Source organism: Streptomyces sp. NPDC001544 (assembly GCF_042894285.1).
Taxonomy (GTDB): Bacteria; Actinomycetota; Actinomycetes; order Streptomycetales; family Streptomycetaceae; genus Streptomyces.
This window is the reverse complement of sequence record NZ_JBIAVN010000008.1, coordinates 172,252-285,619: the sequence shown is the minus strand read 5'-3', so window position 1 is coordinate 285,619 and position 113,368 is coordinate 172,252. Positions and strand designations below refer to the sequence as shown.

The following is a 113,368-nucleotide window of genomic DNA, read 5'->3' as shown; positions in this document are numbered from 1 at the left end:
GCCCAGTGTCTACTTCTGCCGCTTGTAGAACGGCAGTGCCACGACTTCGTAGGGTTCGTGGCTGCCCCGGATGTCCACGCCGACGCCCGGTGTGCCCGGCGCCGAGTGCGCCGCGTCGACGTAGGCCATGGCGATGGGCTTGCCCAGGGTCGGGGAGGGCGCCCCGGAGGTGACCTCGCCGATCACCTCGCCGCCGGCGACGACCGGGTACCCGGCGCGCGGGACCCGGCGGCCCTCGGCGACCAGGCCGACCAGGACGCGCGGTGGGTTCTGCTCGGCGCGTGAGGCGGCCTCGGCCAGCGCCTCGCGGCCCACGAAGTCGCCCTCCTTCTCGAACTTCACCACCCGGCCGAGCCCGGCGTCGAAGGGCGTGAGCGCGGTGCTGAGCTCGTGCCCGTACAGGGGCATGCCCGCCTCCAGGCGCAGCGTGTCCCGGCAGGACAGGCCGCAGGGCACCAGTCCGGCGCCCTCGCCCGCCTTGCTCAGCGCCTGCCACAGCTCGACCGCGTGCTCGGGCTTCACGAAGAGCTCGAAGCCGTCCTCGCCGGTGTAGCCGGTGCGCGCGATGAGCGCCGGGACGCCGGCGACGGTCCCGGGCAGGCCGGCGTAGTACTTCAGGCCGTCGAGGTCGGCGTCGGTGAGGGAGCCCAGGATGCCGGGGGACTCGGGGCCCTGGACGGCGATCAGCGCGTAGGCGTCCCGGTCGTCACGGACCTCGGCGTCGAAGCCGGCGGACCGCTCGGTCAGGGCGTCGAGCACCACCTGGGCGTTGGAGGCGTTGGCCACCACCATGAACTCGGTCTCGGCCAGCCGGTAGACGATCAGGTCGTCCAGGATGCCGCCGTCGGCCCGGCAGATCATGGTGTAGCGGGCGCGGCCGACACCGACCGAGGCGATGTTCCCGACGAGGGCGTGATTCAGCAGGGCGGCGGCCTGCGGGCCGGTCACGGTGATCTCGCCCATGTGGGAGAGGTCGAAGAGCCCGGCCCTGGTCCGCACGGCGAGGTGCTCGTCGCGCTCGGAGCCGTAGCGCAGCGGCATGTCCCAGCCGGCGAAGTCGGTCATCGTCGCGCCGAGCGAGCGATGCAGCGCGTCGAGCGCGGTACGGCGGGGTGGGGTACTGCTCATCGGTCGTCTCCCAGGGTATGGGGGCACCTCCCGCGCAGCTCGTTCGAGCGTGGGGAAGGCGAGGGCGTTCCTCCCCATCTGTCATCGGAACCTGAGAGGTTCGCCATGATCACCCCGAGGGGAGGCACGGCTTGCACCTTGGGTGGGGCCACCGTCACAGCGGCCCGCTTTTCAGATGTGCCTCACCCGCGCGGTGACGGGGCCTGAGAGATTCAAGGGAGGGACTTGCTCCTTCGGCGCCCCGGCGAAGCTGCTGCCCGGGGACTCTCCCGCGCGGATTCAAACGGCCGGTATGCAGTTGGCGGGCACACTATAGCGCGTCACTTGTGACCGGGCTGTGGCACTACGAGCACCGAATCGGGAGACACCGTGCATTACCTTCTCTTTACATGGGGTGGGGAGAACCTTTCCTGACCACAGGGAGGACGATCACGGTGAACAGGACCTCGGCCTACGCGGCGACCACGGGCGTCGCGGTGCCCCGGCAGCCCGCCGCCCCGGCCCGCGAGCGCCGCGCCCCGCGCCCGGCACCCGTCGTCCGCGACCTGCGCGACCGCGCCGGACACAGCCCGCACGGCCTGCTCTTCGGCCCCCGTGACCTGGTGGTGGTCACCGGCCTGCCCGGCAGCGGCAAGTCGACCCTGATGCACCGTGCCGTCGACGGCGTCCGCATCGACTCCCAGGACGCCCGCGACCACTGGGAGCGCCGCATGCCCCGCTTCCTCCCCTACGCGGTGTACCGCCCCCTGGTCCGCCTCGCCCACTACGCGAGACTGCGCCGCGCCCTGCGCACCGGCGAGGGGGTCGTCGTACACGACTGCGGCACACAGCCCTGGGTGCGCGGCTGGCTGTCCCGCGCGGCCCGGCGCCGGGGCGGCACGCTGCACCTGCTGCTGCTCGACGTCCCGCCCGCCACGGCCCGGCACGGCCAGCGCGAGCGCGGCCGGGGCGTCTCCCGGTACGCCTTCCTGCGCCACCGCAGGGCGGCCGCCCGGCTGCTGCGCGCGGTGGAGCGGGGCGAACTGCCCGAGGGCTGCGGCTCGGCGGTACTGCTCGACCGGGACGCGGCCGACGTGCTGCGCGGGATCGGCTTCGCGCAGCGATGAGGCCCCCGAGTCCGACACAGGTACCCGCTAGCCTTTCAGCCACAACAGTTGGTCCCAGCAGGCGGTAGGCAGATGGACTTCCCGGCGGACATTCCCGCGGACTTCCCGGCACAGACGCACCCACATCCGCACGGCGGATGGCCCGGCAACGAGCTGGAGGAGGTGCTGTCGGCGTCGTTCGGCATCCCCACGGCCGGCGGCCGGATCATCGAGGTCCTCGGCCGCAGCTTCCTCTGGATCCCCCTGCCGAACGGCCGCGGCGCGCAGGGCGGCCCGCTCGACCTGCCCACGATGGAGATCGACGGCCAGGCGTACGTACCGGTGTTCAGCTCCGAGGAGCAGTTCCGCCAGGTCGTCGGCGCCCCCATGGCGTACGCCGTCGCCCCCGCCGTGGAGTTCGCCCGCGGCCTGCCGCCGCAGGCCGGCATCGTCGTCAACCCGGACGGCGTGGTGGGCCTCCCGCTTCCGCCGCCCGCGGTGGCCGAGTTGTGCCGCGCCGGACGCACCCCGCTGGACGGCCCGGCGAGCGGCGGCCGGGTCCGCCTCTACGAACCCGACTGGCAGGACGACCCGGTCGACTTCCTCGCCGCCGCCTCCGCCGAGTTCGCGGCGATCGGGGTCGTCCTCACCGCCCGCCGCTGCCTCGCCGTCATCGAGACGGCCGACCCGGTCATGTTCATAGGCGTGGAGCTCTCCCAGTGGGAGGGCGACCTGAGGGCCCTGCCCCTCGAAGCACTGGGCAGGGCCCTGGGAAGCGTCCCGGTCCGGTGGCCGGTCAACCTGGTCCTGCTGGACGTGACCGACGACCCGGTGGGCGACTGGCTGAAGACGAGCGTGCGGCCCTTCTACCAGTACGGTCACTGAGCCGCCCGGCGCGGCGGCCCACGGCCCATCCACACCGCCGACGGACCGGCAGTCCGGAGTTCGTGGGCGCTTAAGCTGATGCCCAACGCGGGGCAACTTCTCGAAGGGGCGGTAAGACAGGTGAGCGCGAGCCGCAGCGGCAGCGTCGAGCACATGCTGCGCCAGGTGACGCCCGGGCGTTACGACGCCTACGAGGCACTGCTCAGGGCGCTCGCGACCCCGGCTTCCGGCCAGGTGTGGATGCTCCTGTGGCACGGCCAGGCCGGCTCCCCCGACGCCCAGTACGGGAACATGGAGGTGGACGGCTTCGGCTACGCCCCTTGCGTCACCTCCGCCCAGGAGCTGTCGGCCAGCGGCTGGAACCGGTCCTACGAGGTGGTCGACGCGGTCGACGTGGCCCGCACCCTCTATCCGGACCACTACGGCCTCTGGCTCAACCCACACGCCCCGGGCGGCGGCGTCGGCGTCCCCTGGCTCGATCTGCGCCGCATCGCCACCGGCCTGGACCGCCAGCCCGCCGGTCCGCTGAGCCTGTCGGAACCGGGTGTCGAGGTCCCGCAGTTCTACGCCCTGCTCGCGCAGAACGCGCACCGCACCCCGGCGGTCCGTTCGCTGCGCCGCGCCTGGGTGCAGCCCGCGCTCGGGGCGCCGTACCTCGCCATCGGCCTCGAGGTGTACGACACTTCGCCGCCGGCCGTGGACTCGGTGCGCGCGATGATGCAGCAGTCCATCGGGGCGGTCCCGGACGGGCTGCCGGTGTCGACCGTCGCGATGTCCGACGAGTACGACCCCGTCGCCCTGTGGATGCGGGCCAAGGCCCGTCCGTTCTACGACCGCGAGGCACACGCCCCGGCCCAGCCCCCGGCCCCGGCCGCCGGGTACGGTTACCCGTCGGCACCGGGCGGCTACTGAGCACCGGCGAGCGCACGGGGTGTTCGCGTTCCACTCATCGGCCGCACGGGGTTGACGCGTTTCTTCGCGCGTAGATCGCCGCTGATGGTCCTGAAAATGGCCGGAATAACACCTCATGTCCGAACTGGCTCGCGTCCGGGGGGCGTTACCCACTGTTCGGATAACGGAATCCCCCGAACAGCATCACGGTTACGCATACTTTCCCCGCCAGCTCTGGCGGGTGATCGCGACGACGCTGAAGACTCGCGACTCAGGCACGAGGTCACTGACCTCGTGATCGAGTGTGCAAGTCGACAAAGCCGCAATCCGCGGCAGGCGCAGGCCGGTCACCACCGGCGAGAGGGGTCGGGTCACTGTGACCGCACCGATCGAGACCACCGGGGCGGCAGCCGAGGCACAGCCGGAGGCTGTGCTCGAGGGTGCCGGTAAGGGGCAGATCGAGGGCCGTTCCCTTGGGCAGATCGCCTGGACGCGGTTCAAGAGGGACAGGGTCGCGGTGGCCGGCGGCGTCATCGTGATCCTGCTGATCCTGGTCGCGATCCTCTCGCGCCCGATCCAGGCGATGTTCGGCCTCGACCCCAACGCCTTCCACCAGGACCTGATCGTGCCCGACACCTCGCTGCCCAAGGGCGGCATGGGCGGCATGAGCCTCGATCACCCGCTGGGCGTCGACCCGAAGTTCGGGCGGGACATCGCCACCCGCATCCTGGAGGGCTCCTGGGTGTCGCTGGTGGTCGCCTTCGGCGCCACGATCCTGTCCAACGTGATCGGCGCCGTCATGGGCGTCGTCGCCGGCTACTACGGCGGACGGGTCGACTCGGTCATCAGCCGGCTGATGGACACCTTCCTCGCCTTCCCCCTCCTGCTGTTCGCCATCGCCATCTCCGCCACCCTCCAGGGCGGCGCGTTCGGCCTCAACGGACTGCCGCTGCACCTGAGCGTGCTCATCTTCGTCATCGGCTTCTTCAACTGGCCCTACCTGGGCCGGATCGTGCGAGGCCAGACCCTTGCCCTGCGCGAGCGGGAGTTCGTGGACGCCGCCCGCGGGATGGGCGCCAAGGGCCCGTACATCCTCTTCCGCGAGCTGATGCCGAACCTGGTCGGCCCGATCATCGTCTACTCGACGCTGCTCATCCCGACCAACATCCTCTTCGAGGCGTCGCTGAGCTTCCTCGGCGTCGGCATCCAGCCCCCGCAGGCGTCCTGGGGCGGCATGCTCCGGGAGGCCGTCACGTACTACCAGGTCGATCCCCAGTACATGATCGTGCCCGGACTCGCCATCTTCATCACCGTCCTGGCGTTCAATCTGCTCGGTGACGGTCTCCGCGACGCTCTCGACCCCCGCAGCCGCTAGGCAGCCCCCGAGAGTCCATCAAGTTTCCGATCAATGGAGGGGAAGCAGACCATCATGCGAAGGTCAGCACTGGCCGCGGTTGCGGCCATCGGCTCCGCCAGCCTGCTCGTCGCAGGTTGCAGCAAGGCCGATGACAACAAGGACGGCGGCGCGCCGAAGGCGGCCGGTGCCAACAAGGCGACCACCGGTGTCGTCAACGCGTCCGACAAAAAGGGTGGCACGGTCACCTATGAGATGTCGGACGTGCCGGACTCGTTCGACCCGGGCAACACGTACTACGCGTACATGTACAACTTCAGCCGGCTCTACGCGCGCCCGCTGATGACGTTCCAGCCCGGCCCCGGCGAGAAGGGCAACACCCTGGTCCCGGACCTCGCGGCGAGCAAGGGCGTCTCGAGCGACGGCGGCAAGACCTGGACGTACAAGCTGCGTCCGGGCCTGAAGTACCAGGACGGCACGCCGATCACCTCGAAGGACGTCAAGTACGCCGTCGAGCGGTCCAACTTCGCGCGTGACGTGCTCTCGCTCGGCCCGAACTACTTCCAGCAGTTCATGAAGGACGGCGACAAGTACAAGGGTCCGTACAAGGACAAGAGCGCCAAGGGCCTGTCCTCGATCGAGACGCCGGACGCCACCACGATCGTCTTCCACCTGAACCGTTCCTTCCAGGAGTTCGACTACCTGGTGGCGGCCCCCCAGACGGCTCCGGTGCCGCAGGCCAAGGACGACGGCGTCGACTACGTCAAGCACATCGTCTCCTCCGGCTCCTACCAGTTCCAGAGCTACCAGGAGGGCAAGCAGGTCGTCCTGGTCCGCAACAAGAACTGGGACCCGAAGACCGACCCGCTGCGCAAGCAGCTGCCCGACAAGATCGTCGTCAACCTGAAGGTCAACGGCGAGACGATCGACAAGGACCTGCAGTCCGGCGACGCCACCGTCGACCTCGCCGGCACCGGCGTCCAGGCCTCCACCCAGGCCAGCATCCTCAACTCGGCGGACGGCAAGGCCAGCACCGACAACGCCTACGGCGGCCGCCTCGTCTACGCGGCGATCAACACCAAGGTCAAGCCGTTCGACAACATCGAGTGCCGCAAGGCCGTCGAGTACGCCATCGACAAGGTCTCCGTGCAGACCGCCGAGGGCGGCCCGATCCGCGGTGACATCGCCAGCACCGTGCTCCCGCCGGACATCCCCGGCTACGAGAAGGCCGACGTCTACGCGACGCCGGGCAACAAGGGCGACGTCGCCAAGGCCAAGGAGCACCTGAAGGCCTGTGGCAAGACGTCGATCACGACCAACATCACGGCCCGCTCCGACCGTCAGCAGGAGGTCGACGCGGCCACGGCGATCATCAGCTCGCTGAAGAAGGTCGGCATCAACGCCAGCCTGAAGCAGTACCCGCAGGGCAAGTACTTCACCGACTACGCGGGTGTGCCGAAGTTCACCGAGAAGAACAACGTCGGCATCATGATGATGCAGTGGGGCGCCGACTGGCCGTCCGGCTACGGCTTCCTGCAGCAGATCCTGAACAGCAAGGCCATCAGCCAGTCCGGCAACACGAACCTGTCGCAGTTCGAGAACAAGGACGTCGACGCCAAGCTGGCCCAGGCGATCGCCACCCCGGACCTGGCCGCCCGCAACAAGCTGTACGGCGAGATCGACAAGGCCACCATGGACCAGGCGGTCATCGTCCCGCTGACCTACTTCAAGGTCCTGCTGTACCGCTCGCCCTGGGCGACCAACGTGACCTCCACGTCGGCCTTCAGCGGTCAGTACGACTACCTCAACCTCGGCACCACGAAGAAGTAGCAGCCCCGGAAGGCAGGTGAAGGCATTGGTGCCCGCGGGCTTCGCGGCCCGCGGGCACCAGCGCCGGTCCCCGTGATCTCGTACATCCTCCGTCGGACGGTGGCGGCAGTGATCCTGCTGCTGGTCGTCTCCGCGGTCACCTTCGCCATCTTCTTCCTGCTGCCGAGACTGGCCGGTCAGACAGCGGACCAGCTGGCACAGCAGTACATCGGCAAGAGCCCGTCGAAGGCGGACATCGCCGCGGTCAAGCACAACCTCGGTCTGGACCAGCCCGTCTACGTCCAGTACTGGCACTTCATCAAGGGGATCCTGGCCGGCGCCGACTACAGCGTCGGTCCCAGCACGGTGCACTGCAACGCACCCTGCTTCGGCTACTCCTTCAAGACCCACGAGGCGGTCTGGCCGAAGCTCGTCGACCGCCTTCCGGTGACCCTGTCGCTGGCCGCGGGTGCCGCCGTGCTGTGGCTGGTCTCCGGTGTCGTGATCGGCGTCATCTCCGCGCTGAAGCCGCGCTCGGTCTTCGACCGCACCTTCATGGGCGTCGCGCTCGCCGGTGTCTCGCTGCCCATGTTCTTCACGGGCAACCTGGCGATCCTGCTCTTCACCTACCAGTGGCCGATCTTCGGCCGCACCTACGTCCCGCTCACCGAGAATCCCGCACAGTGGGCCAACACCCTCTTCCCTGCGTGGTGTTCGCTCGCCCTGCTGTACTCCGCCATCTACGCGCGGCTGACCCGCTCGGGCATGCTGGAGACGATGAACGAGGACTTCATCCGCACGGCCCGCGCCAAGGGCCTGCGCGAGCGCAACGTCGTCGTCCGGCACGGACTGCGCGCCGCGCTCACCCCGATCATCACCGTCTTCGGCATGGACCTCGGTCTGCTGCTCGGCGGCGCGGTGATCACCGAGACCGTGTTCTCGCTGCACGGCATCGGTGAGTACGCGGTGGAGGGCATCACCGACAACGACCTGCCCCCCATCCTCGGCGTGACCCTGCTCGCCGCCTTCTTCGTCGTGATCGCAAATCTCCTGGTGGACCTGCTCTACGCGGCCGCCGACCCGCGGGTGAGGCTCTCGTGACCGAACTCTCCAAAACCGGCGCCGCAGTGGGGGAACCCACCTCCGGCAAGGCACCCGAGGCCTTCCTCGAGGTCCGCGACCTCAAGGTGCACTTCCCTACCGACGACGGCCTGGTCAAGTCGGTCGACGGCCTCAGCTTCTCGCTGGAGAAGGGCCGGACCCTCGCCGTCGTCGGCGAGTCCGGCTCCGGCAAGTCGGTCACCTCGCAGGCCATCATGGGCCTGCACCGGCTCGGCGCGCGCGGCAAGAACGTGCGGATGTCCGGCGAGATCTGGCTGGACGGCAAGGAACTGGTGTCCGCCGCCCCGGACGAGGTGCGCAAGCTGCGCGGCCGTGAGATGGCGATGATCTTCCAGGACCCGCTGTCCGCGATGCACCCGTACTACAAGGTCGGCGACCAGATCGTCGAGGCGTACCGGGTCCACAACGACGTCAGCAAGAAGGTCGCCCGGGGGCGCGCCATCGAGATGCTCGACCGGGTCGGCATCCCCGAGCCCGCCAAGCGCGTCGACGGCTACCCGCACGAGTTCTCCGGCGGTATGCGCCAGCGCGCCATGATCGCCATGGCGCTGGTCAACAACCCCGAACTGCTCATCGCGGACGAGCCGACCACCGCTCTCGACGTGACCGTCCAGGCCCAGATCCTCGACCTGATCCGGGACCTGCAGAAGGAGTTCGGCTCCGCCGTCATCATGATCACCCACGATCTCGGCGTGGTCGCCGAGATCGCCGACGACGTCCTGGTGATGTACGGCGGCCGGTGTGTGGAGCGCGGGCCGGCCGGCGAGGTCTTCGAGCAGCCGCAGCACCCCTACACCTGGGGCCTGCTGGGCTCGATGCCCCGCATCGACCGCGAGACCTCCGAACGGCTCATCCCCGTCAAGGGTCAGCCGCCGAGCCTCATCAACGTCCCCTCGGGCTGCGCCTTCCACCCGCGCTGCCCGTACGCGGACATTCCCAAGGGGAACGTCACCCGCACGGTGCGCCCCGAGCTGGAGCAGGTGAGCAGCGGGCACTGGAGCGCCTGCCACCTCTCGGCGGAGGACCGTACGCGGATCTGGACCGAAGAGATTGCGCCGAAGCTGTGAGTGAGACGACGAAGACCGGGGCGACGAGCGGGTCCGCCGATGGCGAGGTGCTGCTCAAGGTCGAGGGACTGACCAAGCACTTCCCGATCAAGAAGGGCATTCTCCAGCGCCAGGTCGGCGCGGTGAAGGCCGTCGACGGCATCGACTTCGAGGTGCGCAAGGGCGAGACCCTGGGCGTGGTCGGCGAGTCGGGCTGCGGCAAGTCGACCATGGGCCGGGTCATCACCCGCCTCCAGGACCCGACCGGCGGCACGATCACCTTCGACGGGCAGGACATCACCCGGCTCAGCACCGGGGACATGCGCCCGCTGCGTCGCGACATCCAGATGATCTTCCAGGACCCGTACGGCTCCCTGAACCCCCGTCACACCATCGGCTCGATCGTCTCGGCGCCCTTCCGGCTCCAGGGCGTGGAGCCCGAGGGCGGGGTGAAGAAGGAGGTCCAGCGGCTGCTGTCGCTGGTGGGCCTCAGCCCCGAGCACTACAACCGCTACCCGCACGAGTTCTCCGGCGGTCAGCGCCAGCGCATCGGCATCGCCCGCGCGCTGGCCCTGAAGCCGAAGCTGGTGGTGGCGGACGAGCCGGTGTCCGCGCTGGACGTGTCGATCCAGGCGCAGGTCGTGAACCTGATGGACGACCTCCAGGAGGAGCTCGGCCTCACCTACGTGATCATCGCGCACGACCTCTCCGTGGTCCGGCACGTCTCGGACCGGATCGCGGTGATGTACCTCGGCAAGATCGTCGAGCTGGCCGACCGCACCTCGCTCTACGAGGCGCCGATGCACCCGTACACCAAGGCGCTGATGTCGGCGGTGCCGGTGCCGGACACCAAGCGCCGGGGCGCCAAGAGCGAGCGCATCCTGCTCAAGGGCGACGTGCCCTCCCCGATCGCGCCGCCGAGTGGCTGCCGCTTCCACACCCGGTGCTGGAAGGCGACGGAGATCTGCAGGACGACCGGGCCGCAGCTCGTGGAGCTGCGGCCCGGCCAGCGCGTGGCCTGCCACCACCCGGAGAACTTCGCCGACCAGGCCCCGCAGGACACGGTGCTGTTGTCCGCCGCGAAGGAGGCCTCGGAGCTGGTCGGAGACGCGGTGCTGGAGGAGTCCGCGGAGACGTCCGCCGCCGTCGCGGCGACCTCCGCGGCCGCCGGCGCCCCCGCCGAGGCGAAGGTCCCGGGCCCCCGGTCCGCCGAGGCCGGCACCGAAGCGGAAGCCGAGGCGGAAGCCGAAGCCGCAACCGACGTGGAAGCCGACGCCACGGCCGGGGAGACCGCGGCGCCCTCCGATGTGAAGACCGGCCCCGGCGCCAAGGTCACGCCCAAGCCCTCCGTGCCCGACGCCGAGGCCCCCGCGGAGGAGCCGACCGCCGCCACCGGTGCCGCGGCCGACGCGCCCGCCGGGGAGCCGGAGGCCGTCGCCGAGCAGACCGGCCGGGACGCCGAGGCCGCCCGGGACGCCGAGGCGGGGTCCGCCGAGCCGGCGGGAGACGAGTCCCAGGAGTCACACGACAAGTAGCACATGACAACTCGGCAAAGTCATGTACATGCATGAACGGGAGAGCGCAGAGTCGTCCGTGTCCGTCTGATGATCGACACGATCGAAAGGGACGACCATGGCACTCTCCCGTTCGGCACGCTTAGCGGCCCTCGCCACCGCGGCGGCCTCGTTCCTCGCCATCGGCGCCGCCTCCGCCCCCACCCCCGGCGGGTCCGGCATCGGTGACAGCTACTTCCCGCAACTCGGCAACGGCGGCTTCGACGCCCGCCACTACGACCTGACCGTGGCCTACGACCCGGACACCGCCCGCCTCGACGGCCGGACCACGCTCACCGCGCGCGCCACGCAGGCCCTCTCGTCCTTCGACCTCGACCTGCAGAAACTCGAGGTCACGAAGGTCGAGGTGAACGGCAGACGCGCCAAGTTCACCCGCGACGGCGACGAGCTGCGGATCACCCCGGGCAGCCCCCTGCGCAAGGGCCGGACCTTCACCGCCACCGTCACCTACGGCGGCGTGCCCGAGCCCCTCGGCGGTCCCATCGTCTTCGGCTCGAACTACGGCTGGATGAAGACCGCCGACGGCGTCTTCGTGGCCTGCGAACCCAACGCCGCCTCCACCTGGTTCCCGTCCAGCGACCACCCCTCCGACAAGGCCACCTACGACATCCGTATCAAGGCCCCCAAGGGCCTGACCGGTGTCTCCAACGGCCGGCTGGTCCGGACGTACGACAAGGGCGGCTCGACGTACACCCACTGGCGCGAGAGCAGGCCCATGGCGACCTACCTCGCGACCGCCACCATCGGGAAGTTCGACGTGCGGACGGGGAGGACACCCTCCGGCATCCCGATCTACGTCGCCATCGACCCGGTGCTCAAGAACAGCAACAGCGTCGACGTGTACGGCGTCACCGCCGCCGCCACGGACTACTGGTCCCAGATCTTCGGCCCGTACCCGTTCGAGGAGACCGGCGCGATCGTCGACGACATGCCCGAGGCGGGGTTCTCGCTGGAGGTGCAGAGCAAGCCCGCCTACTCCGCCGTGCGCAACGAGTCCACGATCGTGCACGAGCTCGCCCACCAGTGGTTCGGCGACTCGGTCAGCGTGGCGCAGTGGAAGGACATCTGGCTGAACGAGGGCTTCGCCACCTACGCCCAGTGGCTGTGGGCGGAACACCAGGGCACCCGCTCGGCGCACGACTCCTTCAGGGCCGGCTACGACTCCCGCCCCGCCGACTCCGCCTTCTGGCAGATCAAGGTCGCCGACCCGCAGCGGGACACCATGTTCTCCTCCGCCGTCTACCAGCGCGGCGCGATGACACTGCAGGCCCTGCGGGAGCGGATCGGGGACACCGCATTCTTCAAGCTGCTGCCCGCCTGGACGAAACTCCACCGGTACGGCAACGCCGACACCGCCGACTTCATCCGCCTCGCCGAGAAGATCAGCGGACAGCGGCTCGACGACCTGTTCCGGACCTGGCTGTTCACCACGGGGAAACCGGCCCTGTGACCTGCGCTTCGACGAGCCACGCCTCGACGAACTGCGCTTCGTGAGGTCCGCTCACCCTGACGAGTGAGAATGTCAGGGTGCTCCAGCAACTCTTCAGTCCCTCCGTCCAGCACACCCTCGACGTCGTCGGAATCTTCGTCTTCGCGATCTCCGGTGCGCTGCTGGCCGTCCGCAAGAACTTCGACGTCTTCGGCATAGCCGTCCTCGCCGAGGTCACCGCGCTGGGCGGGGGGCTGATCCGGGACATCGTGATCGGCGCCGTACCACCGGCGGCCTTCACGGACCTGGGCTACTTCCTCACCCCGCTGCTCGCCGCGCTCGTCGTCTTCTTCCTGCACCCGCACGTGGAGCGCATCCAGGCGGCGGTGCTCGTCTTCGACGCGGCCGGCCTCGGTCTGTTCTGCGTGGCCGGCACGACCAAGGCGTACGACTACGGTCTCAACCTCACCGCCTCGGCCACCCTGGGCCTGGCCACCGCCGTCGGCGGCGGGGTGCTCAGGGACGTACTCGCCAACGAGGTGCCCTCGCTGCTGCGCTGGGACCGCGACCTGTACGCGGTCCCGGCGATCGTCGGGGCCACCATGGTCGCGCTGTGCATCCACTACGACGTGCTGACCCCGTACACCACCGCCCTCGCCGTCGTCACGGCCTTCGTGCTGCGCCTGCTCGCGATGCGGTTCCACTGGCGAGCGCCGCGTGCGTGGAACCGACGGTCGACGGTGACCGAGGAGTAGAGCCGTCCGTGGCCGCCGAGCGCGGCCGGTTCTGGCCCATCTGCAGGGTCAGCCACCGGAAGGACGGCACCACCTGGGGCCGCCACAGTGCCATGGTGTGACCGCCGGCGCTGCGCGGCAGGAACACCACCTGCACGGTCGTGGGCGCCTTCGCGATCGATTGCAGGGCCACGCCCGCCTGGTAGCCGTCCCCGGACTCGCCGGAGACGTACAGGGCGATCCTGGGCGGCGCCGCCGCCCTCTTGAGCAGCAGGTACGGGTTGTTCGCGGCGCGCAGGGCCGGGCTCTGCGCGGCGAGCGAGTTGCGTTCGCCGATCGGGTCGTTGTACCCGGACAGGCTCACCGCGGCCCGGTAGCGGTCGGGGTGGGCGACGGCCAGCTTGACCGCGCAGTGGGCGCCCGCCGAGTACCCGGCGACCGCCCAGCCGGACGGCGCCGGTTCGGCGCGGAAGTTGTCCATGACCATCTTGGGCACGTCGATGCTCAGCCAGCTGTCGGCGTTCACCGTGCCCGGGATGTTGGCGCAGCCGGTGTCGACCCCGGCCAGCAGGTTGGTGCGCGGCGCCACCAGGATGAAGGGGGCCACCTGCCCGGTCTTCATCAGCGGCAGCAGCTGCTCGTGGGCCTTCAGCGAGCCGAACCAGGCCTTCGCCGAGCCGGGGTAGCCCGGCAGCAGCTCCACGACCGGGAACTTACGGTGCCGGTAGGCGGGCTCGCCGTACTGCGGCGGCAGCCAGACGTAGACCTCGGCGTTCACTCCCGACACCCGGCCCTTGAGCTGGGTGACGCGAACCCCGCCGGCCGCGTGCATGCCGGGGCCGTCGGCGGTCTGGAAGGCCTGCTTGACCTTGGGCAGCCGTTTGAACGCTATGCCACCGGTGCCGTCCCGGCCGAGGTCGGCGGCCTGCTGGACGTGGTTGCCGGTGCCGAGGAGGTCGGCCCAGTTGTCGTAGAGGTTGTCGGAGTTGTTGACGAGGAGGAACACCAATGTGACCGCCGTGCCCTGGGCGAACAGCAGCATCAGCATCCGGGCCGCTACGCGCAGTGCCCTGGGCCCCCGCATCCTCGACCACAGGACCAGCGGCAGCAGGAGGGCGACGACGAACAGCACGATGGTCGTGTAGAGAAAAGCAGTCCCGGTGAGGCTCATGTCCTCATAGAGGGGGACGGGGGTCTCCGGGTTACGGTCCTGTCCCGACACTTACCTAGATATTGCCGGGATCTCACCCGACAGGGCGGATCTTCGCCATGCGTATCACGCCAGTCGGACAAAGCTACCGCTTAGTAATTTCCTGTTGTACGGTTCACCCATGCCAGACGCAGCTTCCGTTCCCGCGGCCCTGATCGGTGACAGCGAGTTCGACCGCGACACCGCGGTCATCCGGCGCGAGCCCGGGGTCTACGACATCGACCTCTCCGCCGGCTGGACCATCATCAACGCCGTCAACGGCGGCTATCTGCTGGCGGTCCTGGGCCGGGCCCTCGCGGACACCCTCCCGCATCCCGACCCCTTCACCATCTCGGCGCACTACCTCACCGCCTCCCAGCCGGGCCCCGCGGTCGTGCGCACCGAGACCGTCCGCACCGGCCGCACCCTCTCCACCGGCCAGGCGTCCCTCTTCCAGTACGACGACGCGGGAGCCGAGGTGGAGCGGATCCGTGTCCTCGCCTCCTACGGCGACCTCGACTCCCTCCCGGACGACGTCCGTACGACGGCCACGCCGCCGGCGATCCCGCCCATGGACCAGTGCTTCGGCCCGGAAGACGGTCCCGCCCCGGTCGAGGGCAGCTCCGCCATCACCGACCGCCTGATGCTCAAGCTGGACCCGGCCACCCTGGGCTGGGCGCTCGGCGCCCCCTCCGGCAAGGGCGAGATGCGCTCCTGGTTCGGCCTCGCCGACGGTCGCGACGCCGACCCCCTCTCCCTGCTCCTCGCGGTGGACGCCCTCCCGCCCACCGCCTTCGAACTCGGCATCGCCGGCTGGGTCCCGACGGTCGAACTGACCGTCCACGTACGCCACCGCCCCGCGCCCGGCCCGCTGCGGGTGGCGATCACCACCCGCAACCTGGCCGGCGGCTTCCTCGAGGAGGACGCCGAGGTCTGGGACAGCGCGGATCGCCTGGTCGCCCAGTCCCGCCAGCTGGCCCGGGTCAGGCTCGCCTGAGCGGTTCACGCCCCAGCCAGGCGGCCAGGCGGTGGTAGGTGTCGGCGTCCTCGGGTGCCGGGCGTACGTCGGCGAAGGGGGTGTCCGCGTCGCGCCGGGGGTCGGGCAGGACGCGGCGGGCCGTGGCGAGTGCGAACTCGGCGAGCTCCGGGTCGAGTTCGTGGGGGTGGCCGAGGGACTGGGACAGGTCCCAGGTGTGGGTCACCAGCTCCATCACGCTGTGTCCGATCTGCGGCTGCCGCCGCGTGGCGGACAGGGCGGCGGGGTCAGTCCCGGTTGAGTGGGGTGCGGCCGAGCCAGGCGGCCAGGCGGTGGTGGGTGTCGGCGTCCTCGGGTGCCGGGCGTACGTCGGCGAAGGGGGTGTCCGCGTCGCGCCGGGGGTCGGGCAGGACGCGGCGGGCCGTGGCGAGTGCGAACTCGGCGAGCTCCGGGTCGAGTTCGTGGGGGTGTCCGAGGGACTGGGACAGGTCCCAGGTGTGGGTCACCAGCTCCATCACGCTGTGTCCGATCTGCGGCTGCCGCCGCGTGGCGGACAGGGCGGCGGGGTCAGTCCCGGTTGAGTGGGGTGCGGCCGAGCCAGGCGGCCAGGCGGTGGTGGGTGTCGGCGTCCTCGGGTGCCGGGCGTACGTCGGCGAAGGGGGTGTCCGCGTCGCGCCGGGGGTCGGGCAGGACGCGGCGGGCCGTGGCGAGTGCGAACTCGGCGAGCTCCGGGTCGAGTTCGTGGGGGTGGCCGAGGGACTCGGACAGGTCCCAGGTGTGGGTCACCAGCTCCATCACGTAGCCGGACAAGGCGGCGTGGCCGGGTACCTCGCCCCACGGCACGCGGACGGGTGCCGTCAGCCGCTCGCCGCTCTCCCAGGCCTTGAGGACCCGGGTGCGCACCTCGTCGTAGGCCGCCGCCCAGTCGGCGTCGCCCACCCCGTCGGCGAAGGGGTGGACCGCGAGCCCGTCGCCGCCCTCGCCGACGACCGCGATCCGCCGGGTGCCGCCGACGACATGGCTGAGCAGGGTGCGGACGTCGAACTCCGTACAGGGCGTGGGCCCGGCCAGCTGTTCGGGCCGCACCGTCTTGACGAGGGCCGCGAACTGCTCGGTGGCGCGGGTGTAGAGGGGGCGGGGGTCGATGGCGTTCATGGTGGTGCCTCTCCTTGAGTTCCCTGGAGTCGTTGAACCGAGCATCGCGGGATAACCTGACATCCGCCGTCAGGATTTGCCGCGGGGTCCCGGACGGCGCGATCCTGCCCAGGTGAAGTCCGACCGCCTGCTGTCCATCCTGCTGCTCCTGCAGACCCGGGGCCGGGTCCCGGCACCCGAACTCGCCCAGCGGCTCGAGGTGTCGGTGCGCACCATCTACCGCGACGTCGAAGCCCTGTCGGCCTCCGGCGTCCCCGTCTACGCCGAGCGCGGCCGGCACGGCGGCATCGAACTCCTCGCCGGATTCCGCACGGACGTCACCGGTCTGACCGCCGACGAGTCCCGGGCCCTGTTCATCCTGGCCGCCCAGGGAGCGCACGCCGCCCTCGGACTCGACGCGGCCCTCGGCTCGGCGCTGCGCAAGGTGATGGCGGCCCTGCCGGCCCCGCACCGGCCCGCCGCCGAGGTGACCAGCCGGCGGATCCTGGTCGACGCCACCCGCTGGAAGAGCGGACCGCAACAGGCCGTCGACCTGGAGACGCTGCAGGACGCCGTGTTCGCCGACCGGCGCCTGAGGCTGCGCTACCGGCACAGCGGGGAACGGGACCCGCAGACGTACACCGTCGACCCCTACGGCCTGGTCGCCAAGGCGGGCGTCTGGTACCTGGTCGCCGACCGGCGGGGCGGCCCGCGGCTGTTCCGCGCCGACCGGGTGCACTCCGCCCGGGTGCTGGACGACCCCGTGCGCCGCCGTCCCGGCGTCGAACTCGCCGACGTCTGGGAGGTGCTGCGCCGCCAGGTCGAGGAGCCGCCGGGAGGGCTGGAGGTGAGCGTACGGGTGCGCCGGGAGTTCCTCGACATGTTCGTCCGCATGACGGCCTCCTCGCTGGCCGAAGTCCCCGAGGACACCGGGGAGGAGGAGTGGGTGACGGCCCGGCTCACGTACCCGTTCGTCCGCGCCACCCGCCAACTGCTCGCGTTCTCCGACGCGGTGGAGGTGCTCGCACCGCCCGAAGCGCGCGCCGAACTGCTGGCCGCAGCGCGCTCCGTCACGGACCTGTATCGGTGAGCAGACCGGGACGGTGGCCAAAGCCCAGGTGGGAGCGGGTGCTTGAGGTGCGCTTTACCTCTTGGACAGGGCGGCCACAGGAGGTACTCAAGAACGCCCTAAGCGCCGTTGGTTGAGTGCCCGTCTCACGACTCGCTCATCGTTCCTGGAGTTGGCTCTCATGAAGCGTGCACGTCTCCTCCCCGCCGTCGCCCTGCTCGCGATGTCCCCGCTGCTGCTGACCGCGTGCGGCTCCGGCGACTCCTCGTCCTCCACCGGGGGCTCCGCCCAGCAGAGCTGTCAGCGGCCCTCCGGCATGCCGACCGGGGGAGCGTCCGGGCGCCCGAGCGGCGCGCCCAGCGGCGCACCCTCCGGAGCGCCGTCCGGGGCGGCCTCGGGCAAGCCGGCCGGACGCCCCTCGGGCGCCCCCTCAGGCATGCCGAGCGGTGGGCCCGGCGGTGGCCAGGGCGGTCCCGGCGGCGGGCAGGGTGGCTGCGGCGGTCCCGGCGGCGGGCAGCAGGGGCAGGTCCAGCAGGGCTGACGGGGACTTCGTCACCGCGGAGGCGGCGGGTTCCGGTGACGGGCTCGCCGCTTGCGCGCGTCTCCTCCCGGTTCAGTCCAGCCAGTGCCGGCGGCCGACGCTGATCAGCCGGAGCTGCCGGGTCGCCAACTGGGTGACGCGCTCCAGCTCGGCCTCGGAGGAGTCCGGTGCCTCCAGGGCCTCCAGGAAGAGGGAGGCCGTGATGAGCATCTGGTCGACGTAGAGGTGCGCGAGCATCAGCAGGTCGTCGTCGTCCCACCCCCTCGCCTCCGGGTCCGTGGCCAGTTCGGTCCTCACCTCCTGGGCGAACCGGGCGAGCTGGGCGCGGATGGCCTCGCGCACCGGCTGGACCCCGCCGTGCCGCTCGCGGGCGATGAACCGGACGTGCGCGGTATGGGCCTCCACGTGGTGGGCGATCAGCCGGATGACCCGGGCGATGCGGTCCTCGCTGTCGTCCGCCGAGGACACCGTCGAGCGAACCATCGGGTGCAGGCTGCCCAGCGCCTCGTCGACCAGGGCCACACCGAGGTCCGCGGTGGAGCGGAAGTGCCGGTAGAACGCGGTCGGGGCGACCCCGACGGCGCGGGTGACCTCACGCAGGCCCAGGCTGCTCAGGCTCTGCTCCTCCAGCAGTCCCAGCGCCGCGTCCAGGAGCGCCTGCCGGGTCTTCTGCTTCTGGGCCTGCCGGACCCCGAGAGTGTGACTCATGTCATCCAGTTAACAACTGTTCTCCGTAAATGGAAAGCCGTGGGCGCGATAGACTCAAGAGTCAGTGAACAACTGTAACTACAACCGTTCACCGAAACTTCACGCCAGCACCCCGGAGGGGGGATCCACCCCATGCTGTTCATCGTCGCCGCTCTGCTGCTGCTCGGCGTCGTCATGGGCACGGTGGCCCACGCGCCGCTGACCGTCAGCGCCGTCGCCGCCGTCGTCATCGCCACCTGGCTCGCCGTCTTCGCGCTCCGCGAGCGGCACGGCCGCCGGCGCGGCACGTCCGCCAACTGACCCGCCCCCACCCGTCCATCCGTTCCGTCGGGAGCTGACCACCATGCACCTCACCGCACCGGCAACCAGCCGTACCGGTGTCCGCGACACCGACGGCATGGCCGTCGCGTCCTTCGTCCTGGGCCTCCTCGGTCTCCTCGTCCTCAACCTGTTCCTCGGCCCCGTCGCCATCGTCCTGGCGGGCGTCGCCCTGTGGCGTGGCACCACCCGGCGCGGCCGTGCCCTGCTCGGCATGACCCTGGGCGTCGCCGACCTGCTGGTCCTGGTGGCGTTCATGCAGGCGGACAACACCGTGTCCTGGGGCTTCTAGCGAGCTTCCAGGGAGCTTCCGGCGAGCCGCCAGGGAGCCTCCGTGAAGCTCGGCGAGTGGCGCGAACGCGTGGGTGGCGGCCGGGGACGAGCCGCGACCACCGCCGGGTCGCCCCGTAGAATCGGGCTCACCATGGCTTATCTCGACCACGCGGCGACCACCCCGATGCTCCCGGAAGCGGCGCAGGCACTGACCGCCCGGCTGAGCATCACCGGCAACGCGTCCTCCCTGCACGCCTCCGGCCGCACGGCCCGCCGGACGGTCGAGGAATCCCGCGAGACCCTCGCGGACGCGCTGGGCGCGCGACCCAGCGAGGTGGTCTTCACCTCGGGCGGCACCGAGGCCGACAACCTCGCCGTCAAGGGCCTGTACTGGGCCCGCCGCGACGCCGAACCGGCCCGTACCCGCGTCCTGGCCAGCCCCGTCGAACACCACGCCGTCCTGGACGCCGTCCACTGGCTCGGCGAACACGAGGGCGCCACCGTCGAATATCTCCCCGTCGACTCCTACGGCCGCGTCCACCCCGAGGCCCTGCGCGAGGCCATCGCCCGCAACCCCGACGATGTCGCCCTGGCCACCGTCATGTGGGCCAACAACGAGATCGGCACGGTCCTGCCGGTGCGTGAACTGGCCGACGTCGCGGGTGAGTTCGGCATCCCCCTGCACGCCGACGCCGTCCAGGCCTTCGGCCAGGTCCCCGTCGACTTCGCCGCCTCCGGGCTCGCCGCCATGACCGTCTCCGGCCACAAGATCGGCGGACCGTACGGCATCGGCGCCCTGGTCCTCGGCCGTGAGTACACCCCCGTACCCGTTCTGCACGGCGGCGGCCAGGAGCGCCACGTCCGCTCCGGCACCCTCGACGTCCCGGCCATCGCCTCCTTCGCGGTGGCCGGCCGCCTCGCCGCCGAGCAGCGCGAGTGGTTCGCCCGCGAGATCGGCGCCCTGCGCGACGCCCTGATCGACGCGGTCCGCACGGCCGTCCCCGACGCGATCCTGGGCGGCGACCCGGTCGACCGGCTCCCGGCCAACGCCCACTTCAGCTTCCCCGGCTGCGACGGCGACTCGCTGCTGCTCCTGCTCGACGCGCAGGGCATCGAGTGCTCCACCGGTTCCGCCTGCACCGCCGGCGTCGCCCAGCCCAGCCACGTCCTGCTCGCCACCGGCACCGATCCCGACCTGGCCCGCGGCACCCTCCGCTTCTCCCTCGGCCACACCTCCACCGAGGCGGACGTCGAGGCGGTCGCGAAGGCGATCGGCCCCGCGGTGGAGCGTGCGCGCGCCGCGGGGCTCACCTGACCGGGGGTCAGCTCTCCGTCACCATCAACGAGGCCATCATGCCCTCGTCCTCGTGCTGGAGGAGGTGGCAGTGGAGCATGTACATGTACGTGTCGTCGGCGAAGTCGGTGAACTCCATCGCGATCTCGATGGATCCGCCGCCCACCACCTCGTAGGTGTCGTACCAGCCGAGCTCGACCCCGCTGGGATCCTCGCCGTTGACGGAGACGAGCTGGTACGGCACGTCGTGCAGGTGGAAGGAGTGCTCCAACTGCGTGCTGTTCTTGATCGTCCAGATCTCCTTCGATCCGAGCGTCGTACTGATCATGGCCATGGCGGACATGCTGGTCCCGGCCGAGCCGTTGATCGTCATGGTCGTGCCGCTCTGGCCCAGCGTGATCGTCCGGGCGGTGAAGTCGCTGGTGTCGTACCGCTCGATGGTGTTCAGCGTGCTGGGCAGGTCGTCCGGGGTGTCGGTGCCGGAGGCGGTGACGGCCAGTACGTCGTAGGTGCCGCTGCCGCCGCGGACCCAGCCGGTGGTGACCACGGCCTGCAGGGTGACGTCGTCCGACAGGTCCATCACGAACTCGGCGCGGGCGCCCGCCACGAGCCGGATGGAGTCCACGGCGGTCGCCTCGGTCAGATAGCCCTGGTCGGTGGCGATCTGGGTCAGGGTGCCGCTGTCGCTGCGCTGGATGGTGATGATGTCCGACGGCGAGGCGTTCAGTACCCGGAACCGGGTGCGGGTCTTGGTGGCGGTGAAGGAGAGCGTGGTGTCGTCCACGTTCGTCCCGTTGAGCAGCAGCGGGAAGGTCAGGTTGTTCGACAGGTAGCCGGTCAGGTTGTACTTGATGTCCCCGCCCCTGTCCGTGGCCAGGCTCTGGAAGATGAGCGGGATGTCGTCGGTGCCGTAGTCGCTGGGCAGCGCCGCGGAGGCGTCCGAGTCGTCCTCGACGATGATCATGCCGGCCAGGCCGTGCACGGCCTGCTCGGCCGTGGTGCCCAGGGCGTGCGGGTGGTACCAGAGGGTCTTGGCCTCGTCCTTCACCTCGAACGTGGGGGCCCAGGTCTCCCCGTCCGCGAAGGCCACCTGGGGACCGCCGTCCATCTTGGCGGGGACGTGGGCGCCGTGGAAGTGGACCGTGGTGTCCGCGCCCAGGCTGTTGGTGATGTTCAGCAGCACGGTGTCGCCCTTGGTCCACTTCATGGTGGGGCCGAGGAAGGACTGGTTGTAGCCCATCGTGTCGCTGGTGACACCGGACAGCACCTCGGCGGTGCCCGTCTTCGCCTCCAGCGTGAACGTGGTCGTGCTGTCCGAGGTGGTGCCCTCCAGCAGGTCCGGGATCGTGAGCGTGCCGGACGCCGCGGAGGCCTTGTCGCCTCCCTTGTCCAGCAGGGTGAAGGTCGTGCCGGCCACTCCGACCGCCCCGAGGCCGAGACCGGCCATCCCGCCGAGGAACTTCCGCCGGTGCACACCCTTGCCCCGCTTGGTCCTGCTGGTCTTGGAGTGCTCGCGCTCGGCCCGCTCGCGCTTGCCGTGGGAGCCGTTGCCGCTTCTGCCCGCAGTGGTGCCGGGCTCGGTGATGTCAGACATGGCGGGGATGTTTGACGTAGGGACTGTGTGAAGGCTGGGTCGAAGCTGGGCGGAGGCCGCGCGCACTGTGACACCGCCGTGAGCTGCGGTCGCCGCCAACTCACGCGCCCCAGAGCCAAGTTGACGTGCAGCAGGTCACATCGACGGCGGGGGACGCATCGGACACATGAAGCTCGGAGCCATCACACACAGCAGACACAGTGTGCGACGTACGTCACATCTGTCGGCGTATGAGCCCCAGGTACCGATCCCAGTCCCAGTACCGGCCGGGATCCGTGTGGTCCGTCCCCGGCACCTCCACATGGCCGATGAGGTGCTCCCGGTCCACGGCCATGCCGTACCGCCGGCAGATCGCGGCCGTCAGCCGCGCCGAGGCCGCGTACATCGCGTCCGTGAAGGAGGACGCGTGCTCCACGAACCCCTCGTGCTCGATGCCGACGCTGCGCTCGTTGTACTCCCGGTTGCCCGCGTGAAAGGCCACGTCGAGCTCGCGGATCAGCTGGGTCACGCGGCCGTCCTTGCGCACGATGTAGTGCGCCGCCGCCTGGTGCGCCGGGTCCTGGAAGGCCTTCACCGCGCTCGCGTAGTCGCCCTGCGTGACATGGACGACCACCCTGTCGATCGCGTAGTCGTCCGGCCGGTCCGCCCGCCGGTAGTTCGCCGGGGAGGCCGCCACCCAGCGCGCGCCCCGGAAGTCCACCGCCCCGGCCACCCGCGGCCTGTCCACTCCCGGCAGCCGCCACCACAGGTGCGACAGCTCCTCCCGGGCCAGCAGGGCCGTCCCCGCGGCGGCCACGGCCCCGCCGACCAGCAGGGCGCGCCGCCCCAGCCGCCGGTCGGAGTCGCCTCTCGCCGCACTCACCGTGTCACCCCCACCGAATCGTCACCGTGATCGTCAACGGATGTGCGCGGAACCCGGTTCCCACCGCCCCGTACCCTGGAAGGGCTATGACTGACACCCCGCAGCCCACCCGCCCCCTCCGCGTCCTCGCCGCCATGTCGGGCGGCGTGGACTCCGCCGTCGCCGCCGCCCGCGCGGCCGAGGCGGGCCACGACGTGACCGGCGTCCACCTCGCGCTCTCCGCGAACCCCCAGTCGTTCCGCACCGGCGCGCGGGGCTGCTGCACCATCGAGGACTCCCGCGACGCCCGCCGGGCCGCCGACGTCATCGGCATCCCGTTCTACGTCTGGGACCTCGCCGACCGCTTCCGCGAGGACGTGGTGGAGGACTTCGTCGCCGAGTACGAGGCCGGCCGCACACCGAACCCGTGCCTGCGCTGCAACGAGAAGATCAAGTTCGCCGCCCTCCTCGACAAGGCGCTGGCCCTCGGCTTCGACGCGGTCTGCACCGGCCACTACGCCAAGGTCGTCGTGACCGAGGACGGCACGCGCGAGCTGCACCGGGCCTCCGACATGGCCAAGGACCAGTCGTACGTGCTCGGCGTCCTGGACGACCGGCAGCTCGCCCACGCCATGTTCCCGCTCGGCGACACGGTGACGACGAAGGACGAGATCCGCGCGGAGGCCGAGCGCCGGGGCCTGGCGGTCGCGAAGAAGCCCGACTCCCACGACATCTGCTTCATCGCCGACGGAGACACCCAGGGCTTCCTCGCCCGACGTCTGGGCAAGGCCGAGGGCGACATCGTCGACGAGTCGGGCACGGTCGTCGGCACCCACGAGGGCGCGTACGGCTTCACCATCGGCCAGCGCAAGGGCCTGCGCATCGGCACCCCTGCCCCCGACGGCAAGCCGCGCTACGTCCTGGACATCTCCCCGGTGAACAACACCGTGACGGTCGGCCCGGCCGCCGCCCTGGACGTCACCGCCCTGACCGCGATCAAGCCCCGCTGGTGCGGCGCAGCCCCCACCGGCCCCGGCACCTACACCGCCCAGCTCCGCGCCCACGGCGGCGAGACCGAGGTCACCGCCGAACTCGTCGACGGCTCGCTGGCGGTCCGGTTCACGGAGCCCGTACGGGGCGTGGCCCCCGGCCAGGCGATCGTGCTGTACGACGGTTCGCGGGTGGTGGGGTCGGCGACGATCTCGGAGACGGTGCGCGCTACGGCCGGGGTGGGATGACCGGGCCGGCCCTGCCTTCACGGCGCGTATGAGCCCGAGCAACCGCCCCGGCTGGTCGTCAGGCCCTGGCCGGGGTGCCGCTCTCTCGAAGGGCGACGTTGCCGGTGGCCGTGGCGACTCGGGTCATCGTTCCCCGGCGCTCGCATGAGCGCCCTCTCGGCGCACGTCCTTGACGTGCTCTGTGATGTTCACGAGCGTTCAGGTCTGCGCCGTGAAGAAGTTCATCAGCACCGGCGCCAGCGCATCCGGATCCACCATGTGCGTCTGGTCCGCCAGCTCGCGGTACGTCCCCCGGGGCACCGCCTCCGCGACCGCGCGGGTCGCCTCGCGGAGCCAGTCCGGGCTCGCGCCGCCGGCCACCGCCAGCGCCGGGACGGTGATCGCGGCCAGCCGGTCCCGGGGCAGCGGGCCGCCGCCCATCACCGCGTCGTCGTAGGCCAGGGTCGGCGCGATCGCCTCCATGTCGGCCCACATGGGGGAGTGACGGGCCCGCTCGATCATGCCCTCGGCCAGGCCGGTGAGCCGGAGGAACAGCGCGACGGCGTCACCGGGCCTGCCCTGCCCGAGCGCCTGGTCGAGGTTCCGCGTGTACTCGGCACGTCCCTTCGCGTCGTCCTCGCCGAGGGCGTACGGCGTCTCGTAAACGGCCACCTGACGGACCGGCAGCCCGCTCGCCGCCGCCTCCAGCGCCAGTGCGCCGCCCGAGGAGATGCCGTAGAGCGCCGACTCACCGCCCACCGCGTCGATCAGCGCCGCCAGGTCCTCCACCTCTCGCTCCACCGCGTACGGCGCCGTGTCACCGCTCTCCCCCCGGCCCCGGCGGTCGTACACGACGGCCTGGAAGTGGTCCGCGAGCCGCTGCGCCAGGGGCGCCATGGTGTGCCCCGTGGACATCGCGCCGCTCACGAGGATCACCGAGGGACCCCGGCCGGTGGTCTCGTAGGCGATTCGGGTGCCGTCGGCGGAAAGCGTCTCCTTGTCCATACCTGTGCAGACTGCCCCACGGCACGGACCTCATCGGTCAGGACACGTCGACTTCGCCGACTTCGACCTCGTAGAAGCAGAGGTGGTCCTTGATCGGTGCGACGTCCGGCTTGGGATCGGGATACGCCCACACCAGGTCGGGCGCGTCCGGGAGCGACCAGTAGGAGGCCGTCCCCTTGAAGGGGCAGTGCGTGTGGGTGTCGGAGGGGGTGAGGAGGTCCAGCCGGACGTCCTCGGGCGGGATGTAGTAGCGCACCGGACAGCCGGTCTCCCGGAGCACCAGGGGGCGGTCGGTCTCCGCCAGCACATGCTCGCCGTGCACCACGCGCACGTGCCGCTCCACCTGCTCGATCGTGATCGTGTGTCCATCAGCCATGAAAGGAGAGCGTTCCAGGCCCTCGGGTTGTTCCCTCGTACGCTGGCCGCATGCGAATCTGCGTCTTCCTCTCCGCCGCCGAGCTCGACGACCGCTACACGCGCCCCGCGCGCGAGTTCGCCGAACTGATCGGCAAGGCCGGTCACACCCTGGTGTGGGGCGGTTCGAACGTCGGCCTGATGAAGGTGGTGGCGGACGGGGTGCAGGAGGCGGGCGGCCGGCTCGTCGGCGTCTCCGTCGGCTTCCTGGCGAACCGGGCGCGGCCCGGTGCCGACGAGATGGTGATCGCCCACGACCTCGCCGAGCGCAAGAAGCTGCTGCTGGAGAAGGCCGACGCGGTGGTGATCATGGTGGGCGGTACCGGGACGCTCGACGAGGCCACCGAGATCCTGGAGCTGAAGAAGCACGGCCGTACCGACAAGCCCGTGGTGCTGCTGAACACGGCGGGCTTCTACGACGGGCTGAAGGAGCAGTTCCGCCGCATGGAGGAGGAGGGCTTCCTGCCCCGGCCGCTGGCCGAGCTGATCGGCTTCGCCGAGGAACCGGCGGCGGCGCTGGCGTACCTGGAGGAGCACCTGGGCGGCGCGTGACGGACGGGCGGTGCGAGCATGGCGCCATGGCTACTCATGTGATCACCGGGGCGGGCTCGGGCATCGGCGCGGCGGTGGCCCGCCGTCTGCACGCGCGCGGGGACGAACTCGTGCTGCACGCGCGCGACGCCGGCCGAGCGAAGGAACTGACGGCCGAGTTCCCCGGCGCGCGGACCCTCGTGGGCGATCTCGCCGACCCCGACCGGCTGTCCTGGGCTTTCTCCCACCAGACGCTGCCCGACCGGGTGGACTCGCTGCTGCACATCGCCGGAGTGGTCGACCTCGGCGAGGTGGGAGACCTGACCCCCAAGTCCTGGCGCCACCAGCTCAACGTCAACCTGATCGCCCCCGCCGAGCTGACCCGCCACTTCCTGCCCCAGCTGCGTGCCGCCCGCGGCCACGTGGTCTTCGTCAACTCCGGCGCCGGCCTGAACGCCCACGCCGGCTGGTCCGCGTACGCCGCCTCCAAGCACGGCCTCAAGGCCCTCGCCGACTCCCTGCGCCAAGAGGAACACGGCAACGGCGTCCGCGTCACCTCCGTCTACCCCGGCCGCACGGCCAGCCCCATGCAGGCCAAGGTCCACCAGCAGGAGGGCAAGGAGTACGACGCCGCCCGCTGGATCGACCCCGAGTCGGTCGCCACGACGATCCTGACCGCCCTCGACCTTCCCCGCGACGCGGAGATCAACGACGTGACGGTCCGCCCGGGCCGCTGACCGCTGGGGCGCCGGCCCGCACTACTCAGCCCGTCCGGCGTTTGAGGACGAGGCCGTTCAGGCCGATGGGGTGCAGGGGCGGAGCCCCGGCGGGGTGCAGGGGCGGAGCCCCGCGGGGGTCCAGGGGGCGCAGCCCCCGGCGGGGTCGAAGGGGCGGAGCCCCTGGGACGGGAAGGGTAAGGGCGGCGGGGGCGAGAACAGCCGAGCCCGCACCGGCTCGCGGCCCAGCACCCGCACCCCGCACCAAGCGCCCGCACCCCTCACCCCGCCCCAACACCTACGTAGGCTTCACCCGTGAACGACAACACCCCCTTCGGCCCCGCCACCGGCATCGGCTCCCTCCCCGGCACCGACGCCAGGGAAGCCGCCAAGACGGCCACCGGCAGCTTCGAGGACTTCCCCTTCCTCCCCGAGCTGCCCGCCAGAGGCCCCGGCGCGGACATGATCGGCCGCACCGCCGGCATGCTCGTCGAGCTGTACGCGCGCGTGGAGCCCAGCGGATGGCGGATCGGCGACCGGCCGGGCCGGGACACCAAGCGGGCCCGGTCCTGGCTCGGCGAGGACCTCGACGCGCTGGAGGAGTTCACGCAAGGCTACGAAGGGCCTCTGAAGGTGCAGGCCGTCGGCCCGTGGACCCTCGCCGCCGCCCTGGAACTGAAGAACGGCGAGGCCGCCCTCTCCGACCCCGGCGCCTGCCGCGACCTCGCCGCCTCCCTCGCCGAGGGCCTGCGCCAGCACCTGGACGAGGTGCGAAGGCGCGTCCCCGGCGCCCGCCTCGTGCTGCAGCTCGACGAGCCCTCCCTCACCGCCGTCCTGCGCGGCCAGGTGAAGACCGCCAGCGGCTACCGCACCCACCGCGCCGTGGACCGTCAGGTCGTCGAGGCCACCCTCCGGGACCTGGTGGGCGTGCACACGCCCGGCCCCGTCGTCGTCCACACCTGCGCCCCCGACGTGCCCTTCGCCCTGCTGCGCCGGGCGGGCGCGGCCGGGATCTCCTTCGACTTCTCGCTGCTCACCGAGCGTGACGACGAGGCGATCGGGGAGACGGTGGAGGGCGGCACCCGCCTGTTCGCCGGAATCGTGCCGGGCACCGACGGCCCGTTGTCAGACCCTGCCGGTAGCGTCATGGGTGTCAGGACGTTGTGGCGCAGGCTGGGGCTGCGGCCCGGGCTTCTCGCCCAGGCGGTGACCGTCACTCCGGCATGCGGGCTCGCGGGCGCGTCCCCGGATTACGCCCGCCGGGCGCTGGCCCACTGCGTCCGGGCGGCGAGGTCCCTCGCGGACAACCCAGAGTAACGGGAGGACAACACGGTGGCCGGCGACAAGCAGCAGGCGGAGACGGCAGTGCCCGCCGAGGCACGGGACAAGCACGCGCAGCTCGCTGAGCAGATCGAGGAGCACCGCTTCCGGTACTACGTGAAGGACGCTCCCGTCATCAGCGACGCCGAGTTCGACGGGCTGCTGAAGACCCTGGAGGCGCTGGAGGAGGAGTATCCGGAGCTGCGCACGCCGGACTCGCCGACCCAGAAGGTCGCCGGGTCGTACCGGACGGAGTTCACGTCGGTCGAGCACCGCGAGCGGATGCTCTCCCTGGACAACACCTTCAACGACGAGGACCTCGCCACCTGGGCCGACCGCATCGCCCGCGAACTCGGCGAGCAGGAGTACCACTTCCTGTGCGAGCTGAAGGTCGACGGCCTCGCCGTCAACCTCACCTACGAACACGGCCGCCTCACCCGCGCCGCCACCCGCGGGGACGGCCGCACCGGCGAGGACATCACGCCCAACGTCCGCACGATCGCGGAGATCCCGGAGCGCCTCAAGGGCGACCGCGTCCCCGACCTGGTGGAGATCCGCGGCGAGGTCTACTTCCCGATGGAGAAGTTCGCGGACCTCAACGAGCGGCTCGTCGCGGCCGGGGACAAACCCTTCGCCAACCCCCGCAACGCCGCCGCCGGTTCACTGCGCCAGAAGGACCCGCGCGTCACCGCCACCCGCCCCCTGCACATGGTCGTCCACGGCATCGGTGCCCTGGAGGGCTACGAGGGCATGACCCGTCTCTCCCAGGCCTACGACCTCCTGGGCGGCTGGGGTCTGCCCACCTCCCGGCACAACAGGGTGGTCGACGACCTCGACGGCGTACGCGAGTTCATCGCCTACTACGGCGAGAACCGGCACTCCGTGGAGCACGAGATCGACGGCGTGGTGGTCAAGCTCGACGAGCTGCGTCTCCAGGGCCGCCTCGGCTCCACCGCCCGCGCCCCGCGCTGGGCGATCGCGTACAAGTACGCGCCGGAAGAGGTCAACACCAAGCTGATCGACATCAAGGTGGGTGTCGGCCGCACCGGCCGCGTCACGCCGTACGCCCAGGTCGAGCCGGTCACCGTCGCGGGCAGCGAGGTGGAGTTCGCCACCCTGCACAACCAGGACGTCGTCAAGGCCAAGGGCGTCCTGATCGGCGACACCGTGGTGATCCGCAAGGCCGGTGACGTCATCCCGGAGATCCTCGGCCCGGTCGTCGACCTGCGCGACGGCAGCGAGCGCGAGTTCGTGATGCCGGCCGAGTGCCCTGAGTGCGGTACACCGCTGCGGGCCATGAAGGAGGGCGACATCGACCTCCGCTGCCCCAACGCGCGTACCTGCCCGGCCCAGTTGCGGGAGCGGGTCTCCTATCTCGCGGGCCGCGAGTGCCTGGACATCGAGCACTTCGGCGAGGTGGCGGCGGCGGCGCTGACCCGCCCGCTGGAGCCGGCCGACCCGCCGCTGGTCGACGAGGGCGACCTGTTCGACCTGACGGTGGAGAAGCTGCTGCCCATCAAGGCGTACGTGCTCGACCCGGACAGCGGCCTGCCCAAGCGGGACCCCAAGACGGGGGAGGAGAAGGTCGTCACGGTCTTCGCCAACCAGAAGGGCGAGCCGAAGAAGAACACCCTCGCGCTGCTGCAGAACATCGAGGCGGCCAAGAGCCGTCCGCTGGCCCGCTTCCTCAACGGGCTCTCGATCCGGCATGTCGGGCCGGTCGCGGCGCAGGCCCTCGCACGGGAGTTCCGCTCCATCGACCGCATCGAACAGGCGACCGAGGCGGAGCTGGCGGCCACCGACGGCGTCGGCCCCATCATCGCCGCGGCGTTGAAGGAGTGGTTCGCGGAGGACTGGCACCGGGAGATCGTGCGCAAGTGGAAGGCCGCCGGAGTCCCGCTGGAGGAGGCGAGTTCCGGTGAGGACGAGGGACCGCGTCCGCTGGAAGGGCTCACTGTCGTCGTCACCGGCACCCTTGAGAACTACACACGCGACGGGGCCAAGGATGCGCTGCAGAGCCGAGGGGCGAAGGTGACCGGTTCCGTGTCGAAGAAAACGTCCTTCGTGGTGGTGGGCGACAACCCGGGGTCGAAGTACGACAAGGCCATGCAGCTCAAGGTGCCGGTTCTGAACGAGGACGGATTCGGCGTCCTTCTGGAGCAGGGGCCCGAAGCGGCGGCCGAAGTCGCGCTTCCGACCGATGAGTAGCGGTTGAAGGCCACTCCAACGGTGCATATCAGATGCATACGGGTGGCCGGGGTGCATTCGGGCAACCGTCGGCGACCGCTGCCCGTGGAAGCGTTCAGCGGCCTACTGTTGAGGTGTGCGCCTGCCGTGCCCAGCTGCGGTCGGGGCATCCCTTTGCCCGTGCGGAGCAAGGGAAAGGGCTTTCCAACGCGGAGCCGCTGATGGTTGTCGGGCATCGGGCCGCGTGGCGTGGGCACCGCCGGCTGTGAGAGGGACGGGAATGGAACCGACCGAGAGCGCTCCGGACTCCCGGCTGCGCCTGCGCCACAGGGCGGGCGCATGGCTGGGGAGTCTGGGGCGGGCCGCGGAGCATCAGGGTGTGCAGGGGCGTGCCGCCGGTGCGCCCGTCGCGACGGACGAGCGCACTCTCCCGGCGTCCCTGGCCATCGAGCCCGCCCGCGCGATGCAGGGCACCCAGCCCGAACGGCACCTGTCCTGGCCCGCGTTGCCCGCGGCGGTGGTGGCCGCAGCCGCCCTGGCCCTGGGCGGCGGCTTCTACCGCGCGTTCACGGGCAACCACGCGCTCTTCCCCTCCGGCACGGTCGGCTGGTCCCTGGCCGTGCTGACCGGAGTCATCGTCGGCCACCTGGTGATGCTCGGTCGCTCCCGGTGGTGGGGCGGCACCGGCTCCGGCGCCGCCCTCACCATCGCCGTCCTGCTGCTGTACGGCTGGATGCCCGCCGGCCTGGTCAGCCTCACCGTCGTCGTCCTGGTCGGCATAGCGCGCCGCCACCGCTGGCGGCAGGGCCTGCTGCACGGAGCGGTGGACATCATCGGCATCGGCGCCGGCGGCCTGGTGCTGGGTGCCCTCGGCCGCGTACCCACCGTCGAGCAGCCCTGGAAACCCGAGAGCTGGAGCGTCACCACCGCCCCCGAGGTCGCCCTCGTCGCCGCCGTCTATCTCGCGGTCAGCCGCGTCCTGCTGTGGTACCTGCAGGTCCCGCGCCGCGGCCTGGCCACCGTGGCCCGCACCGCCCTGGTCAGGCAGGGCCTGGTCGCCGTGGCACTGCTCGGCATCGCGCCGCTGGTGTGCGTGGTCGCCGTCGCCCAGCCGTTGCTGCTGCCGCTGTTCGCCATCCCGCTCATCGCGCTCGACTCCACCCTGTGGATAGCCCGGGCCCGGGCGGAGGAGCAACTGCGTGATCCGCTGACCGGACTGCCCAACCGTCAGTGGCTCCTGGAGCGGATCTGGACGGCCCTCGACGACGCGGAGCGGATCGGCGCCCGCGCCGCACTCATGCTCATCGACCTGGACCGCTTCCGGTCGGTGAACGACACCCTCGGTCATCTCGCCGGTGACCGGCTGCTGCTGCAGATAGCGGACCGGCTGCGCCTCGCGCTGCCGCGCGGCGCGGAGGCCGCCCGGCTCGGCGGCGACGAGTTCGCCGTGTTACTGCCCGTCGCCGACTCCACCACGTCGGCGACTCGGGTGGCCCGCGGCCTGGTCACCGCCCTCAGTTCCCCGCTCGACCTCGACGGACTGACCCTCGTCCTGGAGGCCAGTGCGGGCGTCGCCGTGTTCCCCGACCACGCCCTGGACGCCGAAGGCCTGCTGCGCCGCGCGGACGTGGCCATGTACCAGGCGAAGCGGGACCGTACGGGCGTCGAGGTCTACGAGTCCAAGCGGGACTCCAACACCCCCGACCGGCTGGGCCTGCTGGGCGACCTGCGCCGGGCGCTGGACGCGCACGAGGTCCAGCTGCACTACCAGCCCAAGGTCCGCTTCGACGGGCAGGTCGCCGGGCTGGAGGCCCTGGTCCGCTGGGTGCACCCCGAGCGCGGGAAGGTGCCGCCGGACGAGTTCATAGCGATCGCCGAGTCCTCCGGGCTCATGCCCCATCTGACGGAGTACGTGCTGGAGACCGCCCTGGAGCAGGTCGCCCGGTGGCGCGCGCAGGGCCTGTTCGTGCCGGTGGCCGTCAACGTCTCCCCGCGTGACGTGCACACGCCGGGGTTCGCGGGCTCGGTGGCCGCGCGGCTGGCCCGGCACGGAGTGCCCGCGGGAGCGCTCCAACTGGAGATAACGGAACACGTGCTGCTGGAGGACCCGCAGCGGGCCGCCGACACCCTCGCCGGACTGACCGCGCACGGTGTGAAGATGTCCCTGGACGACTTCGGCACTGGCTACTCCTCGCTGGTGCACCTGCGCCGGCTGCCGGTCAGCGAGCTCAAGATCGACCGCTCGTTCGTGGCCCGGCTGGCCGTCGACACGGAGGACGCGGAGATCGTCCGCTGCACGGTCGACCTCGCCCATTCGCTGGGCCTGCTCGTCGTCGCCGAGGGCGTCGAGGACGACGAGACCTGGGAACGCCTGCGGGACCTGGGCTGCGATGCCGTGCAGGGCTGGCTGGTGGCCGCGGCGATGCCGCCGGAGGAGACGACGGCGTGGCTGCTGGCCCGCGGCTCGCGGGGCTGGCAGCGGCCGCGGGCGGCTCTGCCGGCCGCCGAGTGAGTGCCCCGCCCGGCCACCCGTTTCGGTTGCCCCGCCCGGCCACTCGTTCGCCGTGGGCCGGTGCCTTTCCCGGCGGCCCCGTTCGCCGTAGGACGGTGCCTTCCCCGGCGGCCCGCCCAGCTCGCCTCCGACACCCGTCCCGTCAGTCCGTCCGGGCCGTGAAGTGGTCGACCAGCAGCGCCAGCCGGGTCTCGTGGGCGTGCTCGGGCAGACGGCCGCTGCGCATCAGTGTGACCAGCCCGTGCAAGCCGGCCCAGAACGTCTCCGTGAGGAGGCTGGGGTCGTCGCCGTCCGCCGCGATCGGCTCCACGACCCGCGCCAGCTCGCTGAACGCCTCGTGCAGCGCCGTCGGCGCCCCGGGCGTGGCGAACGGCAGGTCCACGGTGTGTGTGAACATGGCGTCGTAGAGGGCCGGCCTGCGCCGGGCGAACGCCGTGTAGGCCTCGCCGATCGCCGCCAGCGCGGCCCGGGCGTCCCCGGTGGCCGGGCGCGCCGCCCGTAGCTCGGCGGTCAGCTCGGCGAAGCCCTGTACCGCGACCGCGGCCATGATCGCGTCCTTGCCCTTGAAGTGGCTGTACAGGACGGGCTGGCTGTACTCGATCTCGGCGGCCAGCCGCCGGGTCGTCACCGCGTCCCAGCCCTCGGCCTCCGCCAGTTCCCGCGCGGCCGTGACGATCAACCGCTCACGTTCCCCTCGCTCGCGCTCCCGGCGCGTCTGGATCGACATGCTCTGGATTCTAGCAGCGCTAGCCAATCTGTCGACGCTCTGCTAGCGTAGCTCTTGTTCCTAGCAGCGCTAGCGAGGAGAGACCGTGACCGTGACCGCGTACACCCTGGCCGTTCTGCTCAACCTGTTCTGCCTGTTCCTCGGCTTCCGCTTCCTCTTCCAGCCCGCCTCCGCCGCCGTCGGCTACGGCATCCCGGCGGACCCCGCCGGCGACGCCGGCACCTTCCTCTCCACCAAGGGCCTCAGGGACGGCGTGCCGGGCATCGTGGGTCTGGTGCTGCTGTTCTCCGTCGGAGCGCGTGCCGAGGCCTGGCTCATGCTCTGCATGGCGCTCGTGCCGCTCGGCGACACGCTGATAGTCCTGAGGCGCGGCGGCACGAAGGCCGTGGCGTTCGGGATCCACTTCGCCACCGCGGTCGTCGTGCTGATCAGCGCCGCCTTGCTCTTCCTCGTCTGACCACGTCGACCGACCGCCTGAACGACCACAGAACCGAGCACGCCAACCGCATCGACCGGGGGTCATCCAGATGTCGCTGTTCGTTCCGAAGTTCGACGAGTCCGTGATCGTCCGCGAGGCCGAGGCCGAAGTCATCGGCCGCACACCCACCACCGTCCGCCTGCTGGCCGACAGCAGCCGGACCGGCGGCGCCCTGTCCACCCAGCGGGTCACCCTGAGCGGCGGCGCCGACGGTGCCTCGCCGCATCTGCACAAGGGCTCGGCCGAGATGTTCTACGTGCTCGACGGGGAGGCCCGGCTGCTGTCCGGAGACGAGGTGCTCACCGCCGCGCGCGGCGACCTCGTCATCGTCCCGCCGGGCATGCCGCACGCCTTCGCCGCCGCCCCCGGAGCCGACGCCGACCTGCTCATCGTCATCACGCCGGGCGTCGAGCGCTTCGAGTACTTCCGCCACCTCCAGCGCGTCGCCCTCGGCGAGGTCACCCGGGAGAGTCTCCTCGAAGTACAGGAGCTGTACGACAACCACTTCCTGAAGAGCGCGGCCTGGGACGGAAGGCGCTGACGGCAAACCGTTTCACGGGCACGGCACCCCGCCCCATAGGATTGGCCCCAAACCACACACACTCACCCCAGAGGAACGCTGCATGCCTGGCATCACGCGCGAGGAGGTCGCCCACCTCGCCCGGCTGGCGCGTCTGGAGCTGAAGCCCGAAGAGCTCGAACACTTCGCGGGACAGCTGGACGACATCATCGGCGCGGTCGCCCGCGTCAGTGAGGTCGCCGACCAAGACGTACCGCCGACCTCGCACCCGCTCCCGCTGACGAACGTCATGCGCCCGGACGAGGTCCGTCCCTCGCTCACCCCCGAGCAGGCGCTCTCCGGCGCCCCTGCCCAGGAGCAGCAGCGTTTCAAGGTGCCGCAGATCCTGGGGGAGGAGTGACCGACATGACCGACAGCATCATCAGGCTCACGGCCGCCGAGACCGCCGCGAAGATCGCCTCCGGCGAGCTCACGGCCGTCGAGGTCACCGAGGCCCACCTCGCCCGTATCGAGGCCGTCGACGAGAAGGTGCACGCCTTCCTGCACGTCGACCGCGAGGGCGCCCTCGCCCAGGCCCGCGCCGTCGACGAGAAGCGGGCGCGCGGTGAGGAGCTCGGCCCGCTGGCCGGCGTCCCGCTCGCGCTCAAGGACATCTTCACCACCGAGGGCGTGCCCACGACCGTCGGCTCGAAGATGCTCGAAGGCTGGATCCCGCCGTACGACGCCACGCTGACCAAGCGGCTCAAGGCCGCCGACGTCGTCATCCTCGGCAAGACCAACATGGACGAGTTCGCCATGGGGTCGTCGACGGAGAACAGCGCGTTCGGCCCGACCGGCAACCCCTGGGACCTCACCAGGATCCCCGGCGGCTCCGGTGGCGGCTCCTCCGCCGCCCTCGCCTCCTTCCAGGCGCCGCTCGCCATCGGCACCGACACCGGCGGCTCCATCCGCCAGCCGGCCGCCGTGACCGGCACGGTCGGCGTGAAGCCGACCTACGGCGCGGTGTCCCGCTACGGCATGGTGGCGTTCTCCTCCTCCCTCGACCAGGGCGGCCCCTGCGCCCGTACGGTCCTGGACGCGGCCCTGCTGCACGAGGTGATCGCCGGGCACGACCCGCTCGACTCCACCTCCGTCGACGCCCCGGTCCCGCCGGTCGTCGAGGCCGCCCGCAACGGCAGCGTGGCCGGGATGCGCGTCGGCGTGGTCAAGCAGTTCCGCGGCGAGGGCTACCAGGCCGGCGTCATCCAGCGCTTCGACGAGTCGGTGGAGCTGCTGAAGGAGCTCGGCGCCGAGATCGTCGAGCTGGACTGCCCGTCCTTCGACCTCGCCCTGTCGGCGTACTACCTGATCGCGCCGTCCGAGTGCTCCTCCAACCTCGCCCGCTTCGACGGCCTGCGCTACGGCCTGCGCAGCGGCGACGACGGCGGCCACTCGGCCGAGGAGGTCACCTCCCTCACCCGCGCCGCGGGCTTCGGCCCCGAGGTCAAGCGCCGCATCATGCTGGGCACCTACGCCCTGTCGAGCGGGTACTACGACGCCTACTACGGCAGCGCCCAGAAGGTCCGCACGCTCATCACGCGCGACTTCGAGAAGGCGTTCGAGCAGGTCGACGTGATCGTCTCCCCGACGACCCCGACCACCGCCTTCGCGATCGGCGAGCGCGCCGACGACCCGATGGCCATGTACCTGGCCGACCTGTGCACCATCCCCACCAACCTGGCGGGCAACGCGGCCATGTCGCTGCCCTGCGGTCTCGCCCCGGAGGACAACCTCCCGGTCGGCCTGCAGATCATCGCCCCGGCGCTCAAGGACGACCGTCTCTACAAGGTCGGTGCCGCCGTGGAGGCCGCGTTCGTGGAAAAGTGGGGGCACCCGCTGCTGGAGGAGGCTCCGTCGCTGTGAGCAAGGCACTGTCGAAGGCCAAGGGCTTCAAGAAGTCCAAGTCCGGCCTGTACCTGTCCATGGCCACCACCGCGTTCGGCGCGGTCAGCGTCGCCAAGCAGGCCAAGCTGGCCCGCGCCGAGAGCGACACGCTCCGTCTGGTCGACGCCGCCGTGTCCGCCGCCGCCATCGTCACCGGCCTCGCCATCCTCTACCGCGAGCTGAAGCGGTTGGGCGACGACGACGTCCTGCTGGGCTGAGAGGGAAGTTTCACCGTGACCACCACGACCGACCTGGTGTCGTACGAGGACGCGCTGGCGTCGTACGACCCCGTCATGGGCCTCGAGGTCCATGTCGAACTCGGCACCAGGACCAAGATGTTCTGCGGCTGTTCGACCGCGCTCGGCGCCGACCCGAACACCCAGACCTGCCCCGTCTGCCTCGGCCTGCCGGGCGCGCTCCCGGTCGTCAACGCGACCGGCGTCGAGTCCGCGATCAAGATCGGACTCGCGCTGAACTGCGAGATCGCCGAGTGGTGCCGCTTCGCCCGGAAGAACTACTTCTATCCGGACATGCCGAAGAACTTCCAGACCTCCCAGTACGACGAGCCGATCGCCTTCAACGGCTACCTCGACGTGCAGCTGGAGGACGGCGAGACCTTCCGCGTGGAGATCGAGCGCGCCCACATGGAGGAGGACACCGGCAAGTCCACCCACGTGGGCGGCGCGACCGGCCGGATCCACGGCGCGTCGCACTCCCTGCTGGACTACAACCGCGCCGGCATCCCGCTGATCGAGATCGTCACCAAGCCGATCGTCGGCGCCGGCGACCGCGCCCCCGAGGTGGCGAAGGCGTACGTCCGTGAGCTGCGCGAGGTCATCCGTGCGCTCGGCGTGTCCGAGGCCCGTATGGAGATGGGCCAGATGCGCTGCGACGTGAACCTGTCGCTGATGCCCAAGGGCGCCGACAAGTTCGGCACGCGCTCCGAGACGAAGAACGTCAACTCGCTGCGGTCCGTGGAGCGCGCGGCCCGCTTCGAGATCCAGCGGCACGCGGCCGTGCTGTCCTCGGGCGGCACCATCGTGCAGGAGACCCGGCACTTCCACGAGGACACCGGGTCGACGACCTCGGGCCGCGTGAAGGAGGAGGCCGAGGACTACCGGTACTTCCCCGAGCCGGACCTCGTTCCGGTGGCCCCCTCCCGTGAGTGGGTCGAGGAGATCCGGGCGGCGCTGCCCGAGCTGCCGCTGGTCCGCCGTACCCGCCTGCTGGCGGAGTGGGGCATCTCCGCCACCGACATGCAGGCGATCCTCAACGCCGGCGCGCTGGACCCGATCGTCGCCACGATCGACGCCGGTGCCGACGCCGCCTCCGCCCGCAAGTGGTGGATGGGCGAACTGGCGCGCAGCGCCAACGAGTCCGGCAAGGCACTGGACGAGCTGGCGATCACCCCGGCGCAGGTGGCCCGGGTCACCGAGCTCGTCGCGAAGGGCGACCTGAACGACAAACTGGCCCGTCAGGTCATCGAGGGCGTCCTCGCGGGCGAGGGCACCCCGGACGAGGTCGTCGACCGGCGCGGTCTGAAGGTCGTCTCCGACGAGGGCGCGCTCACCACCGCCGTCGACGAGGCCATCGCCGGCAACCCGGCCATCGCGGACAAGATCCGCGGCGGCAAGGTGGCCGCGGCCGGCGCCCTGGTCGGCGCGGTCATGAAGGCGACCCGGGGCCAGGCCGACGCGGCCCGCGTCAAGGAGCTGATCCTGCAGAAGCTGGGCGTCAGCGAGGGCTGAGCCCCATGGTGTACGGCCCCGGAGGCAGGCCTCCGGGGCCGTTTCCGTTCGCCCGCCACGGCTGCGGTGATGGCCGGTCAGTGGTTCCTCGGGCGGCGTCGGTGAACGGGCTCCTCCGATCCTGCGTACCGAGAAGGTATGAGCAAGAGTTCGACAGCAGTCGCCCCCGCTTCCCGCATCTGGGGGATGCGGGCGCAGGTACTACGCTCGCCCGCCATGAGCGCACGCGCTGGTTCCGAGACGCGGCCCGGGACGGTCGCGGTGGACGACACCGAGGACCTGGTCGGGGACCTGGCCGACGACCAGGGCGAGGACTTCGCTGACGAGGAGGACCTCGTCGAGGACGCGCGCCGGGCCCGCTGGACTGCCGCCGGTACGGGAGCCCTGCTGACGCTGGCCGGTGTTACCGCTTCCCTGATGCGGCTGAGCGGTGTCCCGGCCTTCGTGCCGACCGCGTACGCCGCCGGTGCCGCCGTGTGCGCGTTCGCCGGGGTGCTGGGCGCCAAGGGCCGTACCAGACGGTCGTTGTGGCTCCTGATCGCCGGAACCATGGTCATGGCGCTCGGAGACCAGTTCGACTGAAGTGCGGTGGTGCGTGACAGAGTTGGCGTGACTGTCCTGTGATCTGTCTCCCAGTCGCCCGCACAAGCCGGTGAAACACGGCAAACGGCCATTTTCACCTGGGAGAGTTGTCCTCCCCTCGTTCACACGTTCTTTGCGGGCTGTTCCGTTCCCGGACGATCGTTCCCGGTCAAAGATCCACACAAAGTCACTGGGAGCACGTCCGTGGCAGCCCTTGCCCGTTGGTGTGTCCGGCGCCGCCTGGTCGCCGTCCTGCTCTGGCTCCTCGCCTTCGGCGGGGTGACCACGGCCGCGGCCGTGGCCGGCTCCGCCTACTCGAACGACTACGAGGTGCCCGGCACCGAATCGGCGCGCGCCGCCGAGCTGTTGCGGCAGGGCTTCCCGGACCTGGCAGGCGACAGCGACACCGTCGTCTGGCACACCACCGACGGCACGGTCCGCGCCGCCGACGTCGAGCAGACCATGACCCGTGCCCTCGACAGGATCGCCGCGCTGCCGGGCGTGGCCTCCGTGACGAGCCCCTACGACGGGCCGGGCACCGGCCGGATCAGCGGGGACGGGCACACCGCGTACGCCACCGTCACCTTCGACCGGCAGGCCGAGGACGTCAGCGGCTCCGAGGCCCGGGCCGTCGTACGCGCGGCCAAGTCCGCGCAGGCCGACGGGCTCCGGGTGGAGCTGGGCGGCAGCGCCATCGGACTCACCAAGTCCTCCGGCGGCCATGCCGCGGAAGCGATCGGCGTGGTCGTCGCCGCGGTCGTGCTGTTCCTCGCCTTCGGCTCGCTCGCCGCTTCCCTGCTGCCCATCGCCACCGCGCTGGTGAGCGTCGGCACCGCCTACGCGGCGATCGCGCTGCTCGGACACGCCATGACCGTCGCCGACTTCGCCCCCATGCTGGGCATGCTGATCGGGCTCGGAGTCGGCATCGACTACGCGCTGTTCATCGTGACCCGGCACCGGCGCGGACTGAAACGCGGTCTGGCCGTGGAGGAGGCCGCCGTGGAGGCCGTCGCGACCACCGGACGCGCCGTGGTCTTCGCGGGTGCCACGGTGTGCATCGCACTGCTGGGCATGTTCATCCTGCGGCTGGGCTTCCTCAACGGCGTGGCGGTCGCCGCCTCGCTGACCGTGGTGCTCACCGTCGCGGCGGCCGTGACCCTGCTGCCCGCCCTGCTGTCCTTCATCGGCCCGCGGGCCCTCAGCCGGCGCGAGCGGCGGCGGCTGGCGGAGCACGGGCCGCAGCCGGAGCTGCCCACCGGGCTCGCCGCCCGCTGGTCCGCCTTCGTCGAACGCCACCCCAAGCTGCTCGGCTCCGCGGCCGTGGCCGTCGTCGTCCTCCTCGCCCTGCCCACCCTCGCCCTCCGCCTCGGCAGCTCCGACCAGGGCAACGACCCCAGGTCGGCCACCACACGCCAGGCGTACGACCTGCTGGCCGAGGGCTTCGGGCCCGGCGTCAACGGTCCGCTGACGTTGGTGACGCGCGTAGAGGGTGCCGGTGACAAGCTCGCCCTCGACAGCCTCGATGCCACCCTGCGCACCACCGAGGGCGTCGCGTCCGTGACCCCGGTCCGCTACGACGGCGGCGGCGACACCGCCTACCTCACCGTCGTCCCCGACTCCGCGCCCCAGTCGCAGCGGACCAGCGACCTCGTCGACCGGCTGCGCACCGATGTCCTTCCGCACGCGGAGACCGGAACCTCGCTCGACGTGCGCGTCGGCGGGCTGACCGCCGGCTACGACGACTTCGCGGCCGTCATCGTCGGCAAGCTGCCCCTGTTCGTCGGGGTCGTCATCGGGCTCGGCTGCGCGCTGCTGCTGGTCGCGTTCCGCTCGCTCGGCATACCGCTCAAGGCCGCCGTGATGAACATCGCGGCCGTCGCCGCCGCCTTCGGCATCGTCGTCGCCGTCTTCCAGTGGGGCTGGGGCAGCGAACTGCTGGGCCTCGGCCGGGCGGGCCCCATCGAGCCGTTCCTGCCCGTGATCATGGTGTCGGTGCTCTTCGGCCTCTCCATGGACTACCAGGTCTTCCTGGTCAGCCGGATGTACGAGGAGTGGCTCGAGACCGGCGACAACCGGCGGGCCGTCCGGATCGGCCTCGCCGAGACCAGCCGGGTGATCAACTCCGCCGCGGTCATCATGATCTCGGTCTTCCTCGCCTTCGTGCTCAGCGGCGACCGCGTGATCGCCATGTTCGGCATCGCGCTGGCCTCCGCCGTCGCCCTGGACGCCTTCGTGCTGCGCACCCTGCTCGTCCCCGCGCTGATGCACCTGCTCGGCAGCGCAAACTGGTGGCTGCCGCACTGGCTGGAGAGCCGGCTGCCCCGCATCAGCATCGAGCCGCCCGAATGCCGCGTCGCGCATGAGAGGCTCGCCGAGGTCATGACGGAACTGCACATGGAGCGGCACCGCGATGTACGCGATATCCCTGGGTGACGACGGCGCCGAACTCGGCCCCCTGGAGGTCTGGCACGCCGAGGAGCTCATCGCCAACATCGACCGGGGCCGGGAGTTCATCGGCCGCCATGTGGGCCTGCCCGACGTGGTGACCGACCTGGAGTCGGCCCGTGCCTACCTGCGCTCCTACGCCGAGAAGCGCGCCGCGGACGCCGGCAGCCTGCACGGCGTGTGGCTGGACGGCAAACTGGTCGGCGGGCTGCTGTTCCGCGTCTGGGACACGGCCGCGGGAGTCTGCGAGGCCGGCTGCTGGCTGGAGCCCTCCGCCGCCGGGCGCGGGCTGGTCACGCGCGGTATGCGGGTACTGCTGGACTGGGCGTTTGACGAGCGCGGCATGCACCGTGTGGAGTGGCAAGTGTCGTCGGCCAACGAACCCAGCATCAACGTGGCACGACGGCTGGGGATGACCCGCGAGGGTGTGCTCCGGGAGAACTACCCCTACCGGGGCGTGCGCACCAGCACCGAGATCTGGTCCGTGCTCGCCCCCGAGTGGCGTGCGGTACGCGCGCGTGCCGCCCACGACGATCATTAAGAGACCTCTCAGAGAGCGTCCGTACGGTGCGAGGCATGGGAACGAAGACAGTGGACGGAACCGAGACCGGCGCCGAGGCGAAGAAGGAAGAGGTGACGGCCGACGTCGTCAAGGCCGACGACGGGCGGGCCGAGGAGCGCGCCACCGACGAGGTGACGGCCGAGAACACGGAGACCGACGGTGAGGAGCCGGCTCACGTGACCGAGGAGGCGGGCTCCTCCGGTGTCGGACAGGGCGCCGGTGCGGTGGTCTCCGCCGCCCTGGGCCTGGTCGGGCTCACCGGCGGCTGGGTCGGCACCGTGGCCGCCGCGCGCGCGACCCTGATCGGCCAGCTGCAGACCTCCTCGGGCGCGCCCGTCGCCAAGCAGATCAAGGCGGTCTACGGCGACGCCTGGCACGCCACCGCGCTGTGGGGCGGCCTGTTCGCGCTGCTCGCGCTGATCACCGGCGTCGTGGTCCTGGCCCGGCCCGCGTTCGGCGCCCCCGGTAAGCCGCAGGCCGCCTGGATCAAGTCGGTCGCCTGGGCGGGGGTCTCGCTCGGCGTCATCGGCCTGCTCCTGGCGGTCCTCAAGTACTCCGACGCGCTGCTCGCCCTGCCCACCGCCGGCTGAACGGGCACGCGAACGACACCCCCCTGAAGGGGCCTTAGTCCGTCCGTGAGGGACCTTGACGACGGACTGAGGCCCCTTACGTGTGTCCCGTCCCTGGTCGGGCCCGCCGAAGATGCGGAACTCTCCCGATGTGGCGCACACCCCTGGCAGACGAAGGTGGAGACATCGCCGGAAGCGATCCGGGAAAGCACCTTTCACCAGGGGAGACGTCATGTTCGCGGTCGAACTGCAGCAGGCCCGTACCACCGAGCTGCACCGTCGGGCCGAGGCCGAGCGGCTGGCCCGTGAGGCCCTACGCGGCCGTCGTGCCGCCCGCCGCGAGGAGGCGGCCCGACGCACCGCCGCGACGGAGTCGCATACCGGCGGACCACGCCGGAACCGACTCGCCCGCGCCGCGTGAGTACGGGAGTCGAAGCGGGCGGCCGGACGGAAGTCGGCCGCCCGCTTACATATGGTCATACGACGAACGTTCCGGCGCTGTGGAAAACCCGGCCCGCGCCGTCCGGGCCCCATGCGATGCTCGGGCCCGTGGAGACCAGATCCGTCAGTCCCGTGTTCGTCGGCCGCACCGGCGAACTGGGCGTCCTGAACGAGGCGCTCGCCCGTGCCGCCGCGGGGGAGCCGCAGGCCTTGGTGATCGGCGGCGAGGCAGGTGTCGGCAAGACACGGCTCGTCGAGGAGTTCGCCACCGCGGCCGGCCGCCAGGGCGCGGTCGTCGCGCTGGGCGGCTGCGTGGAGATCGGCGCCGACGGACTGCCCTTCGCCCCCTTCTCCACCGCCCTGCGCGCCCTGCGCCAGGCACTCCCCGACGAACTGGCCGCCGCGGCCGCCGGCCAGGAGGAGGAACTGGCCCGGCTGCTGCCCGAACTGGGCGAGGCCACCTCCAGCCGGCACGACGAACAGGGCATGGCCCGGCTCTTCGAACTCACCGTCCGGCTGCTGGAACGCGTCGCGGCCGAACGCACCGTCCTCCTCGCCCTCGAGGACCTGCACTGGGCCGACGCCTCCACCCGCCACCTCCTCGCCTACCTCTTCCGCACCCTGAGCGCCGGCCGCCTCGTCGTCCTCGCCACCTACCGGTCCGACGACATCCACCGCCGGCACCCCCTGCGGCCCCTGCTCGCCGAACTCGACCGGCTGCGCACCGTCCGCCGGCTCGAACTCGCCCGCTTCACCCGCGACGAGGTCGGCCGCCAGATCGCCGGCATCCTCGCCACCGAACCCGACCCGGCCCAGGTCGACGAGATCTTCGAACGCTCCGACGGCAACGCGTTCTTCGTCGAGGAACTCGCCGTCGCCTCCTGCGACGACTGCTGCACAGGCCTCACCGACACCCTGCGCGACCTGCTCCTGGTCCGCGTCGAGAGACTGCCCGAACCCGCCCAGCGGGTCTCCCGGATCGTCGCCGAAGGCGGCTCCACCGTCGAGTACCGGCTCCTCGCCGCCGTCGCCCGGCTCCCCGAGGACGACCTCATCGAGGCACTGCGGGCCGCCGTCAACGCCAGCATCCTCAGCGCCGCGCCCACCGGTGACGGTTACCGTTTCCGCCACTCCCTCGTCCGCGAGGCCGTCGCCGACGACCTGCTGCCCGGCGAACGCTCCCGCCTCAACCGCAGCTACGCCGAGGCACTGGAGGCCGACCCGACACTCGTCCCCGCCGACGAACGCGTGATGCGACTGGCCAGCTACTGGTACCACGCCCACGACGCCGCCAAGGCCCTGCCCGCGGTCCTGGACGCCTCGGTCGTCGCCCGCCGCCGGTACGCCTACAGCGAGCAGTTGCGTCTGCTGGAGAGGGCGATGGAGCTGTGGGAGACCACCCCCGAGGACGTGCGGAGCGCCCTGCGCGTACGCGACCACACCGACGCCTACGTGCCCTGCGGCTGCGACCCGGCCACCACCCCCCTGCGCTACCTCGACCTCATGGCGGAGGCCGCCGTCGCGGGCCGTTTCTGCGGGGAACGGGAACGCGCCATGAAGATCGCCAAGCGGGCACTGCGGCTGCTGGAGGGGGAGGACGACCCTCTGCGCGCCGCCTGGTTCTGGGTGCAGCGCTCCCGGCTGGTGCAGGCCCAGGCCCGCGGCGACGGCTGGCAGGAACTGGCCACCGCGCAGGAACTGGTCCGCGGGCTGCCGCCCTCGGAGGTGCACGCCGAGGTCCTCGCCTACGTCGCCAACTGGTCCATGCTGCACGCGCCCGGACCCGACGCCCTCGCCGCCGCCGAACGGGCCGTGCGGTACGCGCGGATGGTCGGCGCCCGGGAGACCGAGCTGCACGCCCGCCTCACCCTCGGCGGCCTCATGGTCGACGCGGGCGACACCGAAGCCGGGCTGGCGCAGATGCGCCAGGTACTGGAGCAGGCGCTCCAGGAGGGCGAGCACGTCGCGGCCCGCGCGTACGTGAATCTGCCCAGCGAACTGCACTCGGTCGGCCGCGCCGAGGAAGCCGTGCCGATCCTCCGGGACGGAATCGCCTTCACCCGCAGGTTCGGCCTGCTGGAGGACGAGGCGTGGGCATGGGGCAACCTCTCGGACTCGCTGTTCGTGCTCGGGCACTGGGGAGAAGCCTCCGACGCCGCGACGAAGGCACTCACCGTGGGACACAGTGCCAAGCCGGAGAGCGCGGGAGCCCTGCGCCTCGCCCACCTCGCGCTGGGCCGGGGAGACGTCGCCGAGGCCGGCCGTCAGCTGGCCACCGCCCGCGCCCGCCACGGCATCCACGCCCCCATGCCCCAGCAGTGGCTGCCCGCGGCCCGCATCGCCATCGACGTCGCCGCCGCGGAGGGCCGGCTGCTCGACGCCCGCGCCGAACTGCTGCACGCCCTGGAGTCCGGCTTCCCGCCCGGCACGCAACGCTATGCCTGGCCCCTGCTGCTGGCCGCCGCCACCGCCGAGGCCGACGCCCGCACTCTGCCTGCCGCGGCGGAGGGCCGTGCCGATCTCCTCGACCGCCTCTCAGAGGCCGTCCGGAAGCTCACCACCGGTGTGCCCGTCTGGCGGGCGTACGAGAAGTGGACCCGCGCCGAGCTGCTGCGCGCCACCGGCGAGGACACCGCGGACACCTGGTCGGAGGTGGTCACCGCCTTCGAGTGCCTTCAGCGCCCCTACGACCTCGCCCGTGTCCGGCTCCGGCTCGCCCAGGCCCTGCTGTCCGAGGGCGGCGACCACGAGCGCGACCGCGCCGCGGAACTGCTCCGCCTCGCCGGGGCCGTCGCCGACCACCTGGGTGCCCGACCGCTCACCGAGGCCGTCGCCCTGCTCGCCCAGCGCGCCCGTCTCAGCCCGGCCCGCACTCCACGGCAGGAACTCGCCGCCGCCGACCCGGCCGAGGCGCTCGGTCTCACCAACCGGGAGCGGGACGTCCTGCGCCTGGTGTCGGCGGGCCGCAGCAATCGCCAGATAGCCGAGGAGCTCTTCATATCCCCGAAGACGGCGAGCGTCCACGTCTCGAACATCCTGGGCAAGCTCGGTGTCTCGGGCAGGGGCGAGGCGGCGGCGCTGGCACACCGGCAGGGGTTGTTTCCGGCTGAAACGCCCACGTCCCGATCAGCGGGGTGAGGCATACGCTGGGGGGACGTCGGCCGAGGGAGGCAGCACGTGTTCAACGTCTTCGAGGAACTGTTCTCGCCCGGCCGCAAACACACCCGCGACGAGCAGAACCGGCTGGAGCTGACCCGGGAGGACGTCGGCGACGGCGACCCCGGACGCGGGCCGATAGATCTCGTCTCCGGAAAGGTCGTCGTACGGTTGCCGCGGCGACCCGAGGAGAGCCCCCCGGGGACCGGGCGCGCCGCGGGCTGAGCACCTCCGCCTCACTTCACCTTCAGCTCCAGGATCCGGTCGTCCCCGCTCCTCGGGTCGCCCCGTCCGTCCGTGTTGCTGGTGACCAGCCACAGCTTGCCGTCGCCCGCCGCCACCACCGTGCGGAGCCGGCCGTACCTGCCGGTGAGGAAGGCCTGCGGGTCCGCCGAGGCCTTCGTGCCGTTCAGCGGGATGCGCCACAGGCGCTGCCCCTTCAGGCCGGCCATCCAGATGACGCCGTCCACGTAGGCGATGCCGCTGGGGGAGGCGTCGTCGGTGTGCCACTGGGCGATCGGGTCGCGGAACCGGGAGTCGTCCGACCTGCCCTCGGCGTCCGGCCAGCCGTAGTTGCCGCCGGGGCTGATCGCGTTCAGCTCGTCCCAGGTGTCCTGGCCGAACTCCGAGGCGAACAGGCGTTGTTCGTCGTCCCAGGCCAGCCCCTGCACATTGCGGTGGCCGTAGCTGTACACCGGGGAGTCCGGGAAGGGGTTGCCGGGCGCCGGCTCGCCCTCCGGGGTCAGCCGCAGGATCTTGCCGCCCAGCGACTTCCTGTCCTGGGCCAGGCCCCGCCGTCCGCTCTCGCCCGTACCGGCGTAGAGCATGCCGTCGGGCCCGAAGGCGATCCGGCCGCCGTTGTGGATGTAGCCCTTGGGGATGCCCTTGAAGACCGTGTCGGGGGCGCCGAGCTGTTCGCCGGCGGGCTTGCGCCCGTCGTACAGCATGCGGACGATGCGGTTGTCCGAGGCCGAGGTGAAGTAGGCGTAGATCATGTGGTCCGAGGCGTAGCCGGGGGAGAGGGCGATGCCGAGGAGGCCGCCCTCCCCGGCCGGGGAGACCCCGGAGACCTTGCCCAGCTCGGTCTTCCGGCCCGTCCTCCCGTCGACACGGGTGATCGTCCCGTCGTCCCGGGAGGAGACGAGCAGGCCGCCGTCCGGCAGCGGGGCCAGGCCCCACGGGCTCTTCAGGCCCTCGGTGACCGTGCGCAGCACCTCCACCGTGCCCTTGGCGGGCGGTGTCCGCCCGTCCGCCGGCGCCGACGGGGACGCACCGGAGGGTGTGCCCACCGCGGTCGTCCTTCCGCCCCCGCCCGGCGGCGGCCCCCCGGCCGAGGAACAGCCCGCCGTCAGCAGGAGCGCGGCCGCGGCCAACACGGCCGTCACAGCTCGACGTTGCACGATCTTGGTCCCTTCAGCGGGGGTCCCGGCGGCACCTTCGCTCTCTCACACACCGCCACTCTCTCTCACCCGCACCGCCCGCGCCGCCCGGGTTCCCGATCCGCCGCGGAAACCGGCGGTCAGTCCCACGAGCCCTGGGCCGGGGGCAGACCGGCGATCTCCGCCAGGTCCTCCGGCGTCAGACGGAGCCCGGCCGCGGCGGCGTTCTCGGCCACCCAGCGTTCCCGCTTGGTACCCGGGACCGGGACGACGTGGCGGCCCTGGGCGAGGACCCACGCGAGGGCCACCTGGGCGGGGGTCACCTCCTCGCCGTGCCGGCGGGCGACACGGCGCAGGCCCACCACGACCGGCTGGTTGGCGGCCATCATCTCGGCCGTGAAACGGGGATGGCGGGCGCGGATGTCGTCCCGCTCGAAGCCCTCGCCCGGGGTCAGCGTGCCGGTCAGGTAACCGTTGCCCAGGGGCATCGCGGCCAGGAAACCGATCCCCCGGGCCCGGCACCAGGGCAGCAGCCCGTCCAGTGCCTCCGGCGACCACACCGACAGTTCGGCCTGCACCGCGCTCACCGGGAACACCTGCTGCACCCGCTCCAGCTGGCGCAGCGTGGCGTCGTGCAGCCGCCTGCCGGCTCGGCGGCCGGCGCGCGCACCCACCGCGCACAGGCCCAACGCCCGTACCTTTCCGGCCCGGACGAGCTCCGCCATCGCGCCCCACGTCTCCTCGACCGGCACCTCCGGGTCGGCACGGTGGAGCTGGTACAGGTCGATCACGTCCGTCTGCAGGCGGCGCAGCGACGCGTCGCAGGCCCGCTTCACGTACCCGGGGCGCCCGTTGGCCACGATGTGCTGCTCACCGACCAGCAGGCCGACCTTGGTCGACACGAAGGCGTCCGCACGGCGTTCCTTGAGCACCCGGCCCAGCAGCAGCTCGTTGGTGAAGGGCCCGTACATGTCTGCGGTGTCGAGCAGCGTCGAGCCCATGTCCAGAGCCCGGTGCACGGCCCTGACCGACTCCTCGCCCCGCTGCCGCGATCCGCCGTACCCCCAGCTCATCGGCATGCACCCGAGTCCGACGGCCCCCACCGCGAGCGCCCCCGCGCCGATCGTCCTGCGCTCCACCTGCCGTGATCCTCCCTCTGACCGGCCCCCAACCTAACCTCTGCGCTCCGGCAGGCCTGACATAGCCTCGGGACCATGACTGCTGACGTGTGGCTTCCCATCCCGCCGGACGAGATCGAGGGGCTCCCCGAGGGGCTGAACTACCTGTTCTGGGACGGCGGTGAGGAGGGAGACCAGGAGTTCCCCGGTGATCCCGCGGAATGCGCCGTGTACGTGGTGCCGTACATGAAGCGCTGGTCGGTCAAGGTGCGCCCGCTGGAACACCTGCGACACGTCCAGGTCATCCAGACGCTCACCGCGGGAGTGGACGACATCACCGCCCGGCTGTCGTCCATCGTGCCGGGCGTGCGGCTGTGCAACGCCCGCGGTGTGCACGAGGCCAGCACCGCCGAACTCGCGCTCACGCTGATCCTCGCCTCGCTGCGCGGGATCCCCGACTTCGTCCGGGCGCAGCAGCAGGGACTGTGGGCGAGCGGGTTCCGTCCGGCCCTCGCCGACAAGAACGTCCTCATCGTGGGTTACGGAGCCATCGGCGAGGCCATCGAGGACCGGCTCGCGCCGTTCGAGCTCGCGCGGGTGGCGCGCGTCGCGCGCTCGAGTCGCACCACGGCGCGCGGTCCGGTGCACCCGCTCACCGAACTGCCCTCCCTGCTCCCCGAAGCCGACGTCGTAGTCCTTTCCACGCCCTTGACAGAGGCCACCCGGGGCCTGGCCGACGCCGACTTCCTGGCCCGGATGAAGGACGGAGCCCTCCTGGTCAACGTGGCCCGCGGGCCCGTCGTCGACACCAAGGCGCTGCTCACGGAGCTGGACAGCGGACGGCTCACCGCCGCCCTGGACGTCACCGACCCGGAGCCGCTGCCCCCGGCGCATCCGCTGTGGCGTGCGCCGGGCGTGTTGATCAGCCCGCATGTGGGCGGCCCCACCTCGGCGTTCCTGCCGCGCGCCCAGCGGCTGCTGGTAGACCAGTTGCGCCGTTTCGTGAACCGGGAGCCGCTGCGCAACGTGATCCTGACGACGGGCTCCTCGGCAGGGGCGTAACCCTGTTCGCGTACCCTCCGCGACGCTGCGGGCGCGGTGCGTACGCGTGTTGCCGTAGATCGTCACGGAGCGTAGAGAAGCTATGTCCCTGAGTGACGAGACTGGTGTATCGTCCCCGACAGGGGCTGCGCCGCGGACCGTTCGGCGCTGGGGATGGACATTTCAGAATTTGTGAGGGGGGCGACGGGCGATGCACGGCCTATGGACGAACGATCCGACGCGGCGGAGCCGCCGACGGCGACCCTGGCGCACGGCCACGCGCAGGCGCGGCCACCACGCCGACCACCAGACCCATCACATCGGCCACCACCACATCAGCCACCACCCGCGGACCGGGAGGGCCCGGTGAGCCCCCCGCCGGTCACGACCCTCGACGGACCGCCGCGCACACAGCGCCCGTCGGGGACGCTGCTGCCCCGGCCGCCGGCCTCCGGCGACGGCCCGCGCGTGGTCCACCAGCTGGTGCTGGCCCTGGTGTGCGCGGGATACGCCGTCGGTTCCGCGTTCGACTGGGGCTCGAACACGGTCGCGCTGGTCATGGGCGACTTCGGGCTGACCGCGGCGGCGGGCGCCGCCGCCGTCTCCTGCTTCCTCTACGCCCGCAGCCCACGGGTCCGCTTCCGGCCCGCCTGGCTGCTGTTCGCCCTGTCATCGGCGATGGCGGCCCTGGGCAACGCGGTCTGGGGGTGGTACGAAGTCGTGCTGGACCAGCCCGTGCCCAGCCCCAGCTACGCCGACCTGTTCTTCCTCTGCTTCGCACCGCCCGCCATCGTGGGCCTGCTGGTCCTCGCCAAACGCCCGGCGAACAAGGCGGGCTGGATCTGTCTGGCGCTGGACGCCTGGCTGATCGGCGGCTCCCTGCTCACCCTGTCGTGGAGCCTCGCGCTCGCCCAGGCCGCCCGGTTCGACGGCCCGAGCGTGGCGCACGCCGCCCTGTCGCTGGCGTACCCGCTGCTCGACATCGCCCTCGTCAGCATGGTGCTCGCGACGCACTTCAGGCGCGCACCGGGCAACCGGACCGCGGTGAACACCGCGATCGGCGCTCTCGCCCTGACCGTGATGTGCGACGCCCTGTTCACCTCGCCGCTGCTGCACAGCAGCTACCACTCGGGCCAACTGCTCGACGCCGGCTGGTTCGCCGGCTCGCTGCTCCTGGCCTACGCCCCCTGGGCCGCTCCCCGGCGCCAGGGTCCGCAGAACGCCGAGAGAGAGCGGCGCGGCGCGGACGGGCACATGCGTGTGGTCCACGAACACGTGCCCGGTCAGCGCGGCGGCGACCACCCCGCGGCGCAGGCGTCCGCGCCCGAGCCCGCGCCGGGGGTCGATCTCAGCCGGTACCCGGCGGGCCCGCCCCTCACCGGGTCCCTGGCCGCACTCACGCCGTACCTGGCCGCGGCCGTCTGCACGCTGGGCATCCTGTACAACGTCCTCGACGGCCGCAGCCCCGACCACGTGGTGCTCATCACCGCCGGCTGCGTGGTGCTCGCACTCGTCGTGCGCCAGGGCATCATGCTGCTCGACAACATCACCCTCACCCACGAACTGGCCCACCAGGAGAACCACTTCCGCTCCCTGGTACAGGGCTCCAGCGACGTCATCATGATCGCCGCACCCAACGGCATCCTCCGGTACGTCTCCCCGGCCGCCGCCGGGGTCTACGGACGGCACGCCGAGGAACTGGTGGGTACGGAACTGGCCAATCTCATCCACCCGGAGGACCTGGGCTGCGTGGTGCACGAGGTGCGCCGGTTCCTCGCCGCCAGCCCGTTCGAGGAACCCACCACCCGCATCGAGTGCCGGTTCCGCTCCGGTGACGGCGGCTGGCTGAACGTCGAGTCCACCGTCAACCGCCACCACGGCGGCCTCATCTTCAACAGCCGGGACGTCACCGAAAGAGTGCGGCTGCAGGCGCAGTTGCAGCACAACGCCGAACACGACCCGCTCACCGACCTGCCCAACCGTTCCCTGTTCACCAAGCGCGTGCAGCAGGCCCTGTCCGGCCGCCGCGCCTCCGACCGGGGCGACCGGCTGCGCGGTACGGCGGTCCTCTTCATCGACCTGGACGGATTCAAGGCCGTCAACGACACCATCGGCCACCAGGCGGGGGACGAGCTGCTCGTCCAGGCCGCCCGCAGACTCCAGGACGCGGTCCGGCAGGGGGACACCGCCTCCCGGCTGGGCGGAGACGAGTTCGCGGCCCTGATCGTCGGGGACGGCACCCGCGACCGTGCCGCCCGCGAGCGGAACATCCTGGAGCTCGCCGACCGCCTCAGGATGACCCTCTCCCAGCCGTACCTGATCGACGGCAACGATGTCCGCGTCAACGCCTCCATCGGCGTCGCCTTCGCCGAACCAGGCATCGGAGCGGGCGAGTTGCTGCGCAACGCCGACCTCGCGATGTACCGGGCCAAGTCGGCCGGGAAGGGCCGCGTCGAGCTGTACAAACCCCAGATGCAGCAGGACGTCGTGCGCAAGGCGGAGCTGGCCACGCGGCTGCGTGCCGCCCTGCACGACGGCGAGTTCGCGCTGCTGCACCAGCCGGTGGTGTGCCTGGAGAACGGCCGGATCACCTCGGTCTCCGCGCAGGCACGGTGGCGCTCCTCCCAGGGAGTGCTCTTCACCCCGGCGGAGTTCCTGCGGGTGGCCGAGGACAGCGACAAGACCTCCGAACTCGAACGCTGGGTCCTGGAGGAGGCCGTGGGGCAGGCCGCCGAGCGGGCCGCGACCGGGCTCAACGTGCCCGTGTCCGTCCGGATGAGCGCCCAGCGGCTGCTGGACCGCTCCATGCCGCTCGGCTCCGTGGAAGCCCTCCTGACCCGCCACGGGCTGCCGTCCGGATCCCTGGTCCTGGAACTGTCCGACACCGACCCCCGGGTCGGCCTGGACGAGCTGGAGCGGCGGCTGACTGCGCTCAGCCGGCTCGGCGTCCGGATCGCCTTGGACGGCTTCGGCAGCGGCTACGCGGCGATCACGGCACTGCGCAGACTCCCCGTCGACGTGCTGAAGCTCGACCGCAGCCTGGTCGAGGGCGTCGTGGAGTCGGCACGGCTGCACAAGATCACAAGTGGCCTGCTGCGCATCGCCACCGACCTCGGCATGCAGTCCGTGGCCGAGGGCGTCGACCTGCCCGAGCAGGTGGGAGCGCTGCGCGCGATGGGCTGCACGCACGCCATGGGCACGGCCTTCTCCGGGCCACTGGACGAGTACCGGCTGCGCAGAGCGCTCGGATCCGGCCACTATCCGGTGCCGCACGCGGCGGCCGAACCCGCGCCGGTCTTCGCGGGCGGTTCCGCGGGGGTGTACACCAGTGGTGTCACCGGCGGAGTCTCCGCCGTCTTCGGAGGCAGCAATGCACTGCGCTCACATAATGAGACGCCCGTCCCACCCACTTGACACATGGTGCGCGTCAGAGGGAGGGTCTGTGCCATGCGCACCCGAATTCTCGTACTTGGACAGCGCGTCGGCTGAGCTGGGACCCACCGGAGGAGGATCCGGAAAGCCCAGCGACCCTCACCGGCGCGCTCCCCTCGCTTGCCTTCCGGCACGAGGGGTTTTTTGTTGCACCAGCACCTGTCGTACAGCAGCCGTACACCGCACGAACCTCGCAAAAACCCTCGCAAAAACCTCAGCATCGAGAAGAGAATGCCGATGACCGAGCAGGCCACCGGGGCCCACCATCCGCAGCCGCGGCCCCGTTCCGGAGGACAGTCCGCCCACGTCGAGCACGTCACGGGCGCGCAGTCCCTCATCCGCTCTCTCGAGGAGGTCGGGGCCGACACGGTATTCGGTATCCCCGGCGGCACGATCCTTCCGGCGTACGACCCGCTGATGGACTCCACCAGGGTGCGCCACGTCCTGGTCCGGCACGAGCAGGGCGCCGGCCACGCGGCCACCGGTTACGCACAGGCCACCGGCAAGGTGGGCGTCTGCATGGCGACCTCCGGTCCCGGCGCCACCAACCTGGTCACCCCGATCGCCGACGCCAACATGGACTCGGTGCCCCTGGTCGCGATCACCGGTCAGGTGGTGTCCGCCGCGATCGGCACGGACGCCTTCCAGGAGGCGGACATCGTCGGCATCACCATGCCGATCACCAAGCACAGCTTCCTGGTCACCAAGGGCGAGGACATCCCCCGGGTGATCGCGCAGGCGTTCCACATCGCCTCGACCGGCCGCCCCGGACCGGTCCTGGTCGACATCCCCAAGGACATCCTCCAGAAGAAGACCGTCTTCTCCTGGCCGCCGGTCATGGACCTGCCCGGCTACCGGCCCGTCACCAAGCCGCACGCCAAGCAGATCCGCGAGGCCGCCAAGCTGATCACCTCGGCCAAGCGGCCCGTCCTCTACGTCGGCGGCGGTGTCCTCAAGGCCCACGCCACCGCCGAGCTCAAGGTCCTCGCCGAGCTCACCGGAGCGCCCGTCACCACCACCCTGATGGCGCTCGGCGCATTCCCCGACAGCCACCCGCAGCACGTGGGAATGCCGGGCATGCACGGTTCGGTCACCGCCGTCACCGCGCTGCAGAAGGCCGACCTGCTCGTCGCCCTCGGAGCCCGCTTCGACGACCGCGTCACGGGCAAGCTGGACAGCTTCGCCCCGTACGCCAAGATCGTCCACGCCGACATCGATCCCGCCGAGATCGGCAAGAACCGCGCCGCCGACGTGCCGATCGTCGGGGACGCCCGCGAGGTCATCGCCGACCTGATCCAGGCGGTGCAGAAGGAACACAGCGAGGGCACGCACGGCGAGGCCGCGAAGTCCAGGTACGCGGCCTGGTGGAAGGACCTCAACCGCTGGCGCGAGACCTACCCGCTCGGCTACGACCAGCCCGACGACGGCTCCCTGTCCCCGCAGCAGGTCATCGAGCGCATCGGGCAGCTCGCGCCCGAGGGCACGATCTTCACGGCGGGCGTCGGCCAGCACCAGATGTGGGCCGCCCACTTCATCCAGTACGAGAAGCCCGCCACCTGGCTGAACTCCGGTGGCGCGGGCACAATGGGCTACGCGGTCCCGGCCGCCATGGGCGCCAAGGCCGGACAGCCCGAGCGGGCCGTGTGGGCCATCGACGGCGACGGCTGCTTCCAGATGACCAACCAGGAGCTCACCACCTGCGCCCTGAACAACATCCCGATCAAGGTCGCCATCATCAACAACGGCGCCCTCGGGATGGTCCGCCAGTGGCAGACCCTGTTCTACAACCAGCGGTACTCCAACACCGTGCTGCACTCCGGCCCGGGCGACGCCCCCAAGGGCCCGAGCGCGGGCACCCGCGTCCCCGACTTCGTGAAGCTGTCGGAGGCCATGGGCTGCCACGCGATCCGCTGCGAGTCCCCGGACGACCTCGACAAGGTCATCGAAGAGGCGAACTCCATCAACGACCGCCCGGTCGTCGTCGACTTCATCGTCCACGAGGACGCGATGGTGTGGCCGATGGTCGCCGCCGGCACCTCCAACGACGAGATCATGGCCGCCCGGGACGTCCGCCCCGACTTCGGCGACAACGAAGACGACTGAGCCAGGCAGAGCGAAGAGGAAGACCAGACATGTCCAAGCACACGCTCTCCGTCCTGGTGGAGAACACGCCCGGCATCCTCGCCCGGATCGCCGCGCTGTTCTCCCGCCGCGGCTTCAACATCGACTCGCTCGCCGTCGGTGTCACCGAGCACCCCGACATCTCCCGCATCACCATCGTGGTGCAGGTCGAGGACCTGCCGCTGGAGCAGGTGACCAAGCAGCTCAACAAGCTGGTCAACGTGCTGAAGATCGTCGAGCTGGAGCCCGGCCAGGCGGTCCAGCGCGAACTCGTCCTCGTGAAGGTGCGCGCCGACAACGAGACGCGCTCCCAGATCGTCGAGATCGTCCAGCTCTTCCGCGCCAAGACCGTCGACGTCTCCCCGGACGCCGTGACGATCGAGGCCACCGGCAGCAGCGACAAGCTGACCGCCATGCTCAAGATGCTGGAGCCGTACGGCATCAAGGAGCTGGTCCAGTCCGGCACCATCGCGATCGGCCGTGGCGCACGCTCGATCACGGACCGGTCGCTGCGCGCTCTGGACCGGTCGGCGTAAGGACGCGTTCGGGCGGCCGGGTGACACCGGCCGCCCGTATCGCGAGACCCCGAAACTCCCCTGCGACCCGCCGTCATACGGTGGGACACACACCCTGTACACCAAGGAGAGAACCCAAAGTGGCCGAGCTGTTCTACGACGCTGACGCCGACCTGTCCATCATCCAGGGCCGCAAGGTCGCGGTCATCGGATACGGCAGCCAGGGCCACGCCCACGCCCTGTCGCTGCGCGACTCGGGTGTCGACGTCCGCGTCGGTCTGCACGAGGGCTCCAAGTCCAAGGCGAAGGCCGAGGAGCAGGGTCTGCGGGTGGCGAGCCCGGCCGAGGCCGCCGCCGAGGCCGACGTCATCATGATCCTGATCCCGGACCCGATCCAGGCCCAGGTCTACGAGGAGTCCATCGCCCCGAACCTGAAGGACGGCGACGCGCTGTTCTTCGCCCACGGCTTCAACATCCGCTTCGGCTTCATCAAGCCCCCGGCCGGCGTGGACGTCGCCCTCGTCGCCCCGAAGGGCCCGGGCCACCTGGTGCGCCGGCAGTACGAGGAGGGTCGCGGCGTCCCGGCGATCGCCGCCGTCGAGCAGGACGCGACCGGCAACGCCTTCCCCCTGGCCCTGTCGTACGCCAAGGCCATCGGCGGCACCCGCGCCGGCGTCATCAAGACGACCTTCACCGAGGAGACCGAGACCGACCTGTTCGGCGAGCAGGCCGTGCTGTGCGGTGGCACCTCCGCCCTGGTCAAGGCCGGCTTCGAGACCCTGGTCGAGGCGGGCTACCAGCCGGAGATCGCCTACTTCGAGTGCCTGCACGAGCTGAAGCTGATCGTCGACCTCATGTACGAGGGCGGCCTGGAGAAGATGCGCTGGTCGGTCTCCGAGACCGCCGAGTGGGGCGACTACGTCACCGGCCCGCGCATCATCACCGACGCCACCAAGGCCGAGATGAAGCAGGTCCTCGCCGAGATCCAGGACGGCACCTTCGCCCAGACCTGGATGGACGAGTACCACGGCGGCCTGAAGAAGTACAACGAGTACAAGCAGCAGGACTCCGAGCACCTGCTGGAGACCACCGGCAAGCAGCTCCGCAAGCTGATGAGCTGGGTCAACGAGGAGGCGTAGGCTTCCAGCAAGGCCCCAGGGGCCGGAGCAGGGCAGCTCCGGCCCCCCTGGCCATTCCGTCCTGCCACGGACGGGTGATCCTTCCGCAGAGGCGTAAGACGCTCCGCGTCACGCCACTAGACTGCTGCTCAACACGCGTCAGGCCCACAGCGTCGTGCGTCTTCCGCGGCTAGCCACCCTCCACCGCCAGCGGCCGTCGGGACGGCCGTCCGCATTGGACTTGTGAGGACCTCACGTGAGCTCGAAACCCGTCGTACTCATCGCTGAAGAGCTTTCGCCCGCGACCGTCGACGCGCTCGGCCCGGACTTCGAGATCCGGCACTGCAACGGCGCCGACCGGGCCGAACTGCTGCCCGCCATCGCCGACGTGGACGCGATTCTGATCCGCTCCGCCACGAAGGTCGACGCCGAGGCGATCGCCGCCGCGAACAAGCTGAAGGTCGTCGCACGAGCCGGCGTCGGCCTGGACAACGTGGACGTCTCCGCCGCCACCAAGGCCGGCGTGATGGTCGTCAACGCCCCCACCTCGAACATCGTGACCGCCGCCGAGCTGGCCTGCGGTCTCCTCGTCGCCACCGCCCGTCACATCCCGCAGGCCAACGCCGCGCTGAAGAACGGCGAGTGGAAGCGCAGCAAGTACACGGGCGTGGAGCTCGCCGAGAAGACCCTCGGTGTCGTCGGCCTCGGCCGCATCGGTGCGCTCGTCGCGCAGCGCATGTCCGCCTTCGGGATGAAGGTCGTCGCCTACGACCCCTACATCCAGCCCGCCCGCGCCGCGCAGATGGGCGTCAAGGTGCTCTCGCTGGACGAGCTGCTCGAGGTCTCCGACTTCATCACCGTGCACCTGCCCAAGACGCCCGAGACGCTCGGCCTGATCGGCGAGGAGGCGCTGCGCAAGGTCAAGCCGTCCGTGCGGATCGTCAACGCCGCGCGCGGCGGCATCGTCGACGAGGAGGCGCTGTACTCCGCCCTCAAGGAGGGCCGCGTCGCGGGCGCCGGCCTGGACGTGTACGCCAAGGAGCCGTGCACCGACTCCCCGCTGTTCCAGTTCGACCAGGTCGTGTGCACCCCGCACCTCGGCGCGTCGACGGACGAGGCGCAGGAGAAGGCGGGTATCGCCGTCGCCAAGTCGGTGCGTCTCGCCCTCGCCGGTGAGCTGGTGCCGGACGCGGTGAACGTCCAGGGCGGTGTCATCGCCGAGGACGTCAAGCCCGGTCTGCCGCTCGCCGAGCGCCTCGGTCGGATCTTCACCGCGCTCGCGGGCGAGGTCGCGGTCCGTCTCGACGTCGAGGTGTACGGCGAGATCACCCAGCACGACGTGAAGGTGCTGGAGCTGTCCGCGCTCAAGGGCGTCTTCGAGGACGTCGTCGACGAGACCGTGTCGTACGTCAACGCCCCGCTGTTCGCGCAGGAGCGCGGTGTCGAGGTGCGCCTGACCACGAGCTCCGAGGCGGCGGACCACCGCAACGTCGTCACCGTGCGCGGCACCCTCGCGGACGGCGAGGAGGTGTCGGTCTCCGGCACGCTGGCCGGCCCGAAGCACCTGCAGAAGCTCGTCGCGGTCGGGGACTACGACGTCGACCTCGCGCTCGCCGACCACATGGTCGTCCTGCGGTACGAGGACCGGCCGGGCGTCGTCGGCACCGTCGGCCGCATCGTCGGCGAGGCGGGTATCAACATCGCCGGTATGCAGGTCGCCCGTGCGGCGGCCGGTGGTGAGGCGCTGGCCGTGCTGACCGTCGACGACACGGTGGACTCCGGTGTTCTGGCCGAGGTCGCGGAGGAGATCGGCGCCACGTCGGCCCGCTCCGTGAACCTCGTCTGACGCCGGTAGGACGACAGCGGTACGAAAGCGCCGGGTGGGCTGGTGATCCAGCCCGCCCGGCGCTTTCGTCTTCCGCCGCCTCGTCAGGCGGCCGCTTTCTCCAGTTCGGCGGCTTCCTCGGTCTGCGCAACCTCCCGCACCTGGATCCGCCGCAGCGTCATCGCCGCCACCACGGCCGCGCCCGCCAGCAGCACCGCTCCCGCGAGCGCCGCCGCGTGCATCCCGCTGGTGAACGCCTCCCGGGCGGCCGTGGTCAGGGCGCCCCCGGTCCGGCCGGGGAGCCGGCCGGCGACGGCGAGGGCGCCGCCCAGGGTCTCGTGGGCCGCGGCCGGAGCGGAGGCCGGGATCTCGTGGCGGTAGACGGCCGTGCCGATGGAGCCGAGGACCGCCATGCCGAGGGCGCCGCCGAACTCGGTGCCGGTCTCCATGACGGAGGAGGCCGCACCCGCCTGCTCGAGCGGGGCGGAGCTCAGGGCCAGGTCGGACAGCTGGGACATCACCATGACGACCCCGGAGGCGAGGACGCCGGCGGCGGCCAGGGTGAGCCAGAGGGAGTCGGTGCCGGTCAGGACGAGCATGCCGTACCCGGCCGCGGCGACGGCGAAGCCGGCGGCGACGACGTGTCCCCGGTCGACGCCCTTCTGGACGAGCTGGGTGGTGACCGGTCCGGCGACGCCGATGAGGACCGACGGGAGCAGGCTCCACAGCGCGGCCTCGAGAGGGCTCTTGCCGAGGACCGACTGCAGGTACTGGGTGGTGAAGAGGGCCGAGCCCATCATCCCGAAGGCGGACACCAGGGTGAGCACGATCGACGGGGTGAAGCCGCGGGCCCGGAACAGGGCCGGAGAGATCAGCGGTGAGGCGGCGGTGCGCTGCCGACGGACGAAGAGCGCGGCGAACAGCAGGCCGGCGGCGACCGACACGACGTACCGCACGTGCCAGCCCTCCGACGGGATCTCCTTCAGGCCGTAGATCACGGGGAGCACGGCGGCCATCGACAGCGGGACGCTCATCCAGTCGAAGCGGCCGGGGTTCGCGCTGCGGGACTCGGGGAGCAGGACCGGGCCGAGGACCAGCAGGAGCAGCATCGCGGGCAGATTGACCAGGAAGACCGAGCCCCACCAGAAGTGCTCGACGAGGACGCCGCTCATCACCGAGCCGAGCGCGATCCCGCCCGTCATCACGCCGGACCACAGGCCGATCGCCTTCGCCCGTTGCCCGGGGTCGGTGAACATCGTGCGCAGCAGGGCCATGGTCGACGGCATCAGGGTGGCCCCGCCGATGCCGAGCACCGCACGGGCGGCGATCAGGGTCTCGGCGCTGTTCGCGTAGGCCGCGAGCACCGAGGCGGTGCCGAAGGCGGCGGCGCCCATCAGGAGGAGCCGGCGGTGGCCGATGCGGTCGCCGAGGGAGCCCATCGTCATCAGCAGGCCGGCCAGGACGAAGCCGTACACGTCGAAGATCCACAGCTGCTGGGTGCCGGTCGGCCGCAGGTCCGCGTTGATCGCGGGGGTCGCGAAGTAGAGGACGGACACGTCCATCGAGACCAGCAGCAGCGGCAGCATCAGCACGCCGAGGGCGGTCCATTCACGACGCCCGGCGAGGGCGGTCGGGGTGGCGCTCGTCGAGTTCGTCATACCGATGAATGTACGCGCGTCTTAAACACTTGTCTAGAACGTTTGTATAAGTCATTCGTCTAGGACGGCCGTATGGATCGTGGAGTAGGGTGGTCCGCATGGGACACCGTGAGGATCTGCTCGAAGGCGCCAAGCGCTGCCTGCTGGAGAAGGGCTTCGCACGCACCACGGCGCGCGACATCGTCAAGGAGTCGGGGACCAACCTGGCCTCGATCGGCTACCACTACGGCTCGAAGGACGCGCTGCTCGCGCAGGCCTACATCGCGCTGGTGGAGGGCACGTCCGACGGCTTCGGCGCCGCGGTGGGCGGCGGCGTCGCCGGAGCCCCCGGCTCGCTGGAGCGGTTCCGGGCGGTGTGGCGGAGCATCGTCGACAGCATGCGGGAGCCCGGCTCCGTGTGGCGGCTCAGCATGGAGGTCATGACCGTCCAACTGCCCGAGGTCCGCGACCACTTGTCCCGCGCCCAGCGAGAGGGCGGCCGGGGTCTCGTCGCGCTGCTCATGGGCGTACCGGAGGAGGAGGTGTCCGACGAGACGGCGGACACCGTCGGCCGGTTCTACCTCACGCTGATGACCGGTCTCATCGCCCAGTGGACCTTCGACCCCAAGACCGCGCCCGACGGAGACGCCCTCACCGAGGGTCTGCGCCAGGTCATCGAGGCCGCCACCGCGACGGGTTCCTAGAGTCGCGCCCCCTTCAACGCCATGTGCAGCAGCAGCCGGTCCTCCCCGTCGTCGAGGTCCAGGCCCGTCAACTGCTCCACCCGGGACAGCCGGTAGTACAGGGTCTGGCGGTGGATGCCCAGCTCGGCGGCGGTGCGGCCGGCCTGGCCCGCGCAGTCGAGGTAGACCTCGGCGGTGCGGGCGAGCTCCTGGTGGGCGGGGGTGAGCAGCGGGGCCACCACCGGATCGTGGGCGGTCTCGGGCGGCAGGGAGGTCAGCAGACGGTACGGGCCGATCTGCGCCCACTCGGCGACCGGCCCGAACCGGGGTTCGGCCAGGGCCGCACGGGCCGCCGCGGACGCCTCCTGCCAGGCGGACCCCAGCTCGGCCAGCCCCACCCGGGCCGCGGCGATCCCGGCGGCGACCGCCCCGGCACCGGCCCTGTCATCGCGCCGTTCCAACAGCCGCCCCGCCGCCGACACGGCCGGGGTCATGGCATGTGTCGACCGCAACCGCACCAGCAGTGCAAGGGACTGCGCGGCCAGGCCCCACGGCACCGTGCACAGCGCCGTCGCGCCCGGCAGCGTACGCACCGAGGGCGCGTCACCCGGGTCGGCGGACGGCCAGGGCGCCACGCACACCACCGTGTGCGGGCCGTCCGCGCGAGCGCCGAGGGCCGTGCGCAGCTCCGCCACCGCCATGTCCCGCGGCCAGCCCCGCTCCGCGGTGAGCACCGCCCGCAACTCCCGGGTCAGGTCGGCGCCGTGCTGCGCCTCGTCCGCGAGCAGCGCCCCGATCCGGGCCGCGACCCCCATCGCCGAGGAAAGCTGCCGCTCGCTCGGACCCGGGTCGTCGTCCAGCAGCCACACGTACCCGAGGACGACACCCCGGTGGCGGACCGGGAGACAGATGCGCCCCCGGTACACGCCCGCCTCCGGGGTGGGCGGGATGCGCACCGGGCCGGTGGCCCGTGTGATGCCGAAGCCCTCGAACCACCTGCGGACCGCCGCCGTGGAGCGCCGGGTCAGGATCGAGCGGGTGCGCACCGGGTCCAGCGCGGAGGCGTCCAGCTCGCCCTCGCTGTCGTACGCGGCGAAGGCGATCAGCTCGAAGTCGCGGTTCTCCAGGGTCGCGGGGGCGCCGAGCAGCTCGGAGATCTCGTCCACCAGCTCCTGGTAGTCGCCCACGTTCTTGAACGGCGGAGTATCGGCGGTCATTCGGGCATTCTCCCGCATATCCGCGCCGCCTTCATACATCTGTCTGAGATCCCGCGCACGGATGCGTGACAGCTGTCGATGGCAGATGATCGGAGGGATCCTTAGGTTTCACGGTGGTTCTCCGTGCCGTACCCGGATGGTCGGGTATGGCCTTCCTCGGCCTTGTTGTGGAGGTGCCCCGTGCTGGGTCCCGTGATTCTCGCCGCGTCGCGCAGCGACCGGATGCGACGCCTGATCTCGGCGGCCCCGGTGACCAAGCAGGTCGTCGACCGCTTCATCGCCGGCGAGACGGTCGACGACGTCGTCCCGATCATCGAGGACCTCACCGTCAAGGGCCTGGAGCTGACCATGGACGTGGTCGGCGAGGACATCACCACCCCCGAACAGGCCACCGCCGCCCGGGACGCCTACCTGACGCTGATCGACCGCCTGGGGCGGCTGAAGCTGGGGGAGCGGGTCGAGATGTCCGTCAAGCTCTCCATGTTCGGCCAGGCCCTCCCCGGCGGCCACGAGCTGGCCCTCGCCAACGTCCGCCCCGTCGTCGAGGCCGCCGCCGCCATCGGCACGACCGTCACCCTGGACGCCGAGGACCACACCACCCTCGACTCGATGTTCGCCATCCACGAGGAACTGCGGAAGGACTTCCCGCAGACCGGCTGCGTCATCCAGGCCTACCTCTTCCGCACCGAGGCCGACGCCCGCCGCCTCGCCGCGAGCGGCAGCCGCGTCCGCCTGGTCAAGGGCGCCTACAAGGAGCCCGCCGAGGTCGCCTACCAGCAGAAGAACGAGATCGACAAGGCGTACGTCCGGGTCCTGAGGATCCTGATGGACGGCGAGGGCTACCCGATGGTCGGCTCCCACGACCCGCGCCTGATCAGCATCGCCCAGGAACTCGCCCACCGCGCCGGGCGCAAAATGGACGAGTACGAGTTCCAGATGCTCTACGGCATCCGCAGCGACGAACACCTGCGGCTGGCCGCCGAGGGCCACCGCATGCGCGTCTACACCGCCTACGGCACCGACTGGTACGGCTACTTCATGCGGCGCCTGGCGGAGAAGCCGGCCAACCTGCGCTTCTTCGTCCGCAGCATGATCACCAAGGGCTGAGCCTCACCCCCCGCTCGCAACACCGCTCAGTAAGGAGTTACGGAACCCATGGACGCTGTGACCCAGGTCCCCACCCCCGTCAACGAGCCGGTGCACGGCTACGCCCCCGGCACGCCCGAACGCGCCCGGCTGGAGGCCAGGCTCAAGGAGCTGGCCGACAACCCGATCGACCTGCCCTGCACCATCGGCGGCGAGAAGCGGATGGGCGGCGGCGAGACCTTCCAGGTCGTCCAGCCGCACAACCACAAGGCCGTCCTCGGTACGTACCGCAACGCCACCCAGCAGGACGCGCAGGACGCCATCGACGCGGCCCTGGCCGCCGCGCCCGCCTGGCGCGCGATGTCCTTCGACGACCGTGCGGCGATCATCCTGCGCGCCGCCGAGCTGCTGTCCGGCCCGTGGCGGGAGACGCTCGCCGCCTCCACCATGCTCGGCCAGTCCAAGACCGCCCAGCAGGCCGAGATCGACACCCCCTGCGAGCTGGTCGACTTCTGGCGCTTCAACGTCGCTTACGCCCGCCAGATCCTCGCCGAGCAGCCCCCGGCCAACTCCCCGGGCGTCTGGAACCGCCTCGACCACCGCCCGCTCGAGGGCTTCGTCTACGCGATCACGCCCTTCAACTTCACCGCGATCGCGGGCAACCTGCCCACCGCGCCCGCGCTGATGGGCAACGTCGTGGTGTGGAAGCCGTCCCCGACCCAGACCCACGCCGCCGTGCTGCTCATGCAGCTCCTGGAGGAGGCCGGTCTGCCCAAGGGCGTCATCAACCTCGTCACCGGCGACGGCATCGCGGTCTCCGAGGTCGCCCTGGAGCACCGGGACCTCGCCGGCATCCACTTCACCGGCTCGACCAAGACCTTCCAGTACCTGTGGAAGACGGTCGGCAACAACATCGAGAAGTACCGCTCCTACCCGCGTCTGGTCGGCGAGACCGGCGGCAAGGACTTCGTCGTCGCCCACCCGAGCGCCGACCGCGCCGTCCTCAAGACCGCCCTGACCCGCGGTGCCTTCGAGTACCAGGGCCAGAAGTGCTCGGCGACCTCCCGGGCGTACATCCCGGCGTCCATCTGGAACTCCGGTTTCAAGGAGGAGTTCGCCGCCGAGGTCGACGGCATCGCCATGGGTGACGTCACCGACTTCTCCAACTTCATCGGCGCGGTCATCGACGAGCGTTCCTTCGCCAAGAACAAGGCCGCCATCGACCGCGCCAAGGCCGACCCGGCCTGCACGATCGTCGCGGGCGGCAGCTACGACGACTCGGTCGGCTACTTCGTCCGCCCGACGGTCGTCGAGTGCACCGATCCCGAGAACGAGGTCTTCACCACCGAGTACTTCGGTCCGTTCCTCGCCGTGCACGTGTACGACGACAGCTCGCCCGAGAAGTACGACGAGATGCTGACCCAGATGGAGTCGGTGTCCGACTACGCCCTGACCGGCTCGGTCATCGCGAACGACCGCGCGGCGGCGGCGTACACGATGGAGAAGCTCCGCTACGCGGCCGGCAACTTCTACATCAACGACAAGTCGACCGGCGCGGTCGTCGGCCAGCAGCCCTTCGGCGGCGGCCGGTCCTCCGGCACCAACGACAAGGCCGGCGCCCCGCAGAACCTGATGCGCTGGACCCTGACCCGCGCCATCAAGGAGACGCTGGTCCCGCCGACCGACTACACCTACCCGCACATGGGCTGACCGCCTTAGGCCCTGTCGTTTGGATCATCCCGGCGTCGCGGGGTCTGGCACGCACATCTGCGGCGTTGTCGTCGGTTGCCAACTCCCCCACTCTCGACTTCGCTCGAGCGGGGGGACCCCCATCGCGTTGCCGCCCTCCTCCGCCTTGCAGCTGCACGCACCAGACCCCGCTCGGGCCGGTCAGAAGGCGCCGTTACCTCCAGCCGGCCTGGTCCAAACGACAGGACCAGCGCGCACGGGCCGGGAAGCCTGCCACAAGCGTGGCTTCCCGGCCCGTTTCCATCGCCCGAGCCACCTCTCGCAGCTCGAAATCGGCGCCGGGACACTGGGGCCATGACCACTGCCTCGCCCGCCCCCGGCCTGCGCACCGCGCACACCGCCGACCTCACCCCCGCCGAACTCCGCGCCGCCCGTGCTCTCTTGGACGTCGCCTTCGAGAACGACTTCAGGGACGGGGACTGGGAGCACGGGCTGGGCGGCATGCACGCGCTCGTGCACGACGAGGCGGGACTCGCCGCCCATGGATCCGTCGTGATGCGACGCGCCCGCCACCAGGGCCGCTGGCTGCGGGTCGGATACGTCGAGGCCGTCGCCGTACGGCCCGACGTGCGCCGCACAGGCCTGGGCGGCCGGGTGATGGGCGCACTGGAGCGGATCGTCGACCGGGCCTACGACCTCGGCGCCCTCTCCGCGAGCGACGACGGCGCCCGTCTCTACACCGCCCGAGGCTGGCAACCGTGGACCGGCCGCATCCACGCCCTCTCACCGGACGGGATCGTCCACCTCCCGGAGGAGGAGGGCACCACCTATGTGCGCCCCGCCCTCGCCGCCCCGCCCGACCCCGCCCACGAGCTGCTCTTCGACTGGCGGGACGGCGACGTGCTGTGACGGCCCGTCAGGCGGCGCGCACGAGGATCTTGCCCGTGTTGCCGCCCCTGAGCATCAGCAGGAACGCCTCCACGATCCGCTCGAACCCGTCCACCACCGTCTCGTCCGCCACCAGCGCCCCACTGCGCAGATGCGGCACGGCGAACTCGTACAACTCCTCCTGCACATCGGCGTAGTCGCTCACCAGGAATCCCTCCATGCGCAGGCGCTTCTCCACCATGTCGGCGTGGTTGTACAGCACGGGAGGGGCGTCCGGGGTGTTGTACTGGCCGATCGTGCCGACCCGCACCACCCGCCCCCGGTTCCGCAGCGCGCCGATCGCCGCGCCGAGGTGGTCGCCGCCGACGTTGTCGACGAAGACGTCGATGCCGTCGGGGGCGGCCCCGGCGAGGAGTTCGGCGACCGGGCCGGTGCGGTAGTCGATGGCCGCGTCGTAACCGACCTCCTCCGTCAGGTACTTGACCTTCTCCGCGGAGCCCGCGCTGCCCACCAGCCGGCCCGCGCCCAGCAGCCGGGCGAAGCGCCCGGTGGCCGTGCCGACCCCGCCCGCCGCTCCCGAGACGAACAGGTCGTCGCCCTCGCGGAGCCGGGCGATCCGGGTCAGACCGACGTACGCCGTCAGACCCGTGCCGCCCAGCACACTCAGGTACGCCGACAGCGGCACGCCCTCGTGACGGGGGAGGCGCCTGACCTGCTCGGGACGGACCAGCGCATGGGTGCGCCATCCGTGCCGGTGGAAGACCACCTCGCCCTCCGGGAGGTCCGGATGCCGGGAGGCGACGATCCTCCCCAGGGCGCGGCCCTCCAGCGGGGCGTTCAACTCGAAGTCGCCGTCCATCATTTCGCGGTGGTAGGGGTCCACCGACCAGTAGAGGTTCTCCACCAGGGCGGTCCCGGGGACGGGTTCGGGGACCGGGGACTCGGCGAAACGGAAGTCGTCGGTGGTGGGGAACCCGGTCGGGCGGGCGGTCTGCTGCACGGTCAGCGCGGTGTCGGTCATGGCAGCCGACCGTAGGCAGGAATGCCCCGGCCGGGCAGAGGGTTGCGTTCATGGAACCGGCCGATCCATGAACAGGCCTCATAGCAGCAGGTGGGAGCGCCCGAATGACCTCCGTCGACCTTGCCCCGCAGGAGCTGAGGACCCTGGTGGCCGTGGCGGAGGAGGGGAGCTTCTCGGCCGCCGCCGTGCGGCTCGACGCCACCCAGTCCGCCGTCTCCCACGCCGTGCGCGGCATCGAACGCAAACTCGGCGTCGTGCTGTTCGAGCGCGGCCGGTACGGCGCCCGGCCCACGGCGGCGGGCGAGCGCGCGGTGGCGCACGCCCGGAGGGTGCTGCGCCTGCTGGACGTCCTGGTCGCCGAGACGCGGGGTCCGGCGACGGGCACGATCGAGGGCGTGCTGCGCATCGCCGCGTTCCGCAGCGCCGCCCTGCACCTGCTGCCCCGGGCCCTGGAGTCCCTCGCCGCACGCCACCCCGGCATCGAGGCCACCGTGACCGTGATCCGGGAACTGGGCGCCGGTACGGCCGGTGAGGTCGCCGCGGGCCGCGCCGACCTGGGCATCGCCACCCTCGGCACCGGCTCGCCGGTCCCGGCGGGCCTCGTCGGCGACGTGCTGCTGGAGGAGCCGTACTCGCTGGTCCACCTGGCCGGGCACCCCGCGCCGCGCTCGCTGCCCCTGGTCGACTGGATGGAGAACTGCGGCTCCTCCACCCGCGCGTGGTGGGCCGCCCAGGACTGGATCCCGGCCGCGACCGTGCGCGCCGAGGACGACGGGGCGGTGCTGTCCATGGTGGGCAGCGGTCTGGGCATGGCGATCATGCCCGCGCTGTCCCTCACCGCCGTCCCGCCCGCCGTCGAGATCACCGACCTCGGCCCCGCGCGTCCCACCCGCACCGTCGGGTACGTCACCACCCCTGAACTCGCCGCGACGTCGGCCGTCCGGGCACTCGTCCGGGAGCTGCGCTCACTTCATCCCCGGGCCAGGAAACCCCAGGTCACCGCGGTGTGACCCGGTTCGCCGTCTCAGATAGTAGGAAGTCCGAGTAATTGTGCAGACAGGAGCGCGCCCCTCCCTTACTTTTGTAGAAGCCGAACGTCTCGCTCGATCCAGCGAATGGCGGTCGTGAGCCGGGCCCCGTGCAGGCAATCCCTGCGGCCACGCGCTCCCCGCCCCATCCGGCGTCTCGTAACCCCCTGTCTCTCCGCACCCCCATGTGCCGAAGGAGTGGATCCCCATGGCCGAGACGACCGTCCGCCGCCGAGTCCGCCACGTGTCCCGCACGAGTGAGTCCGAGCGCAAGAACGCCGCAGCCGCCCTCCAGCGCGCCCTCGACCGCCGGGACAACGGCGGCGAGACCGGCCACTGAGCAGGCCGCGGCGCCCCACCATCCGGGAGCCGCACCCGTGCGAGGTGCGACGCGGCCTCACCCGCCGCGTCGCACCTCGAAGTGGTCCACCCGCTTGCCGTCCTGAGCCAGCGCCGACACCTTCAGCCTCGGCGACGCGCCCGCCCGCGCCTCCACCGACAGCAGCGAGAAGCCGGTGTACCGCACCCGCGACCACTCCACCGTCTCCTTGTGGGAGACCTTCCCCTTGCCCCAGTAGAAGGTCTTCACGGCGTCGTGCCGGGTGACGTGCCCCTCGTAGCTGTCCTTCACGCCCGACGGGAACGAGTACAGGTCCCGGCCGCCGCCGCCGGCGGTCACGTACACGATCCCGTCCCGGGCCGGGTCCGTCGACCCGCCGACCGGCACCGCCCGCCCGACGCGCCCGTCCTTGATGGCGTCCGTCCGCTCGTACACGTGGTTGTGACCGTTGATCACCAGGTCCACCCGGTGCTTGGCGAACAAGGGCAGCCACTCCTTGCGGATGCCGCCGTCGGAGGCGTGCTGCGAGGTCGAGTAGGCGCAGTGGTGGAAGAACACCACCACGAAGTCGACGCCCTTCGCGGCCCGCAGTTCGCCCAGCGTGCGGGCCAGCCACCTGGTCTGCCTGCCGCCGGAGTAGCCGAGGTTGGCGGGGATCTCGTACGACACGTCGTTCGCGTCCAGCGCCACGAAGCCGACGTCGCCGTAGGTGAACGCGTACACGCCCGGCGCCGAGCGCGGGTCGAAACCGCTGTCCGGGAGGGAGAAGCGGGCCAGTTGGCCGCCGTAGCCGTCCGGTGAGTACCAGGCCTCCATGTCGTGGTTGCCGGTGGTCACCATCCACGGCACCGACCTGGCCACCGGCTCGTTCTGCTTCAGGAACAGGTCCCAGTACTTGGGGTCGTAGCCGTCCGACTTCGAACCGGTCCCGTTCACGTCCGCGTAGCAGATGTCGCCCGCGTGCAGATGGAAGGCGGGCTTCAGCCGCAACAGCAGATGGTCGTTGGCGTTCGCGCCGACGCTCACCCCCTGGTCGCCGAAAGCGGTGAACACGAAGCTCTCCGGGGCCGCGGGGGCGGTGCGGAACGAGGTGATCGTCGAGCGGTGCGCCGGGGAGGCGGGGTCCCAGCCGTCGTGGCCGACCCCGTAGTAGTACGTCGTGCCGGGCCTGAGGCCGTCCAGGGCCGCGTGCACGTAGTACTGCTCGACCGCCGGCCGCACCCCCTGCACGCCCGGCGTGTGCAGATGACGCACCTCCGCCTCGACACGACGGCCGAGATCGTCCGGCCGCAGACCGACGCGCACATACGGTTTGCGCACCGCGAACGGCACCTGCCAGGAGATCCGCATCCTGGTCCGCGGGTCGGCGCCGAAGGCCAGATGACGACCGAACGGCGCCACGACCGAGCCGGAGACATGTGAGCCGGTCGGGGCCGGGGCGCCCGACGTACGGGCCGGCGCCGCCGTACCGCCGCAGCCCGTCAGCAGCCCGCCCGCCACCGCGCCGGCCGACACCAGCGTGCGGCGCCGGGTGAGCCGAGTGCGCAGGTACTCGTACTGCTCGGCCATGCTCATCCGCTCCGCGAGGCGCCGCGGAATGCCGAAGTCGGGGATCTCCATGCCGTCAGAAGTTCCCAGCGAATCCCAACAACGCCCCTGCATACGGGTGAACGGCGGCCAACAGGATGACGCCCGCCCCTCATCCGGGCGCCCCCGCCCAGCCCGCGCGCTGTCCGTATGGCGGACAGCCCGTGTCATCACATGGGACGAGGAGTAGTCTGCCGACATGTCTCCCAGCATCGACCTCGCAGTGATCCCCGGTGACGGCATCGGGCAGGAAGTCGTGGCCGAAGGCCTCAAGGTCCTCTCCGCTGTCCTTCCCGAGGATGTGAAGCTGGAGACCAAGGAGTACGACTTCGGCGCCAGGCGCTACCACGCCACCGGTGAGACCCTCACCGACGCCGACCTCGACGCCCTGCGGCAGCACGACGCCATCCTGCTCGGCGCGATCGGCGACCCGTCCGTGCCGTCCGGCGTCCTGGAGCGCGGCTTCCTGCTCAAGCTCCGCTTCGCCTTCGACCACCACGTCAACCTGCGTCCGTCCAAGCTGCTGCCGGGTGTCGCCACCCCGCTCGCGGGCGAGCCGCAGATCGACTTCGTCGTGGTCCGCGAGGGCACCGAGGGTCCGTACACCGGCAACGGCGGCACCATCCGGAAGGGCACCCCGCACGAGGTCGCCACCGAGGTCTCCGTGAACACGGCCTTCGGTGTCGAGCGCGTGGTCCGCGACGCCTTCGCCCGCGCCCAGGCCCGCCCGCGCAAGAAGCTCACCCTCGTCCACAAGAACAACGTGCTGGCCTTCGCCGGTCACCTCTGGACGAACATCTTCAACAAGGTGGCCGAGGAGTACCCCGACGTCACCACCGAGTACATCCACGTCGACGCGGCCACCATCTACCTGGTCACCCAGCCCGAGCGCTTCGACGTCATCGTCACCGACAACCTCTTCGGCGACATCATCACCGACCTCGCCGCGGCCGTCTCCGGCGGCATCGGCGTGGCCGCCTCCGGCAACATCAACCCCAGCCGCGAGTTCCCGTCCATGTTCGAGCCCGTCCACGGCTCGGCCCCTGACATCGCCGGCCAGGGCAAGGCCGACCCCACCGCCACGGTCCTGTCCGTCGCCCTGCTGCTTCGCCACCTCGGCCACGAGGCCGAGGCGACCCGTATCGAGGAGGCGGTCTCGGCCGACCTCGGCGAGCGCGCCCAGCTGCCCGCCCGCTCCACCTCCGAGATCGGCGACGCGCTCGCCGTACGAGTAGCCGGCTGACCCTCCCCCAGAGCCCGAAAGGCCTGGGGGGACCCCCAGCTCTTTCGAACCTCTCGAAGCCGCCGGGTCGCATCCGAGCCCGGCGGCTTCCCCCATGTCCCCGCCGGGTGCCACCATCAACCCGGGGCCGCATTCACCCCGATTCCTTCCGGCACCGCCCTCCACGGGATAATCGAACGCGGAGCCGCGGTACGAAGGAATGCTCGGACGTCCTAGCACTGGCCGGAAGGCGGTACGGGCGTGAGCGCGGCCCGTCACTACAACCGGTGAAGGACAAGCACTCATGACGACGCCCACGATCGAGCTCAAGCCGTCCGCCCATCCGCTCCCCGCAGCCGAGCGCGAGGCGATCCTGGCGAACCCCGGATTCGGCCGCCACTTCACCGACCACATGGTGACGATCAAGTGGACCGAGGGCCGGGGCTGGCACGACGGTCAGCTCGTTCCGTACGCGCCGATCCCGCTCGACCCGGCCACCAACGTCCTGCACTACGCCCAGGAGATCTTCGAGGGCCTCAAGGCGTACCGCCGCCCCGACGGATCCGTCGCCACCTTCCGCCCGGACCAGAACGCCCAGCGGTTCCAGCGCTCCGCCCGCCGCCTGGCCATGCCCGAGCTGCCCGTCGAGACCTTCATCGAGGCCTGCGACGTCCTGGTCCAGCAGGACAAGGACTGGGTGCCGGCGCACGGTGGTGAGGAGTCCCTCTACCTGCGCCCGTTCATGATCGCGACCGAGGTCGGCCTGGGCGTGAAGCCCGCCAACGAGTACCTCTTCCTCGTCATCGCCTCCCCGGCCGGCGCCTACTTCCCGGGCGGCGTGAAGCCCGTCTCCATCTGGGTCTCCGAGGACCGCGTCCGCGCCGTCCCCGGCGGCATGGGCGACGCCAAGACCGGCGGCAACTACGCCGCGTCCCTCCTCGCCCAGGCCGAGGCCGCCGCCCACGGCTGCGACCAGGTCTGCTACCTCGACGCGGTCGAGCGCAAGTGGGTCGAGGAACTCGGCGGCATGAACCTGTACTTCGTGTACGACAACAAGATCGTCACCCCCACCCTCACCGGCTCCATCCTGGAGGGCGTCACCCGCGACTCCCTCCTGACCCTCGCCCGCGACCTCGGCTACGAGACCGAGGAGGGCCGCGTCTCCGTGGACCAGTGGCAGCGCGACGCCGAGAACGGCACCCTCACCGAGGTCTTCGCCTGCGGCACCGCCGCCGTCATCACCCCCGTCGGCACGGTCAAGCGCTCCACCGGTGCCGACTGGAAGCAGACGGGCGGTGAGCCCGGCGAGGTCACCCTGAAGCTCCGCAAGGCCCTGCTGGACGTCCAGCGCGGCATCACGCAGGACGAGCACGGCTGGATGCACCGCATCGGCTGACCCCGGTCGCACCCCTGGGCCACCCGGAGTCCGTGTCCGCGGTGGCCCCGAGGGGCGGTGTCATCCGGTAGAACAAACGGGTGAACTTACTGGTCTGTGCGGCTTGTGGCCGCCGTCTCGGCGAGCCGCTGCGGCTGCTTCCCGTGCTGCCCGAACGCCCGGAGCGCACCAGGGGCCCGAACCCGGACGGCTCGCGGCACGCCCCGTCGACCGTGCCGCGCGGCACCTACGCGATCGACCCCGAGCCGAGCGGGGCGCCGTACGTGCCGCATCCGGACCCGGAGTGGTGCGGGGCGGCGCTCCCCGGCGTGGCCGTCGCGGACCCCGACGGGCCAGGGTTCCTCGTCTGCGCCGGGCCGCGCGACACCCTGGTCGTCCACCCCGAGGACACCCGAGGATTTCTGGAGCCCAATCCCGCCTCCACGGAGATCGGGTGTTGCGGCCCCCCTGGGCAGCAGGGGCCGAACCGGGTGTGCCCAGGGTGCGGGGCGGAGGTGGCGACGATGTTCGCCGACTGCTCGGGGCCGTACGAGACCCACTTCCTGCCCGACGCCGTGCGGGTGGTGGCTGACACCGAGTGAGCCGGCGACCGCATTCTGAGACGGTCGGTGAGCCGGGGACAGGGCTGTGCCAGACTGCCCCCGTGCTCTCGTTCGCCATGATTATTGGCAGCAGGCGCGCCGGTCCGCAGTGACCACCACGTACGACCAGGTACGGGTGGCCATCGTCGTCCTCGACCCGCGCGCAGACCTCTCGCACCCGCGAGGGGTTTTTTCGTTTTCCGGCCCACCTTCAGCCGGGAACGAAGCGCGAGGGACTATGAGGGGACGGTGGAGCCGGTCATTGACGGTAAGACCGAGATTCAAAACAGGAGCCCTGAGACCATGACCGAAACCAGCCGGCTGGACGATACGTTCCACGTCTTCGACACCACCCTGCGCGACGGCGCCCAGCGCGAGGGCATCAACCTCACCGTCGCCGACAAGCTGGCCATCGCCCGGCACCTGGACGACTTCGGCGTGGGCTTCATCGAGGGCGGCTGGCCCGGCGCCAACCCGCGGGACACCGAGTTCTTCGCCCGTGCCCAGCAGGAGATCGACTTCCAGCACGCCAAGCTGGTCGCCTTCGGCGCCACCCGCCGCGCCGGCGCCAAGGCCGCGGACGACCCCCAGGTCAGGGCCCTGATCGAATCCGGCGCCCCGGTGATCACCCTGGTCGCCAAGTCCCACGACCGGCACGTGGAACTGGCGCTGCGCACCACCCTCGACGAGAACCTGGAGATGGTCCGCGACACCGTCTCCTTCCTGCGCGAGCAGGGCCGCCGGGTCTTCGTCGACTGCGAACACTTCTTCGACGGCTACCGGGCCAACCCCGAGTACGCCAAGTCGGTCGTCCGGACGGCCTCGGAGGCGGGCGCGGACGTGGTCATCCTCTGCGACACCAACGGCGGCATGCTCCCCGCCCAGGTCCACGCGGTCGTCTCCACGGTCCTCGCCGACACCGGCGCCCGGCTCGGCATCCACGCCCAGGACGACACCGGCTGCGCCGTCGCCAACACCCTCGCCGCCGTCGACGCCGGCGCCACCCACGTCCAGTGCACGGCGAACGGCTACGGCGAGCGCGTCGGCAACGCCAACCTCTTCCCGGTCGTCGCCGCCCTGGAACTGAAGTACGGCAAGAAGGTCCTCCCCGACGGCCGGCTCCGCGAGATGACCCGCATCTCCCACGCCATCGCCGAGGTCGTCAACCTCACCCCCTCCACCCACCAGCCCTACGTCGGCGTCTCCGCCTTCGCCCACAAGGCCGGCCTGCACGCCTCCGCCATCAAGGTCGACCCCGACCTCTACCAGCACATCGACCCCGAGCTCGTCGGCAACACCATGCGCATGCTGGTCTCCGACATGGCGGGCCGCGCGTCGATCGAGCTCAAGGGCAAGGAACTCGGCGTCGACCTCGGCGGCGACCGCGAACTGGTCGGCCGGGTGGTCGAGCGGGTCAAGGAGCGCGAGCTCAAGGGCTACACCTACGAGGCCGCCGACGCCAGCTTCGAACTGCTGCTGCGCGCCGAGGTCGAGGGCAGGCCCCTGAAGTACTTCGACGTGGAGTCCTGGCGTGCCATCGTCGAGGACCGCCCCGACGGCACCCACGCCAACGAGGCCACCGTCAAGCTGTGGGCCAAGAGCGAGCGCATCGTCGCCACGGCGGAGGGCAACGGCCCCGTCAACGCCCTGGACCGGGCCCTGCGCGTGGCCCTGGAGAAGATCTACCCGGAGCTGGCCGCCCTCGACCTGGTCGACTACAAGGTCCGCATCCTGGAGGGCAAGCACGGCACCCAGTCCACCACCCGGGTCCTGATCTCCACCTCCGACGGCAAGGGCGAGTGGTCAACGGTGGGCGTCGCGGAGAACGTGATCGCGGCGTCGTGGCAGGCCCTGGAGGACGCGTACACGTACGGCCTGCTGCGGGCGGGCGTGGCGCCCGCGCAGTGAGCACAGTGGGGGTATGACCGAACGCGAACACGACAGCAGCCCTCTGGCCCGGGCGCGCGTGGCGACCAGGCTGCCGGCCCGGGACCTGGACCGGGCCAGGCGCTTCTACCGTGAGCAACTCGGACTGGAACCCCTCGACGAGCGGCCCGGCGGGCTGCTGTACCGGTGCGCGGGGGCGGACTTCGTGGTGTTCCGCTCCACGGGCGCCTCGCCGGGCACGTTCACCCAGATGGGGTTCGAGGTCGACGACCTCGACGCGGCCGTGGCGGAGCTGAGGCGCCGCGGCGTGGTGTTCGAGGAGGTCGACGCGCCGGGACTGCGCACCCGGGACGGGATCGCCGAGATCGAGGGGAACTACCCGAGCAAGGGCGCCCGGGGTGAGCGCGGCGCCTGGTTCCGGGACAGCGAGGGCAACCTGCTGGGCATCGGGCAGCCGACCCAGTAGCGGGGAGCGCCAGGCCCGTCAGAACGCCCGCCAGACGTTGTCGAACGCCGCGTCCTCGATACGTCGCCGCTGCCGCACGGCCTCCAGCTCCGTCAGCGCACCGTTGACGGCCGCCAGGACGGTCACCACCGCGTCGTCGGAAAGGTCCTCCGGCGCCGCCTCCGCCGCACCCTCGGGAATCCCCAGCGCGCCCGCGAGACCGACGAGCACGGGCTCGCGGGAGGCCCAGCGGTCGGCGGCCTGCCGCCGGGCCGGCGACTCCTCGGTGGCGCTCCGCTCGCTGCGCCGGCCCGGCCGGCGGCGGGATCCGGCGGCCCGCCCCGACGCGTCCAGGTCGTCGGCGTAGGCCGTGGCCAGGCCGCTTCCCCGGCGCCACAGCCAGTCCTCGACCGACTCGTACGGCGCCCGACGGCTGAGCGCCGCCCCCGCCTCGTCCAGCAGCCGGTCGCCCGTGACCGGCTGCAGACCGGGCACGATGCGGTCGTCCTCCAGGGTGACCCCCTCGGCGGCGATCAGATCAAGCAGTTCCGCCCCAGCGAGGGCGAGCGACAGGTCCCCCCGTTCGACGGGCCGACTGGACGGGACGTCCAGCGTGACGATCAACAGGTCCCGCGCTGTGGTCATGTCGGGCTCCAGGTCTCGGGCGTGGTCGGGGACTGCGGGCCGGAGGTGTTGCCCGGGGCGAGCGGAGCGGCGGCCGCCGTCGCCTCCCTCCCCCCATCGTCCGCCCTGAGCCAGGGGCCCGCCCACCGCGGGCTTCACCGGCGGACGGCCCGCTCGGCGCGGATGGCCCCGGCGGTCCGGACGGCCCTGGCGGTCCAGGCGGCACGGGTGGGCCGGGACGGCAGACCTTCGCATGGTGTCCGGCCCTTTCCGACTCGGCTGACGGAACGTCTTGACGGCTGCGTGGGCCGTCAGTTGACTCACGGCGTGATCTGAGTGCCGAGTGAACCACGAGAGCCGAGGGAAGGTCCATGCCGAGAACCGCCCTGCTCGTCTCCGCCGCCCTGCTCACCGCCGTGCTGTCGCCGACCGCCTCGCACGCGGCCGACGACCCGCCCCCGACGTCCGTCGACCGTTTCGAGGGCGAGGTCCCCTTCGCCTCCCAGCCCGCCGAGGGCATCTTCACCTGGGGCGGCGACACCGACGACCCGCCCGCACTGTCACTCGCCGCCCGCCCGGACGCCCCGGAGGGCGAGAAGGTCCTCACCGGCAGCTACGACATCAGCGGCTACGGCGGCTTCTCCCACGACTACGCCGCCACCGCCCCCGCCCACGACTGGTCCGCCCACAAGGGCATCCGCTTGTGGTGGGACGGCCGGGACAACGGCAGGAAGATCGCCCTCGAGATCAAGGACGGCGGCGCGAACGGCGAGGCCTCCGAGCTCTGGACGACCTCCTTCACCGACGACTTCAACGGCTGGAAACAGGTCGAGATCCCGTTCAGCGACTTCGTCTACCGAACCGACTACCAACCGGTCGGCGGCATCGACCACGTCCTCGGCCTCACCCGGATGTGGGGGTACGCCGTCACCCTCCCCGCCGGCACCAAGGGCACCTTCGCCATGGACGACGTCGAGCTGTACGGCAAGGCCGACCAGTCGCTGCGCGCCTCCGTCACCACCGGCCCCGCCGTCCACCCCGTCAAGGAGGGCGGCACCGCCTCCGTCGAGGTCACCGTCGCCACCAGCGGCTCGGCCCCGACCGACGAACCCGTGACGGTCGCCTACGAGACGGCGGCGACCGGCACCGCCACCCCCGGCAAGGACTACACCCCCGTCTCCGGCACCCTCACCTTCCCGGCCGGCACCGCCTCCGGCACCTCGCGGACCATCAAGGTCCCCACCCTCAGGGACCGCACGGCCGAGTCCGCCGAGACGATCCCCCTGAAGCTCACCGTCACCGGGGCCAAGGCGCCCGCCGAGACCCCGCAGATCGTCATCGACGCCCACGGACTGCCGTACCTGGACAGCAGGTTGCCGGTGCGGAAACGGGTCGCCGACCTGCTCTCCCGGATGTCCCTGGCGGAGAAGGCCGGCCAGATGACCCAGGCCGAGCGCGGGGCCGTGGGCAGCGGAAGCGACATCGCGACGTACGACCTCGGCTCCCTGCTCTCCGGCGGCGGCTCGACGCCCACGCCCAACACCCCCGGGGCCTGGGCGAAGATGATCGACGACTTCCAGCTCCGGGCGCGGGCCACCCGCTTCCAGATCCCCCTGATCTACGGCGTCGACGCGGTCCACGGTCACAACAACCTGGTCGGCGCCACGATCATGCCGCACAACATCGGCATCGGCGCCACCCGCGACGCCCGCCTCGCCCAGCGGACAGGCGCCGTGACGGCCGCCGAGGTACGGGCCACCGGCATCCCCTGGGACTTCGCCCCCTGCCTCTGCGTGAGCCGCGACGAACGCTGGGGCCGCTCCTACGAGTCCTTCGGCGAGGACCCGGCCCTGGTCCAGTCCATGGAGACCGTCATCCAGGGCCTCCAGGGCCGGGCGAACGGCGCCGACCTGGGCCGTAACGACAAGGTCCTCGCCACCGCCAAGCACTTCGTCGGCGACGGCGGAACCGAGTACGGCTCCTCGACGACCGGGTCGTACACGATCGACCAAGGCGTCACCAAGGTCACCCGGCAGCAGTTGGAGGCCGTCCACCTGGCGCCCTTCCGGACGGCCGTCGACCGGGGCATCGGCACCGTCATGCCGTCCTACTCCTCCCTCGACATCGTCGGTGACGGGCAGGGTCCGGTGAAGATGCATGCCCGCGCCGACATGATCAACGGCGTGCTCAAGGGCCGCATGGGCTTCCACGGCTTCGTCGTCAGCGACTGGAACGCCATCGACCAGCTTCCCGGCGACTACCCGTCCCACGTCCGCACGTCGGTCAATGCGGGCGTGGACATGATGATGGTCCCCTCCACCTACAAGGACTTCACCACCACTCTGACCGACGAGGTGAAGACGGGCCGGATCAGCGAGAGGCGGATCGACGACGCGGTCTCCCGCATCCTCACCCAGAAGTTCCGGCTGGGCCTCTTCGAGCACCCTTACGCCGACACCACCGGCGCCGCGAAGATCGGTTCCCCGGCCCACCGGGCCGTCGCCCGGCAGGCCGCGGCCGAGTCACAGGTGCTGCTGAAGAACGCGGGCGGCCTGCTGCCGCTGCGGAAGAACCAGAAGGTGTACGTCGCCGGATCCAACGCCGACGACATCGGTGACCAGACCGGCGGCTGGACGGTCACTTGGCAGGGCTCCTCCGGGAACATCACGCCCGGCACGACGATCCTGGAGGGGATGCGCAGGGACGGCGGGGACATCACGTATTCCAAGGACGCCTCCGCACCCCTGACCGGCTACGACGTCGGCGTGGTCGTCGTCGGCGAGACCCCGTACGCCGAGGGCGTCGGCGACGTCGGCAACGGCCACGACCTCCGGTTGTCCGCCGCCGACCAGGCAGCCGTGGACAAGGTGTGCGCGGCGATGAAGTGCGCGGTGCTGATCGTCTCCGGACGCCCGCAGCTCATCGGCGACCGGCTCGGGAAGATCGACGCCCTGGTCGCCTCCTGGCTGCCGGGCACGGAGGGCGACGGCGTGGCGGACGTGCTGTACGGCAGGCGGCCCTTCACCGGACAGCTCCCCGTCACCTGGCCCCGGTCCGAGGCCCAGCTGCCGATCAACGTGGGCGACGCCTCGTACGACCCGCAGTTCCCGTACGGCTGGGGCCTGACGACCCTGACCGGGGTGCCGAAGGGCGGCGCGTCGACCCTGCGTGCGCTGGCCGCCGCCGCTACCGCGGCCGAGAAGGCGGGCGCGGACGGGACCGGACGCCGGCTGGTCACGAAGGCGCGCCTGATTGTCCAGCACAGGGCGGGGCAGAAGATCACCCCGGCGGTGGCCAAGCCCTTCGCCGACGCGGACCACCTGCTGGCGACGGGCCGGTACGGGGCGGCGGTGCGTGAACTGCTGGAGGCGTACCGGGCCGTCTGAGATCGGCCGGGTGACCGGACAGTACTGTTTTGGGGGGCTTCGGGTAGCTTCGAAGCATGAAGGGCGTACGGATCCGAAGCCTCCCGGTGCTGTTGGCGGCCCTGGTGCTCGCGGTGATGACCGCGCTCGCGCCGCAGGCCGCGGCCGCCACCAGGAGCTCGACGACCAGCATCTCGACGATCGCCGAGGCCCTTCGCAAGGGTCCCGTGTACGTCGACCCGTCGGCCTCCGCCGAGCTGCCGGCGGCCGAGGCCGACGCGCTCGCCAAGCAGATCAAGCAGGCCGGCAAACCGCTCTTCATCACGGTCCTCCCGGCCGGCTACCCCACCCGCAACCTCTTCACCGACCTGCGCACCGCCACCGGTGTCACCGGCCTGTACGCCATCCGCCTCGGCGACCGCTTCGACGCCCGCGCCGACTCCTCCGTCCTGCCCCGAACGGCCGTACGGAACCTGACCACCAGCGTCCAGGGCGAGAGCGCCACCGCCCAGCTCACCGACTTCACCGACCGCGCTCTGGCGAACATGGGCGGCAAGGCACCCGCGTCGTGGGGCAACTCCTCCGGCGGCGGCACCGGCGTCTCCACCACAGGCCTGATCACCACGGCCGCCGTCCTGGTGGTCTGCGGCGCGGGCGCGTACGGCCTGGTCCGCCGCAACCGCCGCCGCCACGTCGAGGAACAGCGGGCCGCCCTCGACCGCCTGCGGGTGGTCGTGGACGAGGACATCACCGCCTTCGGCGAGGAACTGGACCGCCTCGACTTCCACCCGGCGGAGGCGGGCGCCGACGACGCCATGCGCGCGGACTACGAGCGGGCCCTGAACGCCTACGACAACGCCAAGCAGTACATGGAGGACGCCCGCAAACCCGAGGACGTCCGCGCCGTCACCCAGGCGCTCGAGGACGGCCGCTTCTCCCTGGCCCAGCTCGCCGCCCGGCGCGAGGGCCGCCCCCTGCCCGCCCGCCGCCCGCCCTGCTTCTTCGACCCGCGCCACGGCCCCTCGGTCACCGACGCCGTCTGGACACCCCCCGGCGGCGCCGCCCGCGAGGTCCCGGTCTGCGCGGCCGACGCGACCCGCCTCGCCGACGGCCGCGACCCGGTCGTCCGCGAGGTCGACACCGACTACGGCCGCCGCCCCTACTGGGACGCGGGCCCCGCCTACGGCCCCTGGGCCGGCGGCTACTTCGGCGGCGGGATCCTGCCCGGCCTGCTCGTCGGCACTCTGCTGGGCAGCGCCATGGCGGGCCCCGCCTACGCGGCCGACTACGGCGCCGGATACGGCGACTTCGGTGGCGGTGACTTCGGTGGCGGCTACCAGGGCGGGGACGTGTCGGGGGCGGACTTCGACTCCGGGGACTTCGGTGACTTCGGGGGCGGGTTCGGGGACGGCGGGGGAGGGGACTTCGGCGGGGGCGGCGGAGGTGACTTCGGCGGGGGCTTCTGAGGGGGGAGGGGAGCGTTACGGCGCTTCGGCCAGCCGTTCCATCAGCGCACCCGCCAGCGCCAGCACCCCCCGCTCCGTCTCGCTGAGCGACGCGAACGCCCCGGCCAGCCAGGCGTCACGCTCGGCCATGTCCCGCTCCAGCGCCCGCCGCCCCTCCTCCGTGAGGGACAGCACGGACTGACGGCGATCGGCGGTGCTCGCCTCCCGCACGATCAGCCCGTCCCCCTCCAGCTCGGCGAAGACCCGGGTCAGCGACTGCGGCCGCTGCCGCTCCACCGCAGCGATCTCCCCGGGCGTGGACGGCCCGTGCCGGTGCAGATGCCCGAGCACGGTGAGCTGGTTGGGGCTGAGACTGCCCTCGCCGCGTTCGTGCCGGAGGCGGCGGTTGAGGCGGATGATGCCGGCGCGGAGATGGGCGGCTTCGGAGAGGTGTTCCACGTGTAGATACTACGCATGCGCGTACTACTGGGAGAAGTGAATGGCGGATACTCTCGGGTCGTGACCCTCAAACTATTACGCAACGCGTACGAAGCGGCTCTGTCGATGACAGCCGTGCTCCTCTGCTGGGCCATCGCCCTGTGGCTGGAGAGCGAGGCCGGACTGCACACCGATGTGCTCGTCCTCGCGGTCGCCCTGACCCTCACCCTGTACTCCACCCAGCGCACCGCGGACACGCGCCGCAGGCTCACGGCGCTGCTCCTGATCCCCGTGACGGCGGGCGCGGCCCAGTTGCTCGGCCGGCTCATCGCCACGCACTACGCCGCCGGGGCGGCCCTCTACACGCTCGGCATCTCCCTGGCCATCTGGATCCGCCGCTACGGTCCCACCGCCGCCAAGGCGGGCACCCTCATGACCCTGCCCTTGGTCGCCCTCCTGGTCGTCCCGGGCCCGGCGCTGCCGCCCGAGGCGCAGGGTGCGCTGGTGAACTGGGCGTGGTCGGCGCTCATCGGGGTGCTGGCGTGTGGGTGCGTGTGGCTGGTGCAGGCGACGGCGGATCGTTACGGCCCCTGGCCCGCCGGTGCCGAGGAGGCCGCGCCCCGCCGTGCCTCCCGCCTCCACCCCCGCCCCAGTACCCGCATGGCCGTACAGATGGCGGCCGCCGTCGCCGCCGCCTTCGCCCTGGGCCGGCTCCTCTTCGACCACCACTGGCCATGGCTGGTGCTCACGGCGTACGTCGCCGCGAGCGGCAACCGGGGTCGAACGGACGTCGTACGCAAGGGAGCCGAGCGCTTCGTGGGCGCCTCCGTGGGCACGCTGCTGGCGACGGGCGTGGCGGCGGCAGGCGTGACGGGCCGAACCTCGGTCGCGCTGATGTTCGCCGTCCTGGCGGTGGCGTTGTGGCTGCGCCCGCTCAACTACGCGTACTGGGCCGCCGGCATGACCACCGCCCTCTCCCTCCTCCTCGGCTATTTCGGCCAGGACGCGACGAGTCTGCTCCCCACCCGGCTGGAGGGCATCGCCCTGGGCGCGGCCCTGTCGATCGCCTCGGCCTGGTGGCTGCTACCGGTGCCGAGGCGGAGGGTGGTCACCGCCAATACCGAGCCGCATACCGCTCCCCGGAGGCGTGCCACCGCGCCGGCGGAGACACCCCGTTCGCTGCCGCCGTCGGCTGATCCGGATGCAGCCCGAGCCGCCGCAGGGCCCGAGCGTCGACCGAGAGACTGACCCGGCCGTAGGGGTCCCCGTCGCTCATCCGCCTGCAGAAGAGGTCGCACCGAAGCTCTTCCGCCGCGAACGGCATCCAGTCGATGCCGCGTTCCCGCAGTCAAGCCCAGAGGACGTGGACGGGGTTCGGCTGCCCCGGCGCCTTGCTGCACGAGAGGACGAAGACCCAGTCGGTCTCTTCAGGAGGGGATGCCGTCAAGGAACTCACTCCAGGTGGAGGGGGAGAGGGCGAGGGTGGGGCCGGCGGGTCTCAAGCCCCCACACCCGCGAGGCCTTCTATCGCCGCGACCGCAGATCGGTACGCCTGGCCAGGGACTTCGCCCGTACGGCACTGATGGACTGGCAGGCGACGGCGCGCACGGACGACGTACTGCTCTGCGTAAGCGAGTTGGCGACCAACGCGCTGCTCCATGGCGTCCCGCCCGGCCGTGGCTTCACCCTGCGTGTGACCGTGCACCCCGGCGGCGTCCTACGCATCGAACTCCATGACAGCGGACAAGGCGACGTCCAAGTCCCCGACCAGTCCCCGGAGTCGGAACACGGCCGGGGCCTGCTGCTGGTGGCGGCCCTCGCCGACAAGTGGGGGGTGGGGGAACGGAACCCGGGCAAGGTCGTGTGGTGCGAGTTCGAGGTAAGGGAGTGACTACAACCGGGCGTTCCGACGGGCCTTGGCGGCCAACTCGGGGGCCTTGGCCCGCGCGTATGCTTCGGCGCTGGCAGTCCAGGCCGTTCGTGCTTCGAGGTGCCTCCCTTGCCGTTCATGAAGGAGTGCGGTGTTCCAGCGGACTCTGCCCACGTTGTACCAATCGCCGAGGGCTTCGTACACTGCCTCGCACTTGAAGAAGCACTCGGCGGCTGTTTCAAAATCCTGGAGGTCGCTCAGGAGCGAGCCGACATTGCTCCAGGCTGTGGCCTCGCCGTGGTGATCGCCTAGTTCGGCGAAAAGGTCTGCTGCGTTTATGTAGGCGTTTGCCGCTGAGTCGTGATCAGGCCCTCCTCTCAGGGCTGCGCCCAAATTGATCCATGCTGTTGCCTCGCGCTGTCGATCCCCCAGCCGGGCGTAGATCTGCTGGGCGCTTCCGCACGCCTGGGCGGCTTCCTGGAATCGGTGAAGCTCACTGAGGGTCATTCCGAGGTTGTTCCAGGCCATCGCCTCTCTGTGATGGTCACCCAGCCGCGAAAACAGTGCCCGGCTGTGGCTGTGCATCTGCGCGGCGATGTCGTACTGCTCCCACTCGTGCATGCAACGGCCCAGGTTGGTCCAACTAGCTGCCTGGCCGCTCAGATCGTCCATCGAATATGCCAGGCGGAGGGCGTGGGTGTGAGCGATGGCGGCCTCACGATACTGACGCAATTCATGGTGCGCATTCCCCGAGGAAGACAAGGAGAACAACTCCAGAATTTGGTCTCGGTCCCGCCGCGCTGCTGCATGTAGGGCATCAGAGACAGTCACACCGTCAGTGAAGTGCCGCCGGAAGTGGAGATATCTGTCGATACAAACTCCCAGAGCTGTTGCGGCCGTCCTGTGCTCCGCCTTCTCTGCCCACAACACGGCATTGACAAGAGAAGCGTGTTCGGCGTCCAACCACGCCAATGCTGCATCCTGGCTTGCAAAGAGATCGGGTGCGCCCTCCACCGCTTGGCCGTGCAGGAGCCGGTCGGCGGAAGCCGCGTGCTGAAAGAGATGCTGCAGCAGCCGGGTCCTGGCTTCCGTGGCTTCCTCGATGAATGGCTGCTCACCGGCACTGATGGAAGAGGCGTAGGTGCGCAGGAGGTCATGCATGTCCCATCGGTTGCCTTCGGCAGAGGGGGTGATCAAGGAAGCGGCGACCAGATCGTCGAGTGACCGCAGGAGTTCCTCGGACGCCGTGGCGCTCAAGGCGAGAGCTGTATCGAACCCGAAGTCTGCACTCGGAGCCAGTGCGAGCAGGCGGAACAGCCTGCCCTGCTCCGCATCCAAGCGTTGATAACTGACCTCGAACACCGGGCGCAGTACGAGTGGCGTCTCGTACTGATCCAGCCCCGGTGCCTCTAGCCGGCCTACTCGGTCGGCCGCCGCCTGGAGTTGGTCGGTCAGCATGGAGACGGGGCGTGGCCTGCTTCGATGAAGCAGTGCTGCGGCGATGAGCAGGGCCAGGGGCAGGCGCCCGCACAGGGCGGCGAGGCGTCGTACGGCGTCGGGTTCGTCGCGGACCCGGGGGTCGGCTGGGTTCCTGGCGCCCAGGGACTGCTCGATCAGACTGACCGCTTCATTCTGGGAGAGCGCGCTGAGCTGGATCGAGCGTGCGGTGAGGGAATCGAGAGAGTCCCTGGAGGTCACCAGCACGCGATGCCTCGTATCCCCAGGTAACAGGGGGACTACCTGGGCGGCCGCCGATACGTTGTCCAGGACGATCAACACCGACTCACGCCGGTCGAGCAAGGAGCGGTACAGGGCGTACCGCTCCTCCGGCACGGCAGGCAGATGCTCGTCCTGAACCCCGAAGGCGCGGAGGAAGGACAGTACCGCGTCCTCGGGGGCCACTGGTGAGGCGTCGTAGCCTCGCATGTTGACGAAGAGTGTCCCGCCCGGGAAGCGGGCGCGTACGGCATGGGCCACCTGCACTGCCAGGGCTGTCTTGCCGACGCCGCCGAGCCCGCTGACGGCGCAGGTCAGCACGGGGCCGTGAGCGTCGGACACGGTTGGGTCGAGCGTCTTCAACAGATCTTCGATGTGCTCGGCACGGCCGGTGAAGGCGGTCGGCGGTGCGGGCAGCGCGGATGTGGCGGTGGGGGGTGGCGCCGGCGGGTGGTGGTGCTCTGCCTTTCCCACCACAGGTCCGTGGAACGTGCCGTTCCGAAGGTCGATGTGATCGTGACTGGCCACCGGATCCCCCACTGCTTCCCGCCCTTTTGCGTACTGCTCATCCTGGACCACGGCATGAGACGACCCGGGTTTAGAGCGGGGGGTGGATTGGATCATCCTCGTCTGGTAGTGACCGCTCCCGCTGGCTCTCGTTAAGGGAAACGTACTTCCGGGAAACGTACTTCCCGAACCTGCCAGGAGGAACTTATGCCCCGGTCCCGCGCCCACCTCCCGAAGCCCCCGGACATGTTCGCCCGTGACTGGGAGTGGAGCGAGCTCACCGCCTTCGCGGGGGATGAAGGCCCGGAGGCCACCATGGCAGTCGTCTCCGGTCGACGGCGGCAGGGCAAGTCCTTCCTGCTCGACTCGCTCGCCCGAGCGGCCGGGGGCTTCTACTTCTGTGCTTACGAGGCCACAGAGGCCGAGTCGCTGCGCCGTTTCGGCGAGGAACTCGGTCAGTACAGCGGCAGCATCGCTCCCATGCGGTTCGACCGCTGGGAACAGGCGATCGACGCGCTCCTCGATCTAGGGAAGGCACGGCCACTCCCCGTTGTCATCGACGAGTTCCCGTACCTCGCCAGAGCGAACCCCGCGCTGCCCTCGATCGTGCAGGTGGCGTACGGCCCGCGGCGGCCGGAGCGACTCAACACCCGTACCCGCCTCCTGCTCTGCGGCAGCTCGCTTTCTTTTATGGGCAAGTTGCTCAGCGGCACCTCGCCCTTGCGCGGCCGCGCGGGACTTGAGCTCATCGTCCAGCCGCTGGACTTTCGGCAGGCCGCAGCCTTCTGGGGCATCGTTGATCGACGGCTCGCGGTGCTCGTACACAGTGTGGTGGGTGGTACGCCGGCATATCGTCGAGAGTTCGTGCGCGATGACGTACCCGAGGACCTGGCCGACTTCGACGCCTGGGTCTGCCGCACGGCACTCTCGCCGCGCTCACCCCTGTACCGAGAGGCGCGCTATCTCCTGGCGGACGAATCCGACCTGCGGGACCGGGCCCTGTATCACTCTGTTCTCGCCGCACTCGCGTCGGGCAATGCCACGGCAGGACGCATCGCGAGTTGCCTGGAGCGTCCCACCAGCGACATCACGCATCCGCTGACCGTCCTGCAAGACTGCGGCCTTGTGCGCCGGGAGACGGACGCCTTCAGGAACAACCGCAGTGTTTACCGGGTTGCCGAACCGCTGATCGCCTTCGACCACGCCGTCTCCCGACCGAAACTGCCCCTGCTGGATCGCGGCATGGCCGAGCAGGTCTGGGAAGTCTCCCGCGCCCGCTTCCTCTCCGCGGTCGTGGGCCCGCACTTCGAGCAGATCTGCCGTGAGTGGGTGGTCCACTTCGCGGCGCCGGACACCTTCGGCGGTATGCCCATCGACGTTTCCTACGGGACCGTCCCGGACCAGGCGGCCCGTACAAGCCATGAGATCGACGTGGTGGTGCGGGGCGCCGTAGGCCAGGACAACGGGGTTCTGCTCTCCCTGGGAGAAGCCAAGTGGGACCAGGTCATGGGCGTCGCCCACCTGGAAAGACTCCGTCACGTCGAGGCGCTACTGGCCGCACGGGGGAGGGACACCTCGTCCCTGCGTCTCGCGTGTTACAGCGGAGCGGGGTTCACGGACGAACTACGCGCCGCCGGGAACCGGGGCGAGGTGGTGCTGGTGGACTTGGAACGTCTGTACGGGGGTGAGTGAAGTGTCTGGATGCAAGCCGCAAGAGCTCACCAATAGGACGGTTTCTGTCCTACGAGCTGCCTATGGTCTCTGCCATGCCACTCATTGAGGAGAACGACGTCAGCGCCTTCGAAAGCGTCGCGCACCTGGGCGCCTGGCTGGCCGCACACCCGGTCCCTCACCCCGGCCTCTGGGTCAAGGTCGCCAAGAAGGGGGCCGGGATCCCGTCCGTCACCGCGGGTGAGGTGAACGACGTCGCTCTGCGGCACGGGTGGATCACCGGGCAGCGCAAGGGACTTGACGCCTCGTGGTTCCTGCAGCGGACACCCCGCGCGGGCCGCGCAGCGTCTGGTCGATGGTGAATGTGCGCATGGTCGAGGAGCTCGCCGCCGAGGGGCGGATGCGGCCGGGTGGGCTTGCCGAGGTGGCGGCCGCGCAGGCTGACGGGCGGTGGGGCGCGGCGTACGCGTCGCAGAAAGAGGCCGCCGTGCCCCGGGAGCTCACCGTCGCGCTGGACGGGAGCCCTCGGGTCAGGGCGGCCTTCGAGGTGTTCGGCAGGACCGATCGCCATCTCGTGATGCTCGGGGTGCTCCGTGCCCGCACCCCGCCGGCCCGCGCGGCGCAGGCGGAGGCGGCGGTCGCGAAGCTCGCGGGCGGGCGTGGCGTCAGGCGTTCCTGATCGCCGAGATGTCGAAGTTCAGCTTGATCTTGTCGGAGACGAGGACGCCGCCGGTCTCCAGCGCCGCGTTCCAGGTCAGGCCCCACTCGGAGCGCAGGATCTCGGCCTTGCCCTCGAAGCCGACGCGCTCGTTGCCGAAGGGGTCCTTCGCGGCGCCGTTGAACTCGAGGTCGATGGTGAGCGGCTTGGTGACGCCGAGGACGGAGAGGTCGCCGGTGATGCGGTAGTCGTCGCCGCCGAGGGACTCCGCCTTGGTGGAGCGGAAGGTCATGGTCGGAAACTCGTCGGTCTTGAAGAAGTCCGACGACTTCAGGTGACCGTCACGGTCGGCGTTGCCCGTGTTGATGCTGTCCATCTTGACGTCGATCACGGCAGTGGAGTTCGCCGGGTTCCCGCCGTCCAGGTGCAGCGTGCCGGTGAAGTCCAGGAAGCTGCCCTTGACGTTGGTGACCATGGCGTGCCGGGCCACGAAGCCGATCGTGGAGTGGGCCGGGTCGATGGTGTAGTCGCCGGTCAGCGCGGACAGGTCGGCGGCGGCCGGCGCCGACGCGGCGGCGGTCTCGGGGGTCTCGTCGGTGTTCTTGCGGCCGAAGATGCTCATGGCGGGCTCCTTGGGGGACGGGTCGCCGGTGATCGCCAGTGATTCGCCGGTGATGTTGAATGTTCAATGAGTTCAACAGGGACGACGGTAGACCTATTCCTTTTCGGTTTCAATGTCCTCGCCGTGCGTGTCGCCCCGCGTGCCGCTGAGGGTCCTTGTCACTCCACGGATGGCATGTGCCGCACACGAATGTGAGGTGGCCCGGCGGTGACAACTTTGTGGTGTACCTACAACGCCAGCGCCCCCTGAGCAGTCAGAAGGGCTGCATCCCGTGGTGGTTCTGTTCAGTGGTACCAGGAAAACGGGTCGGAGACTGTACGGAGTCGACGGCCCGTTTTCCTTGGCGTCCTTCGTATGGTCGCTACATGACCGTTTTGGAAGAGACGACGGGTGAGCCGACGGACGTGCCGAGCACCGAGCCGACGGACGCGCGCGGGCGGGTCGCCGAGCTGCACGAGATCCGTGCGCAGGCCGTGGCGGGCCCGAGCGAGAAGGCGACCCAGGCGCAGCACGCGAAGGGCAAGCTGACGGCCCGGGAGCGGATCGAGCTGCTGCTGGACCCGGGGTCCTTCCAGGAGGTCGAGCAGTTGCGCCGGCACCGGGCGAGCGGGTTCGGGCTGGAGGCGAAGAAGCCGTACACGGACGGTGTGATCACCGGCTGGGGCACGGTGGAGGGCCGTACGGTCTTCGTGTACGCCCATGACTTCCGGATCTTCGGCGGCGCGCTGGGCGAGGCCCACGCGACGAAGATCCACAAGATCATGGACATGGCCATCGCGGCCGGGGCGCCGCTGGTGTCGCTCAACGACGGTGCCGGTGCCCGTATCCAGGAGGGCGTCTCGGCGCTGGCCGGGTACGGCGGGATCTTCCAGCGCAACACGAAGGCGAGCGGTGTCATTCCGCAGATCTCCGTGATGCTCGGCCCGTGCGCCGGCGGCGCGGCCTACAGCCCCGCGCTGACGGACTTCGTGTTCATGGTCCGTGAGACCTCGCAGATGTTCATCACCGGCCCCGACGTGGTCAAGGCGGTGACGGGCGAGGAGATCACCCAGAACGGACTCGGCGGCGCGGACGTGCACGCGGAGACCTCCGGCGTGTGTCACTTCGCCTACGACGACGAGGAGACCTGCATCGCCGAGGTGCGCTACCTCCTCTCCCTGCTCCCGCAGAACAACCGCGAGAACCCGCCCCGGGTGGACTCCACCGACCCGGTGGACCGTCGCTCGGACGTCCTGCTGGACCTGGTGCCCGCGGACGGCAACCGGCCGTACGACATGGTCAAGGTCATCGAGGAGATCGTCGACGACGGCGACTACCTCGAGGTCCACGAGCGCTGGGCCCGGAACATCATCTGCGCGCTGGCCCGCCTCGACGGCCAGGTGGTCGGCATCATCGCCAACCAGCCGCAGGTCCTCGCGGGCGTCCTGGACATCGAGGCGAGCGAAAAAGCTGCGCGCTTTGTCCAGATGTGTGACGCTTTTAATATCCCGATTGTCACTTTCCTCGACGTACCCGGGTTCCTTCCGGGTGTCGACCAGGAGCACGGCGGGATCATCCGGCACGGCGCGAAGCTGCTGTACGCCTACTGCAACGCGACCGTGCCGAGGATCTCCCTGATCCTGCGCAAGGCGTACGGAGGTGCGTACATCGTCATGGACAGCCAGTCCATCGGTGCCGACCTGACGTATGCCTGGCCGACGAACGAGATCGCCGTGATGGGCGCGGAAGGCGCGGCCAACGTGATCTTCCGCCGTCAGATCGCGGGCGCCGAGGACCCCGAGGCCATGCGGCAGAAGATGGTCAAGGAGTACAAGGCCGAGCTGATGCACCCGTACTACGCGGCCGAGCGCGGCCTGGTCGACGACGTCATCGACCCCGCCGAGACCCGCGAGGTGCTCGTGAAGTCCCTGGCGATGCTGCACACCAAGCACGCCGACCTCCCGTCCCGCAAGCACGGCAACCCCCCGCAGTAACCCGGCGGAACCTCCGCGGCACCCCCGCGGAAACCTCTCTCACGGAGACTGACACCCATGGACCACACTGAGATCCGCGTCGAGAAGGGCCACGCCGAGCCCGAGGAAGTCGCGGCCATCACGGCCGTCCTCCTGGCCCGTGCGGCGGCCGCCCCCTCCGCCCCGGAGCACCGCGCCGCGCGCCCGAAGGCCGGCTGGCGCCGCCTGGAGCGCGAGCCCGGCTTCCGCGCCCCGCACAGCTGGCACTGAGCCCATGGCCAAGGCCCCGTCCTCGCTACGCCGAGGGCGGGGCCTTCGTGTTGCGGACCCACAGGTACAGGGGGACGTCCAGCGTCGCCACACAGACGGCGGGCCACAGGGAGTGGCAGTGCAGCCCCGGCGTCCACTCCAGCACCAGAACGGCCGTCAGGAACGTGCCGAGCCAGCCCAGAGTCAGCTTGTTGCGCAGTGCCCGCTGGTCCCGCAGTACCAGCCGGGCCGGATACAGCACCGCCGACGCGAGCGCCGCGCACGGCGTCACGAGCAGCACGGCCCACAGCACCGCTCCCAGGCCGTCCAGCTCGATCACTCCGGGGAACGCCGCCACCGTCACCAGTACCACCAACAGCAGGAACAGGCCCGCCCCGGCCACCGCCACCATGGTCACCCCGGCGAGCGCCGTTCCCGCCAGGACCTTCTCGCCCCGGCTGAGCTCCCCCCACGCGTCTTCGTCCCGCTCCACATCTCCCCCGTAACACGGCTTCGGCCCCTTTTCCTCTTGGTGAGAGGAAAAGGGGCCGAAGCCGGTTGCCTGAAGCGGCAGCGCTACCGCAGGCGCGCCATCAGCGCGTGCTCCACGAGGGTGATGAGCGCCGACTTGGCGTCCGCGCGGTGGCGGGCGTCGGTGGTGATGATCGGGGTGTCGGGGCCGATCTGCAGCGCCTCTCGGACCTCGTCCGGCGAGTAGGGCTGGTTGCCGTCGAAGCCGTTGAGGGCGATGACGAACGGCAGGCCCGAGTTCTCGAAGTAGTCCACCGCCGGGAAGCAGTCGGCGAGACGGCGCGTGTCCACCAGGACGATGGCGCCGATCGCGCCGCGCACCAGGTCGTCCCACATGAACCAGAACCGGTCCTGGCCGGGGGTGCCGAACAGGTACAGGATCAGGTCCTGGTCCAGGGTGATGCGGCCGAAGTCCATGGCGACCGTGGTGGTCGTCTTGTCCCCGGTGTGGGTGAGGTCGTCGATGCCGGCCGAAGCGGACGTCATGACGGCCTCTGTGCGCAGCGGATTGATCTCCGAGACGGCGCCGACGAACGTGGTCTTGCCCACGCCGAAGCCGCCCGCCACCACGATCTTCGCGGAGGTGGTGGAGCGGGAAGGCCCTCCGCTAGAGCTTGCGAAGTCCACTGAGCACCCTTTCGAGCAGTGTCACGTCTGGCTGGCCACCGGCGTTCTCGTCGCCGCCGGGCTGATGGATGGCGACCAGGCCCGCCTCCGCCAAGTCGGCGACGAGGATCCTGGCCACGCCGAGAGGGATTGTCAGGAGGGCCGAGATCTCGGCTACCGACTTGATTTCTCGGCAGAGGTTGCAGATCCGCTGATGCTCGGGCAGCTGGCCCTGCATCTGGTGCGGCTGCGCGGTGGTGTGCACCAGTGCCTCGATGGCGAGCTGGTACCGCGGGCGGGTCCGGCCACCGGTCATGGCGTACGGACGCACCAAGGGGTTGTTCGACGCCCCGGCGGGCGACGGCTCAGGGCGACGCTGCGGCTGCACCGGCTGGATACGCGGCGCGGGCGGCTGGTCGTACGGCGAGGGGCCGGGGCCCTGCGGCGCGTACGGCTGCCGGTGGCTCGGGGCGGAGGGGAAGTTGTACCGGTTCGCCGAACCGTCGCCCTGGCCCTGGGCAGGGCCGTACGACCAGTTGCCCGAGGACGAACCGCCTGGGGGTGTTGCCACTTTCTCCTCCTCCGACTGCGCCGGGCACCCATCCCTGTGGAGCCGCGTCCCGAAACCTTACGGCGCCGGGACACGAAAACGCACCGTCTGATAACTAGTTGAGAAGGCTTCCCTGGAGTTCCGCACGCAGATCCGGGGTAAGAACGGTGCCCGCGCGGTCCACCAGAAGCGCCATTTCGTACCCGACGAGGCCGATGTCCGCCTCCGGGTGCGCCAGGACCGCCAGCGAGGAACCGTCGGAGATGGACATGATGAACAGGAATCCCCGCTCCATCTCCACAACCGTCTGATTGACGCTGCCGCCCTCGAAGATACGGGAGGCGCCTGCCGTCAGAGACGTCAGACCGGAGGCGACGGCCGCGAGCTGGTCGGCGCGGTCGCGGGGGAAGCCTTCGGACATCGCCAGAAGGAGTCCGTCGGCGGAGACCACCACCGTGTGGGACACCCCCGGGGTGTTGTCCACGAAGTTGGTGATCAACCAGTTCAGGTTCTGTGCCGCCTGGCTCATCGGGCTCACACTAACGCTCCTGGTTGTAGGTGCTGTCAGGACCACCGTGCTGATTCCACGTGGCCTGGCCGTTCGTTTCACTGCCTGCGCTGCGCCCTCGCTGGACGCCTCGGCGCAGGTTGCTCAGCCTGCCCCGGACGTCCTCCGGAGCGCGGGAGACCTGTGGGCCTCCCTGGGGGGTGCTCTCGGCGGCGCCCTGGACCAGGTTGGCCTTGGGGACCCGCCGCGGCAGACCGGAGGAGGTGACCCCGCCCGCCTTGGGCTTCCGGAGCTGTGCGGCCTGCTGCCAGCGCTCGTCGTTCGCCGAGCGCCAGTCGCCGTTGCCGGTGCCGTTGCCGCCGCCGTTGCTCTCCGCTGCGGGAGCCGGCGTTTCCCGGCTCACGTGCCGCGTACCGTTCGCGCCGTTCGAGCCGCTCGCGGTGGATCCGCGGCGGGGCAGCCCGGCATCGGTCAGTGCGTGGCCGACGGACGAGGCCGGCTCCGGACGGTCGAAGCCTACGCGGTCCCGCTCGTCCACGTCACCGGCCTGCGCGGATTCCGCTTCCGGAGCGTACTGGGCGGGGTAGCCGTTCTGGTAACCGTCCTGCTGCGGCCAGTCGTCCTGGTAAGCCTGCTCGTCGTAAGCAGGGTACGCCTCGGACGCGGCCGAGTGGACGGGCGCGGGCTCCTCCTGGGCCGGCTCCGCATACGTGGGCTCCGGATAGCCGCCGCCCGACGGGAACGCCTCGCCCTGCGGCAGGCCGCCGCCCGGAGCGTAGTACTGCTCCCCGTAGGCAGGCTGCTGCGGCTCGTCGTACGCCGTCTGCTGCTGCTCCTGGTACGCCTGCGGGTCGTAGGCCGCCGGCTGCTCCTGGTAGCCGGTACGGCTGCCGTCGTAGCCCCGGGGGTCGAACTCGTCGGTGTACGCGGGCGTCTCGGGGGCGGCCTGGCCGGCCTCGATCTCCTGCGGGGCGTGCGTACGGCCCTCCAGGGCCGCACGGCGCTCCTCGCGCATCAGCGAGCGGCCGACGGGGTCCAGTTCCCGGATGTCGTCGGGGACCTCGGTGTAGCGGCTGTCGTCGAAGCCGAGTTCGGCCGCCGTGCGCATCGGCTGGCCCTGGTTGAAGTTCTCTCCCTGGAACTCCCGCTCCGGGATGATCTGGGAGACCGTGAACTCCTCGCGGTCCAGCGCCTGGTCGCCGCCGCCACCGTGGGTGATCGCGTCCGGGAGCATGACCAGCGAGGTCGTGCCGGCCTGCTCGCCCGAGGGACGGAGCTGGACCCGGATGCCGTGCCGGTCGGACAGCCGGCCGACCACGAACAGGCCCATGCGCTGGGAGATCGCGGCGTCCACGGTCGGCGGGTTGGCCAGCTTGTGGTTGATGTCCGCGAAGTCCTCGGCCGTCAGACCGATGCCCTTGTCGTGGATCTCGATCATGATGCGGCCGTCGGGGAGACGGGTCGCGGTCACCCGGACCTTGGTCTGCGGCGAGGAGAACGTGGTGGCGTTCTCCAGCAGCTCGGCGAGCAGGTGCACGAGGTCGGTCACGGCGCGGCCGTGGATCTCGGCCTCCGGGACGCCGGACAGCTCGATGCGCTCGTACTGCTCCACCTCGGAGGAGGCGGCGCGCAGCACGTCGACCAGGGGGACCGGCTGGTCCCAGCGGCGGCCCGGCTCCTCGCCGGCGAGGACGAGGAGGTTCTCGCCGTTGCGGCGCATACGGGTGGCCAGGTGGTCCAGCTTGAAGAGGTTCTCCAGCTGGTCCGGGTCGGCCTCGTTGTTCTCCAGGTCGGTGATCAGGGTCAGCTGGCCCTCGATCAGCGACTGGTTGCGGCGCGAGAGGTTGGTGAAGATCGCGTTGATGTTGCCCCGCAGCAGGGCCTGCTCGGCGGCGAGCCGGACGGCCTCGCGGTGGACCTGGTCGAAGGCCCGGGCGACCTCGCCGATCTCGTCCTGCGTGTTGATCGGGATGGGCGCGACCCGGGTGTCGACCCGGCCGGGGTCGGTGCGGGAGAGCTGGTCGACCAGCATCGGCAGACGCTGCTCGGCGATACCGAAGGCGGCGTTGCGCAGCTGGCGCATCGAGCGGCTCATCTGGCGCGCCACCATGCCGGCCAGGATGAACGCGGCGAGCAGGGCGACCACGACCGCGGCACCGGTGATGAACGCGGCGGTCTTGGCGTCGTCGGCGATGCCCGACGCCTCGTTCACCGCCTTGTCGGCCATGTCCGACTCGATCTGCCGGTAGGCGTTGTACTTGAGCGTGTTGACCGCCCACCAGTTGTCGGCGGTGATGCCCTTCTGGGCGAGCCCGGCGCGCGTGGTGGGGCTGGTGTCCTGCAGGTTCGCCAGGGACGCGACCATCGTGTTCACCTGCGGCGGCGGCACGTAGTTCGGGTGCGCGGCCTTGGCCTGCTGCGCCATCGCCGCGCCGTCGGCCTTGATCTTGGCCTCGGCGTCCTTGAGTTTCTGGGCGTCGGCCTCGGTGCCACCGCCCGTGTACTCCTCGACGGCGATCCGCTCGAGGTAGGCGTACGAGGAGAGCGAGATGCGCTGGGTGGCGAGGTTCGGGGCGTCCGGGCCCGGGTTGAGCAGCAGGTGCATGCCGATCGAGCGCTCGAGCGACAACGCCGCCTTGGTCAGCGACATGGCGTAGACGGTACGGCCGTAGGAGGTGATGTTGCCGGTACCCAGACCGAGCTCGTTGGCGAACTCCATCAGGGGGTGGCTGACGGCGATGTAGCCCTCTTCGGTCGTTACGCCGGTCGACTTGGAGGAGTACGCGATCGCGCGCAGCTTCTGGAGCCTGGGCTCCACCGCGCGGAACAGCTTCAGCCGGCGCTGCAGGCCCGCGTCGTCGGGCATGTTCTGGGCGGCGGCGTCGAAGGTGTCGGCGGCCTCGTCCGTCTTCTTGCGGATCGCGGTGACGGTGCCGTAGTTCTGGCCCTTGCCCTTGAGCAACGGGGCGGCGGTGATGTCGCGCTCGTTCTCGAGGGCGTCGGCGTAGGCGAGGGAGGCGCGGACCAGACGCGCGGTGTTCTCCGCGTCGCGGGCCTCCTGCCAGGTGTCGATCGAGCCCTTGACCTGGAAGCCGCCCATCACGAGGCCGACGACCACGGGTATGAGCAGGATCGCGTTCAGCCGGGTCGGCACCCGCCAGTTGCGCGGGGAGAAACGGCCGCCGCTCTTGGCGGGGGCGTCCACGGGTTCCGAACCCGGCACAGGGGCGGGCGCCGCAGCGCGCGGCGGCGGGGTGAAGTTGCCCCGCGCCGACGGCTCGGGACCGTTCTTGCTTCGCCTCACTCGACCAACAACCTCTCGGCGGCGGGCACCTACGTCGTGCCGCAGTCTCTCAGAGCCCTGTGTGCCATCGACCACTAGGGAGTACGTCTTTGACTATTGGGCAGTTCAGGCATTCCAGCACGGGGCCCTACGCACTTCCAAACAGCGGAAACCACCAGAGCGCGCACTTGTAAGCCCCAGATAAAACGGTCATAAAGAACGAGCCCCGCCAAATTGCGGGGCTTTCGTGCGCGCAGCGGCACCAGGCGAACGCGACGCGTGGCGATACCACCCGATTCCTCTGCCGAAACGTTATGAACACCGAAGCCGACCGTGTCAAAGGCCACAGCCGGCTCCGGTGTGCTTACGACAACTGCCGTACCGCACTCTCGATTTGCGCTACCTCAGGCGGGCCATCAGGGCGTGTTCCACCAGCGTGATCAGCGCACTCTTGGCATCGGCGCGGTGCCGGGCGTCGGTGGTGATGATCGGAGTGTCCGGCCCGATCTGCAGCGCCTCGCGCACCTCGTCGGGGCTGTAGGGCTGCTGTCCGTCGAAGCCGTTGAGGGCGATGACGAACGGCAGGCCCGAGTTCTCGAAGTAGTCCACCGCCGGGAAGCAGTCCGCCAGCCGGCGGGTGTCCACGAGCACCACCGCGCCGATGGCGCCGCGCACCAGGTCGTCCCACATGAACCAGAACCGGTCCTGGCCCGGGGTACCGAAGAGGTACAGGATCAGGTCCTGGTCGAGCGTGATGCGGCCGAAGTCCATGGCGACCGTGGTGGTCGTCTTGTCCCCGGTGTGGGTGAGGTCGTCGATGCCGGCCGAAGCGGACGTCATGACGGCCTCTGTGCGCAGCGGATTGATCTCCGAGACGGCGCCCACGAACGTGGTCTTGCCCACGCCGAAGCCACCCGCCACCACGATCTTCGCGGAGGTGGTCGCCCGGCCCCCGTCAGAGCTTGCGAAGTCCACTGAGCACCCTTTCGAGCAGCGTCACATCCGGTGCGCCGCCGTTGTTCTCGTCACCGCCCGGCTGGTGGATGGCCACCAGGCCGGCCTCGGCGAGGTCCGCGACGAGGATCCGGGCCACGCCCAGCGGCATGGCGAGCAGCGCGGACACCTCCGCGACCGACTTCACCTCACGGCACAGATGGCAGATCCGCTGGTGCTCCGGGAGGAGCCCCATGAGCGCTGCCGGGTCGGCCGTGGTGCTGATCAGTGCCTCGATGGCGAGCTGATAGCGCGGCCGGGTCCGGCCACCGGTCATCGCGTACGGACGTACCAGCGGCTGGTCGCCCTCGTCCCCGTACGGCTCGGCGTACGGATCATGAGAGGCGGTGGGCGGGGTCATGAATCCTCCGGGCGGGACAGCAAGTCGGTCGGGCTAGCCGTCTGACGGGCCGGTGGGGGGATTGTGGCGGCCGGACGGTGATTTGGTGAGGTGGGTGGTACCGGAGCCGATCAGTGAAGCAGACTGCCTTGCAGTTCGGCACGCAGGTCTGGCGTGAGCACCGCGCCCGCGCGGTCGACCAGCAGGGCCATCTCGTAGCCGACGAGGCCGATGTCGCACTCGGGGTGGGCCAGGACCGCCAGGGACGACCCGTCCGAGACGGACATCAGGAAGAGGAACCCGCGCTCCATCTCCACGACCGTCTGCGCCACGTTCCCGCCCTCGAAGATCCGGGAGGCCCCGGCCGTCAGCGAGGTGAGCCCGGACGCCACGGCCGCCAGCTGGTCGGCGCGGTCACGCGGAAAGCCTTCGGACATCGCCAGAAGGAGACCGTCGGCGGACACGACGACGGTGTGGGACACCCCGGGGGTGTTGTCCACGAAGTTGGTGATCAACCAGTTGAGGTTCTGTGCCGCCTGGCTCATCGGGCTCAACTAACGCTCCTGCTGGTGAGTAGGGCTCGGGAAGTTGCCGGTCTGACCGTTGCCGGCCTGACGACCCTGCGCGATACCCCGACGGAGATTGGTCAGCCGGCCGCGTACGTCGTCGGGCGCACGCGAGACCTGCGGACCGGTTTGGTGCTGCTGCTGCTGAGCCGTACCCGGGACGAGGTTCGCCCGGGGTACTCGGCGCGGCAGACCGGAGGTGGTGACGCCGCCCGCGGCCGGTTGCCGGACGCGCTCCGCCTGCCGGACGAGATCGTCGTTCGGCGAGGGGCGCCAGGAGTTGGTGGTGCCACGCTGTGGAGCGGCCGAGGCGGCGGGAGTGGGAGCCTGCGGCTGCTGGGGGGCGGGAGCCGGAGCCGAGCCGCCCCGCCGCTGCGGTTCGGGCTGTCCGCCCTGACCGCCGCCCTGACCGCGGAACCAGTTGGTCTCCAGGGTGTCGTACAGCGGTGTACGACCGTCCCCGGGGCCGGCGGCCGGCGGCAGTTCCCAGCCCTCGCTGGGCCGCTGCGCGGCGCTCCGGTTGGCCGGCTCCTGCCGGGCCGGGCGCTGCTGCGGGGCCGGCGGACGCGGCGCGCCGAAGTCGGCGCCCCGGCCGTCCTGCTGCGGCCGCTCGAACTGACCGGTGCCGGAGCCGCCCTGGCGGCCGGGCAGGGAGTGCTGCCCGGTGGACCCGGCATCGAAGTCCTGGGTGGCGAACTGGCCGGTGGAGTTGCTGTCGTAGCCCGGCGCGGCGAACTGACCGGTGGAACCGGCGTCGTACGCCTGCGGGGCGGCGAACTGGCCCGTGCCGGCGCCGTCCGGCTGCCCGCCCGGGGAACCGAAGACGTCGGAGCGGACGAACGAGCCCGTCTGCTGGCCACCCGCACCGGGGTGGTCGAACTGGCCGCTGTTCTGCTGGTCGTCGGCGGCCGGGCGGTTGAACTGGCCGTTGTGCTGGGAGCCGTTCACACCGTTCTGGCTCACGCCGTTGATGTCCGGGCGCGGGAACTCGCCCGTGGCGGCCGGATTTTGGCGGTCGTCGCGCGGGACGACGGGCATCTCCGCGGTCGCACCGGGACCCTGCCGGTCGTCGATGCGCGGCATGCGCGAGGTCTGCGCCGGGTCCTGCTCGTCGTGGCCGCGCGGGGCGTCGCCCCACTCGGGCGTGCGCTGCGGGTTGCCGCCGGGCAGTTCCGCCCGCGGCCCGCCGCGCGGCGGCAGCTGGGGCTGGCGGCCCTGGTCGGCGGCGGCGTTGTTGCCGCGCTGCGGAGGCACGGGGCCGCGGTTGGTGCCGAAGGGGTCCTGCTGCGGCCCGCCCGTACCGGCGGCCTGCAGACCCTGGGGAGCACCGGGAGCCTGACCCCCGAAGCCGGCCGCGCCCGCACCGGCCGGCGCCGGCCGGCCCTGCTGCGGTCCGCGCGGTCCGCCGGGCCCACCGGGACGACCGCCCTGGCCCGCGCCGGGCAGCGCGGCCCGCGGTCCCTGTCCGGCACCGACCTGGCCACGCTGGCCGGGACCGGCGCCGGGGCGTCCACCGGACGGGGCACCCCCGCCGAGCGCACCACCGGGCGCGCCCGCGCCGAGCGAGCCGCCGTTGCCCCGCCGGGCCGCGGCCGCGCCGGCGGCGGCCTGCGCGGCGGCAGGGCCGCCCGAGGAGGGGGCGCCGCCCTTACCGGGAGCGGGCTTCTTGCCCCCCTGGGCGACGTCCACGGGAAGCATGACCAGCGCGGTCGTACCACCGGAGTCGGACGGGCGCAGCTGGATGCGGATGCCGTGTCGCTGGGACAGCCGGCCGACCACGAACAGGCCCATGCGGCGGGAGACGGAGACGTCCACGGTGGGCGGCGAGGCGAGCCGCTCGTTGATCGCCGCGAGGTCCTCGGGGGAGAGGCCGATACCGGTGTCGTGGATCTCGATCAGCACGCGGCCGTCGGGCAGCGCGTGACCGGTGACCTTGACCTTGGTCTGCGGCGAGGAGAACGAGGTGGCGTTCTCCAGCAGCTCGGCGAGCAGGTGCACGAGGTCGTTGACGACCCGGCCGGCGACCTCGGTGGTCGGCACGGAGGCCAGCTCGATGCGCTCGTACTGCTCCACCTCGGACGCGGCGGCGCGGAGCACGTCGACCAGCGGGACCGGGCGGGTCCAGCGGCGGCCGGGCTCCTCACCGGCGAGGACGAGGAGGTTTTCGCCGTTACGGCGCATACGGGTCGCGAGGTGGTCCAGCTTGAACAGCGAGGACAGCTGGTCCGGGTCGGCCTCGCGGGACTCCAGTTCGGAGATCAGCGACAGCTGGCGCTGGATCAGACCCTGGGAGCGGCGCGAGAGGTTGGTGAACATCGCGTTGACGTTGCCCCGCAGCAGGGCCTGCTCGGCGGCGAGCCGGACCGCCTCGCGGTGCACGTCGTCGAAGGCCGCGGCCACCTGGCCGATCTCGTCCCGGGAGTGCACACCGACCGACTCCACGGAGGTGTCCACGTCCTGCGGGTCGGACTCGGAGAGCTGCTTGACCAGCTCGGGCAGACGGTCCTGGGCGACCTTGGTGGCGGTCTCCTGCAGACGGCGCAGGGAGCGGATCATGGAGCGGGCCACGACGAAGGCGCCGACCAGGGAGACACCGAGCACCAGCAGGATCAGCGCACCGGAGATGATCGCCTCGCGCTCGGAGGCGGAGCGCAGCTCGCGGGCCTTCTGCTCCATGTCCTCGAGCAGCGTGTGCTCGATCTTCTTCATCTGCTCGATCTTGACCGAGCTCTCGTCCACCCAGTCGCGGTAGGACCGCTTCTGCAGTTCGGAGAGGCCGTCGGCGCTGCTGAGGGCGCGGTTGGCGTAGGTGTCCGCGGACTCGATGCTCGAGTTGCCCGAGTCGATGGGCTTCAGCAGCTCCTCGGGGTTCTGGTCCGCGTAGATCTTCCGGAAGATGCTGAGTTCGGAGGTCTCGCTGCTCTGCGCCGACTGCGCGTACAACCGGTCGTTGTCGGAGAGGCGACCGGACGCCGTGTTCGTCTCGGGCAGGGCCGCGGCGAGGACCGCGCGCTGCACGGACGCGTACTCCTTGGCGGTCGAGAACGCCGCCAGGGCGCGGGTGCGCGAGATCATCTCCGGGTTGCTGGACGCCTCCGCCATGTCCTGCGAGAGGTCGACGAGCTGGGTGATCAGGCGGTGGTAGGACTCGACCGTCTGCGTCGAGTTGTCCTTGGACTGGTACGCGGCCTTGCGGATCTTCGCCAGCTGGTCGAGCTGGCCCGCCAGGCCGACGAGGCTGTCGCGGACGCCCTGCAGCTGACCCTTCTTGCTGGCGTCGTCGATTTCCTCGGAGGCGTCGTTGAAGTTGCCGAGGGCGTGGTCGGTCTTCTCGTACAGACCCTTGACCGCGTAGTCCCCGTTGGGGGTGGCGCCGTGCGCCAGCGGGCCGGCGGACTGGTCGCGCTCGTCCTGGAGCGCCTGGGCCAGCTCGGTCGCCTGCTTGGTCATGTCCGTCAGCAGCTTCATGTTGTCGAGCTGCTGGATGTCGTCGACGTTCTGGCTGATGCGCAGCGCGCCCAGCGAGGTCGCGGCGACCACGGGGAGTGCGAGCAGCGACACCAGGCGCGTCGAGATGCGCCAGTTGCGCAGCGCCATGCGCGCGCCGGGGCCGGAGGGGCCCTTGGCGGGCTTCACCGCGGGAGCGGGGCTCGCGGGTCCCGAAGGTGCCGACGCGCCGGGGCGCCCGGAGCGCTCACCGGCGTCGCCCGACGGGGCCGGGCCCGGGTTCTGGGCGTGCTGGGGCGCGGAGCTGCCTTTCACGGGGCCAGTCCCGCCATGCGGCTCCGGCTCCGCCGAAGCGCTGCCATCCCTCTTGAAACGTCCCTGCACTAGCGTCGCAACCTCTGGACCAGGCGCCCCTCCGCGAGAACGGAAGGACACGGTGTCGGCGTTGTGGAGAGCGCCCTGAAAACGCCCTCCTGGGGGGTCTTGGGTGACCGGCGCTGGCTCCCCCTGTCTCGCCGCCACATCGGCGCTGCGTCGCGCCCCCTGTGCGCCGGCTCGATCCTGCGGCGGTCCGTGGAATTCCAGCACAGTGCCGGATCTCCAACAAGGGCCGGGGCCGAGCTGTGACCTCCGTGACAGCAGGTGAGTGCCGTGTTACACGACGTGGAGGCAATTCGCGGACAAAGCGGACTTACTCCGGCGGGTTGCCTGCGTGTGGCCGGTGTCCCAGTCGCCATGATCAGGAGCGGAATGACGGCTTCAGGGAGTCAATGTCCGTTTCATCGATGAGGATACGGAGTCGGAATTGACCGAGATGTCTCCGCACTCGTGAGCAAACTCACACGTCGACCATGAGTACTTCACGACTCCGCTGGGGAATCGCGTGTTTAGCCTGGCACTTTACAAATACGGCAACAGTGACAAGACGAACAGGACGACCGCAACCGTGAAGACGACGATGATGTTCCGCACGATAGCCAACCCGCGGCGCACGACCCTGGCGCACCTCGAGGACGCCGGCGAACTGCAGACCCCGGAGCAGCCGGAGCACTCCGTCGAACTGCCGACCCAAACCGCGAACCCCAGGCGCACCGTCCTCGTCGAGGTCCCGGTCGGGACCTCCGTCGCGGAGTAGTACGCACACCGGCCGCCGGATGCTCAACCGCGGCCGAGCACGGGATGCGGGCGCCCCGGTACGGAGGGGCGCCCTTCGTCATGCGCGAGGTCCCGGGCCTCTTCCGCGTTAGCCTGGATCGTCAGACTCCAGCCGGCTCGGTAAGAAGTTAAGGGGCGCAAGGATCCCGTGCGCATCGCCAGGTTCTCCATCGACGGGAACGTCGCCTTCGGCGCGGTCGAGGGCGACAAGCAGGACGAACTCGTCCTCGACATCATCAAGGGCATCCCGTTCGCGGACTACGCGCTCTCCGGCACGAAGGTGCCGGTCAGCAAGGTCAGGCTGCTGCCGCCCGTACTCCCCAACAAGGTCGTGGCCTTCGGCCGCAACTACGCCGAGCACGCGCGTGAACTGGGCAACGAGGTCCCCGACGCGCCCTTCGCCTTCTTCAAGCCCTCCACCTCGGTGATCGGCCCGGGCGACGAGATCCAGTACCCGCCGTTCTCCGAGGAACTGCACCACGAGGCCGAGCTGGCCGTGGTCATCGGCCGCATGTGCCGCGAGGTGCCGCGCGAGCGCGTCCAGGACGTGATCTTCGGGTACACCTGCGCCAACGACGTCACCGCCCGCGACGTCCAGAAGCGGGAGAAGCAGTGGGCGCGGGCCAAGGGCTTCGACACCTCCTGCCCGCTCGGTCCCTGGGTCGAGACGGACCTGGACCTCGCCACCGCGTCCGACCTGACCGTCCAGCTCACGGTCAACGGCGAACAGCGCCAGCTGGGGCGGACGAGCGAGATGATCCACTCCATCGAGGACCTGGTCGTCAACATCTCCGAGGCCATGACGCTGCTGCCCGGCGACGTGATCCTCACCGGCACCCCCGCAGGGGTCGGCCCCCTGAACGTCGGCGACGAGGTCGCCGTCACCATCGAAGGCATCGGCACTCTCACCAACAAGGTTGTCAAGCGTGGCTAGCGCACCCGGCTCCCCCGTACGCGTCCGTTTCTGCCCCTCGCCCACCGGTAACCCCCATGTGGGACTGGTCCGCACCGCCCTGTTCAACTGGGCGTTCGCCCGGCACCACCAGGGCACGCTGGTCTTCCGCATCGAGGACACCGACGCGGCCCGCGACTCCGAGGAGTCCTACGACCAGCTGCTCGACTCCATGCGCTGGCTGGGCTTCGACTGGGACGAGGGCCCCGAGATCGGCGGCCCGCACGCGCCGTACCGGCAGTCGCAGCGCATGGACCTCTACAAGGACGTCGCCGCCAAGCTGCTCGACGCCGGCCACGCCTACCGCTGCTACTGCTCCCAGGAGGAGCTGGACTCCCGCCGCGAGGCCGCCCGCGCCGCGGGCAAGCCCTCCGGGTACGACGGCCACTGCCGTGACCTGAGCGCCGAGCAGGTGGAGGAGTACCAGGCCCAGGGCCGCACCCCGATCGTCCGGTTCCGCATGCCCGACGAGACGATCACCTTCACGGACCTGGTCCGCGGCGAGCTGACCTTCACCCCGGAGAACGTCCCGGACTACGGCATCGTCCGCGCCAACGGCGCCCCGCTGTACACGCTGGTCAACCCGGTCGACGACGCCCTGATGGAGATCACCCACGTCCTGCGCGGCGAGGACCTGCTCTCCTCCACCCCGCGCCAGATCGCGCTCTACAAGGCGCTGACCGAGCTGGGCATCGCCAAGCGGATCCCGGCCTTCGGTCACCTGCCGTACGTGATGGGCGAGGGCAACAAGAAGCTCTCCAAGCGCGACCCGCAGTCCTCCCTCAACCTCTACCGGGAGCGCGGCTTCCTCCCCGAGGGCCTGCTCAACTACCTCTCCCTGCTCGGCTGGTCCCTCTCGGCCGACCAGGACATCTTCACGATCGACGAGATGATCGCCGCCTTCGACATCGCGGACGTGAACCCGAACCCGGCCCGCTTCGACCTGAAGAAGGCCGAGGCGATCAACGCCGACCACATCCGGCTGCTGGATGTGAAGGACTTCACGGAGCGCTGCGCGCCCTGGCTCAAGGCCCCCTTCGCCCCCTGGGCGCCGGAGGACTTCGACGAGGCGAAGTGGCAGGCGATCGCCCCGCACGCGCAGACCCGGCTGAAGGTCCTGTCGGAGATCACCGACAACGTCGACTTCCTCTTCCTCGCCGAGCCGGTCCACGACGAGGCGAGCTGGGCCAAGGCGATGAAGGAGGGCGCGGGCGACCTGCTCCGCACGGCCCGCGAGAAGCTGGAGTCCGCCGACTGGACCTCGGCGGAGTCCCTGAAGGAGGCCGTCCTGGCCGCCGGCGAGGCCCACGGCCTCAAGCTCGGCAAGGCCCAGGCCCCCGTCCGCGTGGCCGTTACCGGCCGCACGGTGGGCCTGCCCCTCTTCGAGTCCCTGGAGATCCTGGGCAAGGAGAAGACGCTGGCCAGGATCGACGCGGCACTGACGAGGCTGGCCGCGTAAGCGCTGATACGTGTGAGGGGCGGCACCCGGAACTCCGGGTGCCGCCCCTCACACGTACCGGAGGACAGGCGGCGATACCGTCGGCTCATGAGCATCCGTGCCGTGGTCTGGGACGTGGACGACACCCTGTTCGACTACTCGACGGCCGACCGGGAGGGCATACGGGCGCACCTCCTGGCCGAGGGGCTGCTCGGGCGGTACGGGTCGGCCGAGGAGGCGCTGCGGCTGTGGCGGGAGATCACCGACGCCCAGTGGGCGCGGTTCTCCGCCGGTGAGGTCGACTTCGTCACACAACGGCGCGACCGCACCCGTGTCTTCCTCGGCAGACGGTTGACCGACGGCGAGGCCGACGACTGGTTCGCGCGGTACCTGGTCCACTACGAGGCGGCCTGGAACCTGTTCCCGGACGTGCTGCCCGTCCTGGACGCCCTCGCCGCCAGCCACCGGCACGCCGTGCTGTCCAACTCGAGCATCCACGTGCAGGAGCGCAAGCTGCGCACCCTGGGCGTGTGGGACCGCTTCGAGACCGTGTTGTGCGCCGCCGAGCTCGGGGTCTCCAAGCCGGCGGCCGGGGCGTTCCTGGCGGCGTGCGAGGCCCTGGACCTGCCCCCGCACGAGGTGGCGTACGTCGGCGACCACCCGGAGATCGACGGGCGCGGGGCCGCCGAGGCGGGGCTGCGGTCCGTGTGGATCGACCGGGCCGGCGCGTGGACCGGCGACGACGTGTCGGTCCGGCACCACCGGATCGCGTCCCTCGCCGAACTGCCCGCGCTCCTCGCTCCGGATAGTCGTTTTGGAGCCCCGTCCACCTTCAGGTAATGTTCTTCCTGCGCCGCCGGGGAGCGGGCCGAAAGGCCGGAACCGACGGAGCGAACTAGAACAAGATCCCCTCAGGGGCTTGCGTTCCAGTGGCCTATGGTGTAATTGGCAGCACGACTGATTCTGGTTCAGTTAGTCTTGGTTCGAGTCCAGGTAGGCCAGCTCGCGGAGCTCATCCGCACTGCGGATCACATCCGCAAAGCCCCCGTTGTGTAGCGGCCTAGCACGCCGCCCTCTCAAGGCGGTAGCGCCGGTTCGAATCCGGTCGGGGGTACTGGTCCTGACCCTGTCGGGATCGCTAGGGCCCCCGTTGTGTAGCGGCCTAGCACGCCGCCCTCTCAAGGCGGTAGCGCCGGTTCGAATCCGGTCGGGGGTACTGACTGGTCTAAACCATCATTGGTCTATGGTGTAATTGGCAGCACGACTGATTCTGGTTCAGTTAGTCTTGGTTCGAGTCCAGGTAGACCAGCTCGGATCTGCGGCGATGTAAGTCAACGCTTGCAAGATCCTCGCCCCCGTTGTGTAGCGGCCTAGCACGCCGCCCTCTCAAGGCGGTAGCGCCGGTTCGAATCCGGTCGGGGGTACAGCAGTTGAAGGCCCTCCACTTCGGTGGGGGGCCTTCGGTGTTCTTCCGGTCACTTGCCGCCGAACCGCCGGCGTGACTCCTCCGCCTCCGCCAGTCGGCGCAGGCTCAGCAGCACCGGTTCGTACAGCACGGTCAACGCCACCGCGGCCTCCACCTGCTCGTCCGGCGTCCCGTAGCGCTCCACCAGGTCGAGATCGGTGACCGCGATCCGCTCCATCGCGCGGGCGTACGGCTCCAAGTCCTGGGCGGAGCACGGGTAGCCGAGCCGGGAGAGTGCGGAGATCGCGGTCACCAGCATCCCGTATGCCGGTGCGGTGGGCGTCTCGCAGGTGCTGCCGTAGTTCCAGCCGAGCCGGTCCAGCAGGGCGTCCGCGGTGCGCCGCGCCGCCTCGTGCGCCGGGTCGCCCTCGTCCGGCGCCGGTCCGTGGGGGAGGGCCCACACGGCGGTGCCCAGTCGCTCGTTGCGGCCGAGGCCCTCGTCCTGCAGGGCGGCGAGCACCTCCCGGGCCGAGGCCACCGGGATCCGTCCCACCTGGATCAGTGCGCGCACCAGGCGCAGCCGCCGCAGATGCTCCTCGTCGTACTCGGCCTGCGTGGCCGTGATCCGGCGGCCGGGGTGCAGCAGCCCTTCGCGCAGGTAGTACTTGATCGTCGCCGTGGAGACACCGCTGCGCGTGCTCAGCTCCGCCAGTCGCATCCGTCTCGCACCCCTTCCTCTCGCGCTTTCCTCTTGCACCCCCCATTGGAAAGTGCCACTATCCAATCATGGATAGCGCAGCTATCCAATGATCGGGTCAGGACCGTCGGGGAGTGGGGGACGTGATGGGTGCCAAGCTGATCGAAGGACGCATGACCGCGGCGAGCGAGGGCGAGGTGGTCGTCTTCCTGATCGGGATGCGGATCAACAGCTTCACCGCGCTGCGCAGTTGGCTGCCGGTGTCCCGGGCCATGGGTCCGATGATCGCGGAGCTGTCGCGCGAGAAGGGCAGCGGACTGCTCGGTCACCAGTTCCTGCTGGGCTTCCCGCGGGTGCTGTACGTGGTGCAGTACTGGGACTCGAAGGAGAAGCTGCTCGCCTACGCGTCGGCGCCGGACAAGCGGCACCGGCCCGCGTGGGCCGCCTTCAACCGGCGGCTGCGCGAGGGGAAGGGCAACGTCGGCTTCTGGCACGAGACATACGTCGTGCAGGCCGGATCGTACGAGTCGATCTACATGAACATGCCCGAGTTCGGCCTGGGCAGGGCCACGGGTGTCGTCCCCGTCGGACGGCGGGGCGACCGGGCGGCCGACCGGCTCCGTGCCTCCTGAGCGGGTCCGCCGACCGGCGACGTGCTGCCGGGAGGGTCCTGCCGCGGCGTTGAGGCCGACCCCTCCCGGGTGACGTACGAGCCGGCGGTCAGCCCGAGCGGCGCAGGGCCTCGGAGAGGCGGGCGGCGGCGTCGATGACCGCCTGGGCGTGCATACGGCCCGGGTGGCGCGTCAGGCGCTCGATGGGGCCGGAGACGGACACCGCCGCCACCACGCGGTTGGAGGGGCCGCGCACCGGCGCGGAGACGGACGCCACGCCCGGCTCGCGCTCGCCGATCGACTGGGCCCAGCCGCGCCGCCGTACGCCCGACAGGGCCGTCGCCGTGAAACGGGCGCCCTGCAGACCGCGGTGCAGCCGCTCGGGCTCCTCCCAGGCCATCAGGATCTGCGCCGAGGAGCCGGCCTTCATGGTCAGCGTGGAGCCGACCGGGACGGTGTCCCGCAGTCCGGACAGCCGTTCCGCCGCGGCCACACAGATGCGCATGTCGCCCTGGCGCCGGTAGAGCTGGGCGCTCTCGCCCGTGACGTCCCTGAGGTGGGTGAGCACCGGCCCCGCCGTCGCCAGCAGGCGGTCCTCGCCCGCCGCCGCGGCCAGCTCGGCCAGGCGCGGGCCGAGGATGAAGCGGCCCTGCATGTCGCGCGCCACCATGCGGTGGTGTTCCAGAGCCACGGCCAGCCGGTGGGCCGTGGGTCGTGCCAGTCCGGTGGCCCCGACCAGACCCGCGAGGGTGGCCGGACCGGACTCCAGGGCGCTCAGGACAAGGGCTGCCTTGTCCAGAACGCCGACGCCGCTACTGTTGTCCATGAAACGATACTCGCGTCTCACTCTGTGAAACGCAAGTTCAATTTTCCGTGGACTGCGCCACCCTTGAACGCAGAGCGGCCCGCCGACCAACGGGCCCGGTGGCGGACGCCCAACATCTGGGGCGCGGGCAGCTGCCTCCTCAAGATCTCTAGTTGGGCCGGCGCACCTGCGCCGGCCGGAGGGAATGCGATGGGTAGGACACTCGCGGAGAAGGTCTGGGACGACCACGTCGTCCGGCGCGCCGAGGGCGAGCCCGACCTCCTCTTCATCGATCTGCACCTGCTGCACGAGGTGACCAGCCCGCAGGCCTTCGACGGCCTCAGGCAGAACGGCCGCAGGGTGCGCCGCCTCGACCTCACCATCGCCACCGAGGATCACAACACCCCGACCCTCGACATCGACAAGCCCATCGCGGACCCGGTCTCCCGGGCCCAGCTGGAGACGCTGCGCAAGAACTGCGCGGAGTTCGGCGTCCGGCTGCACCCCCTGGGCGACGTCGAGCAGGGCGTCGTGCACGTCGTCGGCCCGCAGCTCGGCCTGACCCAGCCCGGCACGACGGTCGTCTGCGGCGACTCGCACACCTCCACGCACGGTGCCTTCGGCGCGCTGGCGTTCGGTATCGGCACCTCCCAGGTGGAGCACGTGCTGGCCACCCAGACGCTGCCGATGGCCCGCCCCAAGACCATGGCGATCACCGTCGAGGGCGAGCTGCCCGAGGGCGTCACCGCCAAGGACCTGATCCTGGCGATCATCGCGAAGATCGGCACCGGCGGCGGCCAGGGCTACGTCCTGGAGTACCGCGGCTCCGCCATCGAGAAGCTCTCGATGGAGGCCCGGATGACCATCTGCAACATGTCGATCGAGGCCGGCGCCCGCGCGGGCATGATCGCCCCGGACGAGACCACGTTCGAGTACCTCAAGGGCCGCCCGCACGCGCCCGAGGGCGCCGACTGGGACGCCGCGGTGGAGTACTGGAAGACCCTGCGCACCGACGACGACGCGGTCTTCGACGCCGAGGTGGTCATCGACGCCGCCGAACTGTCGCCGTTCGTCACCTGGGGCACCAACCCCGGCCAGGGCGCGCCGCTTTCGGCATCCGTCCCCGACCCGGCTTCGTACGAAGACGCTTCGGAGCGCTACGCCGCCGAAAAGGCCCTGGAATACATGGGGTTGGAGGCCGGTCAGCCGCTGCGCTCCATCAAGGTGGACACCGTCTTCGTAGGCTCCTGCACCAACGGCCGTATCGAGGACCTGCGCGCCGCCGCTGAGCTCCTCAAGGGCCGCAAAGTCGCCGACGGCGTACGGATGCTGGTCGTCCCGGGCTCCGCGCGCGTGGGTCTGCAGGCCGTCTCCGAGGGCCTGGACGTCGTCTTCAAGGAGGCCGGCGCCGAGTGGCGGCACGCGGGCTGCTCGATGTGTCTGGGCATGAACCCCGACCAGCTGGCCCCGGGTGAGCGCTCCGCCTCCACCTCCAACCGCAACTTCGAGGGCAGGCAGGGCAAGGGCGGCCGTACGCACCTGGTGTCGCCGCAGGTCGCCGCCGCCACGGCGGTCGTGGGCCACCTGGCCTCCCCGGCCGACCTGTCCGACGCCGCCACCGTCACGCCCGCTGGAGTCTGATCAGTCATGGAAGCATTCACCACGCACACCGGCCGGGCCGTCCCGCTGCGCCGCAGCAACGTCGACACCGACCAGATCATCCCCGCTCACTGGCTCAAGAAGGTGACCCGGGACGGCTTCGAGGACGGGCTGTTCGAGGCCTGGCGCAAGGACCCGGAGTTCGTGCTCAACCGCCCCGAGCGGCAGGGTGCGACCGTCCTCGTGGCCGGCCCCGACTTCGGCACCGGCTCCTCCCGTGAGCACGCCGTCTGGGCGCTGCAGAACTACGGCTTCAAAGCGGTGATCTCCTCCCGCTTCGCCGACATCTTCCGGGGCAACTCGCTGAAGAACGGGCTGCTCACGGTCGTCCTGGACCAGAAGGTCGTGGACGCGCTGTGGGAGCTGACCGAGCAGGACCCCACGGCTGAGGTCACTGTGGACCTTGAGGCGCGTGAGGTTCGCGCGGCGGGCATCAAGGCCTCCTTCGAGCTGGACGAGAACTCCCGCTGGCGACTGCTGAACGGGCTGGACGACATCTCCATCACGCTGCGCAGCGAGGCCGACATCGCGGCGTACGAGGCGAAGCGCCCGTCCTACAAGCCGCGGACGCTGCAGGTCTGAACCAGCGCAGCCGATCCCGCAACCGAAGAGGTCGAGTTTCGGCCACCGCAACACCCGGGCCGTACCCCCGATCACCACGATCGGGGGTACGGCCTTTTCTGCACCCGAACGGCCCCGTGCCGTCCCGCCCCCGTACCCAACGGCCCACGTTAAGCGGGTGGTTGCCGGGGTATGCGTGACTTGGGACCACAGCGTTCGGGTGGCCCAGGAAGGCTGTCCGTGGCGGTAGTTGCACCCTGAGCGGGCGACAACTCGCCCCAGATGGCACAATCTGTGCATGGAACACGACGGCCAACTCCAGCTCTATACGGCGGTCGCGAACCAACTCAAGGAAGCGCACTCAAGGGTGCGCGCACTGCAAGTCCCGGAGGGCGTACGGATGGCGCTGACCCGGAAGCTGCTGGTCATTACGGCCGCGGCCAAGCACGATCTCGCCGACGCGGCAAGGCGGCTCGATCGGTTCATCGCGGACCTCGAAGCGGGGCGCATCCCCGAAGAGGACCGCTGAACAAGATCAGATCCAGCCGAGTTCGTTGCGGCACGAGGGTGATTAGCCCGTTTCGTGTTTGATTTGCGGTATATATCTGCCTAACGTGCGAAAAAGCTTGAACACTTTCGTTCTGGCGATGTCTCCGAAGGGGAAGACGTGAACAAGGCGCAGCTCGTAGAAGCGATTGCCGACAAGGTGGGTGGCCGCCAGCAGGCCGCCGACGCTGTCGACCATGTACTGGACGCCATCGTCCGCGCTGTCGTCGCGGGGGAGCGGGTCTCGGTCACCGGCTTCGGGTCCTTCGAGAAGGTGGACCGCCCCGCCCGCTACGCCCGCAACCCCCAGACGGGCGAGCGGGTTCGGGTCAAGAAGACCTCTGTGCCGCGCTTCCGCGCGGGCCAGGGCTTCAAGGACCTGGTGAGCGGCTCGAAGAAGCTCCCGCGTGGTGGCGAGGTGGCGGTCAAGAAGGCCCCCAAGGGCAGCCTGTCCGGCCCGCCGCCCACCATCGCCAAGGCCGCCGGCAAGAAGGCCGCCGCCAAGAAGGCCACGGGCGCGGCGAAGAAGACGACCACGGCGCGCAAGACGACGGCAGCCGCGAAGAAGACCACGGCCGCCGCCAAGAAGACCACCGCGAAGAAGACGACCGCCAAGACCACGGCGGCCGCCAAGAAGACGACGGGCACGAAGGCCGCCGCCAAGAAGACCACGGCCAAGAGCGCTCCGGCGAAGAAGGTCACGGCCAAGAAGGCCCCGGCCAAGAAGTCGTCCGCGCGCAAGACCACCCCCGCCAAGAAGGCCACCGCCCGCTGAGGCGCAAGGGCACAGGGCACTCACATGCCGGGCCGGACTCCCCTCGGGAGCCCGGCCCGCGGCGTGTCTCCCGGGCGCCGAGGCGCCTTCACCGGGCGCTCAGAAGGTCTGCAGCGTCACCAGCGTGATCCGCAGGCCCGCTCCGGCGCCCTCCGGTGACTGGGCCACCGGTTCGGTCTCGATCCGCACCCGCTGTCCCGGCCGCAGCAGCCGCAGCCCGCCCGCGTCGAACGCCGGCGCGTCGAAGCCCACCGGGGTGCCGTCGTCGAGCAGCACCTGCCCGCTGCGGGTCTCGGGGTCGTACGTGTACGCGGTCGCCTGCATACCGGCAGCCTACTGTCCCGGAATCAGCAGCCGCGCGGTCACCGTCGCCGTGCGGGGCCCCACCCCGAGGGCCAGGGCCGCCCGCAGGTCCTCGCCGGTGTCCACGTCCTGGCGCACCGAATCCACCGCGTCCAGCAGGAGTTCCGCGGCGCCGGACGCGCGGTGCCGGGCCCGCGAATCGAGCCCGAAATCCGGATGCAATTCCTGGCCCGGGGTCGCGGCCAGCAGGGTCGTGCCGACCTCCGCCGCATCGGGCAGAAAAGCCCGGGGGAATTCCGCGGCGGCCGACAGGACCCGGGACAATTCCAGTGGACGCAGGGCCGGCAGATCGGCGTTCAGGGCGGCCAGCGGGGTTTCCGGACGCGACGCCCGTACGACACCGGCGGCATGTGCCAGCGCCGCGTTCAGGCCGCTTTCCGGTTCGTCCGGGACGATCCGGGCGCCCAGCGCCGCCAGCTCACGGCCGGCCAGGGCGTCATTGGTGACGACCGCCACATCCGCCACCACCGGGCAGGCCAGCGCGGCAGCCACCGTGTCCTGGGCGAACGCCAGGGCCAGTCCCGGGCGCAGGCCGTCGGCGGCGGTGTCCGCCAGCCTGCTCTTGGCGCGCTCCAGGGGCTTGAGGGGTATGACCAAGGTCCACTGCACCGACGTACCGTCCCTTACTCGTTGCCCTCATTGTCACCCGGGGCTTGACGGCGGCGGGGGAAACGGGGCGTACGGTGTCCTCGACAGACCGGCGGCCTGGGGCGACACTTGTGCGGCTCCCCGGCCCTGGTGGCAGCCCTCGAGGCCCTAGAGGAAGGTGTCCGCGTGCCCCGCCGCAGAATCGGCTTCTGGTACCGCTTCGCCGCGGTGATCTGCAAACCGCCCCTGGTGGTTCTGATCAAGCGGGACTGGCGTGGAATGGAGCACATTCCGGCCGAGGGCGGATTTATCACCGCGGTGAACCACAATTCCCATGTGGATCCCTTCGCGTACGCGCACTACCAGTACAACACCGGACGGGTCCCGCGATTCCTGGCGAAGAGCGGCCTTTTCAAGAAGGGATTCGTCGGCGCCGCCATGCGCGGCACCGGGCAGATCCCCGTCTACCGCGAGTCCACCGACGCGCTGAGCGCCTTCCGGGCGGCCATCGACGCCGTGGAGCGCGGCGAGTGCGTCGCCTTCTACCCCGAGGGCACCCTGACCCGCGA

General features: G+C 70.8%; 104 protein-coding genes, 5 tRNA genes, 1 pseudogene and 1 riboswitch (1 of these 111 cut by a window edge). Of the genes and pseudogenes, 76 read left to right on the top strand and 34 right to left on the bottom strand.

The genetic code is table 11. From position 1 onward, the window contains the following. Positions 1-9 precede the first annotated feature (9 nt). On the bottom strand, positions 10-1,128 hold the full coding sequence (gene gcvT / locus ACFY0F_RS22435; protein WP_388796951.1) for a glycine cleavage system aminomethyltransferase GcvT: 1,119 nt from the start codon (positions 1,126-1,128) through the stop codon (positions 10-12). 181 nt (positions 1,129-1,309) lie between these two features. Then, positions 1,310-1,410, bottom strand: a riboswitch (glycine riboswitch). Between the two features lie 146 nt (positions 1,411-1,556). On the opposite strand from gcvT, the gene ACFY0F_RS22430 reads away from it, so the two are divergent. From ACFY0F_RS22430 to ACFY0F_RS22385, 10 genes are all read left to right on the top strand, one after another. Further along, entirely contained in the window at positions 1,557-2,234 is a 678-nt protein-coding gene (locus ACFY0F_RS22430) for an AAA family ATPase (protein WP_388797077.1), read from the top strand. Positions 2,235-2,306: 72 nt separating this feature from the next. Continuing rightward, positions 2,307-3,098, top strand: a complete 792-nt coding sequence (locus ACFY0F_RS22425) for an enhanced serine sensitivity protein SseB (protein WP_388796949.1) — start codon at positions 2,307-2,309, stop codon at positions 3,096-3,098. A gap of 153 nt (positions 3,099-3,251) precedes the next feature. Continuing rightward, complete coding sequence (locus ACFY0F_RS22420) at positions 3,252-4,010, top strand: enhanced serine sensitivity protein SseB C-terminal domain-containing protein (protein ID WP_388797074.1); 759 nt, start codon at positions 3,252-3,254, stop codon at positions 4,008-4,010. 355 nt (positions 4,011-4,365) lie between these two features. Then, positions 4,366-5,364: an ABC transporter permease gene (locus ACFY0F_RS22415; protein ID WP_388796946.1), complete on the top strand. Its 999-nt coding sequence runs from the start codon at positions 4,366-4,368 to the stop codon at positions 5,362-5,364. Between the two features lie 33 nt (positions 5,365-5,397). After that, a complete protein-coding gene (locus ACFY0F_RS22410; protein ID WP_388796943.1) occupies positions 5,398-7,173 on the top strand; it encodes an ABC transporter substrate-binding protein in 1,776 nt (591 codons plus the stop codon). A 72-nt stretch (positions 7,174-7,245) separates the two neighbouring features. Then, positions 7,246-8,253 carry an ABC transporter permease gene (locus ACFY0F_RS22405; protein ID WP_388796940.1) on the top strand — a complete coding sequence of 336 codons (1,008 nt, stop codon included), beginning with the start codon at positions 7,246-7,248 and terminating at the stop codon, positions 8,251-8,253. Further along, the gene (locus tag ACFY0F_RS22400) at positions 8,250-9,341 is read left to right on the top strand and encodes an ABC transporter ATP-binding protein (RefSeq protein WP_388796937.1); all 1,092 of its coding nucleotides are present in this window, start codon (positions 8,250-8,252) and stop codon (positions 9,339-9,341) included. Before ACFY0F_RS22405 ends, ACFY0F_RS22400 begins: the two co-directional genes overlap by 4 nt. Beyond that, complete coding sequence (locus ACFY0F_RS22395; protein WP_388796935.1) at positions 9,338-10,855, top strand: ABC transporter ATP-binding protein; 1,518 nt, start codon at positions 9,338-9,340, stop codon at positions 10,853-10,855. Before ACFY0F_RS22400 ends, ACFY0F_RS22395 begins: the two co-directional genes overlap by 4 nt. A gap of 97 nt (positions 10,856-10,952) precedes the next feature. Then, entirely contained in the window at positions 10,953-12,344 is a 1,392-nt protein-coding gene (locus ACFY0F_RS22390; protein ID WP_388796932.1) for a M1 family metallopeptidase, read from the top strand. Positions 12,345-12,421: 77 nt separating this feature from the next. Then, positions 12,422-13,078, top strand: a complete 657-nt coding sequence (locus ACFY0F_RS22385) for a trimeric intracellular cation channel family protein (RefSeq protein WP_388796929.1) — start codon at positions 12,422-12,424, stop codon at positions 13,076-13,078. Here the strand turns inward: ACFY0F_RS22385 and ACFY0F_RS22380 are convergent. Further along, positions 12,987-14,228: an alpha/beta hydrolase gene (locus tag ACFY0F_RS22380; protein WP_388796925.1), complete on the bottom strand. Its 1,242-nt coding sequence runs from the start codon at positions 14,226-14,228 to the stop codon at positions 12,987-12,989. The genes ACFY0F_RS22385 and ACFY0F_RS22380 overlap by 92 nt on opposite strands. A gap of 160 nt (positions 14,229-14,388) precedes the next feature. Here ACFY0F_RS22380 and ACFY0F_RS22375 point away from each other — a divergent pair, with 160 nt between their 5' ends. Next, positions 14,389-15,243: a thioesterase family protein gene (locus ACFY0F_RS22375; RefSeq protein ID WP_388796922.1), complete on the top strand. Its 855-nt coding sequence runs from the start codon at positions 14,389-14,391 to the stop codon at positions 15,241-15,243. Here the strand turns inward: ACFY0F_RS22375 and ACFY0F_RS22370 are convergent. The 3 genes from ACFY0F_RS22370 to ACFY0F_RS22360 form a co-directional block, all read right to left on the bottom strand. Beyond that, positions 15,230-15,448 carry a hypothetical protein gene (locus ACFY0F_RS22370; RefSeq protein WP_388796920.1) on the bottom strand — a complete coding sequence of 73 codons (219 nt, stop codon included), beginning with the start codon at positions 15,446-15,448 and terminating at the stop codon, positions 15,230-15,232. The two genes, ACFY0F_RS22375 and ACFY0F_RS22370, sit on opposite strands and share 14 nt — an antisense overlap. A gap of 61 nt (positions 15,449-15,509) precedes the next feature. Next, complete coding sequence (locus ACFY0F_RS22365; RefSeq protein WP_388796917.1) at positions 15,510-15,728, bottom strand: hypothetical protein; 219 nt, start codon at positions 15,726-15,728, stop codon at positions 15,510-15,512. Between the two features lie 61 nt (positions 15,729-15,789). After that, the gene (locus ACFY0F_RS22360) at positions 15,790-16,377 is read right to left on the bottom strand and encodes a TIGR03086 family metal-binding protein (RefSeq protein WP_388796914.1); all 588 of its coding nucleotides are present in this window, start codon (positions 16,375-16,377) and stop codon (positions 15,790-15,792) included. Between the two features lie 112 nt (positions 16,378-16,489). On the opposite strand from ACFY0F_RS22360, the gene ACFY0F_RS22355 reads away from it, so the two are divergent. Together ACFY0F_RS22355 and ACFY0F_RS22350 are read left to right on the top strand one after the other, a co-directional pair. After that, entirely contained in the window at positions 16,490-17,446 is a 957-nt protein-coding gene (locus ACFY0F_RS22355) for a helix-turn-helix transcriptional regulator (RefSeq protein WP_388796911.1), read from the top strand. A 160-nt stretch (positions 17,447-17,606) separates the two neighbouring features. Then, entirely contained in the window at positions 17,607-17,966 is a 360-nt protein-coding gene (locus ACFY0F_RS22350; RefSeq protein WP_388796908.1) for a hypothetical protein, read from the top strand. A gap of 72 nt (positions 17,967-18,038) precedes the next feature. Here ACFY0F_RS22350 and ACFY0F_RS22345 read toward each other — a convergent pair whose 3' ends face one another. Further along, entirely contained in the window at positions 18,039-18,674 is a 636-nt protein-coding gene (locus tag ACFY0F_RS22345; protein WP_388796905.1) for a TetR family transcriptional regulator, read from the bottom strand. 132 nt (positions 18,675-18,806) lie between these two features. Between ACFY0F_RS22345 and ACFY0F_RS22340 the strand changes: the two genes are divergently transcribed. From ACFY0F_RS22340 to ACFY0F_RS22330, 3 genes are all read left to right on the top strand, one after another. After that, positions 18,807-18,974 carry a hypothetical protein gene (locus tag ACFY0F_RS22340; protein ID WP_388796902.1) on the top strand — a complete coding sequence of 56 codons (168 nt, stop codon included), beginning with the start codon at positions 18,807-18,809 and terminating at the stop codon, positions 18,972-18,974. Positions 18,975-19,017: 43 nt separating this feature from the next. After that, the gene (locus ACFY0F_RS22335; RefSeq protein ID WP_388796899.1) at positions 19,018-19,284 is read left to right on the top strand and encodes a DUF4190 domain-containing protein; all 267 of its coding nucleotides are present in this window, start codon (positions 19,018-19,020) and stop codon (positions 19,282-19,284) included. A gap of 132 nt (positions 19,285-19,416) precedes the next feature. After that, positions 19,417-20,580: a cysteine desulfurase family protein gene (locus tag ACFY0F_RS22330; RefSeq protein WP_388796896.1), complete on the top strand. Its 1,164-nt coding sequence runs from the start codon at positions 19,417-19,419 to the stop codon at positions 20,578-20,580. Positions 20,581-20,587: 7 nt separating this feature from the next. Here the strand turns inward: ACFY0F_RS22330 and ACFY0F_RS22325 are convergent, their stop codons facing one another. Further along, on the bottom strand, positions 20,588-22,153 hold the full coding sequence (locus tag ACFY0F_RS22325; protein ID WP_388796893.1) for a multicopper oxidase family protein: 1,566 nt from the start codon (positions 22,151-22,153) through the stop codon (positions 20,588-20,590). A gap of 214 nt (positions 22,154-22,367) precedes the next feature. Then, positions 22,368-23,015, bottom strand: coding sequence for an N-acetylmuramoyl-L-alanine amidase (locus tag ACFY0F_RS22320; protein ID WP_388796889.1), 648 nt, complete (start codon positions 23,013-23,015; stop codon positions 22,368-22,370). 86 nt (positions 23,016-23,101) lie between these two features. Between ACFY0F_RS22320 and mnmA the strand changes: the two genes are divergently transcribed. Beyond that, positions 23,102-24,232, top strand: coding sequence for a tRNA 2-thiouridine(34) synthase MnmA (gene mnmA / locus ACFY0F_RS22315; RefSeq protein ID WP_388796886.1), 1,131 nt, complete (start codon positions 23,102-23,104; stop codon positions 24,230-24,232). A gap of 198 nt (positions 24,233-24,430) precedes the next feature. Here the strand turns inward: mnmA and ACFY0F_RS22310 are convergent, their stop codons facing one another. Together ACFY0F_RS22310 and ACFY0F_RS22305 are read right to left on the bottom strand one after the other, a co-directional pair. Further along, a complete protein-coding gene (locus ACFY0F_RS22310) occupies positions 24,431-25,216 on the bottom strand; it encodes an alpha/beta fold hydrolase (RefSeq protein WP_388796883.1) in 786 nt (261 codons plus the stop codon). Between the two features lie 37 nt (positions 25,217-25,253). After that, a complete protein-coding gene (locus tag ACFY0F_RS22305) occupies positions 25,254-25,592 on the bottom strand; it encodes a DUF427 domain-containing protein (protein ID WP_388796880.1) in 339 nt (112 codons plus the stop codon). A 50-nt stretch (positions 25,593-25,642) separates the two neighbouring features. Here ACFY0F_RS22305 and ACFY0F_RS22300 point away from each other — a divergent pair, with 50 nt between their 5' ends. The 5 genes from ACFY0F_RS22300 (at position 25,643) to ACFY0F_RS22280 (ending at position 32,896) form a co-directional block, all read left to right on the top strand. After that, a complete protein-coding gene (locus ACFY0F_RS22300) occupies positions 25,643-26,182 on the top strand; it encodes a TIGR00730 family Rossman fold protein (RefSeq protein ID WP_388796877.1) in 540 nt (179 codons plus the stop codon). A gap of 26 nt (positions 26,183-26,208) precedes the next feature. Then, entirely contained in the window at positions 26,209-26,898 is a 690-nt protein-coding gene (locus tag ACFY0F_RS22295; RefSeq protein WP_388796874.1) for an SDR family oxidoreductase, read from the top strand. Between the two features lie 294 nt (positions 26,899-27,192). Further along, positions 27,193-28,194 (top strand): methionine synthase, encoded by a 1,002-nt coding sequence (locus ACFY0F_RS22290; protein WP_388796871.1) that lies wholly within the window; start codon positions 27,193-27,195, stop codon positions 28,192-28,194. Positions 28,195-28,209: 15 nt separating this feature from the next. Continuing rightward, the gene (ligA, locus tag ACFY0F_RS22285; protein WP_388796868.1) at positions 28,210-30,405 is read left to right on the top strand and encodes an NAD-dependent DNA ligase LigA; all 2,196 of its coding nucleotides are present in this window, start codon (positions 28,210-28,212) and stop codon (positions 30,403-30,405) included. A gap of 259 nt (positions 30,406-30,664) precedes the next feature. After that, the gene (locus tag ACFY0F_RS22280; protein WP_388796865.1) at positions 30,665-32,896 is read left to right on the top strand and encodes a putative bifunctional diguanylate cyclase/phosphodiesterase; all 2,232 of its coding nucleotides are present in this window, start codon (positions 30,665-30,667) and stop codon (positions 32,894-32,896) included. 142 nt (positions 32,897-33,038) lie between these two features. On the opposite strand, the gene ACFY0F_RS22275 is transcribed toward ACFY0F_RS22280, so the two are convergent. Continuing rightward, entirely contained in the window at positions 33,039-33,623 is a 585-nt protein-coding gene (locus ACFY0F_RS22275; RefSeq protein ID WP_388796862.1) for a TetR/AcrR family transcriptional regulator, read from the bottom strand. A gap of 85 nt (positions 33,624-33,708) precedes the next feature. Between ACFY0F_RS22275 and ACFY0F_RS22270 the strand changes: the two genes are divergently transcribed. From ACFY0F_RS22270 to ACFY0F_RS22210, 13 genes are all read left to right on the top strand, one after another. After that, positions 33,709-34,080: a DUF4267 domain-containing protein gene (locus tag ACFY0F_RS22270; RefSeq protein ID WP_388796859.1), complete on the top strand. Its 372-nt coding sequence runs from the start codon at positions 33,709-33,711 to the stop codon at positions 34,078-34,080. Positions 34,081-34,150: 70 nt separating this feature from the next. Beyond that, positions 34,151-34,642, top strand: a complete 492-nt coding sequence (locus ACFY0F_RS22265; protein WP_388796856.1) for a cupin domain-containing protein — start codon at positions 34,151-34,153, stop codon at positions 34,640-34,642. A gap of 82 nt (positions 34,643-34,724) precedes the next feature. Further along, positions 34,725-35,021, top strand: a complete 297-nt coding sequence (gatC, locus tag ACFY0F_RS22260) for an Asp-tRNA(Asn)/Glu-tRNA(Gln) amidotransferase subunit GatC (RefSeq protein WP_003973500.1) — start codon at positions 34,725-34,727, stop codon at positions 35,019-35,021. A gap of 5 nt (positions 35,022-35,026) precedes the next feature. Beyond that, the gene (gene gatA, locus ACFY0F_RS22255; RefSeq protein ID WP_388796853.1) at positions 35,027-36,523 is read left to right on the top strand and encodes an Asp-tRNA(Asn)/Glu-tRNA(Gln) amidotransferase subunit GatA; all 1,497 of its coding nucleotides are present in this window, start codon (positions 35,027-35,029) and stop codon (positions 36,521-36,523) included. After that, positions 36,520-36,762 (top strand): hypothetical protein, encoded by a 243-nt coding sequence (locus ACFY0F_RS22250; protein ID WP_388796850.1) that lies wholly within the window; start codon positions 36,520-36,522, stop codon positions 36,760-36,762. The genes gatA and ACFY0F_RS22250 overlap by 4 nt, the downstream gene beginning before the upstream one ends. 15 nt (positions 36,763-36,777) lie before the next feature. Further along, the gene (gene gatB, locus ACFY0F_RS22245) at positions 36,778-38,292 is read left to right on the top strand and encodes an Asp-tRNA(Asn)/Glu-tRNA(Gln) amidotransferase subunit GatB (RefSeq protein ID WP_388796847.1); all 1,515 of its coding nucleotides are present in this window, start codon (positions 36,778-36,780) and stop codon (positions 38,290-38,292) included. Between the two features lie 216 nt (positions 38,293-38,508). Next, positions 38,509-38,874, top strand: coding sequence for a hypothetical protein (locus ACFY0F_RS22240; protein WP_388796844.1), 366 nt, complete (start codon positions 38,509-38,511; stop codon positions 38,872-38,874). Between the two features lie 204 nt (positions 38,875-39,078). Next, positions 39,079-41,307, top strand: a complete 2,229-nt coding sequence (locus tag ACFY0F_RS22235) for an MMPL family transporter (RefSeq protein ID WP_388796841.1) — start codon at positions 39,079-39,081, stop codon at positions 41,305-41,307. After that, positions 41,285-41,860 carry a GNAT family N-acetyltransferase gene (locus ACFY0F_RS22230; protein ID WP_388796838.1) on the top strand — a complete coding sequence of 192 codons (576 nt, stop codon included), beginning with the start codon at positions 41,285-41,287 and terminating at the stop codon, positions 41,858-41,860. Before ACFY0F_RS22235 ends, ACFY0F_RS22230 begins: the two co-directional genes overlap by 23 nt. A 35-nt stretch (positions 41,861-41,895) precedes the next feature. Next, a complete protein-coding gene (locus ACFY0F_RS22225; protein ID WP_388796835.1) occupies positions 41,896-42,471 on the top strand; it encodes a hypothetical protein in 576 nt (191 codons plus the stop codon). A gap of 211 nt (positions 42,472-42,682) precedes the next feature. Beyond that, entirely contained in the window at positions 42,683-42,871 is a 189-nt protein-coding gene (locus ACFY0F_RS22220) for a hypothetical protein (protein ID WP_388796832.1), read from the top strand. A 116-nt stretch (positions 42,872-42,987) separates the two neighbouring features. Beyond that, positions 42,988-46,029, top strand: a complete 3,042-nt coding sequence (locus ACFY0F_RS22215; protein WP_388796829.1) for an AAA family ATPase — start codon at positions 42,988-42,990, stop codon at positions 46,027-46,029. Positions 46,030-46,068: 39 nt separating this feature from the next. Further along, positions 46,069-46,272 (top strand): DUF6191 domain-containing protein, encoded by a 204-nt coding sequence (locus ACFY0F_RS22210; protein ID WP_388796826.1) that lies wholly within the window; start codon positions 46,069-46,071, stop codon positions 46,270-46,272. 11 nt (positions 46,273-46,283) lie between these two features. Here ACFY0F_RS22210 and ACFY0F_RS22205 read toward each other — a convergent pair whose 3' ends face one another. Then, entirely contained in the window at positions 46,284-47,432 is a 1,149-nt protein-coding gene (locus tag ACFY0F_RS22205; protein ID WP_388796823.1) for a PQQ-dependent sugar dehydrogenase, read from the bottom strand. Between the two features lie 134 nt (positions 47,433-47,566). Beyond that, the gene (locus ACFY0F_RS22200; protein WP_388796820.1) at positions 47,567-48,565 is read right to left on the bottom strand and encodes an aldo/keto reductase; all 999 of its coding nucleotides are present in this window, start codon (positions 48,563-48,565) and stop codon (positions 47,567-47,569) included. A 75-nt stretch (positions 48,566-48,640) separates the two neighbouring features. On the opposite strand from ACFY0F_RS22200, the gene ACFY0F_RS22195 reads away from it, so the two are divergent. From ACFY0F_RS22195 to serA, 6 genes are all read left to right on the top strand, one after another. After that, the gene (locus ACFY0F_RS22195) at positions 48,641-49,606 is read left to right on the top strand and encodes a 2-hydroxyacid dehydrogenase (protein ID WP_388796817.1); all 966 of its coding nucleotides are present in this window, start codon (positions 48,641-48,643) and stop codon (positions 49,604-49,606) included. A 345-nt stretch (positions 49,607-49,951) separates the two neighbouring features. Further along, positions 49,952-52,999: a putative bifunctional diguanylate cyclase/phosphodiesterase gene (locus ACFY0F_RS22190; RefSeq protein ID WP_388796815.1), complete on the top strand. Its 3,048-nt coding sequence runs from the start codon at positions 49,952-49,954 to the stop codon at positions 52,997-52,999. A gap of 255 nt (positions 53,000-53,254) precedes the next feature. Further along, complete coding sequence (locus ACFY0F_RS22185; RefSeq protein WP_388796812.1) at positions 53,255-55,120, top strand: acetolactate synthase large subunit; 1,866 nt, start codon at positions 53,255-53,257, stop codon at positions 55,118-55,120. 29 nt (positions 55,121-55,149) lie between these two features. Continuing rightward, the gene (gene ilvN / locus ACFY0F_RS22180; protein ID WP_388796809.1) at positions 55,150-55,674 is read left to right on the top strand and encodes an acetolactate synthase small subunit; all 525 of its coding nucleotides are present in this window, start codon (positions 55,150-55,152) and stop codon (positions 55,672-55,674) included. 119 nt (positions 55,675-55,793) lie between these two features. After that, positions 55,794-56,792, top strand: a complete 999-nt coding sequence (gene ilvC, locus ACFY0F_RS22175; protein ID WP_388796806.1) for a ketol-acid reductoisomerase — start codon at positions 55,794-55,796, stop codon at positions 56,790-56,792. Positions 56,793-57,027: 235 nt separating this feature from the next. Beyond that, positions 57,028-58,617: a phosphoglycerate dehydrogenase gene (gene serA / locus ACFY0F_RS22170; RefSeq protein ID WP_388796803.1), complete on the top strand. Its 1,590-nt coding sequence runs from the start codon at positions 57,028-57,030 to the stop codon at positions 58,615-58,617. Positions 58,618-58,700: 83 nt separating this feature from the next. Here serA and ACFY0F_RS22165 read toward each other — a convergent pair whose 3' ends face one another. Next, positions 58,701-60,254: an MFS transporter gene (locus ACFY0F_RS22165; RefSeq protein WP_388796800.1), complete on the bottom strand. Its 1,554-nt coding sequence runs from the start codon at positions 60,252-60,254 to the stop codon at positions 58,701-58,703. A 98-nt stretch (positions 60,255-60,352) separates the two neighbouring features. Here ACFY0F_RS22165 and ACFY0F_RS22160 point away from each other — a divergent pair, with 98 nt between their 5' ends. Beyond that, positions 60,353-60,937, top strand: coding sequence for a TetR/AcrR family transcriptional regulator (locus ACFY0F_RS22160; protein ID WP_388796797.1), 585 nt, complete (start codon positions 60,353-60,355; stop codon positions 60,935-60,937). On the opposite strand, the gene ACFY0F_RS22155 is transcribed toward ACFY0F_RS22160, so the two are convergent. Next, the gene (locus ACFY0F_RS22155; protein ID WP_388796794.1) at positions 60,934-62,133 is read right to left on the bottom strand and encodes a PucR family transcriptional regulator; all 1,200 of its coding nucleotides are present in this window, start codon (positions 62,131-62,133) and stop codon (positions 60,934-60,936) included. The two genes, ACFY0F_RS22160 and ACFY0F_RS22155, sit on opposite strands and share 4 nt — an antisense overlap. 180 nt (positions 62,134-62,313) lie before the next feature. On the opposite strand from ACFY0F_RS22155, the gene ACFY0F_RS22150 reads away from it, so the two are divergent. The 3 genes from ACFY0F_RS22150 to ACFY0F_RS22140 all read left to right on the top strand — a co-directional run bounded on the left by ACFY0F_RS22150 (position 62,314) and on the right by ACFY0F_RS22140 (position 65,817). Next, positions 62,314-63,240, top strand: a complete 927-nt coding sequence (locus ACFY0F_RS22150; protein WP_388796791.1) for a proline dehydrogenase family protein — start codon at positions 62,314-62,316, stop codon at positions 63,238-63,240. Positions 63,241-63,288: 48 nt separating this feature from the next. Then, a complete protein-coding gene (gene pruA, locus ACFY0F_RS22145) occupies positions 63,289-64,929 on the top strand; it encodes an L-glutamate gamma-semialdehyde dehydrogenase (protein WP_388796788.1) in 1,641 nt (546 codons plus the stop codon). Between the two features lie 333 nt (positions 64,930-65,262). Continuing rightward, the gene (locus ACFY0F_RS22140; protein WP_388796785.1) at positions 65,263-65,817 is read left to right on the top strand and encodes a GNAT family N-acetyltransferase; all 555 of its coding nucleotides are present in this window, start codon (positions 65,263-65,265) and stop codon (positions 65,815-65,817) included. 7 nt (positions 65,818-65,824) lie between these two features. Here ACFY0F_RS22140 and ACFY0F_RS22135 read toward each other — a convergent pair whose 3' ends face one another. Beyond that, entirely contained in the window at positions 65,825-66,817 is a 993-nt protein-coding gene (locus ACFY0F_RS22135; protein ID WP_388796782.1) for an NADP-dependent oxidoreductase, read from the bottom strand. 104 nt (positions 66,818-66,921) lie between these two features. Here ACFY0F_RS22135 and ACFY0F_RS22130 point away from each other — a divergent pair, with 104 nt between their 5' ends. Both ACFY0F_RS22130 and ACFY0F_RS22125 read left to right on the top strand, forming a co-directional pair. Beyond that, the gene (locus ACFY0F_RS22130) at positions 66,922-67,827 is read left to right on the top strand and encodes a LysR family transcriptional regulator (RefSeq protein ID WP_388796778.1); all 906 of its coding nucleotides are present in this window, start codon (positions 66,922-66,924) and stop codon (positions 67,825-67,827) included. A gap of 226 nt (positions 67,828-68,053) precedes the next feature. Further along, on the top strand, positions 68,054-68,185 hold the full coding sequence (locus ACFY0F_RS22125; RefSeq protein ID WP_089098576.1) for a hypothetical protein: 132 nt from the start codon (positions 68,054-68,056) through the stop codon (positions 68,183-68,185). 57 nt (positions 68,186-68,242) lie between these two features. On the opposite strand, the gene ACFY0F_RS22120 is transcribed toward ACFY0F_RS22125, so the two are convergent. Next, positions 68,243-69,805 carry a purple acid phosphatase family protein gene (locus ACFY0F_RS22120; RefSeq protein WP_388796775.1) on the bottom strand — a complete coding sequence of 521 codons (1,563 nt, stop codon included), beginning with the start codon at positions 69,803-69,805 and terminating at the stop codon, positions 68,243-68,245. Positions 69,806-69,971: 166 nt separating this feature from the next. Between ACFY0F_RS22120 and ACFY0F_RS22115 the strand changes: the two genes are divergently transcribed. From ACFY0F_RS22115 to ACFY0F_RS22095, 5 genes are all read left to right on the top strand, one after another. Continuing rightward, entirely contained in the window at positions 69,972-71,015 is a 1,044-nt protein-coding gene (locus ACFY0F_RS22115) for a 3-isopropylmalate dehydrogenase (RefSeq protein ID WP_388796772.1), read from the top strand. A 283-nt stretch (positions 71,016-71,298) separates the two neighbouring features. Next, positions 71,299-72,390 (top strand): branched-chain amino acid aminotransferase, encoded by a 1,092-nt coding sequence (locus ACFY0F_RS22110; RefSeq protein WP_388796769.1) that lies wholly within the window; start codon positions 71,299-71,301, stop codon positions 72,388-72,390. Between the two features lie 80 nt (positions 72,391-72,470). After that, positions 72,471-72,971: a hypothetical protein gene (locus ACFY0F_RS22105; protein WP_388796765.1), complete on the top strand. Its 501-nt coding sequence runs from the start codon at positions 72,471-72,473 to the stop codon at positions 72,969-72,971. Positions 72,972-73,274: 303 nt separating this feature from the next. Beyond that, on the top strand, positions 73,275-74,879 hold the full coding sequence (gene cimA, locus ACFY0F_RS22100; RefSeq protein ID WP_388796762.1) for a citramalate synthase: 1,605 nt from the start codon (positions 73,275-73,277) through the stop codon (positions 74,877-74,879). Positions 74,880-74,892: 13 nt separating this feature from the next. Beyond that, entirely contained in the window at positions 74,893-75,324 is a 432-nt protein-coding gene (locus ACFY0F_RS22095; protein WP_388796759.1) for a VOC family protein, read from the top strand. Positions 75,325-75,342: 18 nt separating this feature from the next. On the opposite strand, the gene ACFY0F_RS22090 is transcribed toward ACFY0F_RS22095, so the two are convergent. Next, entirely contained in the window at positions 75,343-75,948 is a 606-nt protein-coding gene (locus ACFY0F_RS22090) for a GPP34 family phosphoprotein (RefSeq protein WP_388796756.1), read from the bottom strand. Positions 75,949-76,298: 350 nt separating this feature from the next. Here ACFY0F_RS22090 and ACFY0F_RS22085 point away from each other — a divergent pair, with 350 nt between their 5' ends. Both ACFY0F_RS22085 and ACFY0F_RS22080 read left to right on the top strand, forming a co-directional pair. Continuing rightward, positions 76,299-79,313, top strand: a complete 3,015-nt coding sequence (locus tag ACFY0F_RS22085; RefSeq protein ID WP_388796753.1) for a CIA30 family protein — start codon at positions 76,299-76,301, stop codon at positions 79,311-79,313. A 56-nt stretch (positions 79,314-79,369) separates the two neighbouring features. Next, a complete protein-coding gene (locus ACFY0F_RS22080) occupies positions 79,370-80,758 on the top strand; it encodes a hypothetical protein (RefSeq protein WP_388796750.1) in 1,389 nt (462 codons plus the stop codon). 15 nt (positions 80,759-80,773) lie between these two features. Here the strand turns inward: ACFY0F_RS22080 and ACFY0F_RS22075 are convergent, their stop codons facing one another. After that, on the bottom strand, positions 80,774-81,196 hold the full coding sequence (locus ACFY0F_RS22075; RefSeq protein WP_388796747.1) for a MarR family winged helix-turn-helix transcriptional regulator: 423 nt from the start codon (positions 81,194-81,196) through the stop codon (positions 80,774-80,776). A gap of 60 nt (positions 81,197-81,256) precedes the next feature. Between ACFY0F_RS22075 and ACFY0F_RS22070 the strand changes: the two genes are divergently transcribed. Both ACFY0F_RS22070 and ACFY0F_RS22065 read left to right on the top strand, forming a co-directional pair. Continuing rightward, on the top strand, positions 81,257-82,423 hold the full coding sequence (locus tag ACFY0F_RS22070; protein WP_388796744.1) for an FUSC family protein: 1,167 nt from the start codon (positions 81,257-81,259) through the stop codon (positions 82,421-82,423). Between the two features lie 256 nt (positions 82,424-82,679). Further along, positions 82,680-83,066: pseudogene (locus ACFY0F_RS22065) on the top strand (ATP-binding protein); the annotation flags it as partial. On the opposite strand, the gene ACFY0F_RS22060 reads toward ACFY0F_RS22065, so the two are convergent. Beyond that, the gene (locus ACFY0F_RS22060) at positions 83,067-85,340 is read right to left on the bottom strand and encodes a tetratricopeptide repeat protein (RefSeq protein WP_388796741.1); all 2,274 of its coding nucleotides are present in this window, start codon (positions 85,338-85,340) and stop codon (positions 83,067-83,069) included. It abuts the pseudogene before it with no gap. Between the two features lie 135 nt (positions 85,341-85,475). On the opposite strand from ACFY0F_RS22060, the gene ACFY0F_RS22055 reads away from it, so the two are divergent. From ACFY0F_RS22055 to ACFY0F_RS22045, 3 genes are all read left to right on the top strand, one after another. Then, positions 85,476-86,960, top strand: a complete 1,485-nt coding sequence (locus ACFY0F_RS22055) for an ATP-binding protein (RefSeq protein WP_388796738.1) — start codon at positions 85,476-85,478, stop codon at positions 86,958-86,960. A 74-nt stretch (positions 86,961-87,034) separates the two neighbouring features. Continuing rightward, positions 87,035-87,301: a YdeI family protein gene (locus ACFY0F_RS22050; protein WP_388796735.1), complete on the top strand. Its 267-nt coding sequence runs from the start codon at positions 87,035-87,037 to the stop codon at positions 87,299-87,301. Continuing rightward, the gene (locus ACFY0F_RS22045; RefSeq protein ID WP_388796732.1) at positions 87,295-87,618 is read left to right on the top strand and encodes a YdeI family protein; all 324 of its coding nucleotides are present in this window, start codon (positions 87,295-87,297) and stop codon (positions 87,616-87,618) included. Before ACFY0F_RS22050 ends, ACFY0F_RS22045 begins: the two co-directional genes overlap by 7 nt. Here the strand turns inward: ACFY0F_RS22045 and ACFY0F_RS22040 are convergent. Continuing rightward, entirely contained in the window at positions 87,605-88,219 is a 615-nt protein-coding gene (locus tag ACFY0F_RS22040; protein WP_388796729.1) for a YceI family protein, read from the bottom strand. The two genes, ACFY0F_RS22045 and ACFY0F_RS22040, sit on opposite strands and share 14 nt — an antisense overlap. Before the next feature lie 365 nt (positions 88,220-88,584). Between ACFY0F_RS22040 and ACFY0F_RS22035 the strand changes: the two genes are divergently transcribed. Both ACFY0F_RS22035 and ACFY0F_RS22030 read left to right on the top strand, forming a co-directional pair. After that, positions 88,585-90,192, top strand: coding sequence for an acyl-CoA carboxylase subunit beta (locus ACFY0F_RS22035; protein WP_388796726.1), 1,608 nt, complete (start codon positions 88,585-88,587; stop codon positions 90,190-90,192). Positions 90,193-90,249: 57 nt separating this feature from the next. Next, entirely contained in the window at positions 90,250-90,441 is a 192-nt protein-coding gene (locus ACFY0F_RS22030; RefSeq protein ID WP_388796723.1) for an acyl-CoA carboxylase subunit epsilon, read from the top strand. A gap of 25 nt (positions 90,442-90,466) precedes the next feature. Here the strand turns inward: ACFY0F_RS22030 and ACFY0F_RS22025 are convergent, their stop codons facing one another. From ACFY0F_RS22025 to ACFY0F_RS21985, 9 genes are all read right to left on the bottom strand, one after another. Beyond that, positions 90,467-90,913 carry a hypothetical protein gene (locus ACFY0F_RS22025; protein ID WP_388796720.1) on the bottom strand — a complete coding sequence of 149 codons (447 nt, stop codon included), beginning with the start codon at positions 90,911-90,913 and terminating at the stop codon, positions 90,467-90,469. An 83-nt stretch (positions 90,914-90,996) separates the two neighbouring features. After that, the gene (locus ACFY0F_RS22020; protein ID WP_029183992.1) at positions 90,997-91,578 is read right to left on the bottom strand and encodes an ATP/GTP-binding protein; all 582 of its coding nucleotides are present in this window, start codon (positions 91,576-91,578) and stop codon (positions 90,997-90,999) included. After that, positions 91,559-92,128 carry a DUF742 domain-containing protein gene (locus ACFY0F_RS22015; RefSeq protein WP_388796717.1) on the bottom strand — a complete coding sequence of 190 codons (570 nt, stop codon included), beginning with the start codon at positions 92,126-92,128 and terminating at the stop codon, positions 91,559-91,561. Before ACFY0F_RS22015 ends, ACFY0F_RS22020 begins: the two co-directional genes overlap by 20 nt. A 94-nt stretch (positions 92,129-92,222) precedes the next feature. Next, on the bottom strand, positions 92,223-92,636 hold the full coding sequence (locus ACFY0F_RS22010; RefSeq protein ID WP_033321188.1) for a roadblock/LC7 domain-containing protein: 414 nt from the start codon (positions 92,634-92,636) through the stop codon (positions 92,223-92,225). Positions 92,637-92,646: 10 nt separating this feature from the next. After that, positions 92,647-95,919 carry a nitrate- and nitrite sensing domain-containing protein gene (locus ACFY0F_RS22005; protein WP_388796713.1) on the bottom strand — a complete coding sequence of 1,091 codons (3,273 nt, stop codon included), beginning with the start codon at positions 95,917-95,919 and terminating at the stop codon, positions 92,647-92,649. Between the two features lie 378 nt (positions 95,920-96,297). Further along, positions 96,298-96,873, bottom strand: a complete 576-nt coding sequence (locus tag ACFY0F_RS22000; protein WP_009190815.1) for an ATP/GTP-binding protein — start codon at positions 96,871-96,873, stop codon at positions 96,298-96,300. Continuing rightward, entirely contained in the window at positions 96,854-97,252 is a 399-nt protein-coding gene (locus ACFY0F_RS21995) for a DUF742 domain-containing protein (RefSeq protein WP_019058642.1), read from the bottom strand. Before ACFY0F_RS21995 ends, ACFY0F_RS22000 begins: the two co-directional genes overlap by 20 nt. 110 nt (positions 97,253-97,362) lie before the next feature. Further along, positions 97,363-97,776, bottom strand: coding sequence for a roadblock/LC7 domain-containing protein (locus ACFY0F_RS21990; RefSeq protein WP_003973453.1), 414 nt, complete (start codon positions 97,774-97,776; stop codon positions 97,363-97,365). A gap of 9 nt (positions 97,777-97,785) precedes the next feature. After that, on the bottom strand, positions 97,786-101,628 hold the full coding sequence (locus ACFY0F_RS21985) for a nitrate- and nitrite sensing domain-containing protein (RefSeq protein ID WP_388796708.1): 3,843 nt from the start codon (positions 101,626-101,628) through the stop codon (positions 97,786-97,788). A 562-nt stretch (positions 101,629-102,190) separates the two neighbouring features. Between ACFY0F_RS21985 and ACFY0F_RS21980 the strand changes: the two genes are divergently transcribed. The 9 genes from ACFY0F_RS21980 (at position 102,191) to ACFY0F_RS21940 (ending at position 106,213) form a co-directional block, all read left to right on the top strand. Further along, entirely contained in the window at positions 102,191-102,379 is a 189-nt protein-coding gene (locus tag ACFY0F_RS21980; protein ID WP_388796705.1) for a hypothetical protein, read from the top strand. 168 nt (positions 102,380-102,547) lie between these two features. Then, positions 102,548-103,333, top strand: coding sequence for a fumarylacetoacetate hydrolase family protein (locus tag ACFY0F_RS21975; RefSeq protein ID WP_388796702.1), 786 nt, complete (start codon positions 102,548-102,550; stop codon positions 103,331-103,333). Further along, positions 103,326-104,810 (top strand): glutamate--tRNA ligase, encoded by a 1,485-nt coding sequence (gene gltX / locus ACFY0F_RS21970; protein ID WP_388796699.1) that lies wholly within the window; start codon positions 103,326-103,328, stop codon positions 104,808-104,810. The genes ACFY0F_RS21975 and gltX overlap by 8 nt, the downstream gene beginning before the upstream one ends. An 87-nt stretch (positions 104,811-104,897) precedes the next feature. Beyond that, positions 104,898-105,629: an HAD family hydrolase gene (locus ACFY0F_RS21965; protein ID WP_388796695.1), complete on the top strand. Its 732-nt coding sequence runs from the start codon at positions 104,898-104,900 to the stop codon at positions 105,627-105,629. A 90-nt stretch (positions 105,630-105,719) separates the two neighbouring features. After that, a tRNA-Gln gene (locus tag ACFY0F_RS21960) sits at positions 105,720-105,791 on the top strand. A 39-nt stretch (positions 105,792-105,830) separates the two neighbouring features. Next, a tRNA-Glu gene (locus tag ACFY0F_RS21955) sits at positions 105,831-105,903 on the top strand. 29 nt (positions 105,904-105,932) lie between these two features. Next, positions 105,933-106,005 (top strand) — tRNA-Glu (locus ACFY0F_RS21950). A 21-nt stretch (positions 106,006-106,026) separates the two neighbouring features. After that, a tRNA-Gln gene (locus ACFY0F_RS21945) sits at positions 106,027-106,098 on the top strand. Between the two features lie 42 nt (positions 106,099-106,140). Beyond that, positions 106,141-106,213 (top strand) — tRNA-Glu (locus ACFY0F_RS21940). 51 nt (positions 106,214-106,264) lie between these two features. On the opposite strand, the gene ACFY0F_RS21935 is transcribed toward ACFY0F_RS21940, so the two are convergent. Then, on the bottom strand, positions 106,265-106,912 hold the full coding sequence (locus ACFY0F_RS21935) for a MerR family transcriptional regulator (RefSeq protein WP_388796692.1): 648 nt from the start codon (positions 106,910-106,912) through the stop codon (positions 106,265-106,267). A 125-nt stretch (positions 106,913-107,037) separates the two neighbouring features. Here ACFY0F_RS21935 and ACFY0F_RS21930 point away from each other — a divergent pair, with 125 nt between their 5' ends. After that, positions 107,038-107,523 carry a DUF4188 domain-containing protein gene (locus tag ACFY0F_RS21930; protein ID WP_388796689.1) on the top strand — a complete coding sequence of 162 codons (486 nt, stop codon included), beginning with the start codon at positions 107,038-107,040 and terminating at the stop codon, positions 107,521-107,523. Between the two features lie 88 nt (positions 107,524-107,611). On the opposite strand, the gene ndgR is transcribed toward ACFY0F_RS21930, so the two are convergent. Further along, positions 107,612-108,328, bottom strand: a complete 717-nt coding sequence (gene ndgR / locus ACFY0F_RS21925) for an IclR family transcriptional regulator NdgR (RefSeq protein ID WP_009320373.1) — start codon at positions 108,326-108,328, stop codon at positions 107,612-107,614. Positions 108,329-108,517: 189 nt separating this feature from the next. Between ndgR and leuC the strand changes: the two genes are divergently transcribed. The 4 genes from leuC (at position 108,518) to ACFY0F_RS21905 (ending at position 111,848) form a co-directional block, all read left to right on the top strand. Next, a complete protein-coding gene (gene leuC / locus ACFY0F_RS21920; protein WP_388796685.1) occupies positions 108,518-109,948 on the top strand; it encodes a 3-isopropylmalate dehydratase large subunit in 1,431 nt (476 codons plus the stop codon). Between the two features lie 6 nt (positions 109,949-109,954). Then, entirely contained in the window at positions 109,955-110,548 is a 594-nt protein-coding gene (leuD, locus tag ACFY0F_RS21915) for a 3-isopropylmalate dehydratase small subunit (RefSeq protein ID WP_388796682.1), read from the top strand. Between the two features lie 277 nt (positions 110,549-110,825). Next, the gene (locus ACFY0F_RS21910) at positions 110,826-111,056 is read left to right on the top strand and encodes a hypothetical protein (protein WP_388796679.1); all 231 of its coding nucleotides are present in this window, start codon (positions 110,826-110,828) and stop codon (positions 111,054-111,056) included. Between the two features lie 138 nt (positions 111,057-111,194). Beyond that, entirely contained in the window at positions 111,195-111,848 is a 654-nt protein-coding gene (locus ACFY0F_RS21905) for an HU family DNA-binding protein (RefSeq protein ID WP_388796676.1), read from the top strand. 99 nt (positions 111,849-111,947) lie between these two features. On the opposite strand, the gene ACFY0F_RS21900 is transcribed toward ACFY0F_RS21905, so the two are convergent. Together ACFY0F_RS21900 and cofC are read right to left on the bottom strand one after the other, a co-directional pair. Continuing rightward, positions 111,948-112,172: a hypothetical protein gene (locus tag ACFY0F_RS21900; protein WP_388796673.1), complete on the bottom strand. Its 225-nt coding sequence runs from the start codon at positions 112,170-112,172 to the stop codon at positions 111,948-111,950. 9 nt (positions 112,173-112,181) lie between these two features. Beyond that, positions 112,182-112,820: a 2-phospho-L-lactate guanylyltransferase gene (gene cofC / locus ACFY0F_RS21895; protein ID WP_388796670.1), complete on the bottom strand. Its 639-nt coding sequence runs from the start codon at positions 112,818-112,820 to the stop codon at positions 112,182-112,184. Between the two features lie 165 nt (positions 112,821-112,985). On the opposite strand from cofC, the gene ACFY0F_RS21890 reads away from it, so the two are divergent. Beyond that, positions 112,986-113,368 carry the 5' portion of a lysophospholipid acyltransferase family protein gene (locus tag ACFY0F_RS21890; protein WP_388796667.1) on the top strand. The gene runs 382 nt beyond the window's last position, so 383 of the gene's 765 nt are visible here — the first part of the coding sequence; its start codon is at positions 112,986-112,988; its stop codon lies beyond the right edge, outside the window.

Coding starts and splice junctions, on each gene's coding strand:
- mnmA (WP_388796886.1), top strand. CDS start 23,102: ATGACTGACACCCCGCAGCCCACCCGCCCCCTCCGCGTCCTCGCCGCC.
- ACFY0F_RS22390 (WP_388796932.1), top strand. CDS start 10,953: ATGGCACTCTCCCGTTCGGCACGCTTAGCGGCCCTCGCCACCGCGGCG.
- ACFY0F_RS22420 (WP_388797074.1), top strand. CDS start 3,252: ATGCTGCGCCAGGTGACGCCCGGGCGTTACGACGCCTACGAGGCACTG.
- ACFY0F_RS22125 (WP_089098576.1), top strand. CDS start 68,054: ATGGCCGAGACGACCGTCCGCCGCCGAGTCCGCCACGTGTCCCGCACG.
- ACFY0F_RS22055 (WP_388796738.1), top strand. CDS start 85,476: ATGCCCCGGTCCCGCGCCCACCTCCCGAAGCCCCCGGACATGTTCGCC.
- ACFY0F_RS22110 (WP_388796769.1), top strand. CDS start 71,299: ATGACGACGCCCACGATCGAGCTCAAGCCGTCCGCCCATCCGCTCCCC.
- ACFY0F_RS22425 (WP_388796949.1), top strand. CDS start 2,307: ATGGACTTCCCGGCGGACATTCCCGCGGACTTCCCGGCACAGACGCAC.
- ACFY0F_RS22275 (WP_388796862.1), bottom strand. CDS start 33,623: ATGTCGATCCAGACGCGCCGGGAGCGCGAGCGAGGGGAACGTGAGCGG.
- gatC (WP_003973500.1), top strand. CDS start 34,725: ATGCCTGGCATCACGCGCGAGGAGGTCGCCCACCTCGCCCGGCTGGCG.
- ACFY0F_RS22335 (WP_388796899.1), top strand. CDS start 19,018: ATGCACCTCACCGCACCGGCAACCAGCCGTACCGGTGTCCGCGACACC.
- ACFY0F_RS22220 (WP_388796832.1), top strand. CDS start 42,683: ATGTTCGCGGTCGAACTGCAGCAGGCCCGTACCACCGAGCTGCACCGT.
- leuC (WP_388796685.1), top strand. CDS start 108,518: ATGGGTAGGACACTCGCGGAGAAGGTCTGGGACGACCACGTCGTCCGG.
- ACFY0F_RS22115 (WP_388796772.1), top strand. CDS start 69,972: ATGTCTCCCAGCATCGACCTCGCAGTGATCCCCGGTGACGGCATCGGG.
- ACFY0F_RS22305 (WP_388796880.1), bottom strand. CDS start 25,592: ATGGCTGATGGACACACGATCACGATCGAGCAGGTGGAGCGGCACGTG.
- ACFY0F_RS22185 (WP_388796812.1), top strand. CDS start 53,255: ATGACCGAGCAGGCCACCGGGGCCCACCATCCGCAGCCGCGGCCCCGT.
- ACFY0F_RS22230 (WP_388796838.1), top strand. CDS start 41,285: ATGTACGCGATATCCCTGGGTGACGACGGCGCCGAACTCGGCCCCCTG.
- ACFY0F_RS22280 (WP_388796865.1), top strand. CDS start 30,665: ATGGAACCGACCGAGAGCGCTCCGGACTCCCGGCTGCGCCTGCGCCAC.
- ACFY0F_RS22135 (WP_388796782.1), bottom strand. CDS start 66,817: ATGACCGACACCGCGCTGACCGTGCAGCAGACCGCCCGCCCGACCGGG.
- ACFY0F_RS22300 (WP_388796877.1), top strand. CDS start 25,643: ATGCGAATCTGCGTCTTCCTCTCCGCCGCCGAGCTCGACGACCGCTAC.
- ACFY0F_RS22130 (WP_388796778.1), top strand. CDS start 66,922: ATGACCTCCGTCGACCTTGCCCCGCAGGAGCTGAGGACCCTGGTGGCC.
- ACFY0F_RS22090 (WP_388796756.1), bottom strand. CDS start 75,948: ATGACCACAGCGCGGGACCTGTTGATCGTCACGCTGGACGTCCCGTCC.
- ACFY0F_RS22195 (WP_388796817.1), top strand. CDS start 48,641: ATGACTGCTGACGTGTGGCTTCCCATCCCGCCGGACGAGATCGAGGGG.
- ACFY0F_RS21900 (WP_388796673.1), bottom strand. CDS start 112,172: ATGCAGGCGACCGCGTACACGTACGACCCCGAGACCCGCAGCGGGCAG.
- ACFY0F_RS22380 (WP_388796925.1), bottom strand. CDS start 14,228: ATGAGCCTCACCGGGACTGCTTTTCTCTACACGACCATCGTGCTGTTC.
- ACFY0F_RS22155 (WP_388796794.1), bottom strand. CDS start 62,133: ATGACCGCCGATACTCCGCCGTTCAAGAACGTGGGCGACTACCAGGAG.
- ACFY0F_RS22120 (WP_388796775.1), bottom strand. CDS start 69,805: ATGGAGATCCCCGACTTCGGCATTCCGCGGCGCCTCGCGGAGCGGATG.
- ACFY0F_RS22085 (WP_388796753.1), top strand. CDS start 76,299: ATGCCGAGAACCGCCCTGCTCGTCTCCGCCGCCCTGCTCACCGCCGTG.
- ACFY0F_RS22360 (WP_388796914.1), bottom strand. CDS start 16,377: ATGAACGCCATCGACCCCCGCCCCCTCTACACCCGCGCCACCGAGCAG.
- ACFY0F_RS22030 (WP_388796723.1), top strand. CDS start 90,250: ATGGACCACACTGAGATCCGCGTCGAGAAGGGCCACGCCGAGCCCGAG.
- cimA (WP_388796762.1), top strand. CDS start 73,275: ATGACCGAAACCAGCCGGCTGGACGATACGTTCCACGTCTTCGACACC.
- ACFY0F_RS21910 (WP_388796679.1), top strand. CDS start 110,826: ATGGAACACGACGGCCAACTCCAGCTCTATACGGCGGTCGCGAACCAA.
- ACFY0F_RS21935 (WP_388796692.1), bottom strand. CDS start 106,912: ATGCGACTGGCGGAGCTGAGCACGCGCAGCGGTGTCTCCACGGCGACG.
- ACFY0F_RS22340 (WP_388796902.1), top strand. CDS start 18,807: ATGCTGTTCATCGTCGCCGCTCTGCTGCTGCTCGGCGTCGTCATGGGC.
- ACFY0F_RS21990 (WP_003973453.1), bottom strand. CDS start 97,776: ATGAGCCAGGCGGCACAGAACCTCAACTGGTTGATCACCAACTTCGTG.
- ACFY0F_RS22325 (WP_388796893.1), bottom strand. CDS start 22,153: ATGTCTGACATCACCGAGCCCGGCACCACTGCGGGCAGAAGCGGCAAC.
- ACFY0F_RS22310 (WP_388796883.1), bottom strand. CDS start 25,216: ATGGACAAGGAGACGCTTTCCGCCGACGGCACCCGAATCGCCTACGAG.
- ACFY0F_RS22350 (WP_388796908.1), top strand. CDS start 17,607: ATGAAGCGTGCACGTCTCCTCCCCGCCGTCGCCCTGCTCGCGATGTCC.
- pruA (WP_388796788.1), top strand. CDS start 63,289: ATGGACGCTGTGACCCAGGTCCCCACCCCCGTCAACGAGCCGGTGCAC.
- ACFY0F_RS22330 (WP_388796896.1), top strand. CDS start 19,417: ATGGCTTATCTCGACCACGCGGCGACCACCCCGATGCTCCCGGAAGCG.
- ACFY0F_RS22160 (WP_388796797.1), top strand. CDS start 60,353: ATGGGACACCGTGAGGATCTGCTCGAAGGCGCCAAGCGCTGCCTGCTG.
- ACFY0F_RS22295 (WP_388796874.1), top strand. CDS start 26,209: ATGGCTACTCATGTGATCACCGGGGCGGGCTCGGGCATCGGCGCGGCG.
- ACFY0F_RS22045 (WP_388796732.1), top strand. CDS start 87,295: ATGGTGAATGTGCGCATGGTCGAGGAGCTCGCCGCCGAGGGGCGGATG.
- ACFY0F_RS22410 (WP_388796943.1), top strand. CDS start 5,398: ATGGAGGGGAAGCAGACCATCATGCGAAGGTCAGCACTGGCCGCGGTT.
- ACFY0F_RS22035 (WP_388796726.1), top strand. CDS start 88,585: ATGACCGTTTTGGAAGAGACGACGGGTGAGCCGACGGACGTGCCGAGC.
- leuD (WP_388796682.1), top strand. CDS start 109,955: ATGGAAGCATTCACCACGCACACCGGCCGGGCCGTCCCGCTGCGCCGC.
- gatA (WP_388796853.1), top strand. CDS start 35,027: ATGACCGACAGCATCATCAGGCTCACGGCCGCCGAGACCGCCGCGAAG.
- ACFY0F_RS22010 (WP_033321188.1), bottom strand. CDS start 92,636: ATGAGCCAGGCGGCACAGAACCTGAACTGGTTGATCACCAACTTCGTG.
- ACFY0F_RS22265 (WP_388796856.1), top strand. CDS start 34,151: ATGTCGCTGTTCGTTCCGAAGTTCGACGAGTCCGTGATCGTCCGCGAG.
- ACFY0F_RS22050 (WP_388796735.1), top strand. CDS start 87,035: ATGCCACTCATTGAGGAGAACGACGTCAGCGCCTTCGAAAGCGTCGCG.
- ACFY0F_RS21930 (WP_388796689.1), top strand. CDS start 107,038: ATGGGTGCCAAGCTGATCGAAGGACGCATGACCGCGGCGAGCGAGGGC.
- ACFY0F_RS22080 (WP_388796750.1), top strand. CDS start 79,370: ATGAAGGGCGTACGGATCCGAAGCCTCCCGGTGCTGTTGGCGGCCCTG.
- ACFY0F_RS22215 (WP_388796829.1), top strand. CDS start 42,988: ATGCTCGGGCCCGTGGAGACCAGATCCGTCAGTCCCGTGTTCGTCGGC.
- gcvT (WP_388796951.1), bottom strand. CDS start 1,128: ATGAGCAGTACCCCACCCCGCCGTACCGCGCTCGACGCGCTGCATCGC.
- ACFY0F_RS22345 (WP_388796905.1), bottom strand. CDS start 18,674: ATGAGTCACACTCTCGGGGTCCGGCAGGCCCAGAAGCAGAAGACCCGG.
- ACFY0F_RS22240 (WP_388796844.1), top strand. CDS start 38,509: ATGAGCGCACGCGCTGGTTCCGAGACGCGGCCCGGGACGGTCGCGGTG.
- ACFY0F_RS21995 (WP_019058642.1), bottom strand. CDS start 97,252: ATGACCCCGCCCACCGCCTCTCATGATCCGTACGCCGAGCCGTACGGG.
- ACFY0F_RS22165 (WP_388796800.1), bottom strand. CDS start 60,254: ATGACGAACTCGACGAGCGCCACCCCGACCGCCCTCGCCGGGCGTCGT.
- ACFY0F_RS22040 (WP_388796729.1), bottom strand. CDS start 88,219: ATGAGCATCTTCGGCCGCAAGAACACCGACGAGACCCCCGAGACCGCC.
- ACFY0F_RS21965 (WP_388796695.1), top strand. CDS start 104,898: ATGAGCATCCGTGCCGTGGTCTGGGACGTGGACGACACCCTGTTCGAC.
- ACFY0F_RS22140 (WP_388796785.1), top strand. CDS start 65,263: ATGACCACTGCCTCGCCCGCCCCCGGCCTGCGCACCGCGCACACCGCC.
- ACFY0F_RS22095 (WP_388796759.1), top strand. CDS start 74,893: ATGACCGAACGCGAACACGACAGCAGCCCTCTGGCCCGGGCGCGCGTG.
- ilvN (WP_388796809.1), top strand. CDS start 55,150: ATGTCCAAGCACACGCTCTCCGTCCTGGTGGAGAACACGCCCGGCATC.
- ACFY0F_RS22375 (WP_388796922.1), top strand. CDS start 14,389: ATGCCAGACGCAGCTTCCGTTCCCGCGGCCCTGATCGGTGACAGCGAG.
- ACFY0F_RS22225 (WP_388796835.1), top strand. CDS start 41,896: ATGGGAACGAAGACAGTGGACGGAACCGAGACCGGCGCCGAGGCGAAG.
- ndgR (WP_009320373.1), bottom strand. CDS start 108,328: ATGGACAACAGTAGCGGCGTCGGCGTTCTGGACAAGGCAGCCCTTGTC.